The sequence below is a fragment of the Sphingobium sp. EP60837 genome (assembly GCF_001658005.1).
Lineage (GTDB): Bacteria > Pseudomonadota > Alphaproteobacteria > Sphingomonadales > Sphingomonadaceae > Sphingobium > Sphingobium tyrosinilyticum.
The window spans coordinates 2,389,833-2,504,216 of record NZ_CP015986.1; the positions used below are offsets into that span (position 1 = coordinate 2,389,833).

The 114,384-nt window shown below is 62.5% G+C and carries 104 protein-coding genes, 2 tRNA genes and 2 other RNA genes; 80 read left to right on the top strand and 28 right to left on the bottom strand.

Annotation, left to right across the window (positions count from 1 at the left end; genetic code table 11):
- Positions 1 to 78 precede the first annotated feature (78 nt).
- Positions 79 to 549, bottom strand: a complete 471-nt coding sequence (locus EP837_RS11645; RefSeq protein WP_066527719.1) for a DUF11 domain-containing protein — start codon at positions 547 to 549, stop codon at positions 79 to 81.
- 158 nt (positions 550 to 707) lie between these two features.
- On the opposite strand from EP837_RS11645, the gene EP837_RS11650 reads away from it, so the two are divergent.
- Entirely contained in the window at positions 708 to 1,862 is a 1,155-nt protein-coding gene (locus EP837_RS11650; protein ID WP_066529318.1) for an AI-2E family transporter, read from the top strand.
- 41 nt (positions 1,863 to 1,903) lie between these two features.
- Positions 1,904 to 1,980: transfer RNA gene (locus tag EP837_RS11655), tRNA-Asp, on the top strand.
- Positions 1,981 to 2,128: 148 nt separating this feature from the next.
- Here EP837_RS11655 and EP837_RS11660 read toward each other — a convergent pair.
- The 5 genes from EP837_RS11660 to EP837_RS11675 all read right to left on the bottom strand — a co-directional run bounded on the left by EP837_RS11660 (position 2,129) and on the right by EP837_RS11675 (position 3,741).
- Positions 2,129 to 2,368, bottom strand: coding sequence for a DUF2842 domain-containing protein (locus tag EP837_RS11660; protein WP_066527722.1), 240 nt, complete (start codon positions 2,366 to 2,368; stop codon positions 2,129 to 2,131).
- On the bottom strand, positions 2,365 to 2,943 hold the full coding sequence (locus tag EP837_RS11665) for a 5-formyltetrahydrofolate cyclo-ligase (protein ID WP_066529321.1): 579 nt from the start codon (positions 2,941 to 2,943) through the stop codon (positions 2,365 to 2,367). The genes EP837_RS11660 and EP837_RS11665 overlap by 4 nt, the downstream gene beginning before the upstream one ends.
- 119 nt (positions 2,944 to 3,062) lie before the next feature.
- A non-coding RNA gene (gene ssrS / locus EP837_RS22035) (6S RNA) lies at positions 3,063 to 3,219 on the bottom strand.
- Between the two features lie 11 nt (positions 3,220 to 3,230).
- A complete protein-coding gene (locus EP837_RS11670; RefSeq protein WP_066527724.1) occupies positions 3,231 to 3,566 on the bottom strand; it encodes a cell division protein ZapA in 336 nt (111 codons plus the stop codon).
- Entirely contained in the window at positions 3,559 to 3,741 is a 183-nt protein-coding gene (locus EP837_RS11675; RefSeq protein ID WP_066529324.1) for a hypothetical protein, read from the bottom strand. The genes EP837_RS11670 and EP837_RS11675 overlap by 8 nt, the downstream gene beginning before the upstream one ends.
- A 189-nt stretch (positions 3,742 to 3,930) precedes the next feature.
- Here EP837_RS11675 and tkt point away from each other — a divergent pair, with 189 nt between their 5' ends.
- The 5 genes from tkt (at position 3,931) to EP837_RS11700 (ending at position 9,762) form a co-directional block, all read left to right on the top strand.
- A complete protein-coding gene (gene tkt, locus EP837_RS11680; protein WP_066527733.1) occupies positions 3,931 to 5,901 on the top strand; it encodes a transketolase in 1,971 nt (656 codons plus the stop codon).
- A 31-nt stretch (positions 5,902 to 5,932) separates the two neighbouring features.
- Complete coding sequence (gap, locus tag EP837_RS11685) at positions 5,933 to 6,943, top strand: type I glyceraldehyde-3-phosphate dehydrogenase (RefSeq protein WP_066527735.1); 1,011 nt, start codon at positions 5,933 to 5,935, stop codon at positions 6,941 to 6,943.
- A 138-nt stretch (positions 6,944 to 7,081) separates the two neighbouring features.
- Entirely contained in the window at positions 7,082 to 8,287 is a 1,206-nt protein-coding gene (locus EP837_RS11690) for a phosphoglycerate kinase (RefSeq protein WP_197486274.1), read from the top strand.
- Between the two features lie 94 nt (positions 8,288 to 8,381).
- Complete coding sequence (locus EP837_RS11695; RefSeq protein ID WP_066527737.1) at positions 8,382 to 9,278, top strand: fructose bisphosphate aldolase; 897 nt, start codon at positions 8,382 to 8,384, stop codon at positions 9,276 to 9,278.
- Between the two features lie 7 nt (positions 9,279 to 9,285).
- Positions 9,286 to 9,762 (top strand): AAC(3)-I family aminoglycoside N-acetyltransferase, encoded by a 477-nt coding sequence (locus tag EP837_RS11700; protein WP_066527739.1) that lies wholly within the window; start codon positions 9,286 to 9,288, stop codon positions 9,760 to 9,762.
- Here EP837_RS11700 and EP837_RS11705 read toward each other — a convergent pair.
- On the bottom strand, positions 9,759 to 10,511 hold the full coding sequence (locus tag EP837_RS11705; protein ID WP_225870547.1) for a DUF72 domain-containing protein: 753 nt from the start codon (positions 10,509 to 10,511) through the stop codon (positions 9,759 to 9,761). The genes EP837_RS11700 and EP837_RS11705 overlap by 4 nt on opposite strands.
- 38 nt (positions 10,512 to 10,549) lie before the next feature.
- Here EP837_RS11705 and thiE point away from each other — a divergent pair, with 38 nt between their 5' ends.
- The 23 genes from thiE to EP837_RS11820 all read left to right on the top strand — a co-directional run bounded on the left by thiE (position 10,550) and on the right by EP837_RS11820 (position 32,897).
- A complete protein-coding gene (gene thiE, locus EP837_RS11710) occupies positions 10,550 to 11,242 on the top strand; it encodes a thiamine phosphate synthase (RefSeq protein WP_066527742.1) in 693 nt (230 codons plus the stop codon).
- Positions 11,243 to 11,352: 110 nt separating this feature from the next.
- Positions 11,353 to 12,453, top strand: coding sequence for a L,D-transpeptidase family protein (locus EP837_RS11715; RefSeq protein WP_066527745.1), 1,101 nt, complete (start codon positions 11,353 to 11,355; stop codon positions 12,451 to 12,453).
- On the top strand, positions 12,450 to 13,031 hold the full coding sequence (locus EP837_RS11720) for a M23 family metallopeptidase (RefSeq protein WP_066527747.1): 582 nt from the start codon (positions 12,450 to 12,452) through the stop codon (positions 13,029 to 13,031). The genes EP837_RS11715 and EP837_RS11720 overlap by 4 nt, the downstream gene beginning before the upstream one ends.
- Before the next feature lie 82 nt (positions 13,032 to 13,113).
- A complete protein-coding gene (gene efp, locus EP837_RS11725; protein WP_021238169.1) occupies positions 13,114 to 13,677 on the top strand; it encodes an elongation factor P in 564 nt (187 codons plus the stop codon).
- 143 nt (positions 13,678 to 13,820) lie between these two features.
- Positions 13,821 to 14,633, top strand: a complete 813-nt coding sequence (locus tag EP837_RS11730; protein ID WP_066529331.1) for an inositol monophosphatase family protein — start codon at positions 13,821 to 13,823, stop codon at positions 14,631 to 14,633.
- 125 nt (positions 14,634 to 14,758) lie between these two features.
- Positions 14,759 to 15,133 (top strand): NADH-quinone oxidoreductase subunit A, encoded by a 375-nt coding sequence (locus EP837_RS11735; RefSeq protein ID WP_066527748.1) that lies wholly within the window; start codon positions 14,759 to 14,761, stop codon positions 15,131 to 15,133.
- Positions 15,124 to 15,678: a NuoB/complex I 20 kDa subunit family protein gene (locus EP837_RS11740; RefSeq protein WP_066527751.1), complete on the top strand. Its 555-nt coding sequence runs from the start codon at positions 15,124 to 15,126 to the stop codon at positions 15,676 to 15,678. Before EP837_RS11735 ends, EP837_RS11740 begins: the two co-directional genes overlap by 10 nt.
- Before the next feature lies 1 nt (position 15,679).
- On the top strand, positions 15,680 to 16,579 hold the full coding sequence (locus EP837_RS11745; protein ID WP_066527754.1) for an NADH-quinone oxidoreductase subunit C: 900 nt from the start codon (positions 15,680 to 15,682) through the stop codon (positions 16,577 to 16,579).
- Positions 16,579 to 17,814, top strand: a complete 1,236-nt coding sequence (locus tag EP837_RS11750; protein WP_066527757.1) for an NADH-quinone oxidoreductase subunit D — start codon at positions 16,579 to 16,581, stop codon at positions 17,812 to 17,814. The genes EP837_RS11745 and EP837_RS11750 overlap by 1 nt, the downstream gene beginning before the upstream one ends.
- Positions 17,814 to 18,497, top strand: coding sequence for an NADH-quinone oxidoreductase subunit NuoE (gene nuoE / locus EP837_RS11755; protein WP_066527765.1), 684 nt, complete (start codon positions 17,814 to 17,816; stop codon positions 18,495 to 18,497). Before EP837_RS11750 ends, nuoE begins: the two co-directional genes overlap by 1 nt.
- Positions 18,494 to 19,804: an NADH-quinone oxidoreductase subunit NuoF gene (gene nuoF / locus EP837_RS11760; protein WP_066529333.1), complete on the top strand. Its 1,311-nt coding sequence runs from the start codon at positions 18,494 to 18,496 to the stop codon at positions 19,802 to 19,804. The genes nuoE and nuoF overlap by 4 nt, the downstream gene beginning before the upstream one ends.
- 2 nt (positions 19,805 to 19,806) lie before the next feature.
- Entirely contained in the window at positions 19,807 to 21,813 is a 2,007-nt protein-coding gene (gene nuoG / locus EP837_RS11765) for an NADH-quinone oxidoreductase subunit NuoG (protein ID WP_066527767.1), read from the top strand.
- Entirely contained in the window at positions 21,810 to 22,859 is a 1,050-nt protein-coding gene (gene nuoH / locus EP837_RS11770) for an NADH-quinone oxidoreductase subunit NuoH (RefSeq protein ID WP_066527769.1), read from the top strand. The genes nuoG and nuoH overlap by 4 nt, the downstream gene beginning before the upstream one ends.
- Positions 22,856 to 23,341, top strand: coding sequence for an NADH-quinone oxidoreductase subunit NuoI (gene nuoI, locus EP837_RS11775; protein WP_004211738.1), 486 nt, complete (start codon positions 22,856 to 22,858; stop codon positions 23,339 to 23,341). Before nuoH ends, nuoI begins: the two co-directional genes overlap by 4 nt.
- A 187-nt stretch (positions 23,342 to 23,528) precedes the next feature.
- A complete protein-coding gene (locus EP837_RS11780; protein WP_066527777.1) occupies positions 23,529 to 24,140 on the top strand; it encodes an NADH-quinone oxidoreductase subunit J in 612 nt (203 codons plus the stop codon).
- Positions 24,137 to 24,442: an NADH-quinone oxidoreductase subunit NuoK gene (gene nuoK, locus EP837_RS11785; RefSeq protein WP_037463269.1), complete on the top strand. Its 306-nt coding sequence runs from the start codon at positions 24,137 to 24,139 to the stop codon at positions 24,440 to 24,442. The genes EP837_RS11780 and nuoK overlap by 4 nt, the downstream gene beginning before the upstream one ends.
- Before the next feature lie 7 nt (positions 24,443 to 24,449).
- Positions 24,450 to 26,495 (top strand): NADH-quinone oxidoreductase subunit L, encoded by a 2,046-nt coding sequence (gene nuoL, locus EP837_RS11790; RefSeq protein WP_066527779.1) that lies wholly within the window; start codon positions 24,450 to 24,452, stop codon positions 26,493 to 26,495.
- Entirely contained in the window at positions 26,495 to 28,051 is a 1,557-nt protein-coding gene (locus EP837_RS11795; RefSeq protein WP_066527782.1) for an NADH-quinone oxidoreductase subunit M, read from the top strand. The genes nuoL and EP837_RS11795 overlap by 1 nt, the downstream gene beginning before the upstream one ends.
- Positions 28,051 to 29,487 carry an NADH-quinone oxidoreductase subunit NuoN gene (nuoN, locus tag EP837_RS11800; RefSeq protein ID WP_066527784.1) on the top strand — a complete coding sequence of 479 codons (1,437 nt, stop codon included), beginning with the start codon at positions 28,051 to 28,053 and terminating at the stop codon, positions 29,485 to 29,487. Before EP837_RS11795 ends, nuoN begins: the two co-directional genes overlap by 1 nt.
- Before the next feature lie 5 nt (positions 29,488 to 29,492).
- Entirely contained in the window at positions 29,493 to 30,191 is a 699-nt protein-coding gene (locus tag EP837_RS11805; RefSeq protein WP_225870602.1) for a biotin--[acetyl-CoA-carboxylase] ligase, read from the top strand.
- A 17-nt stretch (positions 30,192 to 30,208) separates the two neighbouring features.
- Complete coding sequence (locus EP837_RS11810) at positions 30,209 to 30,988, top strand: type III pantothenate kinase (RefSeq protein WP_066527786.1); 780 nt, start codon at positions 30,209 to 30,211, stop codon at positions 30,986 to 30,988.
- Positions 30,988 to 32,625 carry a ribonuclease J gene (locus tag EP837_RS11815; RefSeq protein WP_066527788.1) on the top strand — a complete coding sequence of 546 codons (1,638 nt, stop codon included), beginning with the start codon at positions 30,988 to 30,990 and terminating at the stop codon, positions 32,623 to 32,625. Before EP837_RS11810 ends, EP837_RS11815 begins: the two co-directional genes overlap by 1 nt.
- Positions 32,626 to 32,636: 11 nt before the next feature.
- Entirely contained in the window at positions 32,637 to 32,897 is a 261-nt protein-coding gene (locus EP837_RS11820; protein ID WP_066527790.1) for a DUF1467 family protein, read from the top strand.
- An 82-nt stretch (positions 32,898 to 32,979) separates the two neighbouring features.
- Here the strand turns inward: EP837_RS11820 and EP837_RS11825 are convergent, their stop codons facing one another.
- Both EP837_RS11825 and EP837_RS11830 read right to left on the bottom strand, forming a co-directional pair.
- A complete protein-coding gene (locus EP837_RS11825) occupies positions 32,980 to 33,636 on the bottom strand; it encodes a response regulator (protein WP_066527791.1) in 657 nt (218 codons plus the stop codon).
- A complete protein-coding gene (locus EP837_RS11830) occupies positions 33,633 to 35,342 on the bottom strand; it encodes a histidine kinase (protein ID WP_066527794.1) in 1,710 nt (569 codons plus the stop codon). The genes EP837_RS11825 and EP837_RS11830 overlap by 4 nt, the downstream gene beginning before the upstream one ends.
- A 131-nt stretch (positions 35,343 to 35,473) precedes the next feature.
- On the opposite strand from EP837_RS11830, the gene recO reads away from it, so the two are divergent.
- The 12 genes from recO (at position 35,474) to EP837_RS11890 (ending at position 56,317) form a co-directional block, all read left to right on the top strand.
- Complete coding sequence (gene recO / locus EP837_RS11835) at positions 35,474 to 36,208, top strand: DNA repair protein RecO (RefSeq protein WP_066527797.1); 735 nt, start codon at positions 35,474 to 35,476, stop codon at positions 36,206 to 36,208.
- A gap of 50 nt (positions 36,209 to 36,258) precedes the next feature.
- Positions 36,259 to 37,305 carry a 3-isopropylmalate dehydrogenase gene (gene leuB, locus EP837_RS11840; protein ID WP_066527803.1) on the top strand — a complete coding sequence of 349 codons (1,047 nt, stop codon included), beginning with the start codon at positions 36,259 to 36,261 and terminating at the stop codon, positions 37,303 to 37,305.
- Positions 37,306 to 37,315: 10 nt separating this feature from the next.
- On the top strand, positions 37,316 to 38,524 hold the full coding sequence (metZ, locus tag EP837_RS11845; RefSeq protein ID WP_066527806.1) for an O-succinylhomoserine sulfhydrylase: 1,209 nt from the start codon (positions 37,316 to 37,318) through the stop codon (positions 38,522 to 38,524).
- A 32-nt stretch (positions 38,525 to 38,556) separates the two neighbouring features.
- Positions 38,557 to 38,955: a Co2+/Mg2+ efflux protein ApaG gene (gene apaG / locus EP837_RS11850; protein WP_066529336.1), complete on the top strand. Its 399-nt coding sequence runs from the start codon at positions 38,557 to 38,559 to the stop codon at positions 38,953 to 38,955.
- Positions 38,952 to 39,743, top strand: a complete 792-nt coding sequence (locus EP837_RS11855; RefSeq protein WP_066527808.1) for a LysR family transcriptional regulator — start codon at positions 38,952 to 38,954, stop codon at positions 39,741 to 39,743. Before apaG ends, EP837_RS11855 begins: the two co-directional genes overlap by 4 nt.
- A gap of 37 nt (positions 39,744 to 39,780) precedes the next feature.
- On the top strand, positions 39,781 to 40,344 hold the full coding sequence (locus EP837_RS11860; RefSeq protein WP_082919624.1) for a tetratricopeptide repeat protein: 564 nt from the start codon (positions 39,781 to 39,783) through the stop codon (positions 40,342 to 40,344).
- Positions 40,345 to 41,023: 679 nt separating this feature from the next.
- The gene (locus EP837_RS11865; protein ID WP_082919674.1) at positions 41,024 to 49,678 is read left to right on the top strand and encodes a beta strand repeat-containing protein; all 8,655 of its coding nucleotides are present in this window, start codon (positions 41,024 to 41,026) and stop codon (positions 49,676 to 49,678) included.
- A gap of 55 nt (positions 49,679 to 49,733) precedes the next feature.
- The gene (locus tag EP837_RS11870; protein ID WP_082919625.1) at positions 49,734 to 50,441 is read left to right on the top strand and encodes an OmpA family protein; all 708 of its coding nucleotides are present in this window, start codon (positions 49,734 to 49,736) and stop codon (positions 50,439 to 50,441) included.
- Between the two features lie 14 nt (positions 50,442 to 50,455).
- The gene (locus EP837_RS11875; protein ID WP_066527813.1) at positions 50,456 to 51,850 is read left to right on the top strand and encodes a TolC family protein; all 1,395 of its coding nucleotides are present in this window, start codon (positions 50,456 to 50,458) and stop codon (positions 51,848 to 51,850) included.
- A gap of 53 nt (positions 51,851 to 51,903) precedes the next feature.
- Positions 51,904 to 54,063: a type I secretion system permease/ATPase gene (locus EP837_RS11880; protein WP_066527815.1), complete on the top strand. Its 2,160-nt coding sequence runs from the start codon at positions 51,904 to 51,906 to the stop codon at positions 54,061 to 54,063.
- On the top strand, positions 54,060 to 55,046 hold the full coding sequence (locus EP837_RS11885) for a cell wall hydrolase (RefSeq protein WP_225870548.1): 987 nt from the start codon (positions 54,060 to 54,062) through the stop codon (positions 55,044 to 55,046). The genes EP837_RS11880 and EP837_RS11885 overlap by 4 nt, the downstream gene beginning before the upstream one ends.
- Positions 55,043 to 56,317 (top strand): HlyD family type I secretion periplasmic adaptor subunit, encoded by a 1,275-nt coding sequence (locus tag EP837_RS11890; RefSeq protein ID WP_066527817.1) that lies wholly within the window; start codon positions 55,043 to 55,045, stop codon positions 56,315 to 56,317. The genes EP837_RS11885 and EP837_RS11890 overlap by 4 nt, the downstream gene beginning before the upstream one ends.
- 63 nt (positions 56,318 to 56,380) lie before the next feature.
- On the opposite strand, the gene EP837_RS11895 is transcribed toward EP837_RS11890, so the two are convergent.
- The 3 genes from EP837_RS11895 to EP837_RS11905 all read right to left on the bottom strand — a co-directional run bounded on the left by EP837_RS11895 (position 56,381) and on the right by EP837_RS11905 (position 60,275).
- Positions 56,381 to 57,424, bottom strand: a complete 1,044-nt coding sequence (locus tag EP837_RS11895; protein WP_066527818.1) for a transglutaminase-like cysteine peptidase — start codon at positions 57,422 to 57,424, stop codon at positions 56,381 to 56,383.
- Positions 57,425 to 57,503: 79 nt separating this feature from the next.
- Entirely contained in the window at positions 57,504 to 59,477 is a 1,974-nt protein-coding gene (gene parE, locus EP837_RS11900) for a DNA topoisomerase IV subunit B (protein ID WP_066527820.1), read from the bottom strand.
- Positions 59,478 to 59,594: 117 nt separating this feature from the next.
- The gene (locus EP837_RS11905) at positions 59,595 to 60,275 is read right to left on the bottom strand and encodes a GcrA family cell cycle regulator (protein ID WP_066527822.1); all 681 of its coding nucleotides are present in this window, start codon (positions 60,273 to 60,275) and stop codon (positions 59,595 to 59,597) included.
- Between the two features lie 116 nt (positions 60,276 to 60,391).
- On the opposite strand from EP837_RS11905, the gene EP837_RS11910 reads away from it, so the two are divergent.
- Positions 60,392 to 61,240 (top strand): ABC transporter permease, encoded by an 849-nt coding sequence (locus tag EP837_RS11910; protein ID WP_066527823.1) that lies wholly within the window; start codon positions 60,392 to 60,394, stop codon positions 61,238 to 61,240.
- Between the two features lie 38 nt (positions 61,241 to 61,278).
- Here EP837_RS11910 and EP837_RS21870 read toward each other — a convergent pair whose 3' ends face one another.
- Together EP837_RS21870 and EP837_RS11915 are read right to left on the bottom strand one after the other, a co-directional pair.
- Positions 61,279 to 61,404: a hypothetical protein gene (locus EP837_RS21870; protein WP_257784357.1), complete on the bottom strand. Its 126-nt coding sequence runs from the start codon at positions 61,402 to 61,404 to the stop codon at positions 61,279 to 61,281.
- Entirely contained in the window at positions 61,404 to 62,720 is a 1,317-nt protein-coding gene (locus tag EP837_RS11915; protein ID WP_066527824.1) for a UDP-glucose dehydrogenase family protein, read from the bottom strand. The genes EP837_RS21870 and EP837_RS11915 overlap by 1 nt, the downstream gene beginning before the upstream one ends.
- A gap of 161 nt (positions 62,721 to 62,881) precedes the next feature.
- Between EP837_RS11915 and wecB the strand changes: the two genes are divergently transcribed.
- From wecB to EP837_RS11935, 4 genes are all read left to right on the top strand, one after another.
- Positions 62,882 to 64,027, top strand: coding sequence for a non-hydrolyzing UDP-N-acetylglucosamine 2-epimerase (wecB, locus tag EP837_RS11920; RefSeq protein WP_066527826.1), 1,146 nt, complete (start codon positions 62,882 to 62,884; stop codon positions 64,025 to 64,027).
- Between the two features lie 152 nt (positions 64,028 to 64,179).
- The gene (gene wecC / locus EP837_RS11925; protein ID WP_066527828.1) at positions 64,180 to 65,475 is read left to right on the top strand and encodes a UDP-N-acetyl-D-mannosamine dehydrogenase; all 1,296 of its coding nucleotides are present in this window, start codon (positions 64,180 to 64,182) and stop codon (positions 65,473 to 65,475) included.
- Positions 65,476 to 65,600: 125 nt separating this feature from the next.
- Positions 65,601 to 66,311, top strand: coding sequence for a polysaccharide biosynthesis/export family protein (locus EP837_RS11930; RefSeq protein WP_066527830.1), 711 nt, complete (start codon positions 65,601 to 65,603; stop codon positions 66,309 to 66,311).
- Positions 66,312 to 66,388: 77 nt separating this feature from the next.
- Entirely contained in the window at positions 66,389 to 68,425 is a 2,037-nt protein-coding gene (locus EP837_RS11935) for a GumC family protein (protein WP_156518559.1), read from the top strand.
- A 383-nt stretch (positions 68,426 to 68,808) separates the two neighbouring features.
- On the opposite strand, the gene EP837_RS11940 is transcribed toward EP837_RS11935, so the two are convergent.
- Positions 68,809 to 71,481, bottom strand: a complete 2,673-nt coding sequence (locus EP837_RS11940; RefSeq protein WP_066527839.1) for a hypothetical protein — start codon at positions 71,479 to 71,481, stop codon at positions 68,809 to 68,811.
- A 79-nt stretch (positions 71,482 to 71,560) separates the two neighbouring features.
- Between EP837_RS11940 and EP837_RS11945 the strand changes: the two genes are divergently transcribed.
- The 4 genes from EP837_RS11945 (at position 71,561) to EP837_RS11960 (ending at position 75,631) form a co-directional block, all read left to right on the top strand.
- The gene (locus EP837_RS11945) at positions 71,561 to 71,863 is read left to right on the top strand and encodes an Hpt domain-containing protein (RefSeq protein WP_066527841.1); all 303 of its coding nucleotides are present in this window, start codon (positions 71,561 to 71,563) and stop codon (positions 71,861 to 71,863) included.
- A 78-nt stretch (positions 71,864 to 71,941) separates the two neighbouring features.
- Positions 71,942 to 73,108, top strand: coding sequence for a hypothetical protein (locus tag EP837_RS11950; RefSeq protein ID WP_066527842.1), 1,167 nt, complete (start codon positions 71,942 to 71,944; stop codon positions 73,106 to 73,108).
- A 58-nt stretch (positions 73,109 to 73,166) separates the two neighbouring features.
- Complete coding sequence (locus EP837_RS11955; RefSeq protein WP_066529346.1) at positions 73,167 to 74,249, top strand: DUF2336 domain-containing protein; 1,083 nt, start codon at positions 73,167 to 73,169, stop codon at positions 74,247 to 74,249.
- A complete protein-coding gene (locus tag EP837_RS11960; protein WP_066527844.1) occupies positions 74,249 to 75,631 on the top strand; it encodes a sensor histidine kinase in 1,383 nt (460 codons plus the stop codon). The genes EP837_RS11955 and EP837_RS11960 overlap by 1 nt, the downstream gene beginning before the upstream one ends.
- A gap of 64 nt (positions 75,632 to 75,695) precedes the next feature.
- On the opposite strand, the gene EP837_RS11965 is transcribed toward EP837_RS11960, so the two are convergent.
- Together EP837_RS11965 and gltX are read right to left on the bottom strand one after the other, a co-directional pair.
- Positions 75,696 to 76,982 (bottom strand): citrate synthase, encoded by a 1,287-nt coding sequence (locus EP837_RS11965; RefSeq protein WP_066529348.1) that lies wholly within the window; start codon positions 76,980 to 76,982, stop codon positions 75,696 to 75,698.
- 10 nt (positions 76,983 to 76,992) lie between these two features.
- The gene (gene gltX / locus EP837_RS11970) at positions 76,993 to 78,456 is read right to left on the bottom strand and encodes a glutamate--tRNA ligase (RefSeq protein ID WP_197486276.1); all 1,464 of its coding nucleotides are present in this window, start codon (positions 78,454 to 78,456) and stop codon (positions 76,993 to 76,995) included.
- 36 nt (positions 78,457 to 78,492) lie between these two features.
- Between gltX and EP837_RS11975 the strand changes: the two genes are divergently transcribed.
- A complete protein-coding gene (locus EP837_RS11975; protein ID WP_082919626.1) occupies positions 78,493 to 80,637 on the top strand; it encodes a ComEC/Rec2 family competence protein in 2,145 nt (714 codons plus the stop codon).
- On the opposite strand, the gene lexA is transcribed toward EP837_RS11975, so the two are convergent.
- Positions 80,628 to 81,299: a transcriptional repressor LexA gene (lexA, locus tag EP837_RS11980; protein WP_066527846.1), complete on the bottom strand. Its 672-nt coding sequence runs from the start codon at positions 81,297 to 81,299 to the stop codon at positions 80,628 to 80,630. The two genes, EP837_RS11975 and lexA, sit on opposite strands and share 10 nt — an antisense overlap.
- A gap of 152 nt (positions 81,300 to 81,451) precedes the next feature.
- Here lexA and EP837_RS21340 point away from each other — a divergent pair, with 152 nt between their 5' ends.
- A complete protein-coding gene (locus EP837_RS21340; protein ID WP_197486277.1) occupies positions 81,452 to 81,607 on the top strand; it encodes a hypothetical protein in 156 nt (51 codons plus the stop codon).
- A 49-nt stretch (positions 81,608 to 81,656) separates the two neighbouring features.
- Here EP837_RS21340 and EP837_RS11985 read toward each other — a convergent pair whose 3' ends face one another.
- The 5 genes from EP837_RS11985 to EP837_RS12005 form a co-directional block, all read right to left on the bottom strand.
- Complete coding sequence (locus EP837_RS11985) at positions 81,657 to 82,841, bottom strand: molybdopterin molybdotransferase MoeA (protein ID WP_066527849.1); 1,185 nt, start codon at positions 82,839 to 82,841, stop codon at positions 81,657 to 81,659.
- Positions 82,838 to 83,308 carry a cyclic pyranopterin monophosphate synthase MoaC gene (moaC, locus tag EP837_RS11990; protein ID WP_066527850.1) on the bottom strand — a complete coding sequence of 157 codons (471 nt, stop codon included), beginning with the start codon at positions 83,306 to 83,308 and terminating at the stop codon, positions 82,838 to 82,840. The genes EP837_RS11985 and moaC overlap by 4 nt, the downstream gene beginning before the upstream one ends.
- Positions 83,305 to 84,096, bottom strand: coding sequence for an indole-3-glycerol phosphate synthase TrpC (gene trpC / locus EP837_RS11995; RefSeq protein WP_066527851.1), 792 nt, complete (start codon positions 84,094 to 84,096; stop codon positions 83,305 to 83,307). Before trpC ends, moaC begins: the two co-directional genes overlap by 4 nt.
- On the bottom strand, positions 84,093 to 85,085 hold the full coding sequence (gene trpD, locus EP837_RS12000; RefSeq protein ID WP_066529354.1) for an anthranilate phosphoribosyltransferase: 993 nt from the start codon (positions 85,083 to 85,085) through the stop codon (positions 84,093 to 84,095). The genes trpC and trpD overlap by 4 nt, the downstream gene beginning before the upstream one ends.
- Positions 85,086 to 85,181: 96 nt before the next feature.
- Positions 85,182 to 85,772, bottom strand: a complete 591-nt coding sequence (locus EP837_RS12005) for an anthranilate synthase component II (protein WP_066527853.1) — start codon at positions 85,770 to 85,772, stop codon at positions 85,182 to 85,184.
- A gap of 116 nt (positions 85,773 to 85,888) precedes the next feature.
- Between EP837_RS12005 and EP837_RS12010 the strand changes: the two genes are divergently transcribed.
- From EP837_RS12010 to EP837_RS12025, 4 genes are all read left to right on the top strand, one after another.
- Positions 85,889 to 86,290 carry a DUF6766 family protein gene (locus EP837_RS12010; protein ID WP_066527855.1) on the top strand — a complete coding sequence of 134 codons (402 nt, stop codon included), beginning with the start codon at positions 85,889 to 85,891 and terminating at the stop codon, positions 86,288 to 86,290.
- 68 nt (positions 86,291 to 86,358) lie between these two features.
- The gene (locus tag EP837_RS12015; RefSeq protein WP_066527859.1) at positions 86,359 to 86,871 is read left to right on the top strand and encodes a hemerythrin domain-containing protein; all 513 of its coding nucleotides are present in this window, start codon (positions 86,359 to 86,361) and stop codon (positions 86,869 to 86,871) included.
- 5 nt (positions 86,872 to 86,876) lie between these two features.
- Positions 86,877 to 87,221, top strand: a transfer-messenger RNA (tmRNA) gene (gene ssrA / locus EP837_RS12020).
- A gap of 577 nt (positions 87,222 to 87,798) precedes the next feature.
- On the top strand, positions 87,799 to 89,265 hold the full coding sequence (locus EP837_RS12025; RefSeq protein ID WP_066529356.1) for a CYTH and CHAD domain-containing protein: 1,467 nt from the start codon (positions 87,799 to 87,801) through the stop codon (positions 89,263 to 89,265).
- 3 nt (positions 89,266 to 89,268) lie between these two features.
- Here the strand turns inward: EP837_RS12025 and EP837_RS12030 are convergent, their stop codons facing one another.
- Entirely contained in the window at positions 89,269 to 89,916 is a 648-nt protein-coding gene (locus EP837_RS12030) for a prolyl hydroxylase family protein (protein WP_066527861.1), read from the bottom strand.
- A 166-nt stretch (positions 89,917 to 90,082) separates the two neighbouring features.
- Here EP837_RS12030 and EP837_RS12035 point away from each other — a divergent pair, with 166 nt between their 5' ends.
- The 13 genes from EP837_RS12035 to EP837_RS12095 all read left to right on the top strand — a co-directional run bounded on the left by EP837_RS12035 (position 90,083) and on the right by EP837_RS12095 (position 102,134).
- Complete coding sequence (locus EP837_RS12035; protein ID WP_066527864.1) at positions 90,083 to 90,907, top strand: type II secretion system protein N; 825 nt, start codon at positions 90,083 to 90,085, stop codon at positions 90,905 to 90,907.
- Positions 90,904 to 93,081, top strand: a complete 2,178-nt coding sequence (gene gspD / locus EP837_RS12040; protein ID WP_066527867.1) for a type II secretion system secretin GspD — start codon at positions 90,904 to 90,906, stop codon at positions 93,079 to 93,081. Before EP837_RS12035 ends, gspD begins: the two co-directional genes overlap by 4 nt.
- Before the next feature lie 69 nt (positions 93,082 to 93,150).
- Positions 93,151 to 94,695, top strand: a complete 1,545-nt coding sequence (gspE, locus tag EP837_RS12045; RefSeq protein WP_269465830.1) for a type II secretion system ATPase GspE — start codon at positions 93,151 to 93,153, stop codon at positions 94,693 to 94,695.
- Entirely contained in the window at positions 94,688 to 95,905 is a 1,218-nt protein-coding gene (gene gspF, locus EP837_RS12050; RefSeq protein WP_066527873.1) for a type II secretion system inner membrane protein GspF, read from the top strand. The genes gspE and gspF overlap by 8 nt, the downstream gene beginning before the upstream one ends.
- A gap of 9 nt (positions 95,906 to 95,914) precedes the next feature.
- A complete protein-coding gene (gene gspG / locus EP837_RS12055) occupies positions 95,915 to 96,493 on the top strand; it encodes a type II secretion system major pseudopilin GspG (RefSeq protein WP_335675690.1) in 579 nt (192 codons plus the stop codon).
- A 25-nt stretch (positions 96,494 to 96,518) separates the two neighbouring features.
- On the top strand, positions 96,519 to 96,974 hold the full coding sequence (locus EP837_RS12060) for a GspH/FimT family pseudopilin (RefSeq protein ID WP_257784375.1): 456 nt from the start codon (positions 96,519 to 96,521) through the stop codon (positions 96,972 to 96,974).
- Positions 96,967 to 97,356, top strand: coding sequence for a type II secretion system minor pseudopilin GspI (gene gspI, locus EP837_RS12065; protein ID WP_156518489.1), 390 nt, complete (start codon positions 96,967 to 96,969; stop codon positions 97,354 to 97,356). The genes EP837_RS12060 and gspI overlap by 8 nt, the downstream gene beginning before the upstream one ends.
- A gap of 68 nt (positions 97,357 to 97,424) precedes the next feature.
- On the top strand, positions 97,425 to 98,096 hold the full coding sequence (gspJ, locus tag EP837_RS12070) for a type II secretion system minor pseudopilin GspJ (protein ID WP_066529364.1): 672 nt from the start codon (positions 97,425 to 97,427) through the stop codon (positions 98,094 to 98,096).
- The gene (gene gspK, locus EP837_RS12075; RefSeq protein WP_066527879.1) at positions 98,089 to 99,078 is read left to right on the top strand and encodes a type II secretion system minor pseudopilin GspK; all 990 of its coding nucleotides are present in this window, start codon (positions 98,089 to 98,091) and stop codon (positions 99,076 to 99,078) included. The genes gspJ and gspK overlap by 8 nt, the downstream gene beginning before the upstream one ends.
- Positions 99,075 to 100,184 carry a type II secretion system protein GspL gene (gene gspL / locus EP837_RS12080; RefSeq protein WP_066527881.1) on the top strand — a complete coding sequence of 370 codons (1,110 nt, stop codon included), beginning with the start codon at positions 99,075 to 99,077 and terminating at the stop codon, positions 100,182 to 100,184. Before gspK ends, gspL begins: the two co-directional genes overlap by 4 nt.
- Positions 100,184 to 100,669, top strand: a complete 486-nt coding sequence (gspM, locus tag EP837_RS12085) for a type II secretion system protein GspM (RefSeq protein WP_380807033.1) — start codon at positions 100,184 to 100,186, stop codon at positions 100,667 to 100,669. The genes gspL and gspM overlap by 1 nt, the downstream gene beginning before the upstream one ends.
- Positions 100,666 to 101,388, top strand: a complete 723-nt coding sequence (gene gspN / locus EP837_RS12090) for a type II secretion system protein N (protein WP_066527899.1) — start codon at positions 100,666 to 100,668, stop codon at positions 101,386 to 101,388. Before gspM ends, gspN begins: the two co-directional genes overlap by 4 nt.
- Positions 101,385 to 102,134 carry a prepilin peptidase gene (locus tag EP837_RS12095; protein ID WP_066527900.1) on the top strand — a complete coding sequence of 250 codons (750 nt, stop codon included), beginning with the start codon at positions 101,385 to 101,387 and terminating at the stop codon, positions 102,132 to 102,134. Before gspN ends, EP837_RS12095 begins: the two co-directional genes overlap by 4 nt.
- Positions 102,135 to 102,155: 21 nt before the next feature.
- Here the strand turns inward: EP837_RS12095 and EP837_RS12100 are convergent.
- The 3 genes from EP837_RS12100 to EP837_RS12110 all read right to left on the bottom strand — a co-directional run bounded on the left by EP837_RS12100 (position 102,156) and on the right by EP837_RS12110 (position 104,877).
- Positions 102,156 to 102,230: transfer RNA gene (locus EP837_RS12100), tRNA-Glu, on the bottom strand.
- 286 nt (positions 102,231 to 102,516) lie between these two features.
- Positions 102,517 to 103,305: a SapC family protein gene (locus tag EP837_RS12105; protein WP_066529366.1), complete on the bottom strand. Its 789-nt coding sequence runs from the start codon at positions 103,303 to 103,305 to the stop codon at positions 102,517 to 102,519.
- Positions 103,306 to 103,437: 132 nt separating this feature from the next.
- A complete protein-coding gene (locus EP837_RS12110) occupies positions 103,438 to 104,877 on the bottom strand; it encodes an FAD-binding oxidoreductase (protein WP_066527903.1) in 1,440 nt (479 codons plus the stop codon).
- 77 nt (positions 104,878 to 104,954) lie between these two features.
- On the opposite strand from EP837_RS12110, the gene EP837_RS12115 reads away from it, so the two are divergent.
- Positions 104,955 to 105,389 (top strand): hypothetical protein, encoded by a 435-nt coding sequence (locus EP837_RS12115; RefSeq protein ID WP_066529367.1) that lies wholly within the window; start codon positions 104,955 to 104,957, stop codon positions 105,387 to 105,389.
- 124 nt (positions 105,390 to 105,513) lie between these two features.
- Entirely contained in the window at positions 105,514 to 106,860 is a 1,347-nt protein-coding gene (locus tag EP837_RS12120) for a DEAD/DEAH box helicase (protein WP_066527906.1), read from the top strand.
- A 48-nt stretch (positions 106,861 to 106,908) separates the two neighbouring features.
- Here the strand turns inward: EP837_RS12120 and radC are convergent, their stop codons facing one another.
- Positions 106,909 to 107,604, bottom strand: coding sequence for a RadC family protein (radC, locus tag EP837_RS12125; protein ID WP_066527909.1), 696 nt, complete (start codon positions 107,602 to 107,604; stop codon positions 106,909 to 106,911).
- A gap of 131 nt (positions 107,605 to 107,735) precedes the next feature.
- Here radC and EP837_RS12130 point away from each other — a divergent pair, with 131 nt between their 5' ends.
- From EP837_RS12130 to EP837_RS12165, 8 genes are all read left to right on the top strand, one after another.
- Complete coding sequence (locus tag EP837_RS12130) at positions 107,736 to 110,957, top strand: intermembrane phospholipid transport protein YdbH family protein (protein ID WP_066527911.1); 3,222 nt, start codon at positions 107,736 to 107,738, stop codon at positions 110,955 to 110,957.
- Positions 110,954 to 111,142, top strand: a complete 189-nt coding sequence (locus tag EP837_RS12135; RefSeq protein WP_066527914.1) for a YnbE family lipoprotein — start codon at positions 110,954 to 110,956, stop codon at positions 111,140 to 111,142. The genes EP837_RS12130 and EP837_RS12135 overlap by 4 nt, the downstream gene beginning before the upstream one ends.
- Entirely contained in the window at positions 111,139 to 111,540 is a 402-nt protein-coding gene (locus EP837_RS12140; RefSeq protein WP_066527918.1) for a YdbL family protein, read from the top strand. Before EP837_RS12135 ends, EP837_RS12140 begins: the two co-directional genes overlap by 4 nt.
- A gap of 175 nt (positions 111,541 to 111,715) precedes the next feature.
- Positions 111,716 to 112,039, top strand: a complete 324-nt coding sequence (locus EP837_RS12145) for an AtpZ/AtpI family protein (protein WP_066529369.1) — start codon at positions 111,716 to 111,718, stop codon at positions 112,037 to 112,039.
- Positions 112,040 to 112,085: 46 nt separating this feature from the next.
- Positions 112,086 to 112,871 (top strand): F0F1 ATP synthase subunit A, encoded by a 786-nt coding sequence (locus EP837_RS12150; protein WP_066527920.1) that lies wholly within the window; start codon positions 112,086 to 112,088, stop codon positions 112,869 to 112,871.
- A gap of 52 nt (positions 112,872 to 112,923) precedes the next feature.
- A complete protein-coding gene (locus tag EP837_RS12155; RefSeq protein ID WP_021240110.1) occupies positions 112,924 to 113,151 on the top strand; it encodes a F0F1 ATP synthase subunit C in 228 nt (75 codons plus the stop codon).
- 85 nt (positions 113,152 to 113,236) lie between these two features.
- Entirely contained in the window at positions 113,237 to 113,731 is a 495-nt protein-coding gene (locus tag EP837_RS12160) for a F0F1 ATP synthase subunit B family protein (protein ID WP_066527921.1), read from the top strand.
- On the top strand, positions 113,724 to 114,338 hold the full coding sequence (locus EP837_RS12165; RefSeq protein WP_066527922.1) for a F0F1 ATP synthase subunit B family protein: 615 nt from the start codon (positions 113,724 to 113,726) through the stop codon (positions 114,336 to 114,338). The genes EP837_RS12160 and EP837_RS12165 overlap by 8 nt, the downstream gene beginning before the upstream one ends.
- Positions 114,339 to 114,384 lie beyond the last annotated feature (46 nt).

Sequence of the window (114,384 nt, forward strand, 5' to 3'; positions counted from 1 at the left end):
CGGAAGGGGGCATCTCGGTGGGGGGGGGGGGGCGCAATCTGGCCGGAAACCCCAGCTTGCGCTGGGTGACGCGCTTAACTAGCGCATCGTCGCGCGATAGCTCAGACGCGCGGTTTCGCCTGGAGAAAGGCGGGTCGGCATGGTCCAGCGGACATGAGTGATGTCTGCGGGCACAGCCCTGCGCGTGCCGCCGAGCGGGGTTGGAAGCCACAGCTCTTCAAGGCGGCCCCAACGTTGGCCGCCATCGACCGAGACCTGCATCGAAGGATCGGGCGCGGTGAGGAGGGTGCCTCGGGGAATGGGGTTGGTCAGGGCGATGCCTTGCACCGGTTCGCGACCTTCATTGCGCCAATTGACGACGAAGACGAGTTGGTCGCCCGGTTCAGCGCGGCTGGCGCTGGCGAGAATGCGGCGGGGGCGGCCGTTGATGTCGGTATGGACGCGTTCGACGAACATCTGTGTTTGCGTGCGCAGGTCTGGTTTTGCCACCGCCGCTGGGGCTGCCATCGCCCATGCTGCCATGCCGGCCAACGCCAAATTCCGCATCATCCCTGCTCAAGCCCCTTGCTGTTTGCCGGTGGGTTTAGGGGCCAAGCGGCGAAGATTTGGTTAATCAGCTGTTTGCTATGGCGCAAAGGGGTGGAATAATTTGACGCGCCGCAGCAGGCCGTACACAAATGCTGCAGGCGGCAGGATTTGATCATTCAGTGACACCCCATGACCAGCAGGAGATCAATCGGCGGCGCGACCGGCTGCTCGCTTCCATCGCGCTGACCACCGGAGTGGGGTTGATCCTCGCGCTGCCATTCGCCTTGCGGGAAGGGGCGGAGTTCTTCCTGCCGCTGACGGCTGCATTGGTGATCGCCATCGCGTTGGTGCCGTTCCTGGAATGGATGGAGCGGCGGCGGGTGCCTTCGGCATTGGCGGCGCTGATGGCGGTGGTCGCGTTCCTGTTGGTCGCCAATACCGCGCTGGTGCTGATCGTGGTGCCTGCGGCAGATTGGTTCCGCCTGCTGCCCGAGCGATTGCCCAAGATTCAGAACAACCTTGCCCCGCTGATCGACTTTTATTCGCAGCTCCAGCGGTTCGTGGATGAAACCGTGCAGATGCTGGCGACGGGGCCGGTGGCCGCCGCGCAGACGGCGGCTGTGGATGCGCCGCGATCGCTGCTGCAGTTTGCGGCGACCTCCGCGCCATCGGCGATCATCCAGATGGTGTTCGCGCTGCTCATCATCTATTTTTTCCTGGCTGGCTGGACGGGGCTGCGGCGGCGGACGATCAACAGCCGGGGCAGCTTCGACGGGGCTATGGCTGTCGCGCGGGTGATCCAGAATGTGGTCGATGCGACATCGGCCTATGTGCTGACCATCGCGACGATCAACCTCTGCCTGGGGCTGGCGGTGGCGCTGGCGTTATGGCTGATCGGCATGCCGTCGCCCTTGATGTGGGGCGGCATTGTCGCTCTGCTGAATTTCGTACCCTATTTCGGGCCGATGCTGGCGGCGGCGCTGCTGGCGCTGGGCGGGCTCATGGTATTTGACGATGTGTGGTGGGCGCTGCTGCCCGCCGCCACGCAGATCGGCTTTCACCTGGTGGAGGCCAATGTCATCACACCGATGGTGCTGGGACGGCGGCTGACGATGAATCCGCTGCTGATTCTTGTGTCGCTGACCTTTTGGGGATGGGTGTGGGGGACGCCGGGCGCGCTGCTGGGCGTGCCGTTGCTGATCATCATCCAGACCGTCGTGGCGGCTGCCGGAACCCCGGATATCGCGGGTTTCCTGTTCGAGCGCGGGACGCTCACGGTCGCTCTGCCACAAGAAAATGACGAGAAAGAAGAAAGTGGTGAAAGAGCCGGTTGACAGGTCCGGCGCACCCGCATAGATGCCCGCCCACACCGAACGCGGGTGTAGCTCAGTTGGTTAGAGCGCCGGCCTGTCACGCCGGAGGTCGCGGGTTCGAGCCCCGTCACTCGCGCCACTCTTTTGGAAGAGTGGATGGTCCTGAAGGACCGGATTTCTCAGAAATTTGATAGTCTTCATGCCAGCGCAAGCTGGCATCTTGTGAGGGTGCGCCGTGCGTTATCGCCTGAGATGCCAGCCTACGCTGGCATGACGTTGAGAACCGCTCAGCCACGCCGCCAGCGGCCGGTTTCCATCCAGGCGAGCAGGCGCTTCAGCGGCAGGACCCAGATCCAGATCAGACCGAGGAACAGATAGACCGGCACCTGCGCGATCATCGGCAGGCGGCCGATAAGGCCCGACAGGCTGCCGATCAGAACAGCCCAGAGCGCGATCAGCCCGAGGATGATGAACATGCCCACGGGCTTGCGCCAGCTGGGTTCGTAGGGGGCGGGCTGGCGGTTCACGCTTCGGGTCTTTCGATCAGTTCGATTTCGGTGAGGATGATGTCGAGCGGCAGGTCCCACGGGTCGGCGGGCAGCGCGTCATGCTCCTGCACCGACCAGGCGAGGCCGATGCGCAGTGCGTCCGGATAGCGCGCGAAGGTGCGGTCATAATAGCCGCCGCCTTGTCCCAGGCGATTCATCGCGCGGTCGAAGCCGAGCAGCGGGGCGATGATGACGTCGGGCGTTACCGCCGGGCCGCTGGGTTCGGGATGGTGAGTGCCGTAGAGGCCGGGGAAGAGCTGGTCCTCCGGCGTCCAGGTCAGGAAGTCCATGCTGCCCAGGCGGTCGATGACGCGGGGGAGGGCGAGGGTCTTGCCCATGGCTGCGAGTTGCGGGGCGAGGCGCTGGGCGGGGGCTTCATCGTCCAGCCCCATGTAGAGCGCGACGGTTTGGGCACCTGTAAGGCGGCGGGCGAGGGGCGAGGGGATGGCCTTGAACGCCAGGCGGTGGGCGAGCGGGTCGAGCGAGGTGAGAAAGGCGCGGCGGCGCTCGCGGGCGAGGGTGCGCAGGGTGGTCTTGCCGGGATCGTCGCTCATGAGGCGCATTTAGACCCGAGGGCGAGGACTGGAAACCCGTTTCTCGACCCTTCGATAAACTCAGCACAGGCTCCGCTCGAAACGAACGGAGGTGGGAGCGGGTGGCCGCGGAGAAGGGTGACGGGACCGCCTCGGCCGTTTGCTGGAATATCCTCTGACGCCTCAACGTCAGGTGGGAACCATGTAGATCGGGCCTGGACCCGCCCAGGGACAGCCCCCGTGGATGTGATTATCGCCTCAGGGATGTTCGCTAAAGCTCGTACCAGGCAGTACCCGTCGCTTCTTATCTAGGCGTCCGGCCCCTGCGCGGCAAGCCTGTCGCTGAGCTTTTCTATGCGGGCGGCGAGCGCCTCGACGGCGCGGGCGGCGGCTTCGTCCTCATCGTCAAGGGCGAGTTGTTGCTGGCGCCCGATCGCCTCACGCTTCAGGTCGTTGAGTTCGTCGGCGAGGAACAGCGCGGCGAAGAGGAGGGTGCGCACTTCGGTAAGGCCGGGCGTGTTCTGCTGGGCGAGGCGGGCCTTGCGCTCGATCAGGCTGGCGAGATGAGCGAGATGGGCCTCTTCGCCGTCGCGGCAGCGGAGGGGATAATGGCGTCCGGCGATCTGGAGCGTGGTTTCAGCCATGCGCCTGTCCCTTCAGGTCGGCGATGAGTTCGTCCAGTGAACGGAGCGCGGCGCGGGCGGCGGCGGGGTCGATGCCGGGGGAGGAAAGAGGGGAGGGGCTCGCGGAAACGAGGCCGTCCACATCTTGTTCGAGCCGGCTGATCGCGCGCTCCAGCGTGCCGATCGCCTGCATCATGCGGTTGCTTGCCATAGACCCACGCATAAACAAAGTTTTCGCCTTGCAAAAGCCGTCATTGGACGGCTTGGCGCAGCCTGAGGGCCTGCCATGGTTGACGCCTTGGGTGCAACGCGACAAAGGGGACCCGATTTCGATTCGCCGGCTCAGCAGGGGGCCGCTTTGCAGCAGGAAAGACGCCAGCCTAAGATGACCGTTTCCGAAAAGTCGCTCGCCAGCGCCATCAGGGCGCTTTCCATGGACGCAGTGCAGGCGGCGAACAGCGGCCATCCGGGCATGCCGATGGGCATGGCGGACGTCGCGACGGTGCTGTTCAAGGACTATGTGAAGTTCGACGCGAGCCAGCCTAAATGGGCCGATCGCGACCGTTTCGTGCTGTCCGCCGGTCACGGGTCGATGCTGATCTACAGCCTGCTGCACCTCACCGGCTATGCGCGTCCGACGATCGAGGATATCCGTAATTTCCGCCAGCTGGGCAGCCCCTGCGCCGGACACCCTGAAAATTTCGAGCTGGCGGGCGTCGAGGCGACCACCGGGCCGCTGGGTTCGGGCCTGGCCACCGCGGTGGGCATGGCGATTGCCGAGCGTCACCTGAACGCCAGCTTTGGCGACGATCTGGTCGATCACCGCACATGGGTGATCGCGGGCGACGGATGCCTGATGGAAGGCATCAACCATGAGGCGATCGGCCTTGCTGGCCACCTGAACCTTGGCCGCTTGATCGTGCTGTGGGACGATAACAAGATCACCATCGATGGATCGGTCGATCTGTCGAGCAGCGAGGATGTCCGCGCGCGCTATGCCGCGACCGGCTGGCATGTCGTGTCGTGCGACGGTCATGACGTCGCCGATGTGCGACGCGCTATCGATGAGGCGCTGGCTGATCCGCGCCCGTCGCTGGTCGCCTGCGCCACCAAGATTGGCTATGGCGCGCCCAACAAGGCGGGCACTTCGGGCGTTCACGGTTCGGCGCTGGGCGAGGCGGAAGTCGCGGCCGCGCGCGAATTTCTGGGCTGGGCCGCTGAGCCTTTCGTCATCCCCGAGGATATTGCCGCCGAATGGCGCCGCATCGGTGCGCGTGGCGCGGAAGTTCGTACGGCGTGGGAAGGCCGTCGGGCAAACAATGGCCAGAAGGCCGAGTTTGAGCGCCGCATGGCGGGCGAGCTGCCCGCTGACTTCTCGCTGTCCAACTATATCGACACGCTGATCGCCAATCCGCAGAAGGTCGCGACCCGCAAGGCGAGCGAACTGGCGCTGGGCGCGATCAACGACCTGCTGCCCGAAACGCTGGGCGGTTCGGCGGACCTTACCGGCTCCAACAACACCAAGACCAAGAGCACCGGCCCGCTCACAAAGGACGATTATTCCGGCCGCTATGTCTATTATGGCATTCGCGAGTTCGGCATGGCCTGCGCCATGAACGGCATGGCGCTGCATGGCGGCGTCATCCCCTATGGCGGCACTTTCCTGGTCTTTTCCGACTATATGCGGGGCGGCATCCGCCTTGCGGCTCTCCAGCAGACCCGCGCCATCCATGTGCTGACGCATGATTCCATCGGCCTTGGCGAAGATGGCCCGACCCACCAGCCGATCGAACATGTTATGTCGCTGCGCATGATCCCGAACCTCGACGTCTATCGTCCGGCCGACATTGTCGAGACGGCGGAGTGCTGGGAACTGGCGCTCAAGGACAAGGAGGGTCCTTCGGTGCTGGCTTTGACCCGCCAGAATCTGGCCCAGTTGCGCACTGAGAAGACGAGCGAGAATCTGTGCGCCAAGGGCGCCTATCGCCTGCGCGCCGCCAGTGCGGATCGCAAGGTGGTGTTGATCGCCACCGGTTCCGAGGTCGAGATTGCCGTGGCGACCGCCGATATGCTGGAACAGCAGGGTATCGGCGCGGATGTCGTTTCCATGCCGAGCTGGGCGCATTTCGATGCGCAGCCGCAGGCGTATAAGGAGGATCTCCTTCCCCACCATGTGCTGCGCGTTTCTATTGAGGCGGGCACGACCTTTGGCTGGGAACGCTATGTCGGCATTGCTGGCCTGCGTTTCGGCATCGACACCTTCGGTGCTTCGGCACCGGCAGAAGCGCTTTATGAGCATTTCGGCCTGACGGCCGCGAAGATCGCGCCGCAGGTTGCGGCCGCTCTGGATCATTAAGAATAATTTACCCAATCAGGAGGCTAGTGCAGTGGCAACGAAGGTAGCAATTAACGGTTTCGGACGTATCGGCCGCCTGGTGGCGCGCGCCATTTTGGAGCGCAACGACCATGATCTGGAGCTGGTGAGCATCAACGACCTGGGCGATGCCAAGGCGAACGCCCTGCTGTTCAAGCGCGACAGCGTCCATGGTCCTTTCGCCGGTGAGGTGAAGGTCGATGGCGACGCGATCGTCATCAACGGCAAGCGCATCGCCGTCACCGCCGAACGTGATCCCGCCAAGCTGCCGCACGCGGCGCAGGGCGTCGAAATCGCGCTGGAGTGCACCGGCTTCTTCGCCGACCGTGAATCGGCGTCGAAGCATCTGGAAGCTGGCGCCAAGCGCGTTGTCATCTCGGCGCCGGCCAAGGGCGTGGACAAGACGGTCGTGTTCGGCGTCAACCATGAGACGCTGACCGCCGACGACATCGTCATTTCCAACGCTTCGTGCACCACCAACTGCCTGGCGCCGCTCGCCAAGGTGCTGAACGACAGCATCGGCATCGAGCGTGGCCTGATGACCACGATCCACAGCTACACCAACGACCAGAAGATCCTCGACCAGATCCACAGCGACGCCCGCCGTTCGCGCGCGGCCGCCATGTCGATGATCCCGACTACCACCGGCGCGGCCCGTGCGGTCGGCGAAGTGCTGCCTGAACTGAAGGGCAAGCTCGATGGTTCGGCGATCCGCGTGCCGACCCCGAACGTCTCGGTCGTCGATCTGACCTTCACGCCCAAGCGCGACACCAGCGTCGAGGAAGTGAACAAGCTGCTGAAGGCCGCTTCGGAAGCCGGTCCGCTGAAGGGCGTTCTGGCCTATACCGACGAGCCGCTGGTTTCGATCGACTTCAACGGCGATCCGGCCAGTTCGACCGTCGATAGCCTGGAAACGGCCGTGATCGACGGCAAGCTGGTGCGCGTGCTCAGCTGGTACGACAATGAATGGGGCTTCTCCAACCGCATGGTCGACACGACCGGCGTGGTTGCGGGTCTGCTGTAAGAGAAAAGGGGCGGGCATTGGCTCGCCCCTTTTTCGTCATCCCAGCGCAAGCTGGGATCTCGTTTTATACTTATGTCCCGCCCGACGCATGAGATCCCAGCTTGCGCTGGGATGACGGGAGGGGTGGCTGGGAGCATCATGGTGGCCAAACCCTTCAAGACGCTTGACGATATGGGCGACATCAGCGGCAAGTGCGTGCTGGTGCGCGAAGATTTGAACGTGCCGATGCAGGATGGATCGGTAAGCGACGACACCCGCTTGCGCGCGGCGATGCCCACGATCCTGGAACTGGCGGATCGTGGCGCCAAGGTGCTGATCCTCGCGCATTTCGGTCGTCCCAAGGGACAGAAGAATCCGGAATATTCGCTGTCCAAGATCACCCGCCCGCTGACGGCGGTGCTGGGCCGCGACGTGCAGTTCATTCCCGACTGCTGCGGGCAAGCTGCGGTGGACGGTATCGCGGTGATGCGGCCGGGTGATATTTCGATCCTGGAAAATACCCGCTTCCATCCCGGCGAGGAGAAGAATGACCCGGCGCTGGCGGAAGCCATGGCGGCGATCGGCGATTTCTATGTGAACGATGCTTTTTCCGCAGCGCACCGTGCCCATGCCTCGACCGAGGGGCTGGCGCACAAGCTGCCTGCTTTTGCGGGCCGTTCGATGGAAAAGGAGCTGGACGCGCTACAGGCGGCGCTCGGCGAGCCGGTGAAGCCGGTCGCGGCGGTGGTCGGCGGAGCGAAGGTTTCGACCAAGCTCGATGTGCTCAACAATCTGGTCGCAAAGGTCGATCATCTGATCATCGGTGGCGGCATGGCCAATACCTTTCTCCACGCACGCGGCGTCGATGTCGGTAAGTCGCTGTGCGAGAAGGATCTGGCAAACACGGCCGAGGCGATTTTCGACGCGGCCGAAGCTGCGGGGTGCACCATTCACCTGCCCTATGACGTGGTGGTCGCGAAGGAGTTCGCGGCGAACCCGCCGTCAGTGCGGACCTGCAACGTGCATGAGGTCGCGGCTGACGAGATGATCCTGGACGTAGGGCCTGCGGCTGTCGAAGCGCTGGGCGATGCGCTCAAGAACTGCCGCACGCTGGTGTGGAACGGGCCGCTTGGCGCGTTCGAGATTGCTCCGTTCGACAAGGCGACGGTGGCGTTGGCAAAGACGGCGGCGGCGCTCACCAAAGAAGGCGGCCTGACGTCGGTGGCTGGCGGCGGCGATACTGTCGCGGCGCTCAATCATGCGGGCGTTGCGGGCGACTTTACCTTTGTATCGACCGCAGGCGGCGCTTTCCTCGAATGGATGGAAGGCAAGGACCTGCCCGGGGTCAGCGCATTGATGGTGTGAACTTCGGGGCCGCCGTCCATATGGATGGCGGCCTTCTTCATTTTTTAGAAGCCGCCGATGGGGTGGCGCAACCCTACAGAGAAGGTATGTGCAGATGCTGGATCAAGATATGAAGAACAAGATTGCGGCCGGCAACGGATTCATCGCCGCGCTCGACCAGAGCGGCGGATCGACGCCCAAGGCGCTGAAGGGCTATGGCATCGAAGAGGGCGCCTGGACCAATGACGAGGAGATGTTCGGCCTGATCCACGACATGCGGAGCCGCATCATCACTTCGCCCTGCTTCACCGGTGAAAAGGTGATCGGCGCGATCCTGTTCGAGCGGACGATGGATGGCGAAGCGGGCGGCAAGTCGGTGCCGCAGGCACTGATCGAGCGTGGCGTGGTGCCCTTCATCAAGATCGACAAGGGCCTGGAGGACGAGGCGAACGGCGTGCAGCTGATGAAGCCGATGCCGGAACTGGACGGTCTGCTGAAGCGCGCCAAGGCGCTGGGCGTGTTCGGGACCAAGGAGCGTTCGGTTATCAATCTCGCCAACCGCGAGGGCATTGCCGCCGTCGTGAAGCAGCAGTTCGAAGTCGGGCAGCAGGTTCTTGCTGCCGGGCTGGTGCCGATGATCGAACCCGAAGTGAACATCAAGAGCCCCGAACGGGCCGATGCCGACCAGATCCTGCTGGAGGAACTGGTGAAGGCGCTCGATGCGCTGCCGGGCGACGACAAGGTGATGCTGAAGCTGTCGCTGCCGACCAAGCCCGGCCTGTTCGAACCGCTGGTCGATCATCCGCGGGTGCTGCGCGTCGTGGCGCTGTCGGGCGGTTTCTCGCGCGCGGAAGCCTGTGTCGAGCTGGCCAAGAACCGGGGCATCATCGCCAGCTTCAGCCGCGCGCTGCTGAACGATCTGCGCCACCAGATGAGCGATGACGAATTCAACGGCTCGCTGGGACAGGCGATCGACGAAATCTACACCGCCTCGACCAACAAGGCGGCGTGACCGGGCGATGACGGCGGCAAGAAGCAGTTCCGGAGCCGCCGTCATCCGCCTTTCGGGGCGCGGCATTGCGACGATGCGGGCGGTGAACGCGCTGTTCGCCGACGTTTTCGACGATGCTGGCTCCTATGCCGCTCTGCCGCCGTCCGATGCCTATCTGGCTGACCTGCTGGACGATCCCCGCTTCATCGCGCTGGCGGCTCTGGAAGGGGAGAGGGTCGTCGGTGCGCTGGCCGCCTATGAGCTGCGTAAGTTCGAGCAGCAGCGCAGCGAGATCTATATTTACGACCTTGCCGTGGCGGCCGACCGGCGGCGGCAGGGAATCGCGACGGCGCTAATCGATGCCCTGCGGCCCGTCGCTGTCGACGCAGGCGCGTGGGTCGTTTATGTACAGGCTGACCTGGAGGATGAACCGGCGGTCGCGCTATACACGAAGTTGGGCAAGCGCGAGGATGTGCTGCATTTCGACATAGCACCGCGGGCCTAGCCGATCATCGCCCTGAGCGTCCGCGCATCTTCGATGGCGTCGGCATTGATGTCATTGTTGAAATAGGCCCAGACGGTGCGCCTTTGGCGGGCTTGTTCCTTCATCCAGTCCGCCCAATCGCGCAGCTGGGCTTCCGGATAACGGCCCCAATATTTGCCTTGGCCGCCGTGAAAGCGGACATAAGCGGCGGGACCAGTGGCCAAGCGCGGACTGACGGAACCTGGCATGTCATGGACGCAAAAGCTGGCGCCGTGGCGATCGAGCAACTGATAGACGCTGTCTGCATACCAGCTTGGATGGCGAAATTCGAAGACCGGGACGATGTCGCGCGGCTGAAGGACGAGGAAGCTTTCCAAGCGGTCGAGGTTGAGCGCTAGGGTCGGCGGCAGCTGGTAGAGGATAGGGCCGAGCGTGGGGCCGAAATGGTGGAAGGCCGCCACCATCCGCTCCATCGGCTCCTCGCAATGTGTGAGCTTTAGTGCCTGGGTGAGGTAGCGGTTGGCTTTGACGGCATAGCAAAAGCCGGGTGGGGCCTGATCGCGCCAGGCTTCGACAGTCGGGGGTTTGGGCAGGCGGTAGAAGCTGTTGTTGATTTCCACCGTATCGAAATGTTCGGCGTAAAAAGCGAACCAGCGCTTTACGGGAAGCTTTTCAGGATAGAAGCGGCCGCGCCAGTGGCGATAATTCCATCCTGAGCAGCCGATCCTGATCATGGCGGGACAAGCCGCAGGGCGCAGGGCCGGTTCCATACTTTTCCTCGGGCGCGGAAAAGCGCTAAGGCAGCGGCATGACCGACTTCACTGATGATGAACTGCGCCTCGACCCAAGCTTTGCGGATAAATTCGAACGGGGTTTCAGGCCGCCGTGCCAGCTTTATCTGATTTCTCCTCCCGCAATCGACGACGGTTTCACCGCGCGGCTGGCGCAGGCATTTGATGGCGGGGAGGTCGCGGCCTTTCAGTTGCGGCTGAAGGGCATCGACGAAGACGCCATCGCGCGCGCGGCCGAGCCGGTGCAGAAGTTGTGCGCGGAGCGAGATGTGGCGTTCATCATCAACGACAGCGTCGCGCTCGCCCAGCGGCTGGGGGCGGACGGCGTGCATCTGGGGCAAAGCGATGGCGATCCGCGTGAGGCGCGCAAGCTGTTGGGTCCGCGAGTGCAGATCGGAGTGACCTGCCATGACAGCCGCCATCTGGCGATGGAAGCTGGGGAGGCGGGAGCGGACTATGTGGCCTTTGGGGCTTTTTATCCGACGACGACCAAAGAGACGCTGCATCGGCCTGAACCGTCGATCCTGAGTTGGTGGACCACCTTGTTCGAACTGCCCTGCGTGGCGATTGGCGGGATTACGGCCGAGAATGCGGCCCCCCTGGTGGCTGCTGGGGCGGATTTTCTGGCGGTGAGCAGCGCGGTGTGGGGACATGCTGACGGGCCGGAGGCGGGGGTTCGGGCTTTTGCAGGGATTCTTGGCGCGAGCTGAACCGCACTGCATCGTTTCCCGCCTGCGCTCGAATAAACGGGGCGGGTGGGCCAAAGGCAGCTTTCCCAGCCGTCGCGCGTTTTCTCCCTCACAATCGGGAGAGTATCGCCTTGAAAAACCATCTGCTGATCTTCGCGCTGCTGTGCACGGCCTGCAAAGTTTCCGTTACAGACGCCGATGAGAGCCGCCGTGCGCCCTCAGGCACTGAGCAGAGCGGGGGGCAAAGCGCGGCAGCGGCGCAGCCTGCAGCCGATCCTTTCGCCTTCGCCATCGTGCCTGAGCCGACCGGCGCGCCCGCCCGCGCGGACTCGATATTGCAGGCGCAGGTGGCGCTCGACCGAGCGGGTTTTTCGCCGGGCGTGCTGGACGGGAAGGAAGGCATGTCCTTCACAGCAGCGCTCCTGGGGTTTCAGGAGGCGAAGGGACTTCCCGAAACAGGGAAATATGACGAAGCTACCGCTAAGGCGCTGATGGGCGACCGCCCGCCGCCTGCGACCTGGCTGGTGAAGATACCCGAGGGCTTCGCGCGGGGGCCGTTTTCCAATGTCCCCAAGGATCTGGGTGAGCAGGCGAAGCTACCAGCGCTTGGCTACCGCAACCTCATCGAAAAGCTTGCCGAACGGTTCCATACGAAGCCGGAGGTGCTGGTAGCGCTCAACTCGCCGAGTACGAAGCTGGGGCCGGGCGCGACCATGCGCGTGCCTGCGGTTGGTAATCAGCCGGTCGCCAGGATCGAAGGGGACGAACGCGGTTGGGGCAACACGCTCGCCAGCCTGGCGGTCGCCAAGGACCAGCCGCAGGCCGATCATATCGTGGTCGATAAGAGCGATGGGGTGCTGCGGGTGTTCGACGCGCAAAATGGTTTGATCGCGCAATTCCCCGCGACGATGGGGTCAGAACATGATCCGCTGCCGATTGGGACATGGGAGATCAAGGGGATAAGCCGCAATCCGGACTTCCATTATAATCCCGACCTGTTCTGGGATGCCGATGCAAAGGACCAGAAAGCGGTGCTGAAGCCCGGCCCCAATGGCCCGGTCGGCGTTGTCTGGATCGACCTGTCCAAGCAGCATTATGGCATCCACGGCACCCCAGAACCGCAGACCATCGGCCGGACGGAAAGCCATGGCTGCATCCGCTTGACCAATTGGGACGCTGCACGGCTGGCTCAGATGGTGAAGAGCGGGGTTAAGGCAGTGTTCCAGGCATGAGGCGGCCGGGCCGGCGGGGGTGGGCGGGAATTGCGCTCGCCATCCTGCTGCTGGTCCTGTTCCTGAAAATGTGCGTGCGGATCCTACCTGGCGATGGGCCGCGGCGACAGAATTTCGAACGGCCCGCTGCCGCCGAGACGGGGCCCTTGCTCATCCCCGTCGAAGGCGTGCCGCCAAGTGCGCTGACGGACACATTCACCCAATCGCGCGCTGGCGGAGCGCGGCCGCATGACGCGATCGACATCATGGCGGCGCGGGGCAGGGCTGTGCTGGCGGTGGCTGACGGGCGGATCGAGAAGCTTTTTTCGAGCGAGGAGGGTGGGCTGACCATCTATCAGCGATCCCGCAATGGAAAGCGCATCTATTATTATGCGCATCTCGACGCTTATGTGCCGGGCCTGGCCGAGGGGCAAGGGGTGCGGCGCGGGCAGAAGATCGCAACCGTAGGCAGTAGCGGCAATGCCAATCCCGTCGCCCCTCACCTGCATTTCGCGGTGCATGACATGGCGCCAGGGGAGCCATGGTACGGCGGCCGAGCGATCAATCCCTATCCGCTGCTAGCGCGGCCGCTCCGATGAGCCTACTTGCCCTTCGCCACGGCACGATGTAGAGGCGCCAACCGGCTCTTTTCACCTTCAGACATATAGGCAGGCTCTTCCCATGAAGATCAGCGGCGTCGAGATTCGTCCCGGCAACAACATCGAATATGACGGAAGCCTGTGGCGCGCCGTCAAGATCCAGCACACGCAGCCCGGCAAGGGCGGCGCCTATATGCAGGTGGAACTCAAGAACCTGATCGACGGGCGCAAGAACAATGTGCGCTTTCGGTCGGCCGAGACGGTCGAGCGCATCCGCCTCGACACCAAGGACTTTCAATATCTCTATGCCGAGGGCGACATGCTCGTCTTCATGGATACCGAGACCTATGAGCAGATCAACCTGCCACAGGATCTAGTGGGAGAGGCTTCGGCGTTCCTGCAGGACGGCATGATGGTCATGCTGGAAATGTATGAGGAACGTCCCATCAGCGTGCAGTTGCCCGAAACGGTCGAGGCGACCGTGGTCGAAGCTGATGCCGTGGTGAAGGGGCAGACCGCTTCGGCGAGCTATAAGCCGGCGATCCTGGACAATGGCGTGCGCGTCATGGTGCCGCCGCACATCGTCACGGGAACCCGTATTGTCGTTGACGTTTATGAGCGGGAATATGTGAAGCGGGCGGACTGATCCGACATTCACCCCTTCCGTCTGCGGGAGGGGAAGGGGGTGGCTGGCGAGCGTAGCGAGCTTCGGACCCCTCATTTATTTGCGCCGCTTGCGCGGCAACCCACCCCGGCCTCTCCCGCATGCGGGAGGGGGGAGAAAAGAAAATGGTCAGCCATTCCGGCCTTCTCACCGTCATGGAGCGCGCCGTCCGCAAGGCGGGCTCCAAGCTGCGCCGTGACTTCGGCGAAGTGGAGCATCTGCAGGTTTCCCGCAAGGGACCGGCGGACTTCGTGTCCAAGGCGGACAAGCAGTGCGAGCAGACACTGGTCGAGGAACTGCGCAAGGCACGCCCGGACTGGGGCTTCCTGCTGGAAGAAGGGGGCGTCATCGAGGGCGATCCCAACAAGCCCCGATGGATCATCGATCCGCTGGATGGAACGACCAATTTCCTGCACGGCATTCCGCACTTCGCGATCTCGATCGCCGTGGAAGAGCCGCTTTATGGTGGCAAAAAGGAAATCACCACCGGCCTCGTCTATCAGCCTGTCACCGATGAAAGCTATTGGGCGGAAAAGAGCCGGGGCGCGTGGCGGCACGACCAGCGGCTGCGTGTGTCGGCGCGTCGCGATCTGGGCGAGTGCCTGATCGCAACGGGTATCCCGTTCATGGGGCATGGCGACTTTGCGCAATGGACGCGCGTGTTCGGCGCGGTGGGCCCTTCCGTTGCGGGCATCCGCCGCTTCGGCGCTGCGACGCTGGACCTCGCCCATGTCGCCTCTGGGCGCTATGACGGCTTTTGGGAAAGCGGGCTCCAGCCCTGGGACGTTGCCGCGGGCATTTTGCTGGTGCGCGAGGCGGGCGGTTTCGTCACTGACTTCCGGGGTGGCGACCAGCCGATCGAACGCCGGGAAATCATTGCTGGCAATGATGCGATCCACAGCAAGCTGCACAAGCTCGTCGCCGGGGCGCTGCGCTGACGCGCAATTGTCGCCTTGTTCAAATGCGGGCTATTTGCGAATCATTCTCACGCCTTGTGGGCCTTGCTTCGCCTAGGCAGCGGGCCTAAAGCGCGCCCATATTCATTTTCGCCCAGGGGATTCCGTTGGTCGATCTAGCCCAATATCTGCCGATCCTGATTTTCCTAGGGATCGCATTGCTGCTTTCTGCGGCATTTGTGTTCCTGCCGATGCTGGTTGGCCGCCTGACCGGAGCGCATAAGCCCGACCCGGCCAAGCTGTCGGAATATGAGTGCGGCTTTCCCGCGTTCGAGGAGCCGCGCAGCCAGTTCGACGTGCGCTTCTACCTGGTCGCGATCCTGTTCATCATCTTCGACCTGGAAGCGGCATTCCTCTTCCCCTGGGCTGTCAGCCTCGACCAGATCGGCTGGGCTGGCTGGACGACGATGATGATCTTCATAGCGGAGCTGGTGCTCGGCCTCGTCTATGCGTGGAAGAAGGGAGCCCTCGATTGGGAGTAGAACTTGACCGTCCCGTCCCCGGCACCTTGCCGCCGGCGGGAACGCAGCCCGACCAGCATTTCTTCAACGCGCTGAACAGTGAGGTCAGTGACAAGGGTTTCCTCGTCACATCGACCGAGGATTTGTTCCAGTGGGCACGCACGGGTTCGCTGTGGTGGATGACCTTTGGCCTTGCCTGTTGTGCGGTGGAGATGATCCACGCCAACATGCCGCGTTATGACATGGAGCGGTTTGGCGCCGCGCCGCGTGCGTCCCCGCGTCAGTCGGACGTGATGATCGTCGCGGGCACGCTCTGCAACAAGATGGCTCCGGCGTTGCGCAAGGTTTACGACCAGATGTCGGAACCGAAATATGTGATTTCCATGGGGTCCTGCGCCAATGGCGGCGGCTATTATCACTACAGCTATTCTGTCGTGCGTGGCTGCGACCGGATCGTGCCGGTGGACATCTATGTGCCCGGCTGCCCGCCGACTGCCGAAGCGCTGCTCTATGGCGTGATGCAGTTGCAGCGGAAGATCCGGCGGATCGGGACGATTGAGCGCTGATATGGGTCATTCTGCACCGAAGATCGTGAACCCTGAGGGGATCGCGGACGAAATCGCTGGGCTGCTGGGTTCGATGCTGATCGAGGCAGTCGATCATGCGGACGAACTGAGCTACACCGTCGTGCGCGAGCGCCTGGCTGATGCCATGGAAGTGCTGCGCGCGCAGGGGCAGTATCAGCAACTGATGGAGATTGCCGGGGTCGATTATCCCGAGCGGCCTGAGCGGTTCGAGGTCTGCTATCATCTGCTGAGCGTCACGCGGAACCACCGTATCCGCGTCAAAGTCTCTACCGACGAGGACAAGCCCGTTCCCACCGTAACGCACATCTGGCCGGTCGCGGGCTGGCTGGAGCGCGAGGTGTTCGACATGTATGGCGTCATCTTCGATGGTAATACCGACCTGCGCCGGATCCTCACGGACTATGGCTTCAAGGGCCATCCGCAGCGCAAGGACTTCCCGCTGACCGGTTATGTCGAGATGTGGTATAGTGAGGAAGACAAGCGGGTCGTTTACAAGCCTGTCCGCCTCGCGCAGGACTTCCGCAGCTTCGATTTCATGAGCCCATGGGAAGGCGCGCAATATGTGCTGCCCGGCGACGAGAAGGCGGGGCAAGCGCCTGGAGCGCCGACGCCGGCCGCTGCTCCCGCGCCGCCGCCTGCCGCGCCCAAGGGCGATCCTGCTGCTGCGACGCCGAAGGTGACGGAGAAGAAGGAAGACACCGGCGCTGGCGAACCGGCGAATAAGGAAGCCGCGAAGGCGACCGCGGAAAAGCCGCTAGCCGATGACGCGCAGACCACGCCTGTGCGCCGCTCGCGCACTGCGAAGGCCGAAACGGGTGAAGCGGACGCGGCCAAGCCGAAGCGTACGCGCAAGCCGAAAACTCCCGAGGGTGAAGCCTGATGGCCCATTATCTCGACGAACTCGAGCATAAGATCAGCGCGGACGATCCGACGCTGGGCGATACCGAGATCCAGAACTACACGATCAACTTCGGCCCGCAGCATCCAGCGGCGCATGGCGTGCTGCGTCTGGTCATGGAGCTGGACGGCGAGATCGTCGAGCGCTGCGACCCGCATGTCGGGCTGCTGCATCGCGGCACCGAGAAGCTGATCGAGTACAAGACCTATCTCCAGGCGCTGCCCTATTTCGACCGGCTGGATTATTGCTCGCCGCTCGGCATGGAGCATAGCTATGTGCTGGCGATCGAGAAGCTGCTAAACCTGGAAGTGCCGCTGCGCGCGCAATATCTGCGCGTGTTCTTCGCGGAGCTGACCCGCATCTGCAACCATATGCTGAACCTGGGTTCGCACGTCATGGACGTCGGCGCGATGACGCCGAACCTTTGGCTGTTCGAAATCCGTGAGGATTGCCTCAATTTCTTCGAGCGCGCTTCGGGCGCGCGTATGCACTCGGCCTATTTCCGGCCGGGCGGCGTGCATCAGGATGTGCCGCTCAAGTTGCTGACCGATATCGCGGATTGGCTCGATACGCGTTTGCCGCGCCTGTTCGAGGATGCGATCAGCCTTGTCGCGGACAACCGCATCTTCAAGCAGCGCAATGTCGATATCGCGGTCTGCTCGAAGGAAGATGCGCTGAAATGGGGCTTTTCTGGCCCGATGATCCGCGGTTCGGGCATCCCGTGGGACATTCGCAAGTCGCAGCCCTACGATGTCTATGATCGCATGGACTTCGACATTCCCGTCGGCACGAATTTCGACTGCTACGACCGCTTCATGGTGCGCGTCGAGGAGGTCCGCCAGTCCGCGCGGATTATGAAGCAGTGCCTCAACGAAATGCCGGAAGGGCCGATCGCCAGCTTCGACCGCAAGGTGGTGCCGCCCAAGCGCGGCGAGATGAAGCGATCGATGGAAGCGCTGATCCACCATTTCAAGCTCTACACCGAGGGCTTCCATGTTCCGGCGGGCGAGGTCTATGTGGCGACCGAAAGCCCCAAGGGCGAGTTCGGCGTCTATCTGGTCGCGGACGGCTCCAACAAGCCCTATCGCTGCAAGATCCGGCCGACCGCTTTCTCGCACCTGCAGGCGATGGACTTCATGATGAAGGGCCACATGCTGGCCGATACCACCGCTGTCCTGGGCGCCATGGACATCGTGTTTGGAGAATGTGACCGCTAATGGCTGACGCAGTTCATATCCCGGACGAGGCCGAGACCCGTGCGCGCTGGGGCGCGTTTGCGTGGACGGCCGAGAATGCCGAGCAAGCGAAGAAGGTCATTGCCCGCTATCCTGCAGGTCGTCAGCAGTCGGCGGTGATGCCCCTCCTCGACCTGGCCCAGCGTCAGGTGGGTGCGGAAACGCAGACCCAGGGCTGGCTGCCGGTGCCGGTGATGGAATATATCGCCGACCAGCTCGAAATGCCGTACATGCGCGTTTACGAGGTCGCGACCTTCTACACCATGTACAACCTTGCGCCGGTCGGCCGCTATCATGTGCAGGTCTGCGGCACGACGCCCTGCATGCTTCGCGGCTCGGACGATGTGTTTTCGGCTTGCAAGAACAAGGGGCTGGTGAAGGGCGGTACGACGCCCGACGGCTTGTTCACCTTAACCGAGGTCGAGTGTCTGGGGGCCTGCGCCAACGCGCCGATGGTCCAGATCAACGACGATAATTTCGAAGACCTGACCTATGACGGCATGAGCGCGATCCTCGACGATCTCGCCGCTGGCAAGCAGCCCAAGATCGGGCCGCAGATCGATCGTCAGACGAGCTGCCCCGAGGGCGGTCCGACCACGCTCAAGGAAATGGTCGGCGAGAATCATGATTATCGGGGCCAATGGAATCTGGAGGCGCGGGCATGAGCGACGTGATTGCGCCTCTCAGCGACAAGGATCGCATCTTCACCAACGTCTATGGCTTCCAGGATTGGGGTATCGACGCGGCGATCAAGCGCGGCGATTGGGATAATACCAAGAAGCTGCTGGAAATCGGCCAGGACGAAATCATCGAGCGCATCAAGGCTTCGGGCCTGCGCGGTCGTGGCGGCGCAGGCTTCCCGACCGGCATGAAGTGGAGCTTCATGCCCAAGGAAAGCAAGGATGGCCGTCCGAGCTTCCTGGTCATCAACGCCGACGAATCCGAGCCAGGGTCGTGCAAGGACCGCGAGATCATCCGCCACGATCCGCACAAGCTGATCGAAGGCGCGCTGGTCGCCGGTTTCGCGATGCGCGCGCGCGCCGCCTATATCTACATCCGCGGCGAGTTCATCTATGAGGCGAAGGTCCTCTTCGCCGCTGTCGAGCAGGCTTATGAAAAGGGCTTCCTAGGCAAGAATGCCTGCGGTTCGGGCTATGATTTCGACGTCTTCGTCCATCGCGGCGCGGGCGCCTATATCTGCGGCGAGGAAACCGCGCAGATCGAAAGCCTGGAAGGCAAGAAGGGCCAGCCGCGCCTGAAGCCGCCTTTCCCAGCGGGCGCGGGCCTTTATGGCTGCCCGACCACGGTGAACAATGTGGAATCGATCGCGGTGGCGCCGACGATCCTGCGTCGTGGGTCCGAGTGGTTTTCGAGCTTCGGCCGCGAGAACAACAAAGGCACCAAACTCTTCCAGATCAGCGGCCATGTGAACAAGCCCTGCGTCGTCGAAGAGTCGATGGGCATCAGCTTCAAGGAGCTGATCGACCGGCATTGCGGCGGCATTCGCGGCGGTTGGGACAATCTGCTCGCCGTCATCCCCGGCGGGTCGTCGGTGCCGCTGGTTCCGGCGGCGCAGATCATGGACGCGCCGATGGACTTTGATGGGCTGAAAGCGGTCGGTTCGGGCCTTGGCACCGCCGCCGTCATCGTCATGGACAAGTCGACCGACATCGTCCGCGCCATTTCGCGTCTCTCCTACTTCTACAAGCATGAGAGCTGCGGCCAGTGCACGCCCTGCCGCGAAGGCACCGGCTGGATGTGGCGCGTGATGGAGCGCCTGCGCTCAGGCGAGGCCGACATCAGCGAAATCGACATGCTGCAGGAAGTCACCAAGCAGGTCGAAGGCCACACCATCTGCGCCCTTGGCGACGCAGCGGCCTGGCCGATACAGGGCCTCATCAGGCACTTCCGCCCCGAAATTGAACGGCGGATCAACGAACGCGGCGCGCCCATCATGGAGGCGGCGGAGTAACCATGCCTAAAGTCAAAGTCGACGGCGTAGAACTCGAAGTCCCGGCGGGCGCGACGGTCCTGCAGGCTTGCGAGCTGGCGGGGAAGGAAATTCCGCGCTTCTGCTATCATGAGCGCCTTTCCATCGCCGGCAATTGCCGTATGTGCCTGGTCGACGTGAAGCCCGGGCCGCCCAAGCCGCAGGCGTCTTGCGCTCTGCCGGCCGCCGAAGGTCAGGACATCCGCACCGACAGCGAGATGGTCAAGAAGGCGCGCGAAGGGGTGATGGAGTTCCTGCTCATCAACCACCCGCTCGACTGCCCGATCTGCGACCAGGGTGGCGAATGTGACCTGCAGGACCAGTCGGTGGCCTATGGCCGGGGGGGCAGCCGCTTTGAGGAAAATAAGCGCGCCGTCACCGAGAAATATATGGGTCCGATCGTCAAGACGGTCATGACCCGCTGCATCCAGTGCACCCGTTGCGTGCGCTTTGCCGAGGAAGTCGCGGGCGTGCCGGAAATCGGCGCCATCTATCGCGGCGAAAATATGCAGATCACCACCTATCTCGAACATGCCGCGAAAAGCGAGCTGTCGGGCAATGTGGTCGACCTGTGCCCCGTCGGCGCGCTGACGTCGAAGCCCTATGCGTTCGAGGCGCGCCCGTGGGAGCTGCGCAAGACGCCCGCGATCGACGTCATGGATGCGGTCGGCACCAACATCCGGCTCGACAGCCGGGGCCGTCAGGTGCTGCGCGCCGTGCCCCGCATCAATGACGATGTGAACGAGGAATGGGCGTCGGACAAGACCCGGCACAATGTCGATGGTCTGGTGCGCAAGCGGCTCGACAAGCCCTATGTCCGCAAGGACGGCAAGCTGGTTCCGGCGACCTGGGAAGAGGCGTTCAAGGCCGTTGCCGCCATTCAGCATGGCGGGTCGGTCGCGGCGCTCGCGGGCGACCTGCTCGACTGCGAGACGATGTTCGCAGGCAAGGCGCTGGTCGAGAAGCTGGGCGGCACGATGCTCGAAGGGCGTCAGACGGGCCTGGCCTATGATGTGTCGAGCCTGTCGGCGGTGAACTTCAACACCACGCTCAACGGCATCGAGACGGCGGACGTGATCCTGCTGGTCGGCACCAACCTGCGCTGGGAAGCGCCGCTGGTGAACACCCGCATCCGCAAGGCGATCAAGAAGGGCGCGAAGGTCTTTGCCCTCGGCCCGCAGGTCGATCTCACCTACAAGGTCGAATGGCTCGGCAATGATGCGTCGCTACTGGCGAAGTTGCCTGACGCTGTGGTTGAGGCGTTCGGCAAAGCGGCCCGTCCGGCGATAATCGTCGGCGGTGGCGTTCTGGCAAAGGACTGCGCGCATGGCGACACGCTGGCGCTGGTCGAGACGCTGGGCCTGATCAAGGATGGCTGGAACGGCTATAACGTCCTGCACTTCGCGGCGGCGCGCATGGGCGGCCTGATGCTAGGCTATGCGACCCAGGGCGGCATCAAGGCGGTGGCGGCGGCCAAGCCGAAGCTGCTCGTCTCGCTGGGCGCGGACGAAGTCGATTATGCGGCGTTCGAGGACAGCTTCAAGGTCTATGTCGGCCACCATGGCGACAAGGGTGCGCATGCGGCGGACGTGATCCTGCCGGGTGCGAGCTATGCTGAGAAGGCGGGCACCTATGTCAATCTGGAAGGCCGGGTGCAGCGCGGCGAAAGGGCCGTGTTCGCGCCGGGCGATGCCCGCGAGGATTGGTCGATCCTGCGCGCGCTATCCGAAGTGCTGGGAGCAACCCTGCCGTTCGACAGCTTCGAACAGCTCCGCGCCGAGATGGCGAAGGCGGTTCCGGCTCTGGGCGTCGAAGGCCTAGCCGATTATGGCTGGTCCGTGCCGTCGCTTCCCACCGGCGCGAGCGGCGAGTTCGGTTCGCCGATCAAGGATTTTTACCTGACCAACGCCATCTGCCGCGCCAGCCCGACGATGCAGCAATGTTCGGCCGAGCTGATCCACGGTGAGAGCTTCGCGGAGGCCGCAGAGTGACCGCTTTCTTCCAATCATTCGGCATGCCCTTCGAAGGCGCATGGCTGCTATCGACGATCATCGGCATCCTGGTGATCGCCCTGCCGCTGATGCTGGCCGTCGCCATGATCATCTATGCCGACCGTAAGATCTGGGCGGCGATGGCGCTGCGCCGGGGGCCCAACGTGGTCGGCCCGTTCGGCCTGCTTCAGTCTTTTGCTGACGGCGCCAAGGTGTTCCTGCAGGAAACCATCATTCCGTCGGCCGCAAACAAGGCGCTGTTCATCATCGCGCCGATCATCACCTTCACGGTGGCGCTGCTTGCCTGGGCTGTCATTCCGTTCCAGGCGGGCGCGGTGCTGGCTAATATCAATGTCGGCCTGCTCTACATCCTCGCCATATCTTCGCTGGGTGTTTACGGAATCGTACTGGCGGGCTGGGCGTCCAACTCCAAATATCCCTTCTATTCGGCGATCCGCGCCAGCGCGCAGATGATCAGCTATGAAGTCTCGATCGGCTTCATCCTGATCTGCGTCGTTCTCTGGGCGGGCAGCTTCAACCTGACCGCGATCGTCGAAAGCCAGAGGGGCTATTATGGCTTTCTGAACGGCAACGGCTTCAACCCGCTGCTCTTCCCGATGGCGATCATGTTCCTGATCTCGGCCATGGCGGAAACGGCGCGCGCGCCCTTCGACTTGACCGAAGCGGAGTCCGAACTGGTCGCGGGCTATCAGACCGAATATTCGTCCATGGCCTTCGCGCTCTACTGGCTCGGCGAATATGCCAATGTGCTGCTGATGTGCGCGCTGAACGCGATCCTGTTCTGGGGCGGCTATCTGCCGCCGATCGACTGGGCGCCGCTCTATTGGGTGCCGGGCATAATCTGGCTGTTCGCCAAAATACTGTTCTTCTTCTTCGTCTTCTCCTGGGTGAAGGCGACGGTACCTCGCTACCGCTATGACCAGCTGATGCGGCTGGGCTGGAAGATCTTCCTGCCGACCTCGCTGCTGTTCGTCTTCCTGGTTTCGGGCTTCCTCATGCTGACGCGCTATGGAGGCGCACAATGAGCCTCGGTTACTACGTCAAGAGCTTCACCCTGTGGGAGTTTGTGAAGGCGCATTGGCTGACCTTGAAATATTTCTTCAAGCCCAAGGCGACGATCAACTACCCCTATGAGAAGAACCCGATTTCGCCACGGTTCCGGGGTGAGCATGCGCTGCGCCGCTATCCCAATGGGGAAGAACGCTGCATCGCTTGCAAGCTATGCGAGGCAATTTGTCCAGCGCAGGCGATCACTATCGAAGCGCAACCGCGCGACGATGGTAGCCGCCGCACGACGCGCTACGACATCGACATGACCAAGTGCATCTATTGCGGCTTCTGTCAGGAAGCTTGTCCCGTAGATGCGATTGTCGAAGGGCCGAACTTCGAGTTCGCCACCGAAACCCGTGAGGAGCTGATCTACGACAAGGCCAAGCTCCTTGAAAATGGTGACAAGTGGGAGCGCGCAATCGCCGCGAACCTTGCCGCCGATGCACCCTATCGGTAATGGGCATGCAAAATCTCAATCAGCCGTTCGGCCTGAGTAAGGTTGAAGCGAGGCACGTGACTCGCTTCAAAGCTTGTCGAGGGCCTGTATCGAAGGCTTCGCGTAGCTCCTTCGATACACCGCTTCGACAAGCTCAGCGGCTACTCAGGACGAACGGGGCAGGGCGTCAAGGGGCAATGGAAATCCAATGATTCACGTCTTCGCCTTTTACCTGTTCGCCACCTTGGTGGTGTGCAGCGGCGCGCTGACGATCCTGTCGCGCAACCCGGTTCATTCGGTGCTGTGGCTGATCATGGCGTTCTTCAGCGCGGCGGGGCTAATGGTCCTGCTGGGCGCCGAGTTCATCGCGATGCTGCTCATCATCGTCTATGTCGGCGCGGTCGCCGTGCTGTTCCTGTTCGTCGTCATGATGCTCGACATCGACTTCGCCGAGTTGCGCGCTGGTTTCGTCGATTATCTGCCGTTCGGCATGCTGATCGCGCTGTTGCTGCTGGCCGAAATTGTGCTGGGCGTCGGGATCTGGAGCGCGGGTCCGATCGAACTTGCGCAGAGAGCGGCGCCGGCTAATCCGGAACTGAGCAATATACAGGCGATCGGCGGGCTGCTTTACACACGCTATATCTTCCTGTTCGAAGCGGCGGGCATCGTCCTGCTGGTCGCTATGATCGGCGCCATCGTGCTGACGCATCGGGCGCGTGGCGGCGTGCGGGGCCAGAATATCTCCCGCCAGAACCGCCGTCGTCCCCAGGACGCCGTGCGCAACGTCAATCAGCCCGCGGGGCAGGGGGTGGAGCTGTGATCGGCCTTCAGCATTATCTGGTGGTGAGCGCGATCCTGTTCGTGATGGGCGTGCTGGGCATCTTCATCAACCGCAAGAATGTCATCATCATCCTGATGGCGATCGAGCTGATCTTGCTTAGCGTCAACATCAACCTTGTCGCCTTCAGCGCCTTCCTGGGCGATCTGGTGGGGCAGGTCTTCTCGATGTTCGTGCTGACCGTCGCGGCGGGTGAGGCGGCCATCGGCCTCGCCATCCTCGTCATCTATTTCCGTGGTCGCGGCACGATTGCCGTCGATGATGTCAACCGGATGAAGGGCTAAGCCTGACATGATCCAGCTTATCGTCCTTCTCCCGCTCATCGCGGCTGTCATCGCCGGTCTTGGCAACAAAGCGTTGGGCAAGCTGCCGGCGAAGATACTGACCACGGGCGCGCTGTTCATTTCCTGCGCGCTTAGCTGGCCGATCTTCATTGCCTTCCTGACCGGCCATGCCGAGCCTTATGTCGCTCCGGCCTTCACCTGGATTCAGTCGGGCAGCTTTGACGCCCAATGGGCGCTGCGCGTCGATGCGATGACGGCGGTCATGCTGGTGGTCATCACAAGCGTGTCGAGCCTCGTTCACCTGTATTCGTGGGGTTATATGGAGGAGGAGCCGGATCAGCCGCGCTTCTTCGCTTACCTTTCACTCTTCACCTTCGCTATGCTGATGCTCGTGACGGCGAACAATCTGCTGCAGATGTTCTTCGGTTGGGAAGGCGTGGGTCTGGCGTCCTATCTGCTGATCGGCTTCTGGTTCCGGAAGCCGAGCGCAAACGCTGCCGCGATCAAGGCGTTCGTCGTCAACCGCGTCGGCGACCTTGGCTTCATGCTCGGTATTTTCGGCACCTATCTGGTGTTCAACACCATCTCGATCCCCGAAATCCTGGCCGCCGCGCCTTCGATGGCGGGTTCGACAATCGGCTTCCTTGGCCACCGTTTCGACACGATGACCGTACTCTGCCTGCTGCTGTTCATCGGCGCGATGGGCAAGTCGGCGCAGCTTGGTCTGCACACTTGGTTGCCGGACGCGATGGAAGGCCCGACCCCGGTGTCGGCGCTGATCCATGCGGCGACGATGGTGACCGCTGGCGTGTTCATGGTGTGCCGCCTGTCGCCGATGTTCGAGACCTCGCCGACAGCATTGGGCTTCGTCACCTTCATCGGTGCCGCGACGTGCTTGTTCGCGGCGACCGTGGGCACGGTGCAGAACGATATAAAGCGCGTTATCGCCTATTCGACCTGCTCGCAGCTCGGCTACATGTTCTTTGCGGCAGGCGTCGGCGCCTATGGCGCTGCGATGTTCCACCTCTTCACCCATGCCTTCTTCAAGGCGCTGCTGTTCCTCGGCGCAGGTTCGGTGATCCATGCGATGCACCATGAACAGGACATGCGTTACTATGGCGCGTTGCGGAAGGAGATCCCGATCACCTTCTGGACGATGACGCTGGGCACGCTGGCGATCACTGGTGTTGGCCTGCCGCTCGCGGGGATCGGTTTTGCGGGCTTCTATTCCAAGGACGGCATTCTCGAAGCGGCCTATGCTTCGGGTGGAGCGGGCGTGGGCGCGTTTCTTGTGGGCGTGTTCGCGGCGCTGCTCACCAGCTTCTACAGCTGGCGGCTCGTCTTCCTGACCTTCTTCGGCAAGCCGCGCTGGGCCGCTTCGGAGCATATCCAGCACGCGATCCATGGCCATCATGAATCGCCCGAGGAAGAGACCGAGCATGATGGTCATGGGGCTCATGACGATCATGGCCATGTCGCGACCGGCACCGGCGGCTATCATCCGCATGAGAGCCCCTGGGTAATGCTAATCCCGCTGGTGGTGCTGAGCCTGGGCGCGGTATTCGCTGGCTTCATCTTCCATGACCAGTTCATCGGGGCCGAGGGCGGGGTCGAGTTTTGGAAGGGGGCTCTGTCGTTCGACAGCCACCTGATGCATGCGGCGCATGAAGTGCCGACTTGGGTCAAGTTCGCGCCGTTCATGGTGATGCTGATTGGCCTCGTCATTGCGTGGCTGAGCTACATCAAGAACACCGATTGGCCGCGACGTTTCGTCGCCGAGTTCGGCGTGCTGTACCAGTTCCTGCTCAACAAATGGTATTTCGACGAGATTTACCACTTCCTGTTCGTCAAGCCCGCCTTTGCCATCGGGCGCTTCTTCTGGAAGTTTGGGGACGTCGGCTTCATCGACCGCTTCGGGCCCAACGGCCTTGCCGCGCTAGTCGTGCAGGGCAACAAAGTCACCCGCCGGCTTCAATCCGGCTATCTCTACACATACGCGCTGGTGATGCTGATCGGCCTCGCCGCGGCCGCAACCTGGGCGATGACACGATAATGGACGGCTTCCCCATCCTTTCCCTGATGATGGCAGTGCCGATGGCGGGGGCCATCGCCTGTCTCTATGCAGGTGCCAATCAGGCGCGCTGGATCGCTCTGCTGGCGACGCTGGTGGATATGGCGCTCGGCGTGCTGCTTTGGGCGAATTTCGACCAGTCGGGCACGGCCGCACAGTGGCAGTTCCAGGAATATGCGCCGATCTTCGGCCGCTTTGCCTGGGCGCTGGGGATCGACGGCATCGCGCTGGTGCTGATCATGCTGACCGTGTTCCTGATGCCGATCTGCATCGGCGCGAGCTGGCAGGCGATCGAGAAGCGCGTCGGCGAATATATGGCGGCCTTCCTGTTCATGGAGGTGCTGATGATCGGCGTCTTCACGGCGCAGGATCTCTACCTCTTCTATGTGATGTTCGAGGCGGGCCTGATCCCGATGTACCTCATCATCGGCATCTGGGGTGGTGCGGACCGTATCTACGCTTCGTACAAATTCTTCCTGTACACGCTGCTCGGATCGGTGCTGATGCTGATCGCGATGATGTGGATGGTGCATGAAGCAGGCACCACCGACATCCCGACGCTGATGGCGTATAATTTCGATCCACATGTCCAGGTCTGGCTGTTCCTCGCCTTCTTCGCGAGCTTCGCGGTGAAGATGCCGATGTGGCCGGTCCACACTTGGCTGCCTGACGCGCACGTGCAGGCCCCGACCGCCGGTTCGGTCATTCTGGCGGGTGTGTTGCTGAAGATGGGCGGATATGGTTTCATCCGCTTCTCTTTGCCGATGTTCCCGGAAGCTTCGGCGCAACTCGCCTGGCTGATCTGGGGCCTGTCGATGGTCGCGGTGGTTTATACCAGCCTTGTCGCGCTCGTGCAGACTGACATGAAGAAGTTGATTGCCTATTCGTCGGTCGCGCATATGGCGATCGTGACAGTCGGGCTATTCGCTTTCAACCAGGCGGGCATCGAGGGCGCGATGATGGTGATGCTGGGCCATGGCCTGGTATCGGGCGCGCTCTTCCTCTGCGTTGGCATCATCTACGATCGGCTGCATACGCGTGAGATTTCACGCTATGGTGGCCTCAGCATCAACATGCCCAAATATGCGGTGCTGTTCCTGCTGTTCACCATGGCTTCGGTCGGCCTGCCGGGCACCAGCAACTTCGTCGGTGAATTTCTGGCGCTGATGGGCATTTACCAGGCGTCGAGCTGGGTAGCGCTGGTCTGCACCACGGGCATCATCCTGGGCGCGGCCTATATGCTGTATCTCTATCGCCGCATCGCCTATGGCGAGCAGAAGAATGCGGACGCTGCCGCCATGCCAGACCTGTCGATGCGGGAAATGTGGCTGCTCGCGCCGATAGCGGCGGCCGTGCTGTGGATGGGCATTTATCCTGAGAGCTTCCTGGCTCCCATGCGCTCAGACATCCGCGCGCTCGAAGCTCGCATTGCCTCCGCCGCTCCGGTGGGGGATTCCAAGATCAAGATGGGGCCTGCCATCCCGGCGGCCGAGGCGCATCACCATGAAGAAGTTCCCGCGCATGGGGAGGCGCACTGATGATTGATTCCGCTTCCCTTCTGGCCGTTCTGCCGGAACTGGTCCTGACCGCTGGCGGTCTGGTGCTGATGCTGATCGCGGCCTATGGTGGTGATGGCACGGCGCGGGTCGTGAACTGGCTTTCCGTTTTGACACTGGCTGTAGCCGGGCTGACCCTATCGACGTCGATGGCCCATGGTCCGCTCGCTTTTGATGGCCTGGTTAGGGCGGACGCCTTTTCCGTTTTTGCAAAGACGATAATTTACGCGGCCGCTGCGGCCGCAATCCTGCTCGCTCCGCGCTATTTCCTCGTGGGGGGAGCGCTGCGACCGGAATATCCGGTGCTGATCCTGTTCAGCAGCATCGGTATGGGCATGATGGTGTCGGCAGGCGATCTGCTGACGCTTTATGTCGGGCTGGAGATGCAGAGCCTCGCCGCCTATGTGCTGGCAAGCTTCATGCAGCAGGACGAGCGGTCGTCCGAAGCGGGCCTCAAATATTTCGTTTTGGGTTCGCTGGCGAGCGGTATCCTGCTTTATGGCACAGCGCTCCTTTACGGCTTTACTGGCGGCACGACCTTTGACGGCATTGCGGTCGCGCTGGGTAATGGCGTCGGCAAAGGCGAACTGTTTGGGCTGGTGTTCCTATTGGCGGGCCTTGCTTTCAAGATGAGCGCGGTGCCGTTCCACATGTGGACGCCCGATGTCTATGAAGGCGCGCCGACGCCGGTTACGACCTTCTTCGGCAGCGCGCCCAAGGTTGCGGCGATGGCGCTGACCGTGCGGGTCGCGATCGAGGCGCTGGGTCCGGCGGGACTTGATTGGCAGCAGATCGTGATTTTCGTCGCGCTCGCCTCGATCATCTTCGGCGCTGTTGCGGCGATCGGGCAAACCAACATCAAGCGCCTGATGGCTTATTCGTCGATAAACAATGTCGGCTTTGCGCTGATCGGCCTGGCTGCGGCGACGCCTGCTGGTGTGGCGGCGACGATGAGCTACATGGCGATCTATGTGGTGATGACGATTGGCGCCTTCGCCTGCATCCTGCAGATGCGGGATGCGGAAGGACGGCCGGTCGAAAGCATTGCGAGCCTCGCTGGACTGTCGCAGTCGCGTAAAGGTCTCGCTGCGGCGCTGGCGATCTTCATGTTCTCCATGGCCGGTATCCCGCCGCTGTTCGGTTTCTGGGCGAAGTTTCTGGTATTCGACGCGGCGGTTGCCGCGGGGCTAACGGCGCTTGCCGCGTTCGGCATTGCAGCTTCGGTGATCGGCGCCTTTTATTATCTGAAGATCATCAAGACGATGTATTTCGATGAGCCCGCCGCGGCCTATGAGGCGCGGGGCGGAGCAGTCGAGAATGTGATCCTGACCACCTGCGCGGTGGTGATCGTTGTCGGTTATTTGCTGAACCCGATGCTCGACAAGGCGAGCGCGGCGGCTGCGGCGTCGCTTTTCTGAGCGACATCCGCTTCGTCGAGGAGACCGGCTCCACCAATGCCGACATGCTGGTGTTAGCGGAGCAAGGCTTGGCCGAAGGTACTTGGCTGAGAGCCGGACGGCAAAGCGGCGGTCGGGGGCGCATGGGTCGCTCCTGGGAAAGTCCCGAAGGCAATCTTTATTGCTCGACGCTGGTGCGGCTGCGGCCGGGCGATCCTCCGCCACATATGCTCGCTCTGGTTGCGGCCAATGCGGTGCATGCGTTAGTCGCGCCGCTCTGTGCGGGGCAGGCGCGGATCAAATGGCCCAATGATGTCCTGGTGGATGGCGCAAAAATTGCCGGTATCCTGCTGGAGCGGGCCGGGGACGCCGTGGTCGTGGGCATCGGCATCAACGTGACGGGCCATCCGACGGGGCTAGACCGGCCGGTGACGAGTTTAGCGGCGCAATCTGTTGGCGATACGGACGCGAGCGTACTGATCGAGCGGCTTGTCGAGCTGTTCGCGCATTGGTTGGCGGTCTGGCGGGCTCAGGGGCTGGACCCGGTGCGCGCGCACTGGCTGCTAAATGCCCATCCCAAAGGCACGGCTATGCGGGTCGTCCAGCCTGATGGCGAAGTGGTCGAGGGCTCCTTTGATACGCTCGACCAGCAAGGGATGTTGATCCTGCGCTTGGCGAATGGCGACGCGCGTGCCATTCATGCGGGCGACATCCTTCTCATCTGATATCCGGGGGACCGGCCATGCTTCTCGCGATCGACGCGGGCAATACCAATGTGGTTTTCGCGCTGTTGGACGGGCGGGAAATTCGCGCGCGCTGGCGCATCGCAACCGATCCGCGGCGCACGGCCGATGAATATGCGGTGTGGCTCAATCAGTTGCTGATGCTGGAGGGCTACAACATCGCCGATGTGGACGCGGTGATCATCGCGACCGTGGTGCCCCGCGCGCTTCATAATCTACAGGTGCTTGCCGAGAAATATTTCAAGACGAGTCCGCTGGTTGCGGGCCAAGCGCCGGTAGAATGGGGCATTGAGTTGGACGTCGCGGAGCCTGCATCGGTGGGCGCGGACCGGGTTGTCAACGCGATCGGCGCGCACCATCTATATGAAGGCGACCTGATCGTCATCGATTTCGGCACGGCGACGACCTTCGATGTCATCGATTATCACGGCACCTATAAGGGCGGCATTATCGCACCCGGCATCAACCTGTCGCTCGATGCCTTGGTGGCGGCTGCGGCGAAGCTGCCCAAGATTGCGATCGCGCCGCCAGAGAACCGATCGGTTATTGGTCGCACTACCGAAGCACAGATGCATATCGGCGTGTTCTGGGGCTATGTGGCGATGATGGAAGGACTTGTCGCCCGCATGCGGGCGGAGATCGGCCGGCCGACCAAAGTGATTTCGACGGGCGGACTCGCCGTCCTGTTCGACGAGAATAGCGATATATTCGATGCGATCGCGCCCGACCTCACCATCTTGGGGTTGGCGCTGTTGCACGAGAGGAGTTTGAATAACTAATGACACCTGGAAATGAGCTGCTCTTCCTGGCCCTCGGTGGGTCGGGCGAGATCGGCATGAATGTCAATCTCTACGGCTGCCAAGGCAAATGGGTGATGGTCGATCTGGGCCTCACCTTTGCTGACCCGGCCTATCCCGGTGTCGAACTGATATTGCCGGACCTTGCCTTTATCGAGGAGCGAAAGAACGACCTGCTCGGCATCGTGCTGACCCACGGGCATGAGGATCATATCGGGGCGATCCCTTATTTGGCCGCCGATCTCGGCGTCCCGCTCTATGCGACGCCGTTTACCGCGGGGTTGATCCGGCTCAAGCTGGAGGAAGAGGGGCTGACCCAAGAGGTCGAGCTGAACGTGATCGAGAATGAGGGCAGCTTTGCGCTCGGTCCGTTCGGCTTCCGCTATGTGCCGCTAGCGCATTCGATTCCCGAGGGTAATGCCGTGCTGATCGAGACCCCTTATGGGCGGATTTTTCACACTGGCGACTGGAAGCTGGATGAACAGCCGCTGCTTGGTCAGCCATCGACGCCCGAGGAACTGTCGGCGATCGGCGATGAGGGCGTGCTGGCGCTGGTGTGTGACAGCACCAATGTCTTCAATGCCGAGGCGAGCGGGTCGGAAGGCGACGTCCGCGAAGGGCTGATGCAGGCGGTCGCAGGTGCGAAGGGGCGGGTGCTGGTCACCACCTTCGCTTCCAATGCTGCGCGGCTGCAGACGCTGGGCGAGGTTGCAAACGCCATGGGACGCAAGCTCTGCGTGGCGGGACGGTCGCTAGACCGGATCATCGCGACTGCGCGCACCGCGGGCTATCTCAAGGATTTTCCACCGACGATCGATTGGGACGACGTCATGGCGCTGCCGCATAATGAGGTGATGATCATTGCCACGGGTGGGCAGGGAGAAGCGCGTGCGGCTTTGTCGCGGATCGCCTTCGACAGCCATCCCATCAAGTTGGACGAAGGCGATATGGTCGTGTTTTCGTCCAAGCAGATCCCGGGCAATGAGATCGCGATCGGGCGCATTCAAAATGCGCTGGCGGCCAAGGGCGTGCTGATGGTGACGGACCGCCAGGCCGAAGTGCATGTCTCGGGCCATCCGGGCCGTCCGGAGTTGGAGGCCATGTATCGCTGGGTACGGCCGCAGATACTGCTCCCCGTGCATGGTGAGCGGCGGCATATGGCTGAACAGGCGCGGCTGGGCCTGGCGACGGGCGTGCCGCATGCGGTGGTCCAGTCCAATGGCGACCTGCTGCGATTGGCGCCCAATGGCCCGGAGATTATTGGCCATGAGACGACCGGCAGGCTGGTGCTGGACGGCGACGTGATCCTGCCTGCGGACGGTTCCACCATGAACGAGCGGCGCAAGGTGGCGCTGCATGGTCAGATCAGCGTGGCTGTTGCGTTGGATCGGAAGGGTAAGCTGATCGGTGACCCCGCTTTGCGCACCCAGGGAGTGCCGGTGGAAGAGGATAAGGACGCGTTCCTGGCCGAGGCGGCTGATGAAGCGGCGAAGGCTGTTCCCAAGGGCTCGCAGGACGAAGAAGCGCTGCGCGAGCGGGTGCGGCTGGCGGTGCGCCGCACGGCGACCCGTTGGACCGGCAAAAAGCCGGTGGTGGACGTTCTGCTCATTCGCGCTTAAGGCTGCGGCCCATGAATTGGTACGCGATCTTCGCCATTTATGTGCTCTTCTGGGTGATCAGCGCGTTCATCGTCTTGCCGTTCGGCATCCGCACGCCCGATGAGACGGGCGAGGTGATGCTGAAAGGGCAGGCGGACAGCGCGCCCAGCAACTTTCGTCCAGGGATGGTCGCAATACGTGCGACCATCCTGTCCGCGGTGCTGTTCGGGCTATATTATGCCAATTATGTGGAAGGCTGGGTGACGTTGGAGCGGCTGACTCATACATATTGAGTTTCGGACGAAAAGGGATCCGACGAACTCAGCCTCAGCGGCGTGAAAAATCAGGGATGAGAAGCGCGCTGGCCTGAGCCCTTTAGTGGAGCCCCACGGCCGGAATTTCGCTGTCGATCGACATCATCATGATGATGAGTTCGGAGCGCGACTTGATGCCCAGCTTCTGGAAGATGCTGTGCAGATGTACCTTGACGGTGCCTTCGGTCAGTCCGCAGCGCGCGGCAATTTCGCGGTTGCGCAGGCCCGCGCGAATAAGGCCCGCGATTTCGAGTTCGCGTTCGGTCAGGGTGGAAAGCGCGTTGCTGTCGTTCGCGGGAGCGGAGATGCTGTGGACCAGCGCCTGCTCCATAACGAAGGGCGAAATGCTTTTATTGCCGCTGAGCACCTGACCGATGCAGGTCAGCAATTCGTTGGGATCGCTATCCTTCAGCACGACGCCATCGACGCCCAGCTTGATCGCTTCCAGCGTCTGATCGGGGCGGATATGAACGGTCATGAAGATGACCGGAACCGTGCTGCCGCTGTTGCGAATGGCCGAAAGGATCGCGAGGCCGCCGCCGTCCTTCATACTGACATCGAGGATCAGCAAATCCGGTTGGTCCGCCTGCAGGCGGGAAATGGCCTCATCCACCGATCGCGCGCAGAATATGACGTCATGGCCATGCGAGCTGAGGAACTGGGCCATGCCGTCCAGGAAGATTGGGTGATCGTCAACAATTGCAATTTGGGCCATCATGTTGGGGACCTCGGTAAGGATGAAGGCAGTCTAATCGAGATTAGTGAATTCATGCTTAAGTTGTGGAAATAGGCGGTGCCGCCGATCTTTCCCAACCGCTTCATGATCGACTGCGACTGAAGCTCAAAGTCGCCGGTGTAGCTTTCCCGCTTCACGGGCTGAGCGCCCGGATTGTCCTTGAGCGCGATCAATATCTCGTCATCCGCCTGGGCGAGAGAGACGGTAATATGCTGAGCAGCCGCATGCTTGACCGCGTTGGCGGCGGCTTCCCTGATCAAAAATTCAACCTCGGCAGCGGTTTCCGGCAGCACGGTCATGGGGTGATCGATTGGGTTCAACCGACACTCTATGCCCCATTGTAAGGCTATGAAGCGGCAGCAGCGCTCGACCTCCCGGCCAAGTTCCACATTGCCCGCGATGCTTTCGGTCGTGTTGAGCAGGCGGCGCAGATGCGCCTGTTCGGAGGTGACAAGCTCTTCCATAGCGCGCAGTTCGCTAAGCTGATGCGGGGCGTCGATCGTTGCGAGGCCGTGGATCGCGGTCACGAGCCTTACGCGGAGTGCGGCGAGCGTCTGGAGGACGCTGTCGTGCAGGTCGCGGCTGAGCGCGAGGCGCGCTTCAGCAAAGGTGCGCTCACGCCAAGCAAGAAAGAAGAAATGCCGTTCGAGGAAAAGCTCCAGACCTTCCTGTATGCGCAGCGCGCGCAGCAGCACGGCAGGCGACCAGCCGTGGCGCGTGCCGACGAAGATGCGGCCCCGCAATTCGCCGGTCTGGACATGGAAGCTGACGCCCTGGCCGGGCCCCATGATGTCCAGCACAGCTTCGGTGAGGTGTGACGCCTTTTCATTGCGCAATATGCCGAGACGGCTACGCAGCAAGATGCGGCTGGTTTGGCTGGAATAGAGGAAGGGCGCCTCGCGCGGGGTAATGCCAAGCAGGCTGTCATTCTGCCGGTCGGGCAGGCTGATGGTGCGGGGGCCTTCGGCGTCTATGATCTCGCAATGAACGGCACCTTCATCCATCTGCCAGACCAAGGCGCAGTAGCGGGCGGCCATGAGATCGGAAATTTGCTCGACGACAAAGCGGGGCAGCGATTTCTGGAAAGAGAGGCCGACGGCCTGCAATCGTTCCGACCAGCTGATCAGTCGCTTTTCCAGGATCGACATGCTGAGCATCGCCGCCGCGATGGTGCAGCCGATGAGGACGGTGAGGCCATCTATTGCCCGATCAACTTCTGCGACATGGCGAGAGGATGCCCAGGACTCATAATAGCCGCGAGCCAGGAAGGCGAGAACAAGGCAAAGCGCAAGGACGATGATGGAGCCCCGACCAAAGCGGTCCGATGCCGACCAGGCCACGAAAAAGAGACAGGCCAGTGCTGCGATCTGTAAGGGTTCGCACAGCACGATCACCGTCAGGAAGATGATGATGTCGATGAAGAGCGACATTGGACGCAGCAGCAGGGCGAGCGGCGGCGTCAGCATCTGATGAGCGATGCTGATAAGGGTCCAGAACCAGATGCCGGCCTGCACCAGCGACAGGGTCCGCGCGAAATCGGGGTCGTTGCTGAACATCGCCGACGCCTGCCAGGTGGCAGCCGCAGCAAAGGCGACGCGGGATACGGCAAAACCCAGCGTCGGCGATCGACCCAGCCAAAGCACCAGGCGATCCATCGCGGTCGATGACGCCTTCGGCATATTCAACATGGTGGCATGTCCCCCGACTCCCACATAATTATCTGACCACAGTCCGGACGGAGAAACAACTTATATCGGCCGGGATAAGAAGTCGTACCTGTCCCATGGCGTGACATCGGCGGCGCGGCTAAGGAAGGGAAATGGCGGTGCTGATCACTCCTGCCCTGGTTTGCGGGGTGCGATCCCATGGCGAACATGGCGCGATCGCGCGGTTGCTGACACCGGATCAGGGGCTGCTGGCGGGCTATGTGCGGGGCGGAAGGTCGCGGGCGTCGCGACCGGTGCTGTTGCCCGGAAACAGCGTGAAGGCCGAATTTCGCGCGCGGACCGAAGAGCAGTTGGCCGGGCTGACGGTGGAGTTGGAGCATAGCCGCGCGCCGCTTTTGTCCGAGCCCCTGCCTGCGGCGGCGATCGATTGGGTCTGTGCGCTGACGGCGGCGGCACTGCCTGAGGGCACGCCGTATCCAGCGCTGTATCAGGCGCTGGATGGCGTGCTGGGGGCGGTTGATGCGGCTCCCGCAGCCCGAGGTTGGGCGGTTGCGCTGGTGCGCTATGAGCTGCTGCTGCTGGCGGAGCTGGGCTTTGGGTTGGATCTTGGCCGTTGCGCGGCGACTGGGGCTGCTGGGGATTTGGCCTATGTCAGTCCCCGCAGCGCTGCTGCGGTCAGCCGTGACGCGGCCGTGGGATATGAGAGCCGACTGCTGCCGCTGCCGCGCTTCCTGTTGGAAGGCGGAGCGGCGGAATGGAGCGAGATATTGGATGGGCTAAGGCTAACCGGCTTCTTTCTGGAGCGGTCCGTGCTGACCGAATGGAAGGCCGATGTGCTTGCCGCGCGTGAGAGGCTCGTCGATCGCCTGAAAAGAGCGGTTGCGTGAGGCGCGGCGGCTTCATAAGGGGCGGCCATCAGTTCTAAGGAGTTGCAGCCATGTTGATCGCCCTTTTTCCCGGAGATGGTATCGGTCCCGAGATCATCGCGCAGGCGCGGCGCGTGCTGGATGCGCTGGCGATCGATGGCCTGATCTATGAGGAAGGGCTGGTGGGCGGCGCGGCATACAAGGCTGTGGGCCATCCGCTGCCCCCCGAAACGCTGGAGCTGGCGAAGCGTGCGGACGCTATCCTGTTCGGCGCGGTAGGCGATCCGGACTGCGACTCGCTGGAGCGGCATCTGCGGCCTGAGCAGGCGATCCTGGGGCTGCGCAAGGCGCTGGGCCTTTTCTCCAACCTGCGCCCGGCCAAGGTGTTCCCCGAACTGGCCGATGCGTCGGCGCTGAAGAAGGAGGTGGCGAGCGCCATCGACCTGCTCATTGTGCGCGAGACCAATGGTGACGTCTATTTTGGTGAGAAGGGCATGCGCAAGACGGCCGATGGCTTGCGCGAGGGCTATGACATCATGTCCTATAATGAAGAGCAGGTGCGTAAGATCGCGCATCAGGGCTTTCAGGCGGCGCGCGCGCGGCGCGGCAAGCTGTGTTCGGTGGACAAGGCCAATGTGCTGGAGACGAGCCAGCTGTGGCGCGATGTGGTGATCGAGGTGTCGGCCGAATATCCCGATGTCGCCCTTTCCCACATGTATGTCGATAATGCCGCGATGCAGTTGGTGCGCGATCCGGGCCAGTTCGACGTGATCGTCACCGGCAACATGTTCGGGGATATTCTTTCGGATCAGGCGAGCATGTGCGTCGGATCGATCGGCATGCTGGCGTCGGCGACGCTTAACGACAGCAATCAGGGGCTTTATGAGCCGATCCATGGCTCCGCGCCTGACATTGCGGGCCAGGGCAAGGCCAATCCGCTGGCAACGGTTCTGTCGGCCGGGATGATGCTGCGCTACTCGCTGGGTCTGCCGGAACAGGCCGACCGGATTGAGGCCGCCGTCGGCAAGGCTCTTGCCAATGGCGCGCGCAGCTTTGACCTAGGCGGAAGCATGAACACGGTCGAGATGGGCGACGCCGTGCTGGCGGCGCTGGTGTAAGGAACAGGCGATGAAGCGCAGGAGCGGGCAGGACCCGGAAATTACCAAGAACTGGCGTCCGGCTACCCTCGCGGTGCGGGGCGGCAGCGCGCGTAGTGAGTGGGGCGAAACCTCCGAAGCGCTGTTCCTGACCAGCGGCTATAGCTACGACCGGGCGGAAGACGCAGCGATGCGCTTTGCGGGCGAGCAGCAGGGCATGACCTACAGCCGCTTGCAGAATCCGACCGTCGAGATGCTGGAAAAGCGCATCGCCCTGCTGGAAGGCGCCGAGGCATGCCGCGCGACCGCAACCGGCATGGCGGCGATGACGGCGGCGCTGCTGTGCCAGCTGTCGGCGGGCGACCATGTGGTGGCGGGCAAGGCGCTATTTGGTTCCTGCCGCTGGCTGACCGATACGCTGCTGCCCAAATTCGGGATCGAGACGACCACGGTCGATGCGACCGATAATGCTGCTTGGGAAGCCGCGGTGCGGCCGAACACGAAGGTCTTCTTCTTCGAGACGCCTGCCAATCCAACCATGGATGTTGTCGATCTGGCTGCAGTTTGCGGCATCGCCAAGGCCCATGGCATCGTGAGCGTCGTCGATAATGCCTTTGCTACGCCCGCGCTGCAGCGGCCGATGGATTTCGGGGCCGACGTCGTCGCCTATAGCGCGACGAAGATGATGGATGGGCAGGGTCGCGTGCTGGCGGGCGCAATCTGCGGCACGGAAGATTTCATCATCAACACGCTGCTGCCCTTCCATCGCAATACCGGGCCGACGCTCAGCGCATTCAATGCCTGGGTGGTGCTGAAGGGGCTGGAGACGCTGGATCTACGTATCCGCCGTCAGAGCGAAAACGCACTAAAGGTGGCAAGATTCCTGGAAGGTCGCGTGGCGAAGGTCCTCTATCCGGGGCTCGAAAGCCATCCGCAGCATGATCTGGCCATGAAGCAGATGGAAATGGCCGGGCCGATCTTCTCGCTTTATGTTGGGGGCGGGCGCAAGGAGGCGCACGGGCTGCTCAATGGGCTGGAGCTGGTGGATATCAGCAACAATATCGGGGATTCCCGATCGCTGATGACGCATCCCGCTTCGACCACCCATTATGGTATGGCGGAAGAAGCGCGGCTGGAGGTCGGGATTACGGAAGACATGCTGCGCCTGAATGTTGGCTTGGAAGACGCGGACGATGTGATCGAGGATCTCGATCGCGCGCTCAAGTCGATAGGCCGTTGACGGACGCGGGGCGAAAGGCGCATCCTTTTCTCGTGAATGCGCTTTTCCCCTTCCACGCGACCACGCGCGACATCAACGTGCATGTGGCCGTCACCTTCCTGCCCGAACAATCGGAACCGGACAGGGGGCGTTGGTTCTGGGCCTATCATATCCGGATCGAGAATGATGGCGACCAGCCGGTGCAGTTGCTGACTCGTCACTGGGTCATCACCGATGGCCGTGGAACGCAGCATCGTGTCGATGGCGATGGTGTCGTGGGAGAGCAGCCGGTGGTGCAGCCGGGCAGAAGCTATGACTATGTATCGGGCTGTCCGCTCAACACGCCCACAGGATCGATGCGCGGCCATTACCACATGATCGGCGCCAGCGGGGAGACGTTCGACATTGCCATTCCCCACTTCGCGCTCATAGCGCCGGCGGTTGCTGAATGAAGCGTACCCACTTGCCGCTTAATGGCCTGCGCGTGCTGGATGCGGCGGCGCGGCACCTGTCCTTCACCCGCGCGGCGGACGAGCTGGCGGTTACGCCTGCGGCCGTCGGACAGCAGATACGCGCGTTGGAGGATCTGCTGGGCGTCGTTCTGTTCCGCCGCACGCCCAAGGGGCTGGAACTGACGCCGGAGACCGAGGCGGGGCTGGAGGCTTTGCGGGCGGGTTTCCTGGAATTTGAAGAAGCGGTGCGGGCTATGCAGGCGGGGCAGTCCAGTTCCTCGCTGACGATCGCAGCGCCGCGCGACATTACCGCGAAATGGCTGCAGCCGCGCCTTGCAAGCTATGCTGCGGGTCAGCCTGACCTGAAATTCGCTCTCGTCGCGGCAGATGAAACGCTGGACTTCACCGAGGCCAATCTGGACCTGGCGTTGCGGCTGGCAGAAGGGCCTGGCGAGCATGAAGGCGTGAAGCTGGGGGAAGCGAGCTTCGTGACCGTCGAGGGTGCGGAGGGAGGCCCTGAACACCGCATCGACTGGCCAGGCTGCCCGGCGGCAAGCGAGCCGGCGACGATCCGCGTCGCCGATGCCGGGCTTGCCATCGAAGCGGCTATCAACGGCTTTGGACGGGCCACGGTGCCACTACTGCTGGCGCAAGCCGATATCAATGCGGGCCGGGTGCGTGCTGTCGGCGACGCGGTGGAGACGCCGCTTGCCTATTGGCTGATCGCGCCCTTGCCGCAATGGCGGCAGAAAAAGGTGAAAGCGTTGATAGAGGCGCTGACTTCCTGATTATCCGGCGGTCTGCGGCTGTGGGGGAGGGGGTGGAATGGCCCATCATGTCTTCAGCAAAAAGCTAGGCTTGGGCGTTCTTCTACTGATTTTTCTGTCACCGCCACTTTGGGCCCAGGCACCCTATGTCGCTGGCGTGACAGAGACACGGGAGAAGGAGTGGCGCACCCTGGTGGCTGCGGCGCAGTCGGCTTATGCGCAAGGGTATGCGGCGGAGGCGGTCGAGGCGGCGCGCAAAGCTCTCGCTTTGGGCGAAGAGCTATTCGGCCCTGATGATCCGCGCACGCTGATCTCGGCCAATGATCTGGCGCTGCCGCTGGAGTCCGCAGGGCAATATCGAGAGGCGGAGCAGTTGTTGCGCCGCGTTTTCGACTCTTATCTGCGCACGCGGGGTGAGGATGATCCGAACAGCCAGACGGCGCTGGAGAACCTGATCGACTTCTATTTGGCGCGCAAACGCCCCGACGCAGCGAGACCACTGGCGAAATATGCGTGGGACACATTTCGCCGCACCACCGGCTCGGCCAGCGAACGCAGCCAGCGGATGGAGAAGATACTGGCGGAAATACCGGGTCTTAGTCTGAGCGCAGGGCGCGAGTGAAGTGTTTCCCGATACGCTAGCACCTTGCTTATATCATTAGCCATAGTTCTTCGGGTGAATTGCTAAACAATCCGCGATTGCTATCCAAGGCCATCCATCGGACGGGGGCGTTTGATTTCCCATATTTGGGGAATTGACCACTACACCGGAAAAGAATCCTATGGGTCGCGAAAGGGCGGGCGATCGGCGGAAGCGCTGGTCGCCCGCTTTGTTTTTAGCGCCTGTGACCAGCGAGACTAAGGCCCGGATGCATTTTCTGAAGCCGGGGCAAGCTCCCCGAGTCGCGTTCCCGGCAACAGATTTGTTAACCTTGATTAAGTTCAGGCTATAGGCTGAACGATATAGATGCGTAAAAACAAATATATCCAAAGCAATAGAGGATAAGTCATTTTTAGGGGACTACTGCGTTATATTGGTTAACAAAAGTTGATTTTAGATGACTCCAATTACTACTGCCTAATAAGATAGCTCATCGGGTCAGAAGCATAAGACAATAGGGTTAATCCGGGGCGGTAAGGACTGGTGGTCCAACCGGCGGGAGATTGCAGACAGGGGGCAATAGCTGATCCGCTAATGCCGTATGTCGGTGAAGATATAATTCCGATGCAAGGCTGCGTTCGGAAATGGTCTTCTGCGCGCTTCTTCGGTCCGTCCCATGGCGACAGGTTGGGATGGAAAGATGGATTTCGAGCGCGAATGGAATGTCGATGCTGCCGCTGACCGCCAGCAGGCGCCTGAGCCGGAACTTGCCGCACTCGCCGCGCGGGTAAAAGGCCATCCCATCCAGCCCGGAACGATGCGCACCGTGACGCCTGGTCCGGACGGCACCGTCGTGCTGCCTGCCGGAACCGACATCAACCACATCGAGGTGGACGGCCGCAACCTGGTCGTCACGCTGCCCGATGGCACGCAGATGGTGATCCTGGATGGCGCGGTGGTCGTGCCGCGGATCGTCGTGGGTGACGTTGAAATCCCCTCCGTCAACCTGGCCGCCCTGTTGATTGGCGAAGAGCCTCAGCCTGCTGCCGGTCCGGCGCGCAGTTCTGGCGGCAACTTCCTGGCCGCCGATGGCGAGGTTGGCGATCCCCATGGGTTGGGCGACCTGCTGCCGCCAACGGAATTGTCATTCAATCAAACCGAAGAGCGCGAGATCCTGCCGATCGCTCCGCTCGAAGATGACGGGCCCGATGGGGAGATCATCACGCCCAATCAGCCGGCCGGCGCTACCAACGCCACCGCGACGGTGAGCGAGGCTGGCCTGGCCGCGCGGGGCGCGGAGCCAGCTGGGTCTGCCGCAGCCGGTGACAGCGAGCGGACAAGCGGCACCATTGTCTTTTCCGCCAATGACGGGCCGTCCGTCGTCACCATTGGCGGCGTGGCCGTCACGAGTGTCGGGCAGACCTTCACCACGTCTTTGGGTGTGCTGACCATCACCTCCATCGAAGATGGCTCGATCGGTTATAGTTATACGCTGAGCGACAATGTCGTAGGTGGGCCGCCAACCGACGTCTTCACCGTGGTCGTCACGGATGCGGATGGGGATCAGGCGACAGCAACCCTGAGCATTTCCATCACCGACGATGGCCCGCAAGCTGTCAACGACGCGGACAGCGTGACCGAAGACGGCCCGCTGGTTGCAGACGGCAATGTGCTGACAGGCACGGGCGGCAGCGATGCAAACAGCTCGGATGGCGTTGCCGATGTGCAGGGCGCAGATGGCGTCACCAGCATCACCACCGGCACTTTCCAGGGTGCCTACGGTACGCTGGTCCTGTCGGCTGGTGGCGGCTACCGCTATGAGCTGGCGAACGGCAATCCGGCAGTGCAGTTCCTGACGCCGGGCCAGACACTGACCGACAGCTTCAGCTATACCATCACCGATGCAGACGGCAGCGCCTCTTCGGCGACGCTGACCATCACCATAAATGGGGCGGACGACGGGGTCACCATAACCGGCTTGACCGATGGACCGGGCGCCAATGGCGCAGAGCTGGTCGTACTGGAAAATGATCTGGCGGACGGCAGCTCGCCCGATGCGGCGGCGCTGACTCAGAGCGGCTCCTTCGCTGTCAGCGGCCCTGATGGCCTGACCAGCGTGACCATGGGTGGCGTGACTGTGCTGGCCAACGGTGCCTTCGTCGCCGGTCAGGTGGTGACGACGCCGCTTGGCACGCTGACCATCACTGGCTTTACTGCGACCAGCCAGCAGGGCGGTGTGCCGACTGCGGGAAGCTTCAGCTATACTTTCCTGCTCACCGATAACAGCCTGGGTCATGGCGCTGCTGGTGCGGATAATGTCTTCCAGAGCTTTGACGTGGTTGCCACCGATCGCAACGGATCGACCGCAGCGGGGTCGATCGATGTGCAGATCGTCGATGACTTGCCGACGGCGCGTGCGGATGTGGATGGCGTCGCTGCGGGCAGCTATGGTCCGGAAGGCGGCAACGTCATCAGCGGCGCTGGCACTGTGTCGGGCGCGGCAGGCGCGGACACGCGCGGCGCGGATGATGCCACGGTTGCAGGTGTCGCCGCAGGGGTGAGTGAAGCCGCGCTGGTGAGCACCTCAACCGTCGGTCAGGGCATCCATGGCCTCTATGGCACGCTGACGCTGAATGGCGACGGCAGCTACAGCTATGTCCGCGACGCGGGCACGCCGGGCGGCGTCAGCGACAGCTTCACCTACACGCTGCGCGACGGCGATGGCGATCTGAGCGTTGCGACGTTGCGCATCGACATCGCCGACAGCGACGTCATGATTATCTCCATCCCTCGCATGGGCGAGGGCACGGTTGTGGACGAGGCCGGTTTGGACGCGGGCGTGGGCGCTGCGCCCGGGTCGAATGCAGGAGCCGATGTCGAGACGACGGCCGGCGTCATCACCTATACCGCGCCGGACGCGCCATCAACGGTCACGATAAACGGCATTCCGGTCGTTCAGGCTGGCCAGCAGATTCAGACCGACAAGGGCTATCTGGAGATCATCTCCGTCAGCGAAGGCCGGATTGAATATAGCTATACGCTGACAACCAACACTAACAATAGCGGCAGCGAGCCCGTCACCGACAGTTTCGAGGTAACGGTGACCGATGTCGATGGCGACAGCGCCACCGACACGCTGGTCATCACTATCCTGGACGATCATCCGACCGCTTTTGCGGACGTGGACTTCGTCAAGGAGGACGGGCCGCTGGTGGCTGACGGCAATGTGCTGACCGGATCGGGCGGCGACGATGCGAACGCGACCGACGGCGTGGCGGACGTTCAGGGCGCCGATGGCGCGAGCGTCACCGGCATTTCTTTCGGCGGTGTCGCAGGCGTGGTGGGTCAGGAGGTCAAGGGTGTTTATGGAACGCTGACGATCCTGGAAGATGGGCGCTATTTCTACACGCTCGATAATCAGAATGGGGTGGTCCAAGGGCTGGATTCCACCGAGACGCTGACAGAGACCTTCACCTACAGCATCACCGATGGTGATAATGACAGCGCCCAAGCGACGCTGACCATCACGATCGAGGGTAGCGATGATGGCGTCACCATCGAAGGGCTGAGCGGCAAGGGTGCCGAACTGACTGTTCGTGAAGACGATCTTCTGAACGGCAGCTCGCCCAATGCGGGCGAACTGACCCAAAGCAACAGCTTCACGCTTACCGCGCCTGATGGGGTAGCCACTGTTACGGTCGGCGGACAGACGATCTTCGCCAATGGTTCGTTCATCGCGGGCGTCGTCATTTCCAACGCCTATGGCACGCTGAAGATCGACAGCTTCATGCCCACGACCGGGGCCGATGGGGATGTGGTCGGCGGCACCATCAACTACAGCTATGTGCTGAACGACAACACGCTGCTGCATGCGGGCGCTAACGATGTGAGCCTCACGGACAGCTTCCTGGTGGAGGTGCTGGACACTGACGGATCGCAGGCAAGCGCCAGCCTGGATGTAGCGGTATTCGATGACGCGCCGGAAGCGCGTGATGACGTCGCGGTGCAGCAGGCGGAAAATGCGGCGGTGCTGATCAATGTCGTGACTGGCGAAGGCACTTTGACCGGTGCTGCCGGCGCCGACACGCTTGGCGCGGACGAGGTGAATCTTGCGGTCGGAGGGCAGTTGGTTCTGACTAGCGGGCCTTCGCAGGGCTCCGCGGTCTATCAGGGCAACGGCGTATTTCTTTATACCCCGGCCGCCGGAGCGATCGGAGAGGACAGCTTCACCTACACCATCACCGACGGTGACGGCGACAGTTCCACCGCAACCGTGACCATAACGCTCGCGGGCGATTCGACGCCCGTGGTGCTGGTGGGCGACCTGACGGTTTCCGAAGCGGGCCTTCCCAACGGTACGCAGTCGGGCGGCAATAGCGAGACCGCCGGTGGCGCGATGACAATCACGACCGGCGGCGATACTTTGACCAAGGTCGAGGTGCAGGACAAGAATGGCGTCTGGCAGGATGTGACCGGCGCCACGGTGGGAACGCCGGTGGTAGTGCAGGGCGCGGCTGGCGCTTTGACTGTCACGTCGGACGGTTTGGGTCATTACAGCTACAGCTACACGCTGGCCGTCAACAATCCCGCGCATCCTGACAACAATGCTTTCGACGGTGACGGCATCAGCGGCGCAGCTGACACGCTGCCCGGCGATAGCTTTGCCGTCCGCGTGACTGATAGCGACGGTGATGTGTCGCCATCCGCCAGCATCGATGTGACGGTGCAGGATGATGCGCCGATCGCGGCGGTTGATGGCGACACGACGGTCATTGAGGGCGCGACGGCGACCGGCACCTGGTCGCAGACGATCGGTGCAGATCAACCGGGCGCTTCGACGGTGGTTGTCGTCGGCGCGAACAGCTATGCGATTGGTACGCCCATCAATACTGGCCTGGGCACGCTGACAGTCAACTCCAACGGCACCTGGGCCTTGGTATCCAACAATAATCTGAACAACGCGTCTGATCCGTCGCTGAGCTTCACCGTCAAGGTGACGGACGCCGACAATGACGTGGCGCAGGATACGCAGACGATCTCCATTACTGATGGCGCAGGGCCGACCGCTGGCGCTCCGCTGAGCCTGCAAATGGACGACCAGAATCTGGCGAATGGCAGCACGCCTGCCGGAGATGATTTCGCTTCGGGCAAGATCAGCTTCACCGCGGGATCGGATGCGCTGACGGGCTTTGCCTTCTCGCAGAACCTCAATTCACTCGGTGGTGGACTGACCTGGAACCGGGTGAGCGCCACGCTGATCGAAGGCTGGGATGGCGGCATTAACACCGGCACCAAGATCATTACGCTGACTCTGACCGCACCCGCGTCGATCGGTGCCGGGTCGAGCGGCGACGTGACGGTCACCGCAACATTGATCGACAATTATGATAGCCATCCCGTGATCAATCAGGATGATCTGGCCGCACTGGGTAGCGTCGGCGTGACTGCCTCCGACCAAGATGGCAGCTCGGCTACCGCGACCGTCAATCTTTCGGTTTCGGATGATATTCCGACCGCGGGTAACGATGGCCAGTTGGCGGTGCTGGATGACAATGCCACGGCCGTCCTGATTGGGACGGTCGCGGGGTTGACGGGCAATGACAGCTATGGCGCGGACGGGCAGGGCTCTCCGGCGATCGTCATCGGCACCGGCAGCTTGGGCGGCACTATCTCCATCGTGAACGGAAACCTGCTCTATAGCTCGCACCATAATGTCGCAGCGCCTTATGCGCCGGTCACCGAGATCTTCACTTACACGATCAAGGATGGCGACGGGGATACGGCGAGCGCTACCTTCTCGGTCCAGCTGACCGATACTGGGCCGTCAATCAACGCGGCGGCAGCGTCGTTCACGGTGGACGAGGACGGCCTGGCGAACGGTATCAGCCTGTCTCAGCCGGGCGATGCCCCGGGCGCGGATGTCGTGAAAACCGGGACTTTGGCGAGCTTCAGCTTCGGCCAGGATGGCCCGGGCGATATCGTGCTCGCATCAGCGAATGATACTGGCCTGCGAACGCTGTCGGGCAATGTCGTGCGCACGGTCTGGGATCCTTCGACGCATGTCCTTACCGGTGAGGACGCCGTAACGGGCGTTGATGTCTTCACCTTGAAGATCACCGACGTTGAGACAGGCGCCTATCGCTTCGAACTGCTCGCGCCGATTCAGCACAGCGATCCGGCGAGTGAAGACGACAAGTCGCTGACCATTGCCGTCCAAATCACCGATGCGGAAAATGAAACCGCAAATGGATCGATCAGCATCGCCATTGATGACGACCGGCCGATCGTAGCGGATGACAATATCGGAACGAGTGAATCGGCTTCGGCGTCCACCGGAAATGTCCTTTCCAATGATCTCATCGGTGCGGATCAGCCAGGCAGCGTGGCCAGCGTCAATAACGTAGCCATTGCGGCAGGGGGCAGCCAGATCATCAATGGCAGCTTCGGCACGCTGACCATCTATTCCAACGGTCAGTATAGCTACACGCCCAAGGCGTCGGTCCCAGCAGGCTCGTTCGACAGCTTCACTTATGTGATGAAGGATGCCGATGGCGATACAGGCAACGCCGTGCTCAAGTTCACTTTCGCCGGTGACCCCAACCTCCCGACTGCTGGCACGACCGCTGCGACCGTGGACGATGATGGCCTGACCGGAGGCAATCCGCTCAGTATCCTGGGCGACGTCAACGCCAATGCTGGCGACGCCGACCCTGCTGCCAATGAGGCCAGCTTCAGCGGAACGCTACCCTTCGCCTTCGGTCCGGATGGTGCGGGCAGCGTGACCTTCGCCAACTTAAATGGACAGACCGGCGTAGTGGGTGCGGACACAGTTCTCTACAGCTGGAATGGCACTACGAATACGCTCACAGCGACAATCGTCGGCGGCCGGGGCACCGACTTGTTCAAGGTCGCCGTCAATCCCGGGACCGGAGCCTATACGGTCACGCTTCTGGACAACGTCCTCCACAGCACGGGAGGAAACGAAAATAATGCGTCTGTGACCTTGAATTATCAGGTGACGGACAGCGACTATAACGCCAGCACCAATGCAGGTTCGCGGGCGATCGGTCAGCTCGGCATCTCGTTCAACGATGACATGCCGAGCGCCTTCACCCCGGCTGCGGGATCGGTGCAGAACAACGATAGCCCGGCTACCCTGTTCAACCTGAACTTCGCCAATGTGGCAGGCGCAGATGGCGTGGGTAATGTGCTCTTCAACATTACGGATGGCGCCCCCGCCAAAGATACAGGCGGCGCGACGCTGCGGTTGAATGGCGAGGATCTGTTCATCTACGGGAACGGCACCAATGTACTCACAGCCAAGACCGCAGATGGGGACATCGGCTATACCATCACGCTGCAGCCGGGGACGGACAAATATCTGTTCGACCTGCACGGGACGATCACCAACGGCAGCGAAATCTCGATCAGCAGCTTCAGCGCAGCGAAGGCAGGCAACACCGATTATCGCGGACTGGGCGTGGATACGACCGACGCCATCGACGTGCTGTTTTCCGGCCGGGGATCTTCGGGTGCGCGGGGCTCCGTCAACACCGACAGCGATTCGATCGGCATCAACAATCAGTCGGTCAATCCCGATGAGGCGGTGCGCATCGATCTGGTCAAGACGCTGACCAGCAGCGGGGGGGGCACCACCGGCTTCGCCTATGCCGATCACCAGAGCGTCATCAGTTTCGAACAGAAGATTGCGCAGGTTGGCGGCAATCCCAACAACATGGTGTCGATCAAGGTCACGGCCATCGATGCCGATAACGATCAGGATCTAGGCTTCTCATCGACGACCAATGAGGCCGGCGAGTCTTTCGTCGGGATCATCAAGGTGGTCGTGACCGACGTAAGCACCAATAGCGTCTATACGTTCACACCGGGCGGCCTGAGCACGCAAGGCGCGATCGGCGTCACCTTCTCGTCAACAAGCGTGACCATTACCGGCCTTCAGGTGAACGACACATATGAGATTGTCGGCGCCAAAGGCTTCGACGCGGTGCTCGTGGAATCGCCTCATTCCAATAATGATTTCGATCTTGGCGTATTTTCCGTCGAGACGCTGAACAGCGGCGCGCCAATCAACATCAATCATGCGATCGTCGCGTCGGATGCGGACAACGACAGCGTCAACGCTTCGGTGAGCGTCACGCTGACGCCAGTCGCGCCGCCTGCGCCGCCTGTCGCGATCGACCTGGACGGGGATGGGTTGGAGTTTGTCGGCCTGTCGGCGGGCGTGCAGCATGATTATGGCAGCGGCCTCGTCAACACGGCGTGGATGGCGTCCGACGATGGGCTGCTCGCCCATGCGGTCGGCGGGTCCTATGACATCGTCTTCGCCGACGACGCACAGGGTGCGGCCAGCGATCTGGAAGGGTTGCGCCTTGCTTATGACAGCAATGGCGACGGCGTTTTCGATGCCAAGGATGCGGCCTTCGCCGAGTTTGGCGTGTGGCAGGATGCAAATGGCAACGGACAGGTCGATGCTGGCGAGTTCAAGTCGCTGACCGACGCCGGGGTCGCCGCCATCGAGCTGACCTCCAACGGTGTGAGCTATCAGGCCGCAGGCGGCGATGTCACGGTGCTGGGTGAGGCGAGCTTTGTCCGGACTGACGGCAGCAAAGGCACGATTGGCGACGTCATGTTCGCGACGGCTAAGGCGACCGACGCAAGCAAGACGGCGGATAGCAGCAGCAGTGGCTTCAACCAGGCGCTGGTCGCGGCCAGCCTGGTTGCCGTCGCAGGTGCCGTCGAAGTGATCGAGCAGGAGCAGGCTCCGGTCATCGACGCAAAGGATGCGCCGCTGACTGAAACGGCTCCGGCGAGCACGACGTCTGTCGAGGCCGAGACGACGCCGCAGGATAGCGCGCCAACGTCGGTGACTGTGGAGGATCAGCCTTCCCATACGGTCGAACAACCGGTGGAGCAGGGTCACCATGGCGGCGACGAGGCCGCAACGGACCATGTCACGCTGGCCGATGCAGACGTTGGTCCGGCCCCAATGATGGACAGCGCGGATGCGGCGCAGCCCGATCTTGGCGATCATCAGGGGCTGCTGGCCCAGTCGATCGATTTGCCCGCCTTCGATGGCAACGCAGCGCTGCTTGCGGTGTCGCATGAGGCGGCTCCGACGGCACTGGCGGAGGTCGTGAGTGAAGCGCTCGGTGCGGCTGATGCGCCGCATATCGACACGCTGCTCGCGGCGCTGCCGGGCGGCGATCATGCGCCGGTCATGCTCAATCCTGTCGCGGCCGAACCGATCGACAGCGGCCATATGGCGGCGGCTGCAGCGGCGATCTTCGAGGCGGCGATCGCTGCGCACGAAGCGATGGCCGTGGCCCATGGCTGATGAGCGAACAAAACAATTCAGGGACTCTCGCGGGGACAAAATGGGGAGATTGACGATGACGAACGGGGTGGGAAGGATTGCCTCCTTCGGCCTGCTGGTAGGGATGATGTCGAGCGCCGCCTGGGCTGCGCCTGCCTCGCCCCTGCTGCAACTGAGCAAGCCGGAACTGAGGGATGCGCTGCGGAGCCGTTACGACACGGCGGTCGCGGCGGTGGGGGACGCCAGCGTGCGCACTTCGCAGGACAGCCGCTGGACTTGGGCGGTCGAAGCCAAGAACCAGTGCGGCATCGCCATCGGTTTCATCAAATCCGGCACTAGGGATGCGGACAGCATCAACAAGTGCGACGACTTTGTGGCACGCCTTTCGGCGCCGCCACCGCCGCCGGTGTCGGCCGCAGGTTCAGCCCCACCCGCGCTGGACTGCACGGCACCGGCGGTGTCCATCTTCTTCGACTGGAATATGGACACGCCCCTGCCGGAGGGCGCCGCTACGGTAGGTCAGTTGACGCAATCGGCCGCTCAGTGCGGCTGGAAGCGCTTTGGCGTCACCGGTTACACCGATACGTCGGGCAGCAATCGCTATAATGACGGGCTGTCGCTTCGCCGTGCTCAGAATGTCGCGGGACTGCTGGGCCAGGGCGGCATCGCGGCGGATGCCATCACCGCCCGCGGCTTGGGCGAAACCCAGCTGAAGATCGAAACCGCCGATGGCGTGCGCGAGCCGATGAATCGCCGCGTCGAAATCACAGCCAGCGCGAATTAAGGGGGGAGGCGAACATGACATTGATGCGCAAGACATGCGGCAGCCTGATCGCCCTTTGTGTGGCGACGATGGCGGGGACGAGTTGGGCCCAGACCACGGACCTGAAAAGCGCAATCGCTGCGGCGATCGACAGCCATCCGGAAATCAACCAGGCGATCCAGAATAAGGAAGCCATCGAATTTGAGCGCGAGCAGGCCAAGGGGCTCTATCTGCCGCGCGTCAGCATCGAAGGGTCGGCGGGCGTTCGGCGGCTGGAAAACGCCACGCGCCGCGCAATCGGCATTGAGGACCAGACGCTCTGGCCGCTTGAGGCGGGGCTGGTAGCGGAAGAGACCCTTTTTGACTCGGGCTATCGCAGCGCGGAGAAGCGGCGCCAGGCGGCCCGGATCGACGGCGCCGCACTGCGGGTGGGCGAGCGATCGCAGTTCGTGGCGCTGAACGTTACACGGCAATATCTGGACTATATGCTCCAGCAGCGGGTGGTCGCGGCCGCAGAGGACAATATCGCCTTCCACCGCAAATTGCTGGGCGATCTGGGCGAAGGCGTCAGCAAGGGTTCGATCAGCATTGCTGACCAGCAGCAGGCCGAGGAGCGGCTTCAGGCAGCCTTGGTCCGCAAGAGCGAGGCAGAGCAGGACCTGACCAATGCGGCAATCAGCTTTCGGACGCTGACTGGCCTGTCGATCGATCAGGTGAGCATGCCCGATCCGGTCACGAGCGCTGTGCCGCCGACTTTGGACGAGGCCATCGCGGCTGCGCGCACCCATAATCCACTCATCCGGGAAGCCGAGGCCGATATTCAGGCCGCCCATGCGGTGGTGGATGAAGCCAAGTCAGAGCTTGGGCCGACGGTGACGCTGGAAGGGCGTGGCCGAGTGGGTGAAGATGTCGATGGCTTCAAGGGCAGCACCAACGACGTGCAGGGCCGGGTGGTCGTGCGCTGGCAGCTGTTCAACGGCGGCATCAACCGGGCGAAGGTGCAGGAAATGACCCGCCGGGCGAGCGAAGCACGATTTCGCCTGAGCCAGCGTCAACGCGAGGCGGAAGATGATGTCCGCACTGCGTGGAATCGCTGGGACACGGAAAAGAAGCGCCTGACCGACCTGTCGCGTCAGGGCACCGTGTCGGACTCGCTGCTGGTCTCCTATCGCGAGCAGTTCAATGTCGGACGGCGTTCGCTGCTGGACGTGCTGGACAGCCAGAACACACGGTTCAACACGCAGGTTCGCGGCGAAACGGCGCGCTTCTCCGAAATCTTCGCGCAATATCAGATCCTCGCCGCGACCAATCAGTTGCTCGACACGCTGGGGATCGCGCAGCCTTCGGGCGCAAATCCTTATGCGCGTAAGAAATATGATGTTCCGGACCTGCCGCCTGCCGAATTGCAACGTCGGCGCTATCCGGGCTGAGTATCCATCTTTGGGGTCATTCCGGCGCAAGCCGGGATGGCGCGGGGTAAACAATGTTGGAACGAAGCACGCTTAGCTTGGCCGAATGGCTGAGCCATCAAGGCACGCCCGGCGATGAGCTGGTCGATTGCATCGCCCATGTGGCGCGGCATTTCGACCGATCGCCGGGGGTCGTGGGGCTCCGCGCGGGGCTGGCGGTCGATGAATCGGGGCGCTTGCCCTTTCATCAGGCGGAATCGGCTCTCGATCAGATCGGGTTGCTGACGGACCATGTTCGGGGCCGGTTGGACAAGTGGCGGCCGGGCAATCTGCCTGCCATCCTGCCGCTGCGGAATGACCGTTTTCTGCTGCTGCTGGACGTGCGCCAGGGGGATGCACTGGTGCAGCTGCCCCATGCGCCCGAGCCCGTTTGGGCGGCGATCAGCGACCTCGACGGCCATTTTACCGGCGAAGCGCTGGTGGTCATGGCCGACCATGGCCGAGAGCGGGCTGAAGAACGTCCTTGGGACGAGCGGGCGCGGCAGCATTGGTTCTGGCGCGAGGTGTGGCGGGCGAGGGGCTCCTTCGGATATGTGATGCTCGCAGCCGCGATCATCAACCTGCTCGCCTTTGCGCTGCCCCTGTTCACGATGAACGTCTATGACCGGATAATCCCGAACAAGGCGGCGTCCAGCCTTTGGGTGTTGGGCGTTGGCGTGATGCTGGCCTTCAGCCTCGACTTCGCCCTGCGACTGGCGCGTGCAAGGCTTGTCGATGAGGCAGGGCGCGAAATTGACGAACGCCTGTCGCAACGCCTGTTCGAAAAGGTGATGAATGTGCCGCTGGCGAGTCGTGCGGGCAGCACGGGGGCGTTGGCGCGGCGCGTGTCCGAATTTGAATCGGTACGGGAATTCTTCACGTCCACCACCGTCGTTTTGGCGATCGACGTGCTGTTCCTGTTCTTCTTCGTCGGGATCATTGCGCTGCTGGGCGGCTGGCTGGCCGTCGTACCAGTCGTGATGATGGGGATCATGGCGGCCGCTGGGTTCTTTCTGCAGCGGTCGATGGCCCGGCTGTCGCGCGACGCCCAAGCCGACGCCAGCCTGCAGAATGCGGCCCTGGTCGAAGCGATCGGGGGCATCGAGACGCTGAAGGCTTGCCGCGCTGAAGGGCGCGTACTCGAGCGCTGGCGGCGTTATGCGCGGATGAGCGCGGCGACGCAGGAGAAGCTGCGGCGGTTGAGTTCGACGAGCGTCACTCTGGCCGCGCTGTGCCAGCAGGTGACGAGCATCGCACTGGTGATCGGCGGCTTCTACATGTTTGCGGCGGGCAGTATTTCGATGGGCGCAATCATCGCCATCGTCATGCTGGCTGGTCGGTCGCTCTCGCCAGTGGGGCAGCTTGCCTTCGTGATCGTCCGGGCGCGGCAGGCCATGACCACGCTTGGTAGCCTGCAGACGCTGATTGATCAGCCGGACGAGCGGCTCGACGGCGCACGCGGCATCATCCCCAAGATCCGGAAGGGAGCGATCGTTGCCAAGGATCTGGAGTTCGCCTATCCGGGAGCAAGCCAGCCGAGCCTTCGCGGCATCAACCTGAAGGTCGAACCCGGGGAGCGGATCGGGATTATCGGCCGGGTAGCGTCTGGAAAATCGACGCTGGGCCGAGTGATCTGTGGCCTTTACCCGCCAGCGGGCGGCGTGCTGACCATCGATGACATCGACAGCCGCCAATATCATCCGCACGAGTTGCGCTCCGCCTTCCGGTATGTGGGACAGGATGCCGAGTTGTTCAGCGGATCGGTGCGGGAGAACCTGCTGCTCGGCGCACGCGAGGCTGATGATGCGAAGCTGCTTGAAGCACTGGAACGTTCCGGCGCGTCCCGCTTCTTTGGTCGCGACGCCGCCGGTTTCGACCTGCATATCGGCGAGCGCGGCAACCGCCTTTCAGGTGGGCAGCGCAGCTTCCTCGTACTGGCGCGAGCCTTGGTCGAACCGGCCAAGCTGCTGTTTCTGGACGAGCCGACGGGGGCGATGGACAATCAGACCGAAAATCTGTTCATCGATCATCTGGAAAAGGCGCTGGAGCCCCAACAGACGCTGATCGTCTCCACGCATCGTCACGCATTGCTGCGGATCGTCGATCGGTTGATCGTGATCGATCAGGGTGTCGTGCTGGCAGACGGGCCGCGTGACGAGATCATCGGCCATCTTCAGCGCGGAGCCGGGCAATGAGCGCGCTCGTTCGCAGCGTGGGTATGGCAGCGCCGGTAGCGCTTGCGGTCACGATGGCGGCATATTGGCACGGAGGTCAGCCGCGTCCGGCGGTACAGGCAAAGATCATGGAGGCCGCTCCAGCGATTCCCGGTAAATATCTGGCGCTGGTTGCCATGACCGAGAAGGTTGATTCGGCAGCGGAAGGTGAGAAGGCGCGGGAGGAAAATCAGCGTCTTGGTTTTGCTGGGGGCGATATCGCTGCGGCCAAGCCATTCCGCGCTCTGGGGGGAGCGGGTGAGGATCATGATCGCGCGCTGCAATGTCTTACGCAGGCCATTTATTATGAAGCTGCGCATGAGCCCGAAAGTGGCCAGCGGGCCGTCGCCCAAGTTGTGCTGAACCGCGTGCGCCACCCCGCCTTCGCCAAGACGGTGTGCGGCGTGGTGTATCAGCGGTTCGACGCTGCCGTTTGCCAGTTTAGCTTCGTGTGCGACGGCTCGCTCGCGCGGCGGCCGTCGCCGGCCCTCTGGGACCGGGCGAAGCGGATCGCCACGGATGCGCTGGGAGGGCGGGTAGAGAAAGACGTCGGCACCGCGACCCACTATCATGCCGATTATGTTTTTCCGCGCTGGGCGCCCCATCTGGCGAAGCTGATTCAGATCGGCGCGCATATCTTCTACCGCTGGCCGGGCGGGTGGGGCCAGCCGAGCGCCTTTTCGGGGCGGTATGCGGGGGGCGAAAACATTCCGGCATTTGATCCGTCGCGGTACGCCGCTGCGCCTGCGTCCGTGATCGATTATCCCCCGGTCGCTGCCCTTACGGAGCGGCGCGCGGTCAATGATGTCGGGGGGCGAATGGACCCGACCAAAGGGTGGAAGCTATCGATTGCCGATCCTTCGCCGAGCGGCGGCGCATTGGGCGATATGCTCGCCCGCCAGGAAAAGGTCGCGCCGATCACGCTGGCCGCTGACGACCATAATATCCAAGGGGTGCAACCATGATTTCGCGCTGGATCAACTGGCTGCGAGGGCAACCGGGCAACAAGCAGGTCATTCTTTACAGCGGCGGCGGCATGCTGGTCTTCTTGATGTGGGCCAGCCTGGCACCCGTCGATGAGGTGACGCATGGGCAGGGGCGGGTGATCCCGTCCAGCAAGGCGCAGGTCATCCAGTCCGCTGAACCGACGACGATCGAGGAAATCCTTGTCCGATCGGGCCAGAAGGTGAGCAAGGGACAGCTTCTGGTGCGCCTGGACGACGCCATGCTGGCATCGGAACTGGGGCAGCTTCAGGCCGAAACCCGCTCGTTGACGGCGCGGGCGGGTCGGCTGGAGAAGGAGGGCACCGGCGCGGGTGCGGCTTGCATGACAGGCGGACCTGAATGCCAGCAGGAACAGGCGCTGGCCGACGTGCGGCAGTCGGCATTGCGGAGCAAGCAGGACGCCATGTCGGCGCAGGTTGAGCAGCGCCGACGTGAGCTGGGCGAAGCGCAGGCGACGATCGCGAGTCTTTCCGGCAGCGTACAATTAGCGCGGCAACGCGTGTCGATGCTGGAGCCTCTGGCAGCGAAATCGATTATCCCGCAGACAGAATTGCTCGACGCCCGGCGAGAGCTGGTGGATGCGCAGGGACGGTTGAACGCGGCGCAGCAACAGGCTTCGCGTGCCTCCGCGGCCATCCGCGAGGCGCAGGCGCAACTATCCGAAGCCAATTTCCAGTTTCGCCAGGATGCACTTAACGAACGCAGCCAGTTGGAAGCAAAGATCGCGGTGAACAGTGAATCGCTGCGGGGCGCCAAGGGGCGGGCGCAGCGGGCGGAAATTCGCTCTCCGGTCGATGGTGTCGTGAATGACGTTCAGGTGACGACCATTGGCGGCTTCGTCAGTCCGGGGCAGAAGATCATGCAGATCGTGCCGGTGGGCGACAAGTTGCTGGTCGAAGCGCGGGTAAAGCCCAATGACATCGCCTTCATCAAGACCGGCGACCGCGCCGTGGTGAAAGTCACCGCCTACGACTTTTCCATCTATGGTGGGCTGACCGGCACGGTGCAGCAGGTGTCGGCCGACAGCGTCTATGATGAAGCGACGCGTGAAGCCTATTTCACCGTGGTCGTAGAAACGGATCGGGCCTGGTTGGGCTCGGGCGCGCACAAGCTGCCGATCACGCCGGGCATGGTGTGCGACGTGGAGATACTGACCGGCCGGAAGTCGGTGCTGGCCTATCTGCTCAAGCCGATTATGAAGGCGCGGTCGGAGGCATTGCGGGAAAGGTGATCACCCCGCCCTTCGCCGTGCGCTTGCCATTCGACAGGCTCAGGGCACTAAGGCGGCGAACAGTCAGCGTGCGGCGAACTGCACCGGCTGCGGCTTGGTCACGCGGTAACCGTGTGTCCAACGGCCATAGGCGTTAAAGCTCAGGATTGGCCGGTAATCGCTGACCTGCGACGAAGGGAGCACCTTGTCAGTCATATTGTCCAGGATCATGAGTTCATTGCCGATCCGCACTGCCAGCACCGCATGATCAGCCTGGCGCGCTAAATCGCGGGCAATGACGAGGAACATGGCGCGGCGATCGAAGCCAACCGCTTCGAGCAGCTTCATCTTGGCGATGGCATAATCTTCGCAATCGCCCGCGCCGCGGAGCAGTGACTGGTTGGCCGGTGCCCAGCTGTCACCACCCTGTCGATCATCAATGAAGCGCAGCCGCTGGTTGACCCAGCGGTTGATCATCTCGATCTGCTGTTGCCCGCCCGCGGCCTGCGCGGTGTGGAGGATGTTGCCCCACAGGCCCTTGCGGGTCAGAGGCTGCGATATCGAAGCCCATTTGCCGTCGAGCACCGTATGTCCGATCGGCAGCGCGACCGATCCGAATATATCGGGCTGACCCATGCGCGGCGCAGGCTGGTCGGAGAGCGGAGTCGGCCGTATTGATGTCAGGAAAGCAGTGGGACGCGGCCCCGGTGTCGGCACGAGGCCGCGCATGAAGGCTGGCGTCAGATCGCGCTGGCGGTAGTCGAGACCGGCGACGGCTATTGAGAGTTGTACGCCCTCCAATCGCCAGCCGGGCAGCTTGCCGAGGAAGTCGCTAATTCGCCGGTCATTCATGACCGCCGCCGGGGTGGGCGACACGCGGATGAATGTGGCGGGCACCGCACCACCCTGCTGCGCGCTGATCGCCGCAAGGCGGCTCATGCCTCCAGCCAAAAGATTTGCCGAGTTGCGGTCGGAGGGGGAGTAGTTAGCCTGGCTCTGGCCTGCATAAGGCGTAGCCGGCAGGGTCAGAGGAGCCTGGGCGCTGGCATGACCGCTCGCGCCCGCCAGCAGCAGCGCCGGGGCAACCAGCAGGGCGGAGGTGCGAAGGAATGGGACGAAGCCTGACATGCTTCGCACCATCCCGCAGAAAATTGAACATAGGGTGCGCCGCCCTGGTTAACGAGGCGATAGGCATTAATGTAGGAAATCAGGCGTCTATCGCCTCTTCATCGACCGTCGCAGCATTTTCCTGGATGAAGGCGAAGCGGTGTGCGGGATTGGTGCCCATCAGCCGTTCGACAAGTTCGCGCACCTGTTGCCGATCCTCGACATCGTCGGGAAGGGTAATGCGGATCAGGCCGCGCGTCTTGGGATCCATAGTGGTTTCGCGCAGCTGCATTGGATTCATCTCACCCAAGCCCTTGAAGCGGCTGATTTCGACCTTCTTCCCCTTGAACTCCTTGGCGAGCAGTTGCTCGCGATGGGCGTCGTCCTTGGCATAGAGGCTCTTGCCTCCGGCGACGAGGCGGTAGAGCGGCGGCTGCGCGAGGTAGAGATGGCCGCGCCGCACCAATTCCGTCATTTCCTGAAAGAAGAAGGTCATGAGCAGCGTTGCGATATGCGCCCCATCCACGTCGGCGTCGGTCATGATGACAATGCGTTCGTAGCGGAGATTGTCAGGATTGCAGTCCTTGCGCGTGCCGCAGCCGAGCGCGAGGATCATGTCCGCAATTTCCTGATTGGCGAGGATCTTTGCGTTATTTGCCGACGCGACGTTCAATATCTTGCCGCGCAGGGGCAGGATCGCTTGCGTCTTGCGGTCGCGCGCCTGCTTGGCCGAGCCCCCGGCCGAATCGCCTTCGACCAGGAAGATTTCAGTGCCTTCAGGATCGTCGGTCGAACAGTCGGTCAGCTTTCCAGGCAAACGGAGCTTGCGCGCGCTGGTCGCGGTCTTGCGCTTGACCTCTTTTTCCGCCTTCCGCTTGAGGCGTTCATCCATGCGGTCGATCACATAGGCGAGCAGCGCCTTGCCGCGTTCCATATGATCGGACAGGAAATGATCGAAATGGTCGCGCACCGCATTTTCGACCAGCCTTGCAGCCTCGGGACTGGTGAGTCGGTCTTTGGTCTGGCTCTGGAACTGCGGGTCGCGGATGAAGACCGACAGCATGATCTCTGACGAGGTCACGATGTCGTCGGCGGTAATGTCCTTCGCCTTCTTGTTGCCGACCAGTTCGGCGAACGCCCGAATGCCCTTCACGAGTGCGGCGCGCAGGCCAGTTTCATGGGTGCCGCCGTCCGGCGTCGGGATGGTGTTGCAATACCAGCTGTAACTGCCGTCGGACCAGAGCGGCCAAGCGATCGCCCATTCGACGCGGCCGGCGGTGTCGGGAAAATCCTGGCTGCCGGAGAAGAAGGCGCTGGTCGCACATTCGCGCGTGCCGACCTGTTCCTTAAGATGATCGGCAAGACCGCCGGGGAATTGGAAGACGGCGTCGGCTGGCGTGTCGTCGCTGATAAGTTCGGGCGCGCATTTCCAACGGATTTCGACGCCTGCGAACAGATAGGCTTTGGAGCGTGCGAGGCGGTAAAGCCGGGCGGGTTTGAACTTCTGCTCGCCGAAAATCTCATGATCCGGGATGAAGCTGACCGATGTGCCACGCCGGTTGGGAGCGGCTCCGACCTTTTCCAGCCCGCTGGTGGGTAGCCCTTGGGCGAAGCTCTGGCGGAACAATTCCTTGTTGATGGCGACTTCGACGACGGTGACGACCGACAGGGCGTTGACGACACTGATGCCGACGCCATGGAGACCCCCCGAGGTTGCATAAGCCTTGTCGGTGAACTTGCCGCCGGAATGGAGCGTGGTGAGAATGACCTCCAGCGCCGACTTGCCGGGGAATTTGGGATGGAGACCAACGGGGATCCCGCGACCGTTGTCCGTGATGGTCAGTTTGTTGCCGGGTTCCAGCGTGACCTCAATCCGGGTTGCATGGCCCGCGACCGCTTCGTCCATGCTGTTGTCGAGCACTTCGCTGGCAAGGTGATGCAGCGCTCGCTCGTCCGTGCCGCCGATATACATGCCGGGACGGCGGCGCACCGGCTCCAGTCCTTCGAGAACTTCGATGGAGGATGCATCATAACCGGAAGAGGAGAGCGGCTGGCTCGCGAACAGATCGGACATGCGCACAAGCTATAAGGGGGTACGCCGTCTGTGCAAGCGGGAGGGGCCGGTTCAACGGTGAACCGGCCCCAATTTAATCTGGTTAAACCTTCGCTCGAAGCGAACAGATAGGGAAGTTTACCGCACCCTCGGGCCGCCGAATGGCAGCGGCGGGGGCGGACGGCGGGTGCCGCGGGGCAGTTGGGCCTGATAGGCCCGGCCACAATGTTCGACGCAATAGGGGAAGCCGGGGTTCACCGCTTCGCCGCAGAAGTGGAAATCGGGTTCGCCCGGGTGGCCCATCGGCCATTTACAAATGCGTTCTGTCAGGTCGAGCAGCGTCGTCTTCCCCGCGATTTCGGGGCTCGGCTTAGCAGGCACCAAGCGGCGCGGCGGAGCAGGCGGGATGGGAGCCTGCTGGTCGCCCGGGCCCTGACGCAGGAAGCCGCCGGGGCCGACTGAAATGATGCGCGGCTGCGGCGCGGCAGGCGGAGCGTCCGCGGCGGGCGCAGCGAATGAAGGCGCAGGGGCAGCAGCCGGGGGCGCAGCGCGAACTGGCGCGGGCGCACTATGCTGCACAGGCGCGGGCTTGGGCGCTTCGGCCTCAGGCGACGGCGTGGCTTTGCGCACTGGAGCGGCCTTCTTCGGCGCCTCGTTGGCTTTCACGGGCGAAGGACGCGACTGAAGGCCAAGGCGGTGCGCCTTGCCGATCACGGCGTTGCGGCTGACTCCACCCAGTTCGTCCGCGATCTGGCTGGCGGTCAGGCCCTTTTCCCACATTGCCTTGAGCTGGTCGATACGCTCGTCGGTCCAGGACAATGAATGACTCCTCGAATTCTTAAATTTCGCGCCCTATATGGGGCGCGCCTGCACAGGTTCAAACCCGTGCACAACGCCCTTGCGGCACATCCGACCAGCCGATAGTCGATCCAAGCATGAACGACCAGTCCCAATTTGCAGCTTCTTCCCGGACCAGCCCCGCTTTTCACGAGCCGGGCGAGCTTGTCATCCGCAATGTGAACTGGGCGGGGACGCGCGCCCTGTACCGGAAGGAAGTGCGGCGCTTCATGAAGGTGCAGCTCCAAACCATATGGGCGCCTGCCGTCACGACGCTGATGTTCCTGGTCATCTTTTCCGTCGCGCTCGGCGGGGCCGACCGGCGAGTGCTGGGCGTGCCCTTTGCCGATTTCATCGCGCCCGGCCTGATGATCATGGGCATGATGAACAATGCTTTTGCCAACAGCAGTTTTTCGCTGCTCGCGGGCAAGATGCAGGGGACGTTGATCGATTATCTCATGCCGCCCTTGTCCAACAGCGAATTGCTGCTGGCGCTGGTGGGGGCTGCGGTGACGCGCGCTTTCTGCGTGGGGCTGGCGCTTTGGGGAGCGATGGCGCTGTGGCCGGGCGTGCATGTGACGCCTGCACATCCCTGGGCGATTGCCTGGTTCGGCCTGATGGGCGCGGCGCTGACAGCCTTCATCGGCGTGATGACATCGATCTGGGCGGAGAAGTTCGACCATGCCGCTGCGATCACCAATTTCGTGATCGGGCCAATGACCCTGCTGTCCGGAACCTTCTATTCAATTGATAGGCTTGCGCCGGTATTCCAGGCGATCAGCCATGCCAACCCGTTTTTCTATGCGATTTCCGGTTTCCGCTATGGCTTTGTCGCGGCGGCGGATGGGGATGTGGTGGTGGGAAGTGTGGTGCTGCTGGGGCTCAACATGGCGCTGGGCGTGCTATGTTATGTGCTGCTGAAGCGCGGGTGGAAGTTGAAGGCTTGATCCACACAGTTTTTTGGTGACCGCACTTGGTTGGCTGATCAAGTCAATCCTGCCATCACAGGCACCACTTGCGTGATCAGGAACAGCAGTCCTGCCGCGATCACCCAATGTTGGAGGCGGGGAAAGGCGGGCCCGTCCCGCCTTTCCTCCGGCAATGTAGCCATCAGGCGATGCCCTTGCCGCCTACACGTGTGAGGGCGAAGCCTGCCGTTTCCGCTTCGCTCCGCGGGTAGATATTGCGTAGGTCGATCAGCAGCGGCTTGTTCATCGAGGCTGCCAGGCGCTTCAAATCGAGTGCCCGGAAAATATCCCATTCAGTGACCAGCACTAGCGCGTCCGCTTCCCTAGCGGCTTCATAAGCGTCCTTCACCATCGTCACGCTGGGCATCATCGGCTTGGCGACTTCCATGCCTTCGGGATCATAAGCGACGATCCGGGCGCCTGCATCTTCCAGCGCTTGCACGATGGCGAGGCTGGGTGCATCGCGCATGTCATCGGTGTTGGGCTTGAAGGTGAGGCCCAGCAGCGCGACGGTTTTGCCCCGCGCTTCGCCGCCAAGAGCTTTCACGATCTTGCGGCCCATGGCGCGCTTGCGCAGGTCGTTCACCTGCACGACCGTTTCGACTATGCGGATTGGCGTGTCATAATCCTGGCCCGTCTTGACCAGTGCAAGCGTATCCTTAGGAAAGCAGGATCCGCCATAGCCGGGGCCGGCATGCAGGAATTTGCTGCCGATGCGGTTGTCGAGGCCGATGCCGCGCGAAACGTCCTGCACCTCAGCGCCGACCGCTTCGCACAGGTCGGCCATCTCATTGATGAAGGTGATTTTGGTGGCAAGGAAAGCGTTGGCGGCATATTTGATCAGCTCTGCCGTCCGCCGGCCGGTGAACATGACCGGCGCCTGATTGAGGTTCAGCGGACGGTAGATCTGCGCCATGACAGCGGTTGCCCGCTCATCGCCGGTGGTGCCGACGACAACGCGGTCGGGCCGTTTGAAATCGCTGATTGCCGCGCCCTCGCGCAAAAATTCAGGATTGGAGACGACCTGGATGTCGAGGTCGGGGCGGGCTTCGCGCACGATTCGTTCGACTTCATCACCAGTGCCGACTGGAACGGTGGATTTGGTGACGATGACAGTTGGACCATCAACGGTTTCTGCGATCTCGCGTGCGGCGGCATAGACATAGCTGAGGTCTGCGTGACCGTCGCCCCGACGCGAGGGCGTGCCCACCGCAATGAAGATGGCGTCTGCGCCCTTCACCCCGGCGGCGAGATCCGTGGTGAAGGTCAGGCGGCCGGCCGCGGCGTTGTTGGCGACAAGCTGATCCAGGCCAGGCTCAAAGATCGGCATGCGACCGGATTCGATCGCATCAATCTTGCGGGCGTCCTTATCCACGCAGCAGACGTCATGGCCGAAATCGGCGAAACAGGCGCCCGAAACCAGGCCTACATATCCCGTGCCGATCATCGTGATCTTCATAAAACTACCCGCAGCCTCGCTGGAAAAATGAAAGGTTGACGCGGCCCTAGCATAGGTCATTGCGCGTGCGAAAGCGCGCGTCGGAATTACCCCTATGTTCAGGGGATGGTTACGATTTGCTGGCAGGGGGTAGCCTTAAAGGCTCGCATCAGGGGGCAAAGATGAAAGTTGCGGTGGTATTCGGGACTCGTCCCGAAGCGATCAAGTTGTTTCCGGTCATTCATGCGTTACGTGCGCGCGATAATGTGGACGTACGCGTCATCGTGACGGCGCAGCATCGTGGACTGTTGGACCAGGTGCTGGAAATTGCGGGTATCAAGCCGGACATCGACTTGAACGCGATGATGCCCAATCAGACGCTCGATGGGCTAACCGCCAAACTCATTGTGGAGCTGGGCAAGGCGTTCGATCTGGAAAAGCCCGATCGGGTGCTAGTGCATGGCGACACGCTGACCACCATGGTTGCCAGCCTCGCCGCCTATTATCGCCAAATTCCCGTTGGCCACGTCGAAGCCGGGCTACGGAGCGGAGATATCTATCATCCCTGGCCTGAAGAGGTGAACCGCCGCGTCGTCGCGTGCATTGCGGACATGAATTTCGCGCCGACAGATGCAGCCGCGGCGGCGCTCTTAAGTGAAAACCGCGATGCCCGGGGTATCCATGTTACCGGCAATACGGTGATCGACGCGCTGTTGGCTACGCGCGAGCGGATTGGCGCGATGCCCTCACTTGCGCAGGGACTGGACGATCTAGCTGCGCGATTTGCCGGGAAGCGGATCGTTGCAGTGACCAGCCACAGGCGTGAGAATTTCGGCGGAGGCATGGAAGCGATCGCCCGTTCCATTGCGGACATAGCGGCGCGACCTGATGTGGCGGTGATCTTCCCCGTCCATCCCAACCCCAATGTGCGGCCTGTGATGGAGGCGGTGTTGGGCGGACTGCCCAATGTGGCGATGATCGAACCGCTGGATTATCCGCATTTCGTCCGGCTGCTGGATATGTGCCATCTGGTCCTCACCGACAGCGGCGGGGTTCAGGAGGAAGCGCCCTCGCTGGGTAAGCCGGTGCTGGTGATGCGCGAGACGACCGAGCGGCCGGAAGGCGTCGCCGCCGGGACGGCGAAGCTCGTCGGTACGGATCGGGTGCAGATCGTGAGAGAGGTGCTGGCGCTGCTGGACGACGAGGCTGCATATGCGGCGATGGCGCGGGCGCATAATCCGTTCGGCGATGGCCACGCGGCGCAGCGGATCGCGGCAGTCATCGCTGCTGATGGAGCACGGGCCGAGGGGCTGGATCAAGCCGCCTGAACCGAAGCCCTCGCTTGTAAGCGGGATTGCTCCGCACCTGCATTTTGCACTGCCGCCTTCGCGTCCATCCGAAGAATGGAAAGCCGTTACCAAAATCTTCAGCATTTCCTTGCAGAAACTGGCGGCAAATCATCGGCTTCCAGGATCATTGCATGCCCATCGACAAGCAGCAGACGGTTTCGGTCATCGGGCTCGGCTATATCGGCTTGCCGACCGCCGCTCTGATCGCGCGGGGCGGGGCGCAGGTCGTCGGCGTGGACGTCAGTGCTCATGTGGTCGAGACCGTCAATTCCGGCCGTGTCCATATTGAGGAAGTCGATCTCGACGGTTTGGTGCAGGGCGTCGTTGCGCGAGGCAATCTGCGCGCCAGCCTGACCGTCGAGCCTAGCGATGTCTTTATCATAGCGGTGCCCACTCCTGTTTCAGAGGACCGCGCGCCCGACATTTCCCATGTGCTGAAAGCCGCACGCACCGTCGCTGACGTGTTGAAGGCTGGCGATACGGTGATCCTTGAATCCACCTCGCCGGTGGGCACGACCGAAGCGATGCGCGACCTGTTTTCTCAGCTGCGCCCGGACCTCAAGATGCCGGGGCAGGGCGGAGCGGGCGACGTCGCTATCGCCTATTGTCCCGAACGCGTTCTGCCCGGCCGCATCCTGGTCGAACTGATAGACAATGATCGCTGCATCGGCGGCATTACCCCACGCTGCGCGCGCCGGGCGCTAGCCTTTTACCGCCAGTTCGTCCGGGGTGCGTGCATCACCACCAATGCGCGTGCGGCAGAGATGGTGAAGCTGGTCGAAAACAGCTTCCGCGACGTCAACATCGCGTTTGCCAACGAGCTTTCCGTCATCGCCGAAGGCATGAATATCGATGTGTGGGAAGTTATCCGGCTCGCTAACCGTCATCCGCGGGTCAACATCCTGTCTCCGGGCCCCGGCGTCGGGGGCCATTGCATTGCCGTCGATCCGTGGTTCATTGTCCATGGCGATCCCGAAAACAGCCGCCTGATCCGTACAGCGCGTGAGGTGAATGACGCCAAGACCGACCATGTGGTTGCAAAGGCTTCCGACCTGATCGATGACTTTCCAGGCGAAGAAATCGCCTGCCTCGGCCTAGCGTTCAAGGCGAATATCGACGACTTCCGCGAAAGCCCAGCAGTGAAGGTCGCCGCCCGGCTTGCTCGTCGCTATGGCCGGCGCGTCAAGTTGGTCGAACCCTATGCTCATGATCTGCCGATGGAATTTGCAGGCACTGGCGCGGAGTTGATCGATCTCGATACGGCTCTGGAACAATGCGGCGTTTTCGTCATTCTAGTGGATCATGACATGTTCGCATCAGTCCCGGTGGACGAGCGCGTCGGCAAGGCCGTCTATGACACGCGCGGGGTTTGGCCCGACCAGCCTCGCCGGGTTGCGCACGATCAGCCGGGGCGTATCGCGGTTTGACAGAGTAGGGCCCCGTCCAAACTGGTTTGCCCGTAGTTGCCATGACCTTTCTGCCTCGTTAACCCCGCGCAAGGTGTCCGCCGCTTGGCGGACAGCCTGAAAAGCGTGGGGAATTTAGAGCGGACATGGACAGGCCGAGCGACAGGATGAACCGGGCTCTGGCCGTCGCGACGGTCTGCGCCCTGCTCAGCGCTTGTTCAACGGCGGCCACTGTCCCAAGGGGAGATGCGGCCTATGTGGTGATCCCGCCAGCCCAGGCCTTGGGGGCCGATTACCGCATTTCTTCCGATGATGTGCTGCGGATACAGGTTTTTCATGAGCCCGGCTTGTCGCTTGAGGATGCGCAGGTCACCGCTGCGGGAGTGGTGCGCATGCCCCTGATCGGCGATGTGCCGGTCGCTGGGCTGTCTGCGGGCGAAGCGTCCGATGTTATAGCGGGCAGGCTTGGTGAGCGTTATCTGGTCTCGCCTCAGGTCACGATCTTCGTGAAGAAAGCGGTAGGCCGGCGCATCACCGTCGATGGCGAGGTGCGCGAACCGGGACTGTTCCCGGTCGATGGCCGCATGAGCCTGCTGCAGGCAGTCGCGCTGGCGAAGGGACCGACCCGCCTCGCTCGTATCAAGCAGATCATTGTTGTCCGGCAAACGGATGGTGATCGGAAGGCGGCGCTGTTCGATCTTTCGGCCATTCGGAAGGGTGAGGCGCCTGACCCGGAAATCCTGCCCGGCGACACCGTTATCGTCGGATTATCGCGTGCGAAGGCTATACTTGGCGGCACCTTGTTGGCGCTGCCCGCAATCGGCGCAGGCTTTGTTGCGCTCGATGGGGGGCGCTGATGGCAAGGCGCAGCATCCGCATCGATAGCGATTCTCCATCGGGCCGGATAGAGAGCCGAGCGGCGCGGATAGCCCCGATGGCGCGCGCGGGTTGGACGGCGGTGTGGCGGAACCGCATCATCCTGTTCGTCACCATGGCGCTGTGCGTACTGGCGGGAATCGTCTTCATCCTGCTTTCCACGCCCGATTATCGTGCGACAGCATCGGTCGAGGTGGAGGATGTTCCCGCGGGCGCTGCTGGGGCTGGCGCGACTCAGAGGCAGTTGACGGCCGCGGACAATGAATCGCTGATGCAGACCGAGTTGGAAGTGCTCCGCAGTCGTGCCCTGGCAGAAGATGTGGCCCGCGAGCTGGCGTTAGTAGGCAGCCGCACCTTTTTCGATGGAATGGATGAACGCCGCCCCGACCGGGGATCGACCATGCTCAATCAACGGCAAGTGGAGACAGAAGCAGTCATCCGGCTGCTTCGGGACAATCTCGACGTTGAGCTTCCAGGCAAAAGCCGAGTCATCCGCATCAGCTTCACCAGTGCCGACCCGGTCCTGTCCGCCCGTGTTGCCAACAGCTATGCCGACAGCCTGATCAGGGCGGACTTGAAGCGAGGGTTTGAATCGGGCGTTCAGGCACGACGCTTCCTGCTGGGCGAGTTGGATGGCGCTCGCCGCGATTTGGAGCATGCGGAGCGAGATCTTGCAGCTTATGCCACGCAGACCGGCGCCTCGGCGGGCGCTGCCTTGGCTGCAAGAGGCGATGGTACGGCTGGTGCGGAAGGGACCACCACCACGCGCCTGGCGCAGTTGAACGCCTTCCGCGCGCAGGCGATCGCCGACCGGATTGCCGTTCAGAAACGCTGGGAAAGCGCGCGCCTTTCCAGTGTGGAGACACTGCCTGAAGTGTTGAACAATGGCGGCATGCAACAGCTGATGGCGCAGCGGGCCCAGGCCCGCGCTGAGGTCGTCGAGGAACGGCAATTCCGCAAGGATGCGCACCCCGAAATGCGCGAGGCGCGGGCCCGGCTCGCCGCGCTGGATGACCAGGCCGAAGCTATGGCGAACACGATCCGCGCATCGCTCCGGGAGCAATATGAAGTCGCTGTTCATGGCGAAAAGCAGATCGAGGCGGAGATTGCCGGGGTCGAGAGGCAGGCGCAGGCCGAGCGTGGACGAGGGGTGCAGATGAGCATCCTGGAGCGCTCGGTCGATACTTATCGCTTGTTGCACGATAGTCTGCTGCAGCGCTATCGGGACATGGCTTCCCAAGCAGGTTTCCAAGCCGGACGGATACAGCCGCTGGATCGCGCGGCCGTTCCTACGCGGCCGTCTTCACCCCGCATTGGCGTCACGATGCTGCTGGCATCGCTGGGTGGGTTGGTGCTGGGCCTGCTGATGGTGGCGGGGCGGCATGTGTTCGATGATGCGGTCACGTCGGCGGACACGCTGGCGGAGCGCGCCAATCTGCCTTTGCTCGGCACTGTGCCGGTGACGGACAAGCCTGCAGCGGAAACCTTTGTGCCGATCGCTTCTTCGCTGCTGCTTGCTTCTTCGGAGGGTCTGCCCGCATCGATCCTCGTGACAAGCGCTCAGGAAGGCGAAGGGAAGTCCTCGACAGTACACGCGCTGGCGCTTGCCCTGGCGAAGCTCGACCGGCGCGTGCTGGTGATTGATGCCGACATGCGCCGCCCGCGGCAGCATGGGCTGTTCCATGTCACACCCGAACGCGGGATCAGTGAAGTGATGACGGGACAAGCCAAGGCGGAAGATGTCATCGTCGATAGCGGCGCGCCTGGCGTTTCCCTGCTCCCCAGCGGCGCGATTCCGCCCAACCCGGCGGAACTGCTTTCGACACCCGCTTTGGATGTCTTGCTCGCCAGCGTGCAGGGGCATTACGATACTGTCCTCATCGATGCGCCGCCCATTCTTGGCGTGCCTGATACGTCACTGCTCGCAGCCAAGGTGCAGGCGGCTGTCTTGGTAGTCGAATGGGGCCGCAACCACCACGGCGGGCTCCGTGTGGCCGTCGATCGCCTGCGCCGCGCAGGTGGCGCAATCATCGGCGCGGTATTGACGAAGCAGCAGGGGCGGGCGTTCGAATATGATTATCGCCGCGGTGGGTAACGAAGTTTGATGACCGGCTGACCCGCGGTGACGGTCGGGGTATTGAGGCTTCGTCCCGGCGCGGCGCTGGCATTTCTACGCCGCTGCATGACATGGTGATCGATCAGTCCGGGCATATTAGAGGCCATATCGCCTTAGACCTTCGATGCGGTGGGACAGACGGTGATATGGCGATCAGATAGGTCATCAACCTGCAAGATCGAAAGCGCGATCTCCTCCTACTTGTGCCGCATTAGGAGGACGACCGCGACCAATCACCCGAGAGGCGCATAAGTGTCACTTCATCCGGGCCTTCACTGCGCCAGGCCGCCAGAGCAATGGCGAACAATGAGCGTTTTCGTCCGCTCGTGGGCTGGAGCTGACAGCCACAGCCCACCTGGGACCTATTGACGCAGCCTTTCGATTGCCTGCGCGAGCGCGACGTAAAGTTTACCCATGTCGGACGACAGAACTGCAACGCCAAGCGCATTGCCATCTCGCGCCGAGAGGATGATCCGCAACATCGATTCGAAATCGTGGATGTAGCGGTTCACATGTTCCTGGAAGTCGGAATCATTGTCGTAATGCAGGGCGATCTCGCGGGACTCGCCTGCGTCCAGCAGCTTGACCGCTCGCCGGGTGAAGACGCCGCGATCGCCTTTCAGATAAGAAGCCCAGGCAGAATCGGTGACATCATTCGACAGAATCTTCGTCACGTCGATCGCGGTGCTGTTGAGCGATTCGATCAGCAGAGCCGAGCGGCGCGCGAAATGGTCGCGGTCGCGGTCTTCAGCGGCGCGTTCGGCTTCCTCGATCCGCGATTGTACGGTGGCGCTGGTGTCGGCGATCGTCAGCAGCTGGCGCGTGAGTCGATCGGATGCCTGATGCGCCGCCCGGACGGCTTCTTCGGCGACTTCGGCGAGTTTCTGAATCTGGGCCGTTACCTTGTCATCAACCGCCTGCTGAAGCGCTTGCTCGCTAGCCTCAGCCAGTGATTGGGCCGCATCCGGGATAGCGCGACCAAGGGCTTGGCGGGCGCGTTCGGCTGCCTGGTCAGCGGTATCCTTGACGCGGAGCAGGGCGGTGACGAGTAAGGGCCCAGCGCCTTCGGTGATCCGCGTTGCGTCCTGGTGCGCGTTGTCCAGCGCGGTGCGTAGTTTCTCCACCAGTTCACGATTGGCTTCGACGCCGCTTTGCGTGCTTTCGAGCCATTCGGTCAGACGCCGGCCCTGACCGCGCAGTAGCTCTTCCGCCTCCTGCGTTCGGCCAACCAACGCCTCGGAAATGGCTTCAAGCCGCTCCATTTCGGGGGCGGCGCTGTCCAGCAAGGCTCGGCTGGTGGTAATGCGCGTGTCGAAGCGCTGCAGCGCGGCCGGGAAAGTTTCGTCCAGTTCGCGGACGCTTGAATCCAGCGCCACGAGCAGCGTTTCGGCACAGCTGATAAGCTTTTCCGCCGTGACTCCGCCCGCTGCCAGGGCGTCGTCGATCCGCTGGGTCTCGGAGGTGAGGCGCGACAGGGCATCGGTAAGCCGCTCATTGCGAGACAAAGCGCTTTCTTCCATCGCGGCAAAACGCGACTGCGCCGCATCGATCGCGTCCCCAAGCGTTGCATGCAGCCCGGATACGAGCGTTCGCTGCCCTTCAATCAGGTCGTTGATCTGGTGAAGACGGCTTTCAACCTCGCTCATATGGTCAGAAACCGCCGTTACTGTTTCGTCGCCGATATTTTCGATATTGCCGCGCGAGCGCGCAACAAGTGCGTCCAGCGCCTCCGCCTGACGAGCAAGCCCTTCCTCGGTCAGCGCCACGCCGTCACGCGCACGGGCGAAGGCAGAATCGGTTCGTTCGCGCAGCTGAGCGTCGATTTCGTCAGCATCACGTGAAAGCGCGGCAAGTGCGCTCTGGCTGGTCGCAGCGATACCGGCTTGAGCGGTTTCAACCAGTGCACGAAGCGATTCGGCTTGGGCGGTCAGATCCCGATCTGCCGCAGCCATGCTCTGTTGAGCATAGGCAACCGTCGCCTCAAGGCGCTGACGCACATCACCCTCTACGCGGTTCAGGTCCTGCGTCAGCAGTTCGATCGTTGCTTCGGCACTATTGGTGATGCCTGCGCGCGCACGTCCCAGCAGATTGGCGAGAGTGCCCGCCTGGCGGTCCAGTTCGGCCGCGCCGTCCTGCATGGCCTGGCGAGCGCTTTGCGCCGTGGCGTCGATCCGGCCGGCGGCGATGTCCGCCATGCCGTTTACTTCCTCGGTCGCGGAGCGCGTGGCTTCCTGCAACTGCGTGAGCTGGCTCGACAGGCTCTTGGTTGCCGAGAGCGTGCGGGCGCGCGCGTCGTCGGACAGTTCGCCCAATGAATGGAGCCGGGCTTCAAGCGTATCGATCCGCTCGGCCAGCGCGTGGCCGTTGTCGATAATCTGCGCAGCCATGCGAGCGGCGCGATCCTCGAGCTCCGGCATGGAGGCGATGAGGGCGTCCATGCGGGCGACGAGAGCCGTCCCTGCACGCTCGGCAGCTTCCGCTTTTTCGGTCGTGCTGTGCGCTCTGCTGGCGATCAGTTCGGCCGACGCTTCCATATTGCTGCTGGCGGCCGCACCGTAGCTGTCGAGCAGTTCGGCCTGGTCGTGCATCGCCTGCCGTGCGCTCTCAAGTTGCCGATTGATGCGACCAAGCCGCAGTTCGAGCAGTTCCGCTTCGGTGCGCAAAGCGCGCGCGGTGTCCAGATAGCGGCGGGATTCTGCGCGACTGTTGCGGGCGATCAGCAGGTAGCAGACGCCCAGCAGCACGATGGGGACAAGCAGGGTGGCGACAAGGCCCGGCCAAGCGGCAGGTCCGCCACGCCATTGGCCCGCGCTGATTGTCGCCCAACCGGCAAAGCCCAGCCAGGACAGCGCGGCGAAGGCGAACAGCCCTTGGGTTTGCCGCGCCGCGCGCTCGCCATGTTCGGCGGCCTCGCTTTCCGCATCAAGATCCTGGACGGCCTGCTTCAACAGCAGTGCGTCATCCTCTTGCGACTCATCTGTAGTCGCAATGCTTTTGTCTCGCCAGAATTCGACGATGGTGCTGCCCCCGGTCATGACCCCATCCTATCATCTTTTCCGCTCAACAAAATGCCCTGTTACCAAAACTTAACGCAAGCCCGATAGCGTTGACCCCATGTCCTACGATCCAGGCGCCCTGAATGCCGCTCTTGCCGCCGCTGTCGGCGAAGATATCGCACTGATCGCAGACCTGCGCATCGCTTTCATGGAAAGCGCCGAACGTCAGCTGGACCTGCTTCGCAACGCGCAGGCCGACGCAAGCTGGGAACTGGCCTCTTGGCGTCTGAAGGGACTGGCGGCAAGTTTCGGCCTGACGCATCTTATGGCGCTGGCTGATGAGGCTGCGGACTGCGTGCGCGGCGATCCGAGGATCCTGCGTCAATTGCGAATGGCGATCGATCGTCTTCAGCAGGGCTGACGCGCAGCACGCTTGCGCGATGGCGGTAGCCTTGCGAAAAGGCGAGGCTCAACAAGAACGGGTCGGTTCCATAGCAGCATGACATTTGCGGCCATTCTCAGCGCCAGCCGGGCGTCCAGCGATTCCTCTGCGGCATTGCGCGCCAGCTTGCATTTCGCGGGGCAGACGCTGGTCGAATATCAGGCGCGTCAGGCCGCCCGGGCGGGCGCGGATCGCATCATGATCCTGGTGAGCGTCATCACGCCCGCGCTATCCCAGGCCGTCGATCGGCTGAGCACTGACGGAATTGCCGTCGCCCTGGTCCGAGACATGGTCTCCATGGTTCGGGACGCACCGCGCGACAGCGACGTGCTGCTGGTAGCAGACGGCATCATCGTTGCGCAGGCGCATTTTGATGCGATAGCCGAGCGAGAGGGCAACGCTCTGCTGGTGACGGACGATAGCCGTGCGAGCGCCCCGCTGGAGCGAATCGACGCAGGTCAGCGCTGGGCGGGACTGGCGCGGATCAGTCCGGACCTGCTGTTCGGCACGCTGGACATGATCGGCGACTGGGATCTTTCGCTGACCCTGGTGCGCGCTGCCGTCCAGAATGGCGCGCGACGGGTCACTGTGCCGCAGGATGATCTGCTGACCGGCCGCGTCGCGCTGGTCGATGGCCAATCGCAGGCGGACTTGGTCGCCCAGGCGATGATGTCCACGGGATCGACCGCGAAGCGGACGCGGGGGCTGGCTGAACATGTCCTTCTATGTCCGGTCGCCCGGATGCTGAGCCCCGCGCTGATGCGTACGCAGGTTCCCGCGACACAGGTGCGCATCGCGGCGATGGCCCTGAGCGCGATTGGACTGGTGCCCATTGAACTGCTTTGGCCTGCCGCCGGCTTCCTCATGTTGTTTTTGGCATTGGGGCTGGCGGAAATAGCGGATCGGCTGGATGAACTGGCCTTGCGGTCTCCGCCCACCGGATGGGCAGCCTTCGTCGTGCCCTTGTTCGCAATTGGCGGGATATCGCTGGCAGGTGAGAGCGTCCTGGCGACCTGTCTGGCGCTGCTGTTGGCGATCGTGCAGTTCGCCGACCGCTGGCGCAAGACGGGTGGGGCGAGGCATTGGATGATCTTCACGCCCGCCAGCGCGGTTTTCCTGCTGCTGCTGACGGCGTTGTTCGGCGCGACCATGCTGGGTTACACGCTGGCGATGCTGGCCGTTATCGCGTCGGTTGGCGCAATCATCCTGCTCAAGCGTGCCTGAAATATTTTCGCCCTTAGGGTTTAGTGCATTTTAAGGACGTGCGGCTATGCTGGCCCGCATGAGCGCCTTTTCGTTCCTTACTGGACCGGCATCGGCGGATAGTTGGCCCACGGCTCCCGTCCTGGCCGGCATGTCCGCCGTTCCCATCGGCCATGCCATTGATCTGGCGTTTTTCTTCCCTAATGAAGGGCGCGAGCGTCACGACGCACTGATGGCGGAGACGCGCCGGCATCTGGGGGCATGCGTCACTGGGGTCGAGCGAGCATTGCGATTCGCACTGGACCAACAGCCAGAGATCATGGCTTTGCTGGGGTTACGGACGGAGGCTGTTTGCTGGCCCACCATTTGCGCTCAGCCGACGCTGCTGGGACCGGCGTTGCTCGCCCATATGCAGATGCGCGCCGGGGTGACGTTGCTGCTGCGTCAGTTTGGGCAACCTGATGACCGGCTCGACGAGGCGGAAGCGGAGATCATCCTGCCCACCAATGATGCCGCGGTAACAGAAGCGCTGGCTGCGCTCGCGGTGGCCGAGGGCCGCTGGCTGGCGGCGGGTGCGGAGGACGAGCCGATGCAGCCGGATCTTCCTGCCGAACATTTTGCCGAACTGATGTGGACGGCTGCTGCGTGCATGATGGCAGTGGTGCAGCGGTCCGCTCTGGTCGAGGGGGACGTGATCCTGCCCGTCTTTGAGAAAGCGGGTTGGGCCCTCCTGGCTGAGCATGATGAGACGCGCGGGCCGATTGCGGCCGCCGATCGGCTGGTGCGTCGGCTCGGCGAGCGCGCGGATGTGCCAGAGCTGCTGGGTGCGGCGCTCGGCCAGAGACGTTTCCTGCTGTTCGCAGCGCTCACAGCGCGGCGGCTGCGTATGGACAGTGCGCATGTCGCTGACATCTTGGTGATGGGGCCGGTGACGGAGCTTGCCGCTTTGTGCCGCTCTCTTGGCGGATCGGATGCGGATTACCGGCACCTGCTGCTGGCGCTGCGCCCAGTACGGCCATCGCTCACTGACGCAGCGATCATCCTGGAGGCCGAGCGTTATCAGGCGTTGACAGAGGCTCAAGCGGACGGTTTGGTAAATGCGTTGCGCGCACCCCGCGCGCTCCGCGCCAAACTCGATCATCTGCGGCAGGTCACCATCTGATGAATATGCCCGCGCATCCGACGGTCATTCGCGCCACGGTGGCGGCCAACGGGCTGCTGCTGAGCGCGGATGCGCCTTTGCTGGCCTTGCAGCGGGAGGCGGGCTCCGACGTTGGGGCAGTGCTGGCTGTGCCACAACTGGCAGCGATAGCGCGGCTGGCATCGCGGCTGAGCGTCACCGTTTCGCGGCCGGTCACCGCCGCTACCGAACGGGGCGACGTCGAAATGTGGGTGCGCGCGCGGCCGGAGGCTGATGGCGTGCAGCTTTCCGTCATTGAGTGGAATGAGCGGCCGGCAGCGGTCCTTCCGGTGGACGGGGTAAGGCGGGAAGCGGATATCGCTGCAATTGCGGAAGGCTGGAGCTGGCAAATCGACACGCAGCTTCGGTTTCAGATGGTCCTGGAAGGCGCGGGGCCAGAGAGCGCTCTGCCTGAAGTCCCGCCGGTGCCGGGGAGCCGTTTCACCAGTTATTTCGAACTTCGTCCTGACGAAGAGGGGGACTTGGCGATTCTGCGGGGCTTTGCGCAACGGCGTGCCTTTCGCGATCAGATCGCTACGCTGACGGCCTCATCCGAGCAATGCTTTCGCTTGTCCGGCTTTCCGATGTTCGATCTTGCCGGGCAGTTGCTAGGCTATCGGGGCAAGGCATTTCCGCTGGATCGTGCGATCCTCGCGCCACATGTTCCGGCAGCGCCTGCGGTCGTCATCTATCCAGCGGAATTTGGACGGCGGCTCGATCGTTCGCTACGCCAGCCATTGGGGCGCATCATTGCCAACGCCGATTCGATCAATGCCCAATTTGATGGGCCGCTGCGCCCCGACTATGCAGGCTATGCGTCCGATATCGCCGCGGCGGGACGGCATCTGATGGCGCTGATTGATGATCTGGCGGATTTGCAGGCTATCGATCGACTGGACTTCACCGTTGCCACCGAAGATGTGGACCTGGCCGACATCGGACGCCGCGCAGCCGGGCTCTTCGTGGTGAAGGCGATGGACCGCAACATTCGCATTCATGCGCCAGACCCAGGGCAATCGACCGTCGCGACCGGGGAGTTCAGGCGCGCGCTTCAGATTCTCATGAACCTGGTCGGCAACGCTGTTCGTTACGGGCCCGAGGACAGTGACGTGCGTATCGAGACGGGTAGGGGAGATGGGGCGGCTTGGATCGCCGTGATGGACCAAGGCGCAGGCGTTCCTGCAGACAGCCGAGAGCGCATCTTTCACAAATTCGAGCGATTGGGGCGCAGCGATCCGGGGGGAAGCGGCCTCGGCCTCTACATCTCGCGGCGATTGGCTTTGGCGATGGGCGGTGACATCCGGGTGGATGAAGCGCATGGCGGAGGGGCGCGGTTCACGCTTTCGCTTCCCACCAGCACCTAATTCCCCCCCAAAAAAACGGCGCCCGATTAGGCGCCGTTTTTCTTTATATAACCAGCGCTGTGAGTTAGCGCTTTTCGACCGGGATGAAGTCGCGCTGCGCGGGGCCGGTGTAGAGCTGGCGGGGACGGCCGATCTTCTGCGCTGGGTCCGAAATCATTTCGTTCCACTGCGCTACCCAGCCAACAGTCCGGGCGAGCGCGAAGAGCACGGTGAACATCTCGGTCGGGAAGCCGATGGCCGAAAGGATCACGCCCGAATAGAAATCGACATTCGGGTAGAGCTTCTTCTCGATGAAGTAAGGGTCGTTGAGGGCGATCTGCTCAAGTTCCTTGGCGACGTCGAACACCGGATCATTGACGCCCAACTTTTCGAGAACGTCTTTCGCGGTCTTCTGCATCACCGTCGCGCGCGGATCGTAATTTTTGTAAACGCGATGGCCAAAGCCCATCAGGCGGAACGGATCATCCTTGTTTTTAGCGCGGGCGATATATTCGGGAATGCGATCAACGGTGCCGATCTCGCGCAGCATGTTTAGCGCGGCTTCATTGGCGCCGCCATGAGCGGGCCCCCAGAGACAGGCGATGCCCGCTGCGATGCAAGCGAAGGGGTTCGCACCCGACGAACCAGCAAGGCGCACGGTCGAGGTCGAGGCGTTCTGCTCATGATCGGCGTGAAGGGTGAAAATCTTGTCCATCGCGTCCACGACGACTGGATCGATCACATATTCTTCCGCCGGGACCGAGAAGGTCATGTTCAGGAAGTTGGCGGTGTAGCTAAGGTCGTTGCGCGGATAGACGAAGGGCTGACCCACGGAATATTTATACGCCATTGCCGCAATCGTCGGCATCTTGGCGATCAACCGATGGCTGGCAATCTTGCGCTGTTCGGGATCGTTGATGTCGGTCGAGTCGTGATAGAAGGCCGACAGAGCACCGACGACGCCGCACATGATGGCCATCGGATGTGCGTCACGACGGAAACCGCGGTAGAAGGTGGTCAGTTGCTCATGCACCATGGTGTGGCGCGTGATCGTGTTGCTGAAATCCTCGAGTTCCTTTTTCGACGGCAGTTCGCCGTTGAGCAGGAGATAGCTGACTTCCATAAAGCTCGACTGCTCAGCGAGCTGATCGATGGGATAGCCGCGGTGCAGCAGGATGCCGGCGTCGCCATCGATATAAGTCAGGCCCGAATCGCAGCTTGCTGTGGAAGTAAAGCCGGGGTCGTAGGTGAACATGCCGGTGTTGGCATAGAGCTTACGAACGTCGATGACCTTGGGGCCGACTGAGCCGCTAAGGATGCCGTAATCCTTGGCATCGCCGCCCACCGTCAAAGTCGCATTATTGTCCGACATCTCGTTCTCCTCAATTGCCATCAGCCGGCGACACCTGTCTGGCATCGGCAAGCCGCTCCAAGCTCCTGCCTTTTCCAAGAAGGAAAAGGACATCAAAAATCCCCGGCGAAACCGTGCGACCGGTCAGCGCCGCGCGCAGCGGCTGGGCCACTTTGCCCAACCCCAGGCCGGCTTCCTCTGCCACGCGGCGGATCGCTTCCTCGATCGCTTCGACTGTCCAGGACTGGACGGAATCAAGAGCGTCGGCTGTCTTGCCCAGCAGCTCGCGCGCCGAGTCGTCTAGCAGAGCAAGGGCCTTCTCGTCAAAATCCAGCGGGCAATTTTTGAATAGAAACTCCGCGCCCTCCGCAATTTCGTTAAGGGTTTTCGCGCGGGGCTTCAGAGAGGGAATGGCTTTAATTAGAAGCGTTTCAGAGCCTTCTGGCAACGCTACGTCCAGGCGCTGCGCGACGCGCGGCATTACCAGTGCAGCTAGGCGGGCATCATCCGCTTCACGCAAATAATAGGCGTTGAGATTTTCCAGCTTCTTGATGTCGAAACGGGAAGGCGACCGACCGACCCCGGAAATGTCAAACAGCTCTATCGCGCGATCGCGAGAGATAGTCTCTTCGTCGCCATAACCCCAACCAAGGCGTAGCAGATAATTCAGCACCGCTTCGGGCAGCATGCCCATTTCGTCGCGATAGGCATCGACCCCAAGCGCGCCATGCCGCTTGGACAGCTTCGCGCCATCCGATCCGTGGATAAGAGGGATGTGAGCGTAAACCGGCTCTTCCCAACCCATGGCCTTAATGATGCCAAGCTGGCGGAAGGCATTGTTGAGATGATCATCGCCGCGGATCACATGAGTGACACCCATGTCCTGGTCATCGACTACAACGGCCAGCATGTAGGTAGGCGTACCGTCGGAACGGAGCAGGATCATGTCATCCAACTCCGCATTCTGGACGACAACGCGGCCCTGCACCGCATCTTCGATCACCGTTTCGCCGTCGCGCGGTGCCTTCAACCGGATAACGAAGGGCGCGCCTGCCGGTGCTTCGGAAGGGTCACGATCGCGCCAACGGCCATCATAGCGCATCGGCTGCTTGGCCGCGCGTTGCTGCTCGCGCAATTCGGCAAGCTCTTCGGGCGTCGCGTAGCAGCGATAGGCATGGCCACCCGCAAGCAGTTGGTTGGCGACTTCGGCATGGCGCTGCGACCGCTCAAATTGGAACACCGCAGGCTCGTCGCCGGCAAGGCCGAGCCATTCGAGACCGTCGAAGATTGCTGCCACGGCTTCGTCGGTAGAGCGCGCGCGATCGGTATCTTCGATCCGCAACAGGAACTTGCCGCCGTGATGTCGGGCGAATAACCAGTTGAACAAAGCGGTGCGTGCGCCGCCGATGTGAAGGAAGCCCGTGGGCGATGGCGCAAAACGGGTCACGATTTGCTTGTTCAAACCCGTTGCACTCACCGTCTTATTCCCCGACATCCGCCTTGCTCATTCATGAACGCGACGCCCCCTAGCATGGCTTTTGAGCCACGACAAACCTCCGTTGGCCGGAATATCGGGCAGGCGGTGCAGGCCCTTTTTGCGCGACTGGAACAGGGGCTGGAGGCAGAGCGCGAACAGTTGGGATTGTGGGTTCCGGTGGCGCTGGGGATAGGCATAGCCGCCTGGATTTCTCTGCCTAACAAGCTGGAATGGCTTGCTTTCTGCTGTAGCGCGGTTGCGATCACGAGTGCGGGTTGTCTCCTTCCTCTGGGAGCGCGGCTGCGCCAAATGGTAGTGCTGGGCGGGTTGCTCGCTTGCGGGGGCTGTCTGCTGATATGGGGAAAAGCGGCCATTTTCGGTACAGCCCCATTGCCCCGGCCCATCTTCATGGAGGTGACGGGGGAGGTCATATCTGCCGATGTGGTGCCAGCGCAGCAAATGAGTCGCGTGGCGGTTAGGCCGATCGATCCGTCCGGGCTGCCGGCGCTGATCCGCGTGAATATTGCGGCAACCGACATTCCTGCGGAGCTTGGACGGGGAGCCGTCATCCGATTCCGGGCGCGCCTAATGCCGCCCGCGCCGGCAAGTCTGCCGGGGGGCTATGATTTCGCTCGCCGCGCCTATTTCCAAGGCATTGGAGCCACCGGACGTGCATTGAAGCCGATTGTTGTTCTGCAGCCATCGGTAGAAGCGCCCCCGCTTCGCAATCGCCTGTTTGCGCATATATTGCAGAATGGCGAGGGCGAGGGGGCGGGAATCGCGGCTGCTTTGGCGACCGGAGACCAAGGTGCGATCACCGAAGCGGACGCGGAGGCTATGCGCCGCAGCGGCCTAGCGCATTTACTGTCTATCAGCGGCTTGCATGTCACTGCCCTGATTGGGGCAGTCGTTTTCCTGCTGATGCGGATCATGGCGCTTAATCGGCGGGCGGCGCTCGATTGGCCGTTGATGCTGATCGCTGCGGGCGGCGGCGCGCTGGCGGGCATTGGATACACGCTGCTAACCGGGGCGGAAGTGCCGACGGTCCGGTCCTGTGTGGCGGCGCTGCTGGTATTGGGAGGGCTCGCGCTTGGCCGCGAAGCGATAACGCTGCGGCTGATCGCTGCCGGCGCGCTATTGGTTCTATTGCTCTGGCCCGAGGCACTGGCCGGGCCGAGTTTTCAGATGAGCTTCGCCGCCGTGATCGCGATTGTTGCATTGAGCGAGCATCCGCGGTTTCGCGCCTTCGCAGCCCAGCGGGATGAAGGGACGGTCAAGCGCCTCGCGCGCTCCCTAGCCGTTTTGCTGCTGTCCGGGTTCGCCGTGGAGCTCGTGCTGGCCCCGATCGCGCTTTTTCACTTTCACAAGGCGGGAATGATGGGCGCTTTTGCTAATCTGATCGCCATTCCCCTGACCACTTTTGTCGTCATGCCATTCGAGGCGCTGGCCTTATTACTTGACCTTGTGGGATTTGGAGCGCCCGCATGGTGGCTAACTGGTCGGGCTATCGATCTACTGCTGTGGCTAGCGCACAGCGTCGCAGCGAGTCCGTGGGCGGTGGCGACTGCCCCTGTGGTGCCGAACGTCGTGTTCGGCATGATGGTTCTGGGGGGGCTCTGCTGCCTGTTGGGGCGGAGTCGCTGGCGATGGATCGGACTGGCGCCGGTTGCTGCAGGGATCCTGGTCATAGTGACGACTTCGCCGCCCGAGATATTGGTGACTGCCGATGGCCGTCATGTCGCGGTGCGAAGCGCAGAGGGCGGCATGGCCATCCTGCGCGAACGAGCGGGTGATTATGTCCGCGACATGATGGCGGAAAGCGCGGGGCATGAAGGGCCTCTGGCTGCCATGGCCGATTTGCCGGAGGCAAGTTGTTCGAAAGATCTATGCATGGTGGCTCTAACGGGCGGCGGCCGCATGTGGCGACTGCTGGTGACTCGAACCGGCGATTTGGTGCCACGAGAGACGCTCGCGCACGATTGCGCGCGTGCTGACATCGTGATCGCGGATCGCCGCCTTCCGCCTTGGTGCCGACCGCGCTGGTTGAAGGCGGACCGGCGGCTGCTGGCGCGGACAGGCGGGCTTGCCATTGACCTGGATGACGGGGAGGTGCGGACCGGAAAAGTCCCCGGCGACACACATCCCTGGATCATTCAGCCCTCCAGGCGACCGGCACGTCGCCCGTCAAATCAATTATAGCGGCGCAGCAGTCCTGCCAGCTTTCCCTGAATGCGCACTTGCCGCGTATCATAGATCTGCGGTTCGTAGGCGCTGTTGGCAGGGTCGAGCCGAACCTTGGGTCCTTGGCGATGGAAATATTTCAGCGTCGCATCGCTATCTTCAATAAGGGCGACGACGATCTGCCCCTCGCGCGCAACTTCGGTCCGTTGAATGAGAGCGAAATCACCATCAAGGATGCCAGCCTCGATCATGGAGTCACCAGACACCTCCAGCGCATAATGATCGCCTGCGCCGAGTAAAGCGGCAGGAACGGATAGCATATTCTGACCCTCTAGCGCCTCGATCGGAACACCCGCGGCGATCCTGCCATGGAGCGGTATGTCGATCACATCATTTGCAGCGAGGGGCGGCTTGGCGGCAAGCTGTGGCTTCGGCGGGGCGATCCCCTTCGGCGCGCGATGCATCGCTTCTGGAAGCTTGAGCACTTCGAGCGCGCGAGCGCGGTTAGGCAAGCGCCGAATAAAGCCGCGTTCTTCCAGTGCGTTGATTAACCGGTGGATGCCGGATTTAGACCGCAGGTCAAGCGCCTCCTTCATCTCTTCGAAGGAGGGCGATACGCCGCCTTCCTCCAGCCTGTTTTGAATGAAGCTGAGCAATTCCTGTTGCTTGGGCGTCAGCATGCCTGCTTGTCCTCCATGGAACGGATGGAGAACGCATAGGAAACGGAAGGGGGCGAGTCAAGCAACTTGCACGAACCGTAACGAAAGGAACGGACCTGCCGTCTGGCCGTTATCTGGCAGCCTTCCCAAAAGAGGGTGAATAGGAGAGTAAGATGGCGAACCAAAACGACCAGGACAGCAACCAGCGCCGCCAACAGGGTGGTGACCGCTCAAGTCAAGGCGGCCGTCAGCAACAGCAAGAAAACCGCCAAGGCCAGATGGGCGAAGGCAAGAAGGACAAGGGCGGTCACGACAAGCAGCAGCGTTGATCAGCGTCCGGTTTGTATCCGGGGGAGGGGCCGCTTTGCGGCCCCTTTCTCATGAGTTGAGCGGGAGAACGGTTACCTGGTCGCCAGCGGCTGCTGGCGGTGAGCCCGCAGGCCGAAGGATGAGACTGTCGGCCTGAGCCATGGCGGCGGTTGCTGCGCTGTCTTGCGAGGTGACTGCAATCATACCATCGTCGGTGTGAAAGGCGCGAAGATAATCGTCCCGTTCGCCACTGGCGGGCAAGGGGGCGGCCAGCGTCGCGCTGGCGATGCGGGGCAACGGATCGGCTGCTCCGGCCATATGCCGGACGAGCGGTAGAAGGAACAGGGTTGCGGTGACGAACGCCGAGACCGGATTGCCAGGCAAGCCAAGGAAAATGGCGTCGCGCAGTCTTCCCGCCATCAGCGGTTTTCCTGGCCGCATCCGGATTTTCCAGAACTCAAGATCGCCGCCCGCTGCTGCGAACGCGGGACGGACAAGATCATGGTCCCCGACGGATGCTCCGCCGGTTGAAACCATGATGTCGGCTTGGCTGGCATCCTCCAGCGCCCGTGTCATGGCATCGAGATCGTCGGGGATAATCCCGATGTCGAGGATGCTGCAACTCAGAGCGCCGAGCATCGCGGCAAGCATGGGAGCGTTGGAGCAGGGCAGGTGGCCCGGCGGCGTAGGCGCTCCTGGCGGGACCAGTTCATTGCCGGTGGATAGGAGAGCGATCCGAGGGCGAGTGCCGACCGGGAGCGCGCCGTGGCCCGCCAGGACGGCCAGGGCGATCTGCGCCGGGCCGAGAGCTGCACCTGAGTTTAGCAGCAATTGGTTATTGCGGAAATCCGAGGCGGCAGGCCGGACATTACGGCCTCTGGGGAGGGCTGGGCCGCGGGGGTGGACGAGGCCGTTCGAGAGGTCAGCATCTTCCTGAATGAGGATGGTGTCGGCGCCTGGCGGCAATGGTGCGCCGGTAAAGATGCGGCAGCTTTCGCCGGGCGCCAGGGACGGCGGAAGGGCACCGCCAGCCGTGCTTTCGGCTGTGACGCGCCAGGGGCCGGGCCATTCGGCGGCGCGGATCGCGTAGCCGTCCATCGCGGAGAGGTCTGCCCAAGGCTGATCCCGCAAGGAAAGGATATTTCGAGCGAGCCAGCGACCAGCACAGGCTGAGACGGGTAGCTCCTCGGCGGGGAGGCGGGGACCGAGGGCAAGCAGCCGGGCCTGGGCCTCCGCGACCGGCAGCAGGCTCATGCCGCGCGCCAGTCGCCCGACTTGCCGCCGGATTTGGCGAGAAGGCGCACGTCGCCGATGACCATGCCTTTATCCAGCGCCTTGGCCATGTCGTAGATGGTGAGCAGCGCTACCGAAGTGGCGGTGAGCGCTTCCATTTCTACACCCGTCTGTCCGGCCGTTCGGGCAGTCGCGGATACAGTGACCCCGGCGGCTTCAAGTGTGAAGTCGATGCTGACGGAGGTCAGCGCGATGGGGTGGCAGAGCGGAATGAGGTCGGCGGTCCGCTTAGCCGCCATGATCCCGGCAACGCGCGCAACGGCGAGGACGTCCCCTTTCTTGACCAACCCCTGGGCAATCGCGGCGGCGGCGTCCTCGGTCATTCGGATATGGCCAGTAGCAACGGCTTCGCGGGCTGTCACAGCCTTGGCCGAGACATCGACCATCCGGGCCGAGCCATCTTCGTCGAGATGGGTAAGGTTGCTCATGCGCCGGTAAGGAGAGCGCGCGTCGCGGCTTCGACGTCGGGCTGACGCATCAGGCTTTCGCCGACGAGGAAGCAGCGGACGCCATGTTCGGACATGGCGACCAGATCGGCATGGCTGCCAAGGCCGCTTTCGGCGACAAAAGTGCAGCCTTCGGGTGCTTGGCCGACCAACTCATAGGTGCGGGCGAAATCTACGCTGAAGTCGCGCAGGTCACGATTGTTGACGCCGATGAGGCGGGAACGAAGATTGAGCGCGCGCTCCAATTCATGGGCGTCGTGCACTTCGATGAGGGCGTCCATGCCAAGGCCCAACGCGGCGTCCTCGATTTCGGCCATCTGTCCGTCGTCAAGCCCGGCAACGATGATGAGGATGGCGTCTGCGCCGAGCGACCGGCTTTCCAGCACCTGCCAGGGATCGACCATGAAATCCTTGCGCAACACCGGCAGCGAGCAGGCGGACCGGGCCGCCATGAGATAATCATCATGGCCCTGGAAATAAGGTTCGTCGGTGAGGACCGAAAGGCAAGCTGCGCCAGCGGCGGCATAAGCTTGAGCATGGGCCGGAGGATCGAAATTTTCCCGGATCAGGCCCTTAGAAGGGCTCGCCTTCTTGACCTCCGCGATAAGGCCGAAGCCCGAGCGGGCGGCGCTGTCCAGCGCATGACGAAAGCCGCGCGGGGGCGTTTGTTCGGCGGCGCGGGCGTGCAGGGTCGAGACGGTGATCGCAGCTTTGCGTCGGGCCACGTCCTTGCGCTTCGTGTCGCAAATTTCGATGAGCTTGTTGGTCATTTATAGGCAATCCAGCAATTGAGCAGCGCGTTGGCAAGCCCGCGATCGATGGTTTCGGCCGCTTCTTCGACGCCTTCACGCAGATCGGTCACGGCGTCAGCCACCATGAGGGCGGCGGCTGCGTTCATCAGTACCGCGTCGCGATAGGGGCCTTCTTCTCCTTGAAGCATTGCGCGAAGGGCGGCGGCATTGTGAATGGGATCGCCGCCTCGGATGGCTTCGACGGGGTGAGTGGGGAGGCCAGCGTCGGCGGAAACTAGACGGCGCATCGCGATGATACCTTGGGCCGTCACTTCGGCAACGTCATTTCCACCGGCGAGAGACAGTTCGTCCAGTCCTTCGTCGCCCGATACGATCATCGCCCGATCGACGCCCAGATCGGCGAGCGCTTCGGCATAGATGGGCACATATGCGGGCCGGGCGATGCCGACCAGTTGGCGACGTACGCCTGCAGGATTGGCGAGCGGACCCATGAGGTTGAAGATAGTGCGCTGACCGATAGCCTTGCGGATCGGCCCGAAACGCTTGAGCGCCGGATGATGCTTTTGAGCGAATAAGAAGCAGATGCCGAGGTCTGCGAGGGTTTCTTCTGCGGTCTCGGCGGCGCGGTCGAGGTTGAGGCCGAGCGCTTCCAGCGTGTCGGCTGCGCCCGCCTTCGAGGAAGCCGCGCGGTTGCCATGCTTGGCTACGGGGATGCCCGCGGCTGCAACAACCAGCGATACGGCTGTGGAGACATTGAGCGTGTGGTGGCCGTCTCCGCCTGTTCCGCACACGTCGATCGCGCCAGCGGGGGCGGAGACCGGGATCATCCGAGCGCGCATGGCTCGGGCGGCGGCGGCTATCTCGATTGCGCTTTCGCCTCGCTGCGCCATTGCCACCAAGAAGTCGGCGATCTCCGCTTCTGGCAGGTCAGCGTCGAACAGCAGGTCGAAGGCGTGGGCGGCTTCGGCTGCGCTCAGCGGCGTCGTCGGATCGGGCAGGCGGGTCATCGCTTGTGCCTTAATCATTCTGCCGGGCTTGAGTCGAGGGATTCGACAGCTTCAGCCCCACCGAAGGAAAGCGCCTGGCTGCAAAGCTGCGGAGAGTCAGGCGGCGGCGCGCTGGCGGACGGGAATGCCGGCGATGCGCATGAAGTTGGCCAGCATCTCATGTCCATATTCCGTGGCGATGCTTTCCGGGTGGAACTGAACCGAGTGGATGGGCAGGCTTTGGTGACGAAAGGCCATGACCGATCCATCCTCACTGCTGGCGTTAACCACCAGGCTTTGCGGGATGTCCTCAACGATGAGTGAGTGGTAGCGGGTTGCGGTGAAGGGTGAGGGGATATCTTTGAACAGGCCCGTACCATCATGAGTGACGGGGGAGGTTTTCCCGTGCATGAGACCGCCGCGTACGACCTGGCCGCCGAAATGCTGGCCGATGGCTTGGTGACCTAGGCATACGCCCAGCAAAGGCGCGCCGGCGTCGGCGCAGGCTGCGACGAGATCGAGGCTGACGCCCGCCTCATTCGGCGTACAAGGACCGGGCGAGAGCAGGAAAGCGCTCGCCCCGCTGGAAAGCGCCTGGCCTGCGGAGATGGCGTCGTTGCGGACCACTTCGACTTCTGCCCCCAACTCCATCAGATAATGGACGAGGTTCCAGGTGAAGCTGTCGTAATTGTCGATGACGAGGATCATGGGAGGAAGGCTATAGTGCGCCAAGTGCGCTCGGCCAATGGGAATCGGCGCGCAGCTTCCTTGAACCTGCGCGATGCTGTTGCGTTGTCCACCCGTAATGAACGGAGACAGATGCGATGAAGCGCTATGCCTATGGCTGGATCACGGCCCTGTTTTTCCTGGTGTCGATTGGATTGCATTGGCTGTTTGGCTGGTGGGCCTATGTCGATGAAGCACAGACGCATAGACAGGTGCCGGAGCTGGCTTCCTACTTGGTTGAGATGGGGCGCGACACGTTCGAGAATTGGCAGTCCGAATTTCTGCAACTCATCTGGCAGGTCGTGGGCCTCGCCTATTTTCTTTACGTCGGATCGCCAGCTTCAAAGGAAAATGACGATCGGATGGAAGCCAAGATCGACGAGCTGTTGAAGATGGCTGGAGGAGACGATGCCGAGCGGCTGATCCGGAAAATCGACGATCGCTATCTGCGCGCAGGCGGCCATGCCAAGCCTCATGGTCATGACCTGGGCTATGAATGATGGAGCCTGGGGAACCGACACGCTCGTCAGCCGCTTCTTGATCATAGTTGTTCGTGAGGAGGACGGAAATGGCCAAAGCCGAGTTTACTGACGCGATCGCCTTGCTGAAAGCCGACCATCGTAAGGTGGAAGATCTGTTCGAGCAGTTCGAGAAAGCCAAGGCGGCAAACCGCAAGCGGGATATTGCGCATCAAATCTGCGTTGAACTTAAGATCCATACGATGATCGAGGAAGAGATTTTCTACCCAGCCTTCCGCGGCAAAATAGAGGATGATACGCTGGATGAAGCTTATGTCGAACATGATGGCGCCAAGGTACTGGTGAACGACATCGAGGGTGGATCGCCTGAGGATGATTTTTACGATGCCAAGGTCAGGGTCCTGTCCGAAGAGATCAAGCACCATGTGAAGGAAGAAGAACGTCAGTCCGACGGCATGTTCGCGCAGTGCCGTAAGACCGATGTCGATCTAGTGGCACTAAGGGACCGAATGTTGGCCCGCAAACAGGAGTTGATGGCGCAAGCCGCGGCTGGCGGACTACCGGTTGCGAAGCCCAAGGCGGTTCATCTGGTGGCTGCTTGACCCGAGAGGTTGAAAAAGCCGGCGCATTATCCCATATGCGTCGGTGCCGGGTTCGCCCGGCTATGGTGATAAATCGTATCGTGCAATAGGCGCAGCGGACCCGGGGGCAGTACCCGGCGGCTCCACCACATGTCCCGCTAGGCGGGGCGTCTGACGGGGCCGAACTAGGATCGACGTGTGTTGAAAAGCGATTGCTTTCACTCGGCCTGAGTACGCCGTAAAAAGGTTCAAAACTCACAAGTGCCAACGATAACGAGGCTCTTGCTCTTGCTGCGTAATTGATGGCCTCGCGGCCGGACATTACTCAAAAAGAACGCGGTTGAACCCACCGGGCAACAGAAGGGAATTCAGCGGCTTCCGGAGGAGCCGGGCAACAGAATCCTCCGGACCTTTTTGTATAAAAATTTGTTCGAAGCTTCTTCTGAAGCTGGCCGGTTTGCTCGCTCATGCTGCCTGCTAAAGAACGCCGTGAGGCTGTGACAGCTCGAGCAAGGAAAACGGTCTAAGATATTCAATTTGCAGCTTATGGCTTGGCATTGGCTATGGGAGCGCCGGGGACGGGGACGTAGTGGTTATGGCGCCTAGTCTTCATCTGCCGTCTAGTCATTGTGCGTTCATCAAATCCAAACGTCCCAGTCATATGGCGTGCCTAGCTGCGGCATTCGATGGCGACAGGGAGCGTTGTCCGATTAAAGAATCCCCTTCGCTCAGTATCCTATCACAAACGGGCAGCAGCCTGAGGCAGAGACGAAATGGCTAAGATAAACCGTTTCACTGCCGGTTTCATGGCGGGCTGCTGCGTCTTTGACCGTCGCATTATGATCGGCTTGGCTGTTGATGAAGTTTCGGTCTGCACGTGCAGGGCTTCTGCGTGGGGATTCGCTCACCCGTCTGCCCTGTGGTAAAGCGTCGGGCCGGCAGGCGGAGATGGCCAACGTGAAGCAGGAAGTTGAGCTGAAACTGGAACTGCCGTCAAAGGCGATCGAGGCGTTCGAGCGATCCGGGCTCTTGCCTGACGAGGGAGCCCGGGCCGAACTGCAGGCCGTCTATTTTGATACGCCTGACCGGCAACTTAAGGCCAAGGGCTATACGTTGCGTATCCGCCGGTCGGGGAATGAGCGCATTCAGACCGTGAAGGCTGATGATGGGCAGGGCGGGGGTGGGCTGTTTGCGCGAGCTGAGTGGGAAATGCCGGTCGCGCAGGATGAGCCGGTCATAGACACGCGAACGCCGATAGCGGCAGCGCTGGGCGAAGCGGCGGACATGATCGCGCCTGCGTTCCATGTGGACGTCGAGCGGCGGACTTGGTTGATTGCTGAAGGTCAAACGGAAATCGAATTGGTGCTTGACATAGGCATGGTAAGCGCTGGCGAACGGCAAGCGCCGATTTGCGAGATCGAGTTGGAAAGCAAGGCGGGCGGGCCTGCCGCGCTCTTCTCGCTGGCGCGGCAGATAGAGGCGCTGGTGCCGGTTCGGCTAGGCGTCGCCGCCAAGTCCGAACGCGGCTATCGGCTGTTGGCGGACGCGACTTCATCTTTCAAGGCGGAGCCGGTTAGCCTGAAGACGGGCAACCGGGCGGAAGAGGCTTTCCAAACTATCGTCCGCGCCTGTGTGCGGCATTATCGGTTGAACGAAGGATTGTTGCTCGACCATTATGAGCCGCTGGCGCTGCATCAAGCGAGGGTCGCTGTGCGGCGGCTGCGATCGGCGCTAACGCTGTTCAAGCCGATGCTGGCCGAGGCGGACGTTTCACGGTTCCAAGCTGAGTTGCGCTGGCTTGCGAAGCTGCTGGGCGAGGCGCGGGACCTGGATGTGCTGGTGGATCGAACGGAGCCAGGAGAACTGCAGGACCGTATCGATGCGGCGCGGAGGGTGGCACATGCCAAGGTGATCGATGCACTGGAATCGCAGCGTGTGTGCGGCATGATGATCGATATTGTCGAGTGGCTGACACTAGGCGCCGGAAAGGTGGCTCCCGACGCCGAGCGGCTGCGCGATGAGCCGGCGGAGCTGTTTGCGGCTCGCCAGTTGCAGCGTTTCCATCGCTGGGTAGTGAGACATGGCCGCAGGATGACGAAGCTGGACGATGAGCGGCGTCACGAAGTCCGCAAGAAGGCAAAGAAGCTACGTTATGCCTCGGAGTTTTTCGCCGGTCTTTTCATCGGCACGAAAAAAGAGCGGCGGTGGCATGGCCGCTATATCGAGGCGTTGGAAGTGCTGCAGGATGATTTGGGCGCACTTAACGATCTGGTCAGCACAGCCGGTCTCTTGTCGAAACACGGCCTGTCGGGCGATCCTGGCGCGGTGAAAGGCGGCGGGAGCAAAAAGAAGCTGATTGCCGTTGCGGCAGGCGCTCATGAGGAACTGGCGGACGCCAAGCCTTTTTGGTGCTGACCATCAGGCCCAGCGGCGCTCGCGATACCATTTGGTGATGATGTGCTTGACGCCGCTGCGCACCTTCATGCCGTGATGCAGACTGGCTCCATTATATTTGCCGGGCTCCAGGCGATTATTCCAGGCGAGCAGCTTGCCGGTTTCAGGCTGAACCGTCTTGCCGATTTTGACGAAGCGCGTGGCACCGCCGGCCGCAGGTTGGTTGAGATAGATCATCAGCGTCCAAGTGCGGTTGCCCGCCACCGCGCAATAGCGTTCGAAGTCGATGCCGCAGGGCTCGAAATAGTCTGTATGAGCTTTGAATTCCTGACCAACGGCATAACATTGCCCCTGGATCGGCTCTCCATAAACAGGATCGATACCGGCGAAAGCTGCGAGCTTTTCGTCGATGGCGGCGATGAAGTGGTCGGCGCGATCCAGATCACAGGTTTCGCTGGTGCGAAATCCCGTGTCGCCATTGGTGTCTGCGATGGTCGAGGGGCGACGGCTCGCTTCAATGCGATCGATCAAGCCCGCGCATTCTTCCGGGCTGAGGAAGTTGCGCCGGATGAACAGCGTCAGATCACGGCTAGGCACGCGTTGAATTTGGGGATGGGCAGCGATCCAGGCGGGGTCGGCATCGGCCCCCTGAGGGATGGGTCGGTGTGACATAATGGGCCCCGAGGCGAAAAGTCGTCCTCTTGCTATCGCTCGACGCTCGAATTGCAAGCGTCGTCGCTTGCGAATTGCCGCTGTCATGGATAGGCCACATATCTGTCATCCAGCAGTAAAAACAGTTTCCTAGCAGGCGCCGGTATTAAGGGGGACTACCAGGTTCATGCGCGTGCCGTTTCGCGACAATATTCAGAGCTTTGGCAACCGGCTGGCGCCCATCGATTGGCTGCGTGTTGTCGAGAAGCTGCTGCTCGGCCTGCTTGCCCTGCAGTGCGCGCGATTGCTGTGGGCGGTGCTCACACCGGTAGGCAGCTTTGGGCCTTGGGAAGGGCGGCAGGCGCAGTTTCCCTCCATGGCCACGCGGCAAAGCTTATTCTCCGGCTTCGATCCTTTTTACCGGGCCGGTACGCAGCAGGCGGCAGGCGGCGGCGTCGTTACTTCGCTCGCGCTGACGGTCTATGGCATCCGGTTAAATGAGGGATCAGGGCTAGGATCGGCGATTGTGGCGGGCCCGGATGGTGTGCAGAACAGCTTCGCCGTGGGTGAGGAGATAATGCCTGGCGTCGTGCTGAAGGCAGTGGCGTTCGACCATATCACGATAGACCGAGGCGGCGCGGAGGAGCAGGTCTTCCTCGATCAGTCCCAGCCCGCATCCGCCTCGGCCGCTCCGGGCGACGGCGGAGCGCCGCTTGCCATTCCCGGCATGGACAATCCCACCGCCGATGCCCTTAAGCGCGACATCGGCTTTGCGCCGCGGATGCAGAATGGTCGCATCACGGGACTTATCTTGACCGCCCGCGGACCGGCATTTCAGAACGCAGGCTTTCAGTCTGGGGATATCATTACCCAGGTCGATGGCCAACCGGTGGGATCGCCAAGCGATCTCCAGGCGCTGCAAGGGAAGATCATGCCGGGCGCACGAATTTCCCTGACGGTCGAGCGTGGTGCAAATCTTTCGACGATCAATCTTACCCTGCAAGGCCAATGACCAGAAAATTGCTCCTTTCCGCTTCCATGGCCCTTGCTCTAGCGGCGCCGATCGCTTCGCCGCTATTGGCGCAGCAGACGCTGAACGTGCGGGACGCGGATATTCGCGCCTTCATTCAGGATGCTGCGCGAGTGACGGGGCGGACCTTCATCATCGACAATCGCGTGCAGGGAAAGGTATCGGTTGTGACAGACCGGCCGCTATCTCGATCCGAATATTTCGAAATTTTCCTGTCCACGCTGCGCGCGAACGGCCTTGTCGCCGTGCCAGCGCCGGGCGGAGCCTATCGTATTCAGCCCGCTGATGGCGCCGCGGGACAACCCAGCGTGGTGGGACGAGCGACCAACCGCAATCAATTTGTGACCGAGGTGTTCCGCCTGCGCTCCATCGACGCGGCGAGCGCACTCGAGACGCTACGGCCGTTGGTGAGTAAGGACGGATCAGTAACCGCCAACCGCGCCGGGAACAGCGTGGTGGTGGCTGACTATGCCGACAATATCGGGCGTATCCGGCAGGTTCTCGCCAGGATCGACCGCGACACAGCGGCGACCCAGACGGTAATGCTGCGTAATGCTGGGGCGCGTGAGATTGCGACATCGCTCCAGGCTTTGGTGCAAAGCGGCGGAGAAGGCGCGCAGCGTGCCGCGACGATCGTGCCGATCGACAGCAGCAACTCTGTCGCGATCCGGGGCGATGCCGGAACGGTGGCGCGGCTGGCGCAGATGGCGCGCGACCTGGACAGGCAGGCGGCAAGCGGGACTGAGATCCGCGTCTATTGGCTGGAACATGCCGATGCAGAAAAGCTGCTTCCTGTGCTGCAACAACTGGTCGGGCAATCCAGCAATTCAACGGTGGCCTCGTCAATCCCGGCCGCGGGAAACGGAGCGGCTCCCCCTCCTGCGGCGCCTGCTGCTATGGTGTCGAATGGGCCGTCGGGCAGTGGCATTTCGACGCGGGGGCCAGCGATCGTCACTCGCTATGAAGGCGCGAATGCGATCATCGTGGCGGCAAACAGCGACGTGCAGCGCATGTTGGGCGAAACAATCCGCCAGCTCGATACGCGGCGCGAGCAGGTTCTAGTCGAGGCGATCATCGTGGAAATCAGCGATGCCGCTGCCAAGAAGCTGGGCGTCCAGTTCCTGATCGGCAGCACCAAGACGGGGTTTGCCGCCACCAACTATTCCAACGCCTCGCCCAATCTGTTGACGCTGGCGGGGGCGATTGGGGCGAACGAACTTGGCAAGACTACGACGACGGTCGTCAACGGCGGGGTGACCACGACCACGACCACGACTGAAAATAGCAATTTGGCCAGCACATTGCAGCAGGCAGCTGTCGATAGCCTTATGAACGCGACCGGCGGTTTCGGCGGAGTTGCGACGCAGATCGGCCGCAACGGGATTTTCGGCGCGATTATCAACGCGGTGAGGTCCGACACCGACAGCAATATTCTGTCCACCCCTTCGGTGATGACGTTGGATAATCAAAAGGCGTCGATCCTGGTGGGGCAGCAGGTGCCGATCACAACTGGCGAAGCGCTGAGCCAGAATTTCGATAATCAGTTCCGCACCGTTCAGCGGCAGGATGTGGGCATCAAGCTAGAGGTGAAGCCGCAAATCAATACCGGCGGCGCGATCAAGCTGTTCCTCAGGCAGGAAGTATCCAGCGTTGCGGGGCCTGTCAGCAACAACAACAGCGACCTCATCATAAACAAGCGCGAGATCGAGACGACCGTGACGGTCGATGATGGCGAGATATTGGCGCTGGGCGGTCTGCTGGATGACAATGAGCGCAAGACGATCGAGCGCATTCCGCTGCTGTCCGACATCCCGGGTCTTGGCGAACTGTTCAAATCGCGTTCGAAGAGCCGGACCAAGACGAATTTGATGGTCTTCATCCGGCCGACCATCCTGCGGTCCAAGGAGGATGCGCAGCGTCTGACGCAGCAGCGCTATGGCTATGTTCGCGGTATGCAGTTGCGGCGCAATCCGGATGTAGAGCCGAGCATCGACGAGTTGGTGCGCGACTATATGGGGGCAGAGCCGCCTGCCGCTGCGCCACAGCCGGGCGACGCGGTGGTGCAGCCTGCGGCAGAGGTGATCGAGCCCACCTCACGCCAGTCAAGCAGCGTGGCGCGGCCGGTGGGTGCGCCGATTAGTGGGAGGGAGCGGTGATCCTTTCTCGACCTCCGTTTGCCCTGGGCTTCTCTGGTTTCAACAAGTCCCGTCCGAGTGGAGGATAGGGTGAGCCAACCCGCGTCCGATCATTCCGAGATCACGCCGCACTATGCCCCGCGCGCCGTGGATATTCCCTATGTCTTCGCGCGCAGGCATGGCGTCGTCATGCTGCCGCTGGACGGCGAGCGGTTGACTATCGCTGTGCGCGAGGGGAGTGATCCGCGTGTGTTGCTGGAGGTGCGGAGGCATCTTGCGCGCAGTTTTGACGTCCGGTTTGTCGATGGCGTGCAGTTCGACAGGCATCTGTCCGATCATTATGCGATGGAGGGTAGCGCGGCGGCCATGGCGGGGTCGCTTGATGTGGGTGCGGACGAGCTGGACATTCTGGCTGCCGACATTCCGACGGCGGATGACCTGCTCGACAGCGCGGACGATGCTCCAGCGATCCGGCTGATCAACGGCATCATTGCGGAGGCGGCCCGGCAGGGGGTCTCGGACATTCATATCGAGCCTTATGAGACCGGATTGGTCGTGCGGATGCGGATTGACGGCGTGCTGCGGGAGACGCTGCGCATGCCGCCGTATGTCGCGCCGGTGGTCGTCAGCCGCATCAAGGTGATGGCGCGGCTCGACATTGCCGAGCGGCGCGTGCCGCAGGACGGGCGTATCGGCCTGACGCTGGGCGGCAAGCTGCTCGACGTGCGCGTATCGACCTTGCCGAGCAGGGCCGGGGAGCGGGTAGTGCTGCGTATTCTCGACAAGGAGAATGCGGGCATGAACCTGGACCTGCTGGGCATGGCGGGGGCAGCGGATCGAATTTTCCGTGAAGGATTGCAAGAACCGAACGGGATTATTCTGGTCACCGGGCCGACCGGGTCGGGGAAGACGACGACGCTCTATGCGGGCCTGAGGCAGTTGAATGATGGGACCCGGAACATCCTGACCGTTGAGGACCCGGTCGAATATGCGGTGGAGGGTGTCGGGCAGACGCAGGTCAATGCCAAGGTGGGCCTTACCTTCGGGGCGGGGTTGCGGGCGATCTTGCGGCAGGACCCCGATGTGGTGATGGTCGGTGAAATCCGTGACCGTGAGACGGCGGAGATCGCGGTGCAGGCGTCGCTGACGGGGCATCTGGTGCTGTCCACTGTGCATACCAATGACGCGGTGGGTGCGATCACGCGGATGCGGGACATGCGGGTGGAGCCATTTCTACTGGCATCGACGCTGCGCGCGGTAATCGCCCAGCGGCTGGTGAGGCGGCTGTGCCAGCATTGCCGGGAGCCGGTGCAGGCGGACAAGTCGGCGAGTGCGTTACTTGGTTTCGATCCCGGAACGATCATCTATCGCGCGCGCGGCTGCGAGGAGTGCAACGGGACGGGTTATAAGGGCCGGATCGGCGTGTTCGAGGCGATCCGGGTGGACGATACGATCCGTCGCCTGATCAACGATGGCGGTGACGAATCGCTGATCGCGCGCCACGCCTTCCTGAACGCGCCCAATCTGGGGTCGGCGGCGCGCGCGCTGGTGCGCGATGGGCAGACCACGGCGGAAGAAGCCATTCGCGTGTCGCGGCGCGACGCGGCGGAGGTGGAAACCATCGCCGATGGCTGAGTTCGATTATATCGCCATCGATCCCGCAGGGAAGGAGCGGTCAGGCAAGGTCAAGGCCGACACGATCGATGACGCCCGCGCCAGGCTGGACGGGCGCAAGCTGTTTATCGTGCGGATCGAGCCGGGCGCTGCCGAAAAAGCTGCGGAGCGGGCGGGCCTGTCGCTGCGCGCACCGCGCTTGTCGGCCAAGGAACTGACGCTGTTCACTCGTCAGCTGTCCACGCTGATCCAGGTCAGCCCGCTGGAGGAATCCCTGCGCACGATCGGGCGGCAGAGTGAGCAGGCGCATGTGCGCGCCATCGTCAGTAAGGTCCATTCGGGCGTGCTGGAAGGACGGCGGTTAGCGGACGCACTGGGCGCGGAACCGAAAAGTTTTCCTCCACTTTACCGCGCGATGATTTCCGCGGGTGAAAGCTCGGGGAGCCTGCCGACGATCATGGAGCGCCTGTCCGATCTGATGGAGCGGCAGGCTATCATCCGGTCAAAGGTGCTGACGGCGATCGCCTATCCCAGCGTGCTTGCCGCTTTTGCGGTGTGCGTGGTCGCGGCGCTGATGATCTTCGTGGTGCCCAAAGTGGTCGAGCAGTTCGATACGGTGGGACAGGATCTGCCGTTGCTGACACGGATGGTGATGGGAATTTCAGCCTTTCTGGCGGGCTATTGGTGGCTGCTGGCGATGCTGATCGGGGTCGCGGCGCTTGGCTTCTGGAGGGCGCTGCAGGTCGAAAGTTTCCGCTATCGCTTTGACGCCGGGTTGCTGCGGCTACCGTTGTTGGGACGATTGATCCGCGATTTGCATGCGGCGCGGATGGCGCGGACCTTGTCCACCATGGTGGCGAGCCGCCTGCCGTTGATGGAGGGGCTGTCGCTTACCACACAGACCGTCCACAATCGGGTGCTGCGGCAAGCTTCGGAAGAGATTGTCGAGGCTATTCGCGGCGGCGGGAGTCTATCGGCGGCCTTGCGGCGGGCGGGCGTGTTTCCGCCGCTGCTCGTCTATCTAGCGGCGAGCGGCGAGAGCGCGGGGCGACTGGACACGATGCTGGAGCGGGCGGCCGAATATCTCGAGCGGGAGTTTGACAGCTTCACCTCAGCGGCTCTTGCGATGCTGGAGCCGGTCATCATCATCCTGATGGGCGGAATCGTCGCCGTGATCATCCTGTCCATCCTGCTGCCGATCCTGCAATTGCAGAGTCTTACGGGGGCTTGAGGAGTGTTTATGGTTTTTCGACTTCAGCGTGACTCAAATACGTCCCTCCCTCTCAAGGAAAAGGCAGCGGGTGGGTACGCCACGCAGCGCCTGCGTCAGTTTGGACAGGCGCTAAGCTCGCTCCGCTCGCTACCCACCCCCAACCCCTCCCTTGGAAGGGAGGGGAGGATTCATGAAGGCGGCTTCACGCTCGTCGAACTGATGGTCGTCATCGTCATCATCGGCCTGCTGGCGACGATCGTGGCGATCAACGTCATTCCGGCGACGGACACGGCGCGTGTGGAGAAGGCGAAGGCGGACATCGCCACCATCGAGCAGGCGCTGGAGCAATATCGGCTCGACAATCTCACCTATCCGTCTGCGACCGATGGACTGCAGGCGCTGATCAGCCCGCCTGCTTCCTTGCCTCAGCCGCAACGCTACAGGCGGGGCGGTTACATCAAGAAGCTGCCCAATGATCCGTGGGGCAGGTCCTACAGCTATGCGATGCCCGGACGGAAGGGAGCGTTCGACATCAGCTCTCTAGGCGCGGACGGTCAGCCGGGCGGCGACAATGAAAATGCCGATATCTACTCAAGCGAGCTTTGAGCTGCGCTCCTCTTTCCCGGCTTCGTTGAATAGGGACGGAAGCGGGGATGCAGGGTTTACCTTGATCGAGCTGATGGTCGTGCTGACGATCATCGGCTTCATTTCCGCTACGGTGATCCTGGCGATGCCGGACCCGCGCGGGCGCGTGATCGAAGACGCCGACCGCTTTGCCGCGCGCGTTGCCGCCGCGCGCGACGAAGCGGTCGTGACGGCCCGTCCGATGGGCGTGTGGGTTTCGGCCTCAGGCTATGGGTTTCAGCGCCGTGAAGGCGCGCAATGGGTTCCTTTGGAAGACAAGCCATTCGTCACGGCCAATTGGAAGACGGGCACGCGCGCGCTGGTCGGAAAGGACGGACGGCAGCAGATCGGATTTGATGGCACGGGCCTGCCGACGGACGCCATGACGGTGACGCTGGCGCGCGAGGCGGAGCGGGTGGCCGTGACCGTCGATATGGCTGGAAAGGTCATGGTCGGTGGCTGAAGGCGTTCGTCCGCAATGTCGTCGCGCTGCGGAGAGCGGCTTTACCTTGCTGGAGATGCTGGTCGCGTTGGCCGTGTTCAGCCTGGCGGCATTGGCTCTCGTCCGGTTGCAGGGCGTGACGCTGCGGACGGCGGCCGACCTCGACAGCAAGGCGCTGGGACAGATTGTCGCACGAAACCTGATGGTCGAGACGCAGACCGATCCCGCTCCGCCCGCGGTTGGGAGCGAGCAGGGGGAGGTCGATAATGGCGGCCGGCGCTGGCGCTGGAACCGCGAAGTCCGAGCTATGGACGACAAGCGGCTGTTGCAGGTCAATCTGACCGTCGATGGGCAGGGCGGCGCTTCGCCTGTTGTGCTGAGCTTTGTGCGAGTGGTGCAGTGATTGGGCAGCCGCTCCCCTGGTTCGTTTCGAGCAGAGGTGATGAAGGTGGTGCATGCACTATCCGTTTCTTGGCCCTTCGGCGATGCTCAGGACGGGCTTCGCGCGAAACGAACGGGGGTGGGCAGCAGGGTTTCACCCTGATCGAGCTGCTTGTCGCGCTGATGATCTTCGCGATGATAGCGGCGGCGGGGGTATTGTTGTTGGGCAACAGCGTGTCGGCGCAGGCGCAGATCAAGACGCGGCTGGACGATATGGCGGCGGTGCAGCGTGCGGGCGGCGCTCTGGCCGCCGATCTGGGCCAAGCGGTTCCGCGGATCAGCCGCACCGAAGCCGGCACGCTGGCCCCTGCTTTCTGGTCGCACCGAGAGGGAGAGGCGGCGCCAGTCCTGCAGTTCGTCAGGGGCGGGTGGGACAATCTGGGCGAGTTGCCGCGGCCATCGCTCCAAAAGGTCGAATATTGGGTGCGACAGGGAAGGCTGGAGCGGCGGACCTATGCGCAGGTTGATGGCGCGGCGGGGGACGAACCTGCTGCGTTGCTGGAGAATGTCGATGATGTCGCGCTGCGCTTCCGCGACGGGCAAGGCGAATGGCGGGACGAATGGACGCCAACGCAGCCTGACCTGATGCCGCGCGCCTTGGAGATGACGGTGACACGCACAGGCGAGCCGCCGGTCACCCTGCGCTTTCTGGTGGGGCCGGGCCCTGCGGAAAAGCTGCAGGAGGAGGCTGCCAATGGCTGATCCTGGCAAATCGGGGGAGCGGGGTGCGGCCCTGCTGACGGTGCTGCTGCTGGTGGCGGTGATGGCTGTCGTTGCGTCCACGGCGTTGGAGCGGCTGGCGCTGGCGACACGAATGACGGGCAATGGCGGTGCTGTCGACCAGGCGCGCGCCTTCGCGGATGCAGGGGCAGAGATTGCGCGTCTGCGGATAGGCGATCTCGTCTCCGCCAATCCCGGCAAGACGACGCTCGCAGGCAATTGGATGGGAACGCCCCAGCCGGTTGCCGTGCCGGGTGGCGTCGCGGCGGCGCGGGTGACCGATGCAGGCAACTGCTTCAACCTCAACAGCGTGGTGGCCGGTGAGAATGAGGCCAATCTGAAGGTCCGCCCGGTCGGTGTCTCGCAATTCCAGGCCCTCTTGCAGACCCTGGGCGTCGATGCGCGGCAGGCGCAGGTGGCGGCGGCGTCGCTGGGCGACTGGATCGACAGTGACAACGTGCCGCAGCCGGGCGGAGCGGAGGATGAGACCTATGTGCAGGCGGCGCGGCCCTACCGCACCGCCAACCGCTTTATGATCGACGCCAGCGAATTGCGGGCGGTCCATGGCGTGACGCCCGCCATTTACGATCTGGCGCGCCCGTGGGTCTGCGCGCTGCCGACAGCGGATCTATCGCCGATCAACATCAATACGTTGCTGCCCGATCAGGCGGTGTTGTTCGCCATGCTGCTGCAGGGGCAGGTGAGCGTGGCGCAGGCGCGGCAATTGCTGGCGCAGCGGCCAGCCGATGGGTACGGCAGCACGGTGCAATTCTGGGCGCCGCTCGCCAGCCAAGGTATCAATCCGCTTGAGGAAGCGGCCAATCAGGTCAAGTTGACGACAGGATTTTTCGGGGTGGAAGTAACGGTGGACGTTGGGGGAACGCAGGTTGTGGAACGGGCGCTGATCGATGCCCGGCAGAGCCCGGCAATGTTGATCCGCCGCAGCTGGGGAAGCGGCGCGTGAGCGTGCGCGATGGCTTGATCCTGGCGCTGCCCGAACAGGGTGAGCCGTTCTGGATACGCGTCGCCGATGGCGCCGTGGCGCAGAGTGGGACGGGCACCAATTGGCTCGCCGCCTGCGGATTTACGGCTTTGCCCGCTGACGCTGTGGTGATGCTGGTCCCGCCAGCGGGCCTGGTGACACTGCATTGGGCAGTTTATCCCGAGCTTGCCCCACGGCAGGGGCGGGCGGCCGCGCGGCTGGCGGCGCTGGGGGGAGCCATTGTTCCTGCCGACCAGCTCTTTGCCGCGGCGAATGAAAATGATGACCCGGCTCTTCCCCATATCCTCGCGGTAGCGGCGCGGAGCGACATGCAGCATTGGCTGCTTTGGGCGCAGCATCACGGACTGGACCCGGATATCATCGTGCCCGCGCCATTGTTGCTGCCAGAGCCGGTCGAGGGCGTGGCGCACGGCGAGTTGGCCGGCGAACGGCTGCTGAGAGGGAAGGACGTCGCCCTTGCGGGAGATCTGGCGTTGATCCTGCCTGCTGATGCGGTGATGGAGCAGGTTTTGCCGGATCAGCTGGTCGAACGGGCCGTTGCGGCGCTGGCCCGGCCGCCGCTGGACATGCGGCAGTGCGATTTCGCCAAAAGGGTGCGCCGGACTGTCGACAAACGGACGATCGCACGCATTCTTTTGTGGAGCGCGCTGATCCTGCTAGCGAGCCTGCTGATCACGTTGATCGGCGTAGTGCGACAGCATGTGGCGGCGAGCAACATTGATGCGCAGAGCCTGGCGTTGGCGCGGCAGGTGGCGCCGGGTGCGGGCGATCTGGATCAGGCGGAGGCGGAGATTGAGCGCCAACTGGCAGCGCGGGGCGCGGGGGCTTATGCCTTTACGGCGCCCGTCGCCGCTCTGCTCAGCGCCTTGCAGGATGCGCCTGCGGTCTCGCTGACCGCGCTTTCGCGAGAGCCGGACGGGATGATCCGCGCGACACTGGCTGCGGCCAAGGTGGAGGAGATCAACGCGGTGTTGCTGGGGCTTCAGGGGGCGGGCTTCACCATCACGGCGACGCCTTCGCAAGATCCGGGTGGGCGGGCGCTGGCCGACGTTACGGTGCGATCATAATGGATGCTGTGCTGAAACTTTGGGGTGAGCGGTCGCCGCGCGAGCAATGGATGCTGGGCGTGATGTTTGCCCTGCTGGCCGTGGTTTTCCTCTGGCTGGGCGTCATGCGGCCGCTGTCGTCGGCGCAGCGCGCGGCGCATGACGCGCTGATCGAGGCGACGGATCGCAACGCGGCGCTGCGGACGAAGGTCGAGCTGCTCAAGACGCTGCCGCGCGGGGCCTATGCCGGGGGTGCGGGAACGACGATCGATCAGCTTGTTGGGCAGAGCGCGGGCGAGGCGGGGCTCACGCTGGAGCGGGCGCAGGCGCAAGGGGCGGGGCGGATCGAGATAGCGATGGCGTCGGTCAGGCCGGTCGCGCTCTTTTCCTGGCTCGCGGCCCTGGAGGCGCAGGGCGTGCGCGTGGAAACGATGAGTGCGCGGCCTGCGGCGACCGCGGGCAGCGTTTCGGTGCAGGCGGTGCTGGTGCAAGGGGCAGGGCGATGATGGGCCTGCAATTGTCGCCGAGGACGCGCATCGTCCTCATCCTGCTATTCTTCTTCGGACTGATCCTGTTCATGCCGATGCGGATCGCGCTTGGGCTGACGGGGTTGGAGCGGGTCGGCGTGGCGGCGCGGGATGTGCGAGGATCGATCTGGAACGGTCGCATCGATCAGCTGATGCTAGGCACAATGCCGGTCGGGCCGGTGCGAGCGGCGCTTTCGCCCATCTCCTTGCTGATGGGGCGCGCGCGGATCGATATTTGGCGGCAGGAGGGGGCAGCGGATGACCTGAGCGGTGCTTTGACCGCAGGCATTGGACGTATCGGCATCGATGATGTGACGGGCGCAGTGCCGCTGGGTAGAAGCTTCGCTCCGCTGCCGATCGGCAGCCTGATCATGGAGGATGTCACTGCTTATTTCTCCGGCGATCGCTGCGGCCATGCCGAAGGGCGGGTCCGCGCGCAGATAGCCGGACAGTTCCCCGGCCTTAACCTGTCCCAAGGGCTGTCAGGCATAGTCAGTTGTGACGGCGACGCCTTGCTGCTGCCGCTGGTCAGCCAGTCGGGTTTGGAGAAGGTTAACCTTCGTATCTGGCGCTCGGGCCGTTACGTCGCAGAGATGCGGGTCGAGACGGCTGACGCGGGGCTGACAGACGCGTTGGGGAAGGCGGGTTTCGCCGGTGTGGGCGGCGCGCGGCTGCTGAAGGTTGAAGGGACATTGTGATCGATCCGCTGTGGGCCGTGCTGGGTAGCGTGGCGGGCGCGATTGCGGGCAGCTTTCTCGGGACACTGGTGCTGCGCTGGCCCGAGGGACGCGGGGTGGCGCGCGGGCGATCGGCTTGCGATGGCTGCGGCCGGGTGCTGGGCGTCCTTGACCTGATCCCGATGCTGAGCACTCTAATGCTTCGTGGGCGCTGCCGAAGCTGCGGCGCGGCGATCGATCCGCTCCATGGGCGGATGGAGGCGGGGTGTGCGATCGTGGGCGCTCTTGCATGCGGGGTGGCGCCAGGTCTGGCTGGTGCTGGGTGGGCACTGCTTGGCTGGTTGCTGCTGACGCTGGCGGTGCTGGATTGGCGGCACTTCTGGTTGCCCGACGCGCTGACGCTGCCGCTGATTTTTCTTGGGCTGACCCTTGGCCTTTGGGTCACCGATGTAACCCTGACCAGTCGACTGATCGGCGCTGCGGGCGGCTATGCCGCTCTGCTGGCGGTGGCGCTCGTCTATCGCACGACTCGGGGGCGGGATGGCCTGGGATTGGGTGACGCCAAGCTGATGGGCGCGCTGGGCGCGTGGTTTGGCTGGCAAGCCCTGCCGTTCATCCTGCTGATGGCAGCGAGTCTTGGGCTCACGGCCGTGGTGGCGAGCATCGCGGCGGGGCGATCAATCGATCGAACGACGCGCGTGCCGCTGGGCACCTGCCTTGCCCTGGCGGCGCTGCCGGGCTGGTGGGTGTCGGTGATGATCAGATAGAGGCAGTTCGTCCCGAACCGCTGGTGACCCCTACGGGAATCGAACCCGTGTTTCAGCCGTGAGAGGGCCGCGTCCTAACCGCTAGACGAAGGGGCCGAGGCCGCATTGGCGGCTGGCAGGCGGTGGCATCTAAGATCGCAGACGTCCGCCGTCAAGCGAAACTGCGGAGCGCATCGACCCAATAAAAAACCACCCCATGTATTACATGGGGTGGCCAAGGTTCAGGGAGGAGACGCCTCCAAAGGGGGAGGCGCCCATACGACACACCCGAAAGGGGGGCAGGTGCGCCGTATTTTTGGAAGATAAAGAAGGTCTCCGCCACTTTCAAGTGGCAAGCGGAAACCTTTTCCATAGCATGTTGATATGGATTAGCTTTATCCGCTCAGGCCTCGGCAGGCTGGGGTGTGGCCGGGACGGAAATCGGCCCCTTGCCCTGCGCGACCTGAGACTCGAACACTTCGCGCATCAACTGCAGCGAGAAGAGATGCGCGTAGATCAGCGGCAGCATGCCGTTCTGGCTGATTTTCCGGAGCTGATCGCCGCGCATGTCACGCAGCTTTTCTTCGTTCACCATCCGGAAACCGCGATAGACGAAAGGCTGATCGTTTCCGGGAACCTGAATGGCGACTTCGCCATCCATGAGCAGGTCGAGTTCCTTGAGGTCCTTCATGAACTGACCGGTACGGGCAGCAGCCTGTTCGAAATCCTCGCAGAATTTGAGTACGCCCTGGGTCAACTCGGTGGGCTTGCCGTCTTCGAACAGCGGCTGACCTTCCTCGAACTCGCCAACGGCCTCGCTAGTGGGATCGAAGCAGAGCGAAAGTTCATCGCTGTCGGGACGCAGCTTCGCCAGCATCCAGGGATAACGGCGGACATAGGCGGGCACATAGGCGGGGCCGCGCAGCTTGCCTTCATCGTCAAGGAAGGTGTTGACGCCTTCGTTAAGGCCCATCAGCGCCAGCGGTACGGCCTCTTCGCCAGCGGAAAAGATGATCGGCACGAAGCGCTGCGCGGCGACAAATTCATCGACCGTCAGCGGGACGGCATGCTGGTTGGTGAGAAAGGGCGCAGATTCCACCGTCCGGCTGCGGTAGCTCGCATGATCGACGCTGTTGAGCGGCAGCAGGTCATTATAAAAGACGGGGAGATTGTTCGCGGGCGCGCTAGCCATGATGCTGTTCCATTCTGTCAAAAACAGCGCATGCGTAGGCGCTGCTTTTCCTAAAAACTGGATGAGGGCGATAAAGACCTTGGGCAGGCGAGGCAATCGCTTTGTCGGCTCGCTATGCGGCGGTTTCCTGCCTCAACCTTCGTCGGGGCGAGGGATCAGCTTACCCGGGTTCATGAGCCCCTGCGGATCGAGCGCGGCCTTGATCGCGCGCAGGGCGTGCAGCCGCGCGGGGCTGGCGAGCCGTCCAAGCTCCGCTCGCTTCATTTCGCCGATGCCATGTTCAGCCGAAATAGAGCCGCCCGCCGCGACGACCGCGTCATGGACGAAGGCGTTGATGACCTGACCTTCTGCAGCGATCCAGGCGGGGCCATCCACTGTGCCCTTGGGCGCGCGAACGTGGAAGTGGACGTTGCCGTCCCCCAGATGCCCGAAGGACGAAGCGGTGGTGCCTGGAAAGCTGCGCTCGGCTGCCGCGGCGGCATCGATCATGAAGGCAGGCATGCGCGCAATCGGAACGCTGATGTCATATTGCAGCGCCGGCCCCTGCGCACGTTCTGCCTCCGACAGCGATTCGCGGATGCGCCAGAAAGCGGCGGCCTGGGCTTCGTTGGCGGCGATCGCCGCATCCATGGCGAGCCCGTCCTCCAGCGCCTCGGCCAGGGCCTGCTCGAGCCGCTCGGCCGGGCCGGGATCGGACAGGTCAGCATGATCAACCTCAATGAGGACATGCCAGGGCGTGCGCGTTTCGATCGGGCAGCGGGCGCCGGGAATGTGAGAAAGTACATGGCCCAGGCCATCATCTGCAATGATCTCAAAAGCCTCGACGCTGTCGCCAAGCCGCGCTTCGGCGAGGCGGAGCAGGGCAAGCGCATCGGCGGGGGAACGAACGCCCACCCAGCCCACCGCGCGGGCTGCAATGGCGGGGACAAGCCGCAGCGACGCGGCGGTGATGATGCCCAGCGTCCCTTCCGCTCCGATTAGCAATTGTTTGATGTCGTAGCCGCGATTGTCCTTTTTGAGGGCGTCCAGACCATGGAAAACGCTGCCGTCGGGAAGAACAGCCTCAAGCCCCTCCACGAGCGCGCGCATGGTACCATGACGTAAGACCTGCGTGCCACCCGCATTGGTCGATATCAGCCCGCCGATCGTTGCAGAGCCCTTAGCGCCAAGGCTTAGCGGAAAGCGGCGTTCGGCGGCATCGGCCGCGTCGTGCAGGGTGGCAAGAATGACGCCTGCTTCGCACACCGCGAGATTGTCATCAGCTGAAAGGGCGCGAATACGATTCATCCGGCGCAGTGAGAGGATCAGCGCCGATCCGTCTGGGGGAGGCGTGGCGCCGCCCACCATAGACGTATTCCCGCCCTGCGGCACCAAGGGAACGCCAAGTTCGCCAGCAAGGGTGATGGTTGCTGCGACTTCCTCCGCGCTGATCGGCTGCAGGATGGCGACCGCATTTCCATGAAAGCGCCCGCGCCAGTCGGTAAGCCAGGGGGCGACGTCGTCCGGATCGGTGATAACACCTTTAGGGCCGAGCAGCGCCTTAAACCGGTCGATGATCTCTTGTCCTATCATGGGACGATGTTATGCCCCGGAATTCATCGACGGTTCAACCACCGGCCCATAGCGTGCCGCCCCAAAAGGGGTTCGATTTGCTTCATTCCGTTCTGCTGCTTCTCGTCGCGCCGCTCGGAGAGCCCGTGCAATTGGCGCAGATGACGATCGAGCAGCGGGTCATCATCCGTGTTCCGATGGCGAAGAAGGGCAGGGCGCCTGCGCGTCTTGCGCCTCAAGCAGGCCGTGCCTGGAAGGAGAAGAAAGGGCCGCGCTGCATTGCCCTGCGCTCGATTCGTTCAGCTAGCGTGGTTGTGGAGAATGGCGTTGATCTGCTGCTGGCGGACAATCACCGCTATCGCGCACGATTGGAGCGTGGTTGCAGTTCGATGGGATTCTATTCCGGCTTCTATGTCGAGCCAGACGATGATGGATCATTATGTTCGGGACGGGATGAGTTGCAGGCGCGTAGCGGGCTCAGCTGCGTGATAGGCAGTTTCAAGCGGCTGGAAGAGGCTGAACCCGAGGATTAAGGCGGTGGGAAAACGCGTCTGATGCGCGATTTTCTTGACAAGATGGCGATATTTCAGCAAGGCGCGCGCGATTTCCGACGCGTTTCGATATGCTGCGGATAGCCTCTGTGTCCCGGACAACTGAATGACTTTTGCCGATCTCGGCCTTTCCGATGAATTATTGAAGGCCGTCAACGAGGCCGGATATGACACGCCCACGCCGATTCAGGCGCAGGCTATCCCACCCGTGCTGATGATGAAGGACATTATCGGCATCGCCCAGACGGGGACGGGCAAGACCGCCAGCTTCGTGCTGCCGATGATCGACATTCTGGCCCATGGCCGCGCGCGCGCATTGATGCCGCGCTCGCTCATTCTGGAGCCGACGCGTGAGTTGGCAGCGCAGGTTGCCGAGAATTTCGAGAAATACGGGAAGTATCACAAGCTCAACATGGCGCTGCTGATCGGTGGCGTGCAGATGGGCGATCAGCTCAAAGCGCTGGAAAAGGGCGTCGATGTGCTGATTGCGACGCCCGGCCGCCTGATGGACCTGTTCCAGCGCGGCAAGATATTGCTAAACGGCTGTTCGATGCTGGTCATCGACGAAGCCGACCGCATGCTCGACATGGGTTTCATCCCGGATATCGAGGAAATCTGCACCAAGCTGCCCGCGCAGCGGCAGACTTTATTGTTCTCCGCGACAATGCCGGCGCCGATCAAGAAGCTGGCCGACCGCTTCCTGGTCAATCCCAAGTCGATCGAGGTGGCCCGACCGGCAACCGCATCGATCAACATCACCCAGCGGCTGGTGAAGGTCGATTCGCGCAAGAAGCGCGACGCACTGCGAGCGATGCTGGAAGCCGAGGATGTGCTGAGCGCGGTGATCTTCTGCAACCGCAAGACCACTGTGCGCGACCTGAACAAGAGTCTGCAACGCCACGGCTTCAAGTCCGGCGAGATTCACGGCGATATTGACCAGTCCGCGCGCATTGCCGAGTTGGAGCGGTTCCGGGCCGGGACGGTCAACATCCTGGTTGCATCAGACGTCGCCGCTCGCGGGCTGGACATCAAGGGCGTCAGCCATGTGTTCAACTTCGACGCGCCATGGCATCCCGATGATTATGTCCATCGCATCGGCCGCACCGGCCGCGCGGGGGCGAAGGGTGTCGCCTATACTTTCGTAACCTCCGAGGACGCGGAGGCGATCGACAATATTCAGAAGCTGATCGGTCAGAAGATCGAGGTGATCAATGCTCCTGAGGCCACGGCACCAGAGGCCAAGGCCGAAGAGCCGCGGCGGGCAGAAGGCGATCGGAGCGCGGAGCGCAAGTCCGGCAAGCGCCGCGATGACCGGCGTCGGGAAGAACCACGCTCGGCTCGGCAGGACGGCAATGGCGCGCGGCCGCGTCGTGCAGAACCAGTGGAAGAAAGCCCGGATGAGGGCTGGAATGGCCCAGTGCCGGAGTTCTTGTCAGTGGGTTTCGTGGGCTGAACGCAACCTTCCTCACCCGACGGCAGTGAACAGTCCGGAGTTTTGGGCCTAGAGCAACCCCATCGCTCGCAAGCTGCTATGCCCCTGCGATCCGATAATGATATGATCGTGCACGGCAATGCTGAGCCGCTTGCCCGCTTCGGCGATCTGGCGGGTGATCTCTATATCCTGACGGCTGGGTTCAGGGGAGCCGCTCGGGTGATTGTGAACCAGGATAAGGGCTGAGGAGCCAAGGTCGATGGCGCGGCGGATGACCTCACGGGTGTAGATGGCCGCTTGGTCGATCGATCCGTCACCCATATGTTCGTCACGGATCAACATGTTGCGGCTGTTGAGGTGCAGGACCCGGACTCGCTCCACAGGCAGATAGGCCATGTCGGCGCGCAGATAATCAAGCAGGGCCTGCCAACTTGCCAATACCGGCCGTTGCGCCACTTCGTTTCGCAGCATCCGCAACAGCGTAGCGTGCACAATCTTGACTGCTGCGATGCTGGTATCGCCCATCCCCGGCACTCGCGCGATAGCCTGCCAATCGGCGGTCATGAGGCCGCCGATGCCGCCAAATTCGCGCAGCAGCGCCTTGGCCAACGGCTTGGTGTCGCGCCGGGGAATGGCGAGTGCGAGCAGATATTCGATCAATTCATGGTCGTGCAGCGCGTCGCCGCCGCTGTCCGCCAGTTTGTGCCGCAGCCGGGCGCGGTGGCCCGCGTCGTCATGACTGACTGCAACATCCCTATCCGCCAAAGCCTTCTCATCCCCCGTTCAGAGAGATCGACCTATGCGTTGCGCAAATATCGGGCAAGGATATTTAAAGGGTGTTGGACGTTATGCAGGCGTTACGGAATAATGGTTGAAAGCCGGGGTTGGCCATAAGCATGGAAGTTGAGGACGGCGAAGAGGAATTTCGCCGGGGCTGGCTGCGCTGGCTGGGCGTGGGGACGGGGTCCTTGGCGCTCATCCTTGTGGCGCTATGGACTCAGCGTGCCCCGATCGCCGAGAATTTCCTTGGTAGAGAGATGAACCGCCGGGGCGTGCAGGCCAGCTATGACCTTAAGGACATTGGCCTCCGCACGCAGCGGATCGAAAATATCGTCCTTGGTGACCCGGCCAATCCTGATCTGACGGCGCGGTGGGTTGAAGTGGACCTCGCCTTCACCGGCCTTTCTCCGCATGTCGCGGCGGTCAGGGCTGGAGGTGTTCGTCTGCACGGGTCTTATCGGAACGGCATGCTTCGTCTTGGCGAACTCGACAAGTTCCGCGATCCTGCGTCCAAAGCGCCGTTCAGCCTGCCTGATATCAGGATGGCGTTGAACGACGCGCGGATAAGGCTCGACACGGATGCCGGCGTGGTTGGCATGCAGGTCGATGGCAAGGGCAATCTGCGGTCGGGGTTCAGCGGGCGTCTCGCCGCCGCCATGCCACGCGCTGCCTTCGCGGGGTGCAGCATGGCAGGCATGACCGCGTTGCTTGACGTCGCGATCCGCAATGAGCGGCCGCATCTTTCCGGCCCAGCGCGAGCGACGGCGCTTGGTTGCCCCGACAGCGCAACTGCCATCGCCAAGCCGCAGGCGGACTTGGACCTATGGCTTGGAAAGGCGCTCGACCGGTGGAACGGTCATGTCATGCTGGCCGGCGAAGCGCTGAAGTCCAGCGGCGCTGTGCTGGCCAAGCCTTCGGGGAGAATAGATTTTGACGGCAGCGCCGCCGGCACGGCCGGGCGCGCGAGGATCAATGCGTCCGCGCTGTCGATTGCAGGCGTTTTGGCGGGAAATTCGGAGATTATCGGCGGTTGGAAGATCGGCAAGGGTGAAGCAGAGGCTCAGGGGCGGCTTTCCGCGCATCAGGTGCGTCTTGCTGGCCGTGATCCGCTGGCCGGGTTGAGGCGGTCGGACGCAGGCTCGCCAGTGGCGCCTCTTGCAACACGACTAGCCGATGCGGTGCGGCGGTCCGGTGAGGAAAATGTTCTGCAGACGAGCCTCGCTTTTTCGCGACGCGGGAAGGGCGGCAGCGTGGTGATCACCGGGACACGCTTTGAGGCGCGGAGCGGGGCGCGGGTGATGATCCCAGGCGACGGACGGGTGACTATCGCCTGGCCGGGCAAAGCTGGGGCCCGGATCGATTGGGCGCTGGACGGCGCAGTCACCACCGGGGGTGGCGGTCTGCCGAGCGGCGCGCTTCGGCTGGCACGGCGGCCCGGCGGAGGGTTTGGCGGGCAGTTGTTCCTTGATCCCTATACCGCGGGAAATGCGAGGTTGGCGTTGGAACCGGTGCGGTTTGTCGCTGGCCCTCAAGGCAATACGCGTTTTTCGACGAGCGTCAGGCTGGATGGACCGTTGCCCGGTGGGCGGCTGCGTGGATTGGTTGCGCCGATAGAGGGGCAGGTGAGCGCCAATGGTGCGATTGCGATCAATCGCCGCTGCGTGCCGCTGGCTCTGGAGGAGGCGCGCTACGGCAGCTTCTCCATCGGGCGGACGAGGCAGACCTTATGTCCCATCGGCAGTGGCGCGCTGTTCGCAACTGGCCCAGCAGGGATGCAAGCGGGCGCGGAGATTCGCGGCCTCGATCTGCGTGGCCGCAGCGGCCAAAGCCCAATGCACCTATCCGCCGACCGTGCAAGGATTGACTTGGGGCAGGGTGGCTTTGCCTTGTCGCGCGCCGAATTGGCGATCGGAACCGAAGATTCGCCAGGTCGGTTCACGGCGGAAACGCTGGTGGGCAAGAGCCTGGCGCAGGGCTTGAATGGCAAGGTGACCGGTGCGGGCGCCAGGATCGGCAGCGTTCCCCTGATCGTGGAAGATAGCGCGGGAGAGTGGAGCTTTGCTCGGGGAACGCTGAAGCTGGCGGCTGCGATCATGGTACGCGACGCGCAGTCTCCAGCGCGGTTCGAGCGCTTGAGGGTGCCCGACTTTGCGCTCAGCCTGCGTGACGGCAAGGTTGCGGCTACGGGCACGTTGCGGGCGCCGCGCAATGACGCGGTCGTGGCACGCGCCGACATCGCTCATGATCTCGGCTCCGGAAGGGGCAAGGCCGACCTGATCGTGCCGGGGCTGGTATTTGGCCCCACGCTGCAGCCTGAGGACGTGACCCGCCTCGCGTTGGGCGTTGTGGCCAATGTCAATGGCACCGTCACGGGGCAAGGGCATATCCGGTGGAACGGAACAACGGTCACCAGCGACGGCCTGTTCCGGACGGACAATGCCAATCTGGCGGCTGCGTTCGGCCCGGTCGAGGGACTTTCGGGCGAATTGCGCTTCACCGATTTGCTGGGGCTGGTCAGCGCGCCCGGACAGCAAGTGCGGATCAAAATGGTCAACCCGGGTGTGGAAGTGCGGGACGGCGTCGTGCGTTATCGCATCGAAACGGGTCAAAAAGTGCATATCGAAGGCGGAGGCTGGCCCTTCTCTGGCGGGCAGCTGGTCCTCCTTCCCACCACCATGGATTTCAGCGATGATGTCGATCGCTACCTCACCTTCCGGGTCATCGGGCTAGACGCGGGCGCCTTCATCCAGACGATGGAGCTTGAAAACATCTCCGCCACCGGCACGTTCGACGGCATCATGCCGCTGATCTTCAATGCTCAGGGCGGTCGCGTCGCAGGCGGCGTTCTGGTCGCAAGGCAGCAGGGGATGCCGCCGCTGATCATGCCTGAAGGGGTGTTGCCGACGATCCCCTGCGATCCAGCCCGCCAGTCGGGCACGCTGTCCTATGTCGGCCCCGTGTCGAACGAACAATTGGGTGTGATGGGGCGGCTCGCCTTCGATGCGCTCAAGAATCTGCAGTATAAATGCCTTACCATCCTGATGGACGGCGCTCTGGATGGTGAGATGGTGACCAATGTCGTCTTCAATGGCGTCAATCGCGGCCAGCTGGGCAATGTTCCGGCGGGCATGGCGCGGAATCTGACGGGCTTGCCCTTCATCTTCAACGTTCGCATTGCCGCGCCCTTCCGGGGGCTGCTGGGTACGGCGAAGTCCTTTATCGATCCCACGACACTTATCCAGAACAGCATAGGAGACCAGATGCAGGAGAAGATTCGCGAGGGGATTGCAGTTAAGCCTGCGGAAAGCGACACTGTGGGAAACAGGGAGCAGAAATGAAGAGAGAAGCGATCTTGGCGGCGGGTTTCGCCGGTTTAGCCCTGTCGGGCTGCATCCAGGTGAAGGCACCGGACAAGCCGATCGAAATCAACCTCAATGTGAAGGTTCAGCAGGAAGTGGTGGTCCGCCTTCAACGTGACGCGAAGGACCTTATTCAGAATAACCCGGAGTTGTTCCCGCAATGACACGCAAGTTTTTGATAATCGCCGCTGGTGCGGTTTTCGCCTTGGCTACGGGGCTGGTCGTGAGCGCGCCTGCCCGCGCGCAGTCGGGCGCCGTGGCATCGGCCCTGGCTGAAGGCGCGGTCGGCGAACAGGCGGATGGCTATCTTGGCATCGCAGGTTCGGTCAGCGCCGCTGTGCGATCGGAAGTCGAATCGATCAACATCAAACGCCGGGCCGCCTATACCGATCTTGCCAGCAAGCGCGGCGTCACGGTTCAGGACGTTGCCGCCGCGACCGGATGCCAAACTCTCAGCAGCCGGGTCAAGCAGGGGCAGGTCTATCGTGTGGGCGCAGGGCCCTGGCAAACCAAGGGCGCAGCGCCGATTTCACTTCCTACCTATTGCGCGACCGCGGGATAGATTCCCGATCATTGACGAAGTTTTTCCGTTGCTTCGTCCGGCAGGGTGATTCTGGTGCCAACTACGGTTGACTATCCCGAAAGCCCTTTCTAAACGGGCCGCGCCTTGACGGGTGCAGTCGCACGCGCCATGCCGCCTGACGTTGGCTTATCTGCCTGAACGGAAAGGAATGGCCATGGTAGCGGATGTACCCGGGCAAGACCCGGCGGATGAGGACGCGCGGATCACTTCTCTTGAGGAGAGGATCGCAAAGGCCGAACGAGCCGAAAAGGTCAGACAGGGGACCACCAAGCAGCAGGCCGATGATGGATCGCGCCTGGGCAACAGGGTTCTCGCCGAACTGATCGGTGGTCTTGTTGGCGGTGCCGTGGTTGGTGGGACTTTGGACTACTTTCTGCGGACATCCCCATGGCTCCTGCTCATTTTCCTCGGTCTTGGGATCGTGGTGGCGTTCAGGAACATCATCAGATTGACGACGACGAAGCGTCCCGGCGAATAGGGGCGCTTTTGTCTTAGTCCGAATACCAGACGTTACAGGGGTCAACGTGGCAGAATCCGGCAAAATCGATCCGATGCACCAGTTTGCGATCGAACCGCTGTTCGGTACGGATCACTTGTCGCTCGGCGGCTACAATATCGCCTTCACCAACAGTGCGCTCTATATGGTGGCTGCTGCTGTGGTGCTGTGGATCTTCGTAATCGGCGGTCTGAAGCGCGAACTGGTTCCCGGTCGTTGGCAGATGGCGGTCGAATATATGACCGGCTTCATCAAGAGCCTGCTGATCGCCAATGTGGGCGAGGGCGGCAAGAAGTATATTCCTTATGTCTTCTCGCTGTTCATGTTCATCCTGTTGGCTAACCTGCTGGGCCTGCTGCCGCTCGGCCTGATCGGCCTGCATCCCTTCACCTTTACCAGCCACTTCACTGCGACGGGCGTGCTGGCGATCTTGAGCTTCTCGATCGTGCTGATCGTCGGCTTCTGGAAGCATGGGCTGCATTTCTTCTCGCTGTTCGTGCCGCACGGCACGCCGCTCCCCATGATCCCGGTGATCTTCCCGATCGAACTGGTGTCCTTCATGGTGCGGCCGTTTAGCCTTGGGTTGCGACTGTTCGTTGCGATGACCGCCGGACACGTTCTGCTGAAGGTGCTGGCCGGGTTCGTCATCAACAGCTCGAATGCTGGCGTCGGCTACGGCCTGACGGTCGGTTCGGCGAGCTTCATCCTGATGATCGGAATCAGCGCGCTGGAAGTGCTGGTCGCTGTCATCCAGGCCTATGTGTTCGCTCTGCTGACCTCAGTTTACCTGAACGACGCTGAGAACCTGCACTAAGTTTTCCTGAATTTTCCACACTATCTGAAGTTTAGAAAAGGGAGTTTACGACATGGACGCAGAAGCCGCAAAGCTGCTCGGTGCTGGCCTGGCTGCCATCGGTGCGGGTCTCGCATCGCTCGGTGTGGGCAACGTGTTCGCATCGTTCCTGGAAGGCGCGCTGCGTAATCCGGGCGCCGCTGACGGCCAGCAGGGCCGCCTGTTCATCGGTTTCGCCGCGGCCGAACTTCTGGGTCTGCTGGCGTTCGTTATCGCCATGATCCTGGTGTTCGTGGCCTGACAACCGCTTGGCGGGCGGGCAGGACGGTTTGAGCCGATCCGCCCGCCCGCATAAATTGACGGCGCCCTGATCGGACGGACCCAAAATGCCTCAAATCGCGCAAATCGCCGAAACTTATGCGTCGCAGATCTTCTGGATGCTGCTGACGTTCGGCTTTGTCTTCTTCGTCATCGGCCGGGGTATGGTCCCCAAGGTTCAGGCGACGGCCGACGCGCGCGACGCGAAGATCACTGGTGATCTGGACGCAGCCAAGGCTGCCTTCGCCCGCGCCGACGAGGCAGAGGCGGACTATCGCGCTCGCGACGCCGAAAGCCGCGCTGCGGCTCAGGCGACGCTCGCTCGCGCCAAGTCGGAAGCTGCCAAGGCATCTGAAGGACAGCTCGCCGCTGCCGACACAGAAATTGCCACCCGGATCGGCGCTGCCGAAGCGCGTATCCAGGCTGCCAGTCAGGCAGCGTTGGCAGAGATTGAAACCGTCGCCGCCGACGCGGCGCGCGACATGGTGGCCCGCATTTCTGGCGTTCAGGCGTCGGAGGAATCGGCCCGAAACGCAGTAAAGGCGGCACTGGTCCATGGCTGAGGCAGCAGCACAGCATAGCGAAGGTACGCCTCCGCATATCGACGACGCGATCCACGCTGAAGGGATGGAGCCGGTCGGCACCGTCGCTCATGAGGGCGTTGTTCCGCACACGGACCCCAAGGCGGTCGGCATGGATGCAACCGCTTGGGTGAGCTTGGCGATGGCGGTGTTCATCGTCATCCTGCTCATCAAGAAGGTGCCCGCGCTGATCGGCAATGTGCTCGATGGCCGGATCGCCCAGATCAAGAACCAATTGGCCGAAGCCGCCAAGCTGCGTGCTGAAGCCGAAGCGCTGAAGTCGGAATATGAAGCCAAGCTGGCGGCTGCCGCTGGTGAGGCTGATGCCATGCGCAAGTCGGCTGAGAGCGAAGCGGCGACGCTGCTCGAAGACGCCAAGACCAACGCTGTCGCGTTGGTCGCCCGGCGTCAGAAGATGGCGGAAGACAAGATCGGCGCAGCGGAGCGCGCGGCGATCGCTGGTATCCGTACCAAGGCAGTTAACGCGGCTACAAGCGCTGCTGCGGCACTGATCGTGGAGAAACACGATGCCGGTGCGGATAAGCAACTAGTCGATAGCGCCATCAAGGGACTCGGGCCGACAGTCTGACGGTCTGACAACATAGCTTAAAAGGGCCGGTGCGGCATTGCACCGG

What these genes read in the sequence shown, in the direction of transcription:
- EP837_RS11645 (WP_066527719.1), bottom strand. Translation starts at nt 549, where the DNA reads ATGATGCGGAATTTGGCGTTGGCCGGCATGGCAGCATGGGCGATGGCA.
- EP837_RS11665 (WP_066529321.1), bottom strand. Translation starts at nt 2,943, where the DNA reads ATGAGCGACGATCCCGGCAAGACCACCCTGCGCACCCTCGCCCGCGAG.
- EP837_RS11670 (WP_066527724.1), bottom strand. Translation starts at nt 3,566, where the DNA reads ATGGCTGAAACCACGCTCCAGATCGCCGGACGCCATTATCCCCTCCGC.
- EP837_RS11675 (WP_066529324.1), bottom strand. Translation starts at nt 3,741, where the DNA reads ATGATGCAGGCGATCGGCACGCTGGAGCGCGCGATCAGCCGGCTCGAA.
- tkt (WP_066527733.1), top strand. Translation starts at nt 3,931, where the DNA reads ATGACCGTTTCCGAAAAGTCGCTCGCCAGCGCCATCAGGGCGCTTTCC.
- EP837_RS11690 (WP_197486274.1), top strand. Translation starts at nt 7,082, where the DNA reads ATGGTGGCCAAACCCTTCAAGACGCTTGACGATATGGGCGACATCAGC.
- EP837_RS11695 (WP_066527737.1), top strand. Translation starts at nt 8,382, where the DNA reads ATGCTGGATCAAGATATGAAGAACAAGATTGCGGCCGGCAACGGATTC.
- EP837_RS11700 (WP_066527739.1), top strand. Translation starts at nt 9,286, where the DNA reads ATGACGGCGGCAAGAAGCAGTTCCGGAGCCGCCGTCATCCGCCTTTCG.
- EP837_RS11705 (WP_225870547.1), bottom strand. Translation starts at nt 10,511, where the DNA reads ATGGAACCGGCCCTGCGCCCTGCGGCTTGTCCCGCCATGATCAGGATC.
- thiE (WP_066527742.1), top strand. Translation starts at nt 10,550, where the DNA reads ATGACCGACTTCACTGATGATGAACTGCGCCTCGACCCAAGCTTTGCG.
- EP837_RS11720 (WP_066527747.1), top strand. Translation starts at nt 12,450, where the DNA reads ATGAGGCGGCCGGGCCGGCGGGGGTGGGCGGGAATTGCGCTCGCCATC.
- efp (WP_021238169.1), top strand. Translation starts at nt 13,114, where the DNA reads ATGAAGATCAGCGGCGTCGAGATTCGTCCCGGCAACAACATCGAATAT.
- EP837_RS11730 (WP_066529331.1), top strand. Translation starts at nt 13,821, where the DNA reads ATGGTCAGCCATTCCGGCCTTCTCACCGTCATGGAGCGCGCCGTCCGC.
- EP837_RS11745 (WP_066527754.1), top strand. Translation starts at nt 15,680, where the DNA reads ATGGGTCATTCTGCACCGAAGATCGTGAACCCTGAGGGGATCGCGGAC.
- EP837_RS11750 (WP_066527757.1), top strand. Translation starts at nt 16,579, where the DNA reads ATGGCCCATTATCTCGACGAACTCGAGCATAAGATCAGCGCGGACGAT.
- nuoE (WP_066527765.1), top strand. Translation starts at nt 17,814, where the DNA reads ATGGCTGACGCAGTTCATATCCCGGACGAGGCCGAGACCCGTGCGCGC.
- nuoF (WP_066529333.1), top strand. Translation starts at nt 18,494, where the DNA reads ATGAGCGACGTGATTGCGCCTCTCAGCGACAAGGATCGCATCTTCACC.
- nuoG (WP_066527767.1), top strand. Translation starts at nt 19,807, where the DNA reads ATGCCTAAAGTCAAAGTCGACGGCGTAGAACTCGAAGTCCCGGCGGGC.
- nuoI (WP_004211738.1), top strand. Translation starts at nt 22,856, where the DNA reads ATGAGCCTCGGTTACTACGTCAAGAGCTTCACCCTGTGGGAGTTTGTG.
- EP837_RS11780 (WP_066527777.1), top strand. Translation starts at nt 23,529, where the DNA reads ATGATTCACGTCTTCGCCTTTTACCTGTTCGCCACCTTGGTGGTGTGC.
- nuoL (WP_066527779.1), top strand. Translation starts at nt 24,450, where the DNA reads ATGATCCAGCTTATCGTCCTTCTCCCGCTCATCGCGGCTGTCATCGCC.
- EP837_RS11795 (WP_066527782.1), top strand. Translation starts at nt 26,495, where the DNA reads ATGGACGGCTTCCCCATCCTTTCCCTGATGATGGCAGTGCCGATGGCG.
- nuoN (WP_066527784.1), top strand. Translation starts at nt 28,051, where the DNA reads ATGATTGATTCCGCTTCCCTTCTGGCCGTTCTGCCGGAACTGGTCCTG.
- EP837_RS11810 (WP_066527786.1), top strand. Translation starts at nt 30,209, where the DNA reads ATGCTTCTCGCGATCGACGCGGGCAATACCAATGTGGTTTTCGCGCTG.
- EP837_RS11815 (WP_066527788.1), top strand. Translation starts at nt 30,988, where the DNA reads ATGACACCTGGAAATGAGCTGCTCTTCCTGGCCCTCGGTGGGTCGGGC.
- EP837_RS11820 (WP_066527790.1), top strand. Translation starts at nt 32,637, where the DNA reads ATGAATTGGTACGCGATCTTCGCCATTTATGTGCTCTTCTGGGTGATC.
- EP837_RS11825 (WP_066527791.1), bottom strand. Translation starts at nt 33,636, where the DNA reads ATGATGGCCCAAATTGCAATTGTTGACGATCACCCAATCTTCCTGGAC.
- EP837_RS11830 (WP_066527794.1), bottom strand. Translation starts at nt 35,342, where the DNA reads ATGTTGAATATGCCGAAGGCGTCATCGACCGCGATGGATCGCCTGGTG.
- recO (WP_066527797.1), top strand. Translation starts at nt 35,474, where the DNA reads ATGGCGGTGCTGATCACTCCTGCCCTGGTTTGCGGGGTGCGATCCCAT.
- leuB (WP_066527803.1), top strand. Translation starts at nt 36,259, where the DNA reads ATGTTGATCGCCCTTTTTCCCGGAGATGGTATCGGTCCCGAGATCATC.
- metZ (WP_066527806.1), top strand. Translation starts at nt 37,316, where the DNA reads ATGAAGCGCAGGAGCGGGCAGGACCCGGAAATTACCAAGAACTGGCGT.
- EP837_RS11855 (WP_066527808.1), top strand. Translation starts at nt 38,952, where the DNA reads ATGAAGCGTACCCACTTGCCGCTTAATGGCCTGCGCGTGCTGGATGCG.
- EP837_RS11860 (WP_082919624.1), top strand. Translation starts at nt 39,781, where the DNA reads ATGGCCCATCATGTCTTCAGCAAAAAGCTAGGCTTGGGCGTTCTTCTA.
- EP837_RS11865 (WP_082919674.1), top strand. Translation starts at nt 41,024, where the DNA reads ATGGATTTCGAGCGCGAATGGAATGTCGATGCTGCCGCTGACCGCCAG.
- EP837_RS11870 (WP_082919625.1), top strand. Translation starts at nt 49,734, where the DNA reads ATGACGAACGGGGTGGGAAGGATTGCCTCCTTCGGCCTGCTGGTAGGG.
- EP837_RS11875 (WP_066527813.1), top strand. Translation starts at nt 50,456, where the DNA reads ATGACATTGATGCGCAAGACATGCGGCAGCCTGATCGCCCTTTGTGTG.
- EP837_RS11880 (WP_066527815.1), top strand. Translation starts at nt 51,904, where the DNA reads ATGTTGGAACGAAGCACGCTTAGCTTGGCCGAATGGCTGAGCCATCAA.
- EP837_RS11885 (WP_225870548.1), top strand. Translation starts at nt 54,060, where the DNA reads ATGAGCGCGCTCGTTCGCAGCGTGGGTATGGCAGCGCCGGTAGCGCTT.
- EP837_RS11890 (WP_066527817.1), top strand. Translation starts at nt 55,043, where the DNA reads ATGATTTCGCGCTGGATCAACTGGCTGCGAGGGCAACCGGGCAACAAG.
- EP837_RS11895 (WP_066527818.1), bottom strand. Translation starts at nt 57,424, where the DNA reads ATGTCAGGCTTCGTCCCATTCCTTCGCACCTCCGCCCTGCTGGTTGCC.
- parE (WP_066527820.1), bottom strand. Translation starts at nt 59,477, where the DNA reads ATGTCCGATCTGTTCGCGAGCCAGCCGCTCTCCTCTTCCGGTTATGAT.
- EP837_RS11910 (WP_066527823.1), top strand. Translation starts at nt 60,392, where the DNA reads ATGAACGACCAGTCCCAATTTGCAGCTTCTTCCCGGACCAGCCCCGCT.
- EP837_RS21870 (WP_257784357.1), bottom strand. Translation starts at nt 61,404, where the DNA reads ATGGCTACATTGCCGGAGGAAAGGCGGGACGGGCCCGCCTTTCCCCGC.
- EP837_RS11915 (WP_066527824.1), bottom strand. Translation starts at nt 62,720, where the DNA reads ATGAAGATCACGATGATCGGCACGGGATATGTAGGCCTGGTTTCGGGC.
- wecB (WP_066527826.1), top strand. Translation starts at nt 62,882, where the DNA reads ATGAAAGTTGCGGTGGTATTCGGGACTCGTCCCGAAGCGATCAAGTTG.
- wecC (WP_066527828.1), top strand. Translation starts at nt 64,180, where the DNA reads ATGCCCATCGACAAGCAGCAGACGGTTTCGGTCATCGGGCTCGGCTAT.
- EP837_RS11930 (WP_066527830.1), top strand. Translation starts at nt 65,601, where the DNA reads ATGGACAGGCCGAGCGACAGGATGAACCGGGCTCTGGCCGTCGCGACG.
- EP837_RS11935 (WP_156518559.1), top strand. Translation starts at nt 66,389, where the DNA reads ATGGCGCGCGCGGGTTGGACGGCGGTGTGGCGGAACCGCATCATCCTG.
- EP837_RS11940 (WP_066527839.1), bottom strand. Translation starts at nt 71,481, where the DNA reads ATGACCGGGGGCAGCACCATCGTCGAATTCTGGCGAGACAAAAGCATT.
- EP837_RS11945 (WP_066527841.1), top strand. Translation starts at nt 71,561, where the DNA reads ATGTCCTACGATCCAGGCGCCCTGAATGCCGCTCTTGCCGCCGCTGTC.
- EP837_RS11950 (WP_066527842.1), top strand. Translation starts at nt 71,942, where the DNA reads ATGACATTTGCGGCCATTCTCAGCGCCAGCCGGGCGTCCAGCGATTCC.
- EP837_RS11955 (WP_066529346.1), top strand. Translation starts at nt 73,167, where the DNA reads ATGAGCGCCTTTTCGTTCCTTACTGGACCGGCATCGGCGGATAGTTGG.
- EP837_RS11960 (WP_066527844.1), top strand. Translation starts at nt 74,249, where the DNA reads ATGAATATGCCCGCGCATCCGACGGTCATTCGCGCCACGGTGGCGGCC.
- EP837_RS11965 (WP_066529348.1), bottom strand. Translation starts at nt 76,982, where the DNA reads ATGTCGGACAATAATGCGACTTTGACGGTGGGCGGCGATGCCAAGGAT.
- gltX (WP_197486276.1), bottom strand. Translation starts at nt 78,456, where the DNA reads ATGTCGGGGAATAAGACGGTGAGTGCAACGGGTTTGAACAAGCAAATC.
- EP837_RS11975 (WP_082919626.1), top strand. Translation starts at nt 78,493, where the DNA reads ATGGCTTTTGAGCCACGACAAACCTCCGTTGGCCGGAATATCGGGCAG.
- lexA (WP_066527846.1), bottom strand. Translation starts at nt 81,299, where the DNA reads ATGCTGACGCCCAAGCAACAGGAATTGCTCAGCTTCATTCAAAACAGG.
- EP837_RS21340 (WP_197486277.1), top strand. Translation starts at nt 81,452, where the DNA reads ATGGCGAACCAAAACGACCAGGACAGCAACCAGCGCCGCCAACAGGGT.
- EP837_RS11985 (WP_066527849.1), bottom strand. Translation starts at nt 82,841, where the DNA reads ATGAGCCTGCTGCCGGTCGCGGAGGCCCAGGCCCGGCTGCTTGCCCTC.
- moaC (WP_066527850.1), bottom strand. Translation starts at nt 83,308, where the DNA reads ATGAGCAACCTTACCCATCTCGACGAAGATGGCTCGGCCCGGATGGTC.
- trpC (WP_066527851.1), bottom strand. Translation starts at nt 84,096, where the DNA reads ATGACCAACAAGCTCATCGAAATTTGCGACACGAAGCGCAAGGACGTG.
- trpD (WP_066529354.1), bottom strand. Translation starts at nt 85,085, where the DNA reads ATGACCCGCCTGCCCGATCCGACGACGCCGCTGAGCGCAGCCGAAGCC.
- EP837_RS12005 (WP_066527853.1), bottom strand. Translation starts at nt 85,772, where the DNA reads ATGATCCTCGTCATCGACAATTACGACAGCTTCACCTGGAACCTCGTC.
- EP837_RS12010 (WP_066527855.1), top strand. Translation starts at nt 85,889, where the DNA reads ATGAAGCGCTATGCCTATGGCTGGATCACGGCCCTGTTTTTCCTGGTG.
- EP837_RS12015 (WP_066527859.1), top strand. Translation starts at nt 86,359, where the DNA reads ATGGCCAAAGCCGAGTTTACTGACGCGATCGCCTTGCTGAAAGCCGAC.
- EP837_RS12025 (WP_066529356.1), top strand. Translation starts at nt 87,799, where the DNA reads ATGGCCAACGTGAAGCAGGAAGTTGAGCTGAAACTGGAACTGCCGTCA.
- EP837_RS12030 (WP_066527861.1), bottom strand. Translation starts at nt 89,916, where the DNA reads ATGTCACACCGACCCATCCCTCAGGGGGCCGATGCCGACCCCGCCTGG.
- EP837_RS12035 (WP_066527864.1), top strand. Translation starts at nt 90,083, where the DNA reads ATGCGCGTGCCGTTTCGCGACAATATTCAGAGCTTTGGCAACCGGCTG.
- gspD (WP_066527867.1), top strand. Translation starts at nt 90,904, where the DNA reads ATGACCAGAAAATTGCTCCTTTCCGCTTCCATGGCCCTTGCTCTAGCG.
- gspF (WP_066527873.1), top strand. Translation starts at nt 94,688, where the DNA reads ATGGCTGAGTTCGATTATATCGCCATCGATCCCGCAGGGAAGGAGCGG.
- gspG (WP_335675690.1), top strand. Translation starts at nt 95,915, where the DNA reads ATGGTTTTTCGACTTCAGCGTGACTCAAATACGTCCCTCCCTCTCAAG.
- gspK (WP_066527879.1), top strand. Translation starts at nt 98,089, where the DNA reads ATGGCTGATCCTGGCAAATCGGGGGAGCGGGGTGCGGCCCTGCTGACG.
- gspM (WP_380807033.1), top strand. Translation starts at nt 100,184, where the DNA reads ATGGATGCTGTGCTGAAACTTTGGGGTGAGCGGTCGCCGCGCGAGCAA.
- gspN (WP_066527899.1), top strand. Translation starts at nt 100,666, where the DNA reads ATGATGGGCCTGCAATTGTCGCCGAGGACGCGCATCGTCCTCATCCTG.
- EP837_RS12105 (WP_066529366.1), bottom strand. Translation starts at nt 103,305, where the DNA reads ATGGCTAGCGCGCCCGCGAACAATCTCCCCGTCTTTTATAATGACCTG.
- EP837_RS12110 (WP_066527903.1), bottom strand. Translation starts at nt 104,877, where the DNA reads ATGATAGGACAAGAGATCATCGACCGGTTTAAGGCGCTGCTCGGCCCT.
- EP837_RS12120 (WP_066527906.1), top strand. Translation starts at nt 105,514, where the DNA reads ATGACTTTTGCCGATCTCGGCCTTTCCGATGAATTATTGAAGGCCGTC.
- EP837_RS12130 (WP_066527911.1), top strand. Translation starts at nt 107,736, where the DNA reads ATGGAAGTTGAGGACGGCGAAGAGGAATTTCGCCGGGGCTGGCTGCGC.
- EP837_RS12135 (WP_066527914.1), top strand. Translation starts at nt 110,954, where the DNA reads ATGAAGAGAGAAGCGATCTTGGCGGCGGGTTTCGCCGGTTTAGCCCTG.
- EP837_RS12140 (WP_066527918.1), top strand. Translation starts at nt 111,139, where the DNA reads ATGACACGCAAGTTTTTGATAATCGCCGCTGGTGCGGTTTTCGCCTTG.
- EP837_RS12145 (WP_066529369.1), top strand. Translation starts at nt 111,716, where the DNA reads ATGGTAGCGGATGTACCCGGGCAAGACCCGGCGGATGAGGACGCGCGG.
- EP837_RS12155 (WP_021240110.1), top strand. Translation starts at nt 112,924, where the DNA reads ATGGACGCAGAAGCCGCAAAGCTGCTCGGTGCTGGCCTGGCTGCCATC.
- EP837_RS12160 (WP_066527921.1), top strand. Translation starts at nt 113,237, where the DNA reads ATGCCTCAAATCGCGCAAATCGCCGAAACTTATGCGTCGCAGATCTTC.
- EP837_RS12165 (WP_066527922.1), top strand. Translation starts at nt 113,724, where the DNA reads ATGGCTGAGGCAGCAGCACAGCATAGCGAAGGTACGCCTCCGCATATC.